The following is a 114,120-nucleotide window of genomic DNA, read 5'->3' as shown; positions in this document are numbered from 1 at the left end:
GCAACGCCAACTTCACGGTGGAGCTGAGCAACGGACACCGCGTCCTGGCGCACATCAGCGGCAAGATCCGCAAGAACCGCATCAAGATCCTCCCGGAGGACCGGGTCCTGGTGGAACTCAGCCCGTACGACCTGACCCGCGGCCGCATCCTCTACCGCTACCGCAACTGACCCCCCCCACCGTGCGCCCGGCCCGCCGGGCGCACGGGCCCCGGGGCTGAGCCGGCATGACGCCCGCGACCCGGCGGCCAGGACGCCGGCCGCGCCCGGTGTCCGCCGTGTCTCCGCGCCCCCGCGTCCGGGGCAGGCCGCGGAATGCGCCAGGCGGCGGGCTTGTCGGGCAATCCGGGTAGCGGCGCCGTCGGACGGGCAGACGCCCGATCATGCAGGAAAAGATCACCGGCCTTGCCCGTACCGTCCGCGACCGCCGCCGCGAGCCCGTCGTCGTCCAGGCACTCCGCTCCACGCTGGCCGCCGTACTCTCCTACGTCGTCGCCCTCCGCCTCAGCAGCGAGCCGGCGCCCCTCACCGCCCCGCTCACCGCACTCCTCGTCGTCCAGGTCACCCTCTACTCGACGTTGACCACCGGCATCCGGCGGATGAACTCGGTCGTCGCCGGCGTCCTGATCGCCATCGCGTTCAGTGCGCTCGTGGGCCTGAGCTGGTGGAGCCTCGGCCTGCTGATCCTCGCGTCCCTGCTGGTCGGCCATCTGGTGCGGGTCGACGAGTTCGTTCCCGAGGTCGCGATCAGCGCCATGCTGGTCCTCGGGGTCACCCGGGTCGCCGACACGGCCTGGGACCGCATCCTGGAGACCCTGATCGGGGCCGCCGTCGGTCTGCTGGTCAACCTCCTCGTCGCGCCGCCGGTCTGGCTCGGCCCCGCCGGGGACGCGATCACCGGCCTGGCGGAGCGGATGAGCCGCCTGCTCGTCCACATGGGCGAGGCCCCGATCGCCGCCGGCACCGGTGACGTCGGCCAGGCCGCCGCGCGACTCCACGAGGCGCGCCGCCTCGACAACGACATCGCCCACGTCGACGCGGCGCTCCGGCAGGCCGAGGACAGCCTCCGCCTGAACCCCCGCGTCCGCGAAGGGCTGCTGTTCCGCCTGGTGCTGCGCACCGGTCTGGACACCCTGGAGATCTGCGCGGTCGTCCTGCGGGTGGCCTGCCGGACCCTGACCGACATGGCACAGGCCCGCCCCGCCGACCAGCACGGGCCGGAGCTGCCCCCGGGCACCCACCAGGCGCTGCGCAGCGTCCTGGAGCACACCGCCGTGGCCGTGGTGAGCTTCGCCCAGCTGATCTCCGCCCAGGTCAGCTCCAACGCCGAGGAGGCGGAGGAGCGGCTCTCCCACGAGCTCGCGGTCGCCCGCGCGAGCCGGGACCGCTTTGCCGTCCTGCTGTGGGCCGTGGTCCGCGAGCACCCCGCCCAGTGGCAGCTGTACGGCGCCCTGCTGGCCGAGATCGACCGCGTCCTGGACGAGCTGGGCGTGGAGAAGCGCACCCAGCGCCTGATGGAGGAACTCGACCGCCACGCCCGCGCCCGCCGGACCCGCCGCCCCGGTGGCCGCCGCCGCCTCCGCGACCGCCTCCCGACCCCGGCCGGGCGCAAGGGATGACCGCCTCCGCCGAGCCCTGCCCCGGTCGGGCCCCCGCCCGTACGTGCTAGCCGCCCGGGGACGCCAGCCAGCGCGCCATCGCCCGCGTGATCGCACCGCCCGCGCGGCGGTCGTATCCCTCGAAGCACGGCATCGCGTTCGCTTCGAGGAAGTACCACTCCCCGCTGGCCCGGTCGACCTTGAAGTCGACGCCCAGCAAGGGCACCCCGGTGTGTGCGGTCAGCCGGGCGCAGCCGCTGCGGACGGACTCCGGGAGCGTGATCGGCCGGTAGTCGTTCACGCCCGCGACGGTGCGGTAGTCGAGCACCGGAGAGTGGATCGCCTCGCCGAAGGCCTCGTCGCCCACGGTGTGCACGCGTACGTCCGGTCCCACGATCCGCTCCTGGAACAGCACCGGCACCCGGGCCAGCCGGTCCAGCCGCTCCGCATGGCGCGCCTCGTAGACCTGCGCGAAGGTCTTCACGGCGGACGCGCCCTTGAACACCGCCCCCCGCGCGCAGCCGGCGACGAACGCGCGCGCCTCGTCGGGGTCGGAGGTCAGACACGTCCGGGGCACCAGCCAGCCGCCCACGGCGGCCAGCGTCACCGCGTGCAGGACCTTCGTGAACCCGGTGGCCTCGCGCAGCGGACGGTTCATGACCCGCACCGGCAGGTGCTCGAACAGCCGCAGGAGCGCCTGGTAGTGGCCGGCGGCGGCGCGCCCGGAGCCGGCGTCCGGTGCATGGGCGGACACGTCCAGCAGCCGGCACCACACGGCCTCGGCCTCGCCGATCCGGATGACCCGGCGGCCGGTGCCGACCGTCGCGCCGGCCAGGTCGTCGAGGGGGACCCGCACCGATCCGCACAGGGCCAGGGAGGCCAGGTCGACCGCGGCATGGTCCAGGCCCGCGGCCCGTACGGCGTGGAGTCCGGCCAGGAACGTCGGGTCGGCGGCCACGCCGACGCACAGGATCACGGGACCAGCCGGTCCAGCAGTGCGGCGTACGCGGCGTCCTCGACCGGCCCGAAGTGGTGGTGGCTCGCCCAGGGTGAGGCCTCCAGGAGGAGCAGCGCCCCGTCGTTCCGGTCGTCCCGCTCGTCCCGGTCGTCCCCGTCGGGGGTGCTCACGGTGACGATGGCGAACTCCGTCCGCCTGGCGTGCAGCCAGTCGCGGATCGAGGCCACCTCCCGTGCACGGCGGGCGAGCGCCAGCCGGTCGCCGAGGGAGCCGAGGCCGAACGTGGCGGCTCCGGCGACGAGGAACCGACGCGTCCGCCCGGCGTCGATCCGCGTCACGTGCACGACGTCGTACGGGGTACGGGCGGCGGGGTCGAGCTCCGCGTGGTCGTCGAGGCGGTAGGCGTGGTTCCCGGGCTCGTCCGGCCCGTCGGTGAGGGTGCCGGCCGCGAGGATGCGGGACGACGACGCCGCGAGCTCCAGCGGGTCCAGCCGGGGCGGGTACCCGTACACCGTCGGCCGGTTGACCACCGGGCCGGGCCACAGCGCCACGGCCGCCCACAAGGCGGCCTGCCGCTCGGCGGCGGCGAACCGGGCGGCCGCCGAGGGGGAGGCCGACGAGGAAGGCGAGGGCGAGGCCGCCGGCAGGCCCCGGCAGAGGATCCCGACCGGAGGCCGGCCGTCGACGAGCACGGTGCTGCGGTGGCGCAGCCCCCGGGAGACCCTGACCGTCACCGAGAGGCGGTCGAAGCCGGCCGCCACCACGGTGTCCACGCCCCGGCCGGTGGCGAAGCGGGCAAAGCGTACGGCGGTCTCGTCACCGTCCTCCGCCAGCACCAGCAGCGTCATCGCCCTCCCCGAAGGCCCGCAGTGCCTCGGCGACCAGCCAGGCGCGCTCCCCGATCCCGCTCACCACGTCCGGCCGGGCCTCGGGCGGCACGAAGAGCGCCTCCTCGTCGCACGGCGGCCCGCCTAGCGGGGTTCCCACGTCAGCTCGGCGCCCGGCCCGCCCGGCACCCGGTCGACGCCCCAGCCGCGCTCGTACTCCTTGTACTCGCTGCGCTCGGTCGACTCGCTGTTCTCGCTGCTCTCCGTGGTCTCGCTGGTTTCGCTGCCCTCGCTCCCCTCGGTCCCCTCGCTGCCCTCGGAACCCGTGAACGAGGCTTCGGCGCAGGCCCCGGGGCCCCGCGCGCCGAGGAACTGCAACGCCAGCTGCTGTACACCGTCCGGAAACTCGCCGAATGCGCGCCCGCTCATCGCACGCCGCCCCCTCGCCCGTGGCCCAGCCTCTCCTCATCGAACCGCGCAACCACCGCGCACGCAAGGCCCGTTCGACCACGCCGGCGGGTCCGGCCGGTCCGGCCGGACCCGCCGGACCCGGGGGAGCTGCGGCGCCGGAGGGGCTCCGCGGGGGCCGTCACCCGCACCCGCGTCGCGGACGACGCGTCGGCTTTTACCGGCCCCTCTCCATTCCGTCAAGCCACGTATTGCAGTGGCGTGACCGGGCCCCGCGTCCGGGGTTTATTTGAAGCACGGCCCCACCGGGGAATCCCTTCCCGGAAAACGAGGCCGGACCATTCATCCGGAATTCCCGGAAGGATCGTCCGAACCACATCACCCCAGATGGAGAATTCCGATGTTCACGCTTTCCCTGACCCATCGTGTTGTCCTGGCCGGTTCCTCCCTGGCGCTGGTGGGTGGCGGTATCGCCCTCCCCGCCACCGCGCTGGCCGCCCCCGCTCCGCAGGCCGTGGTGACTCTGGCTCCTGCCGACAGCGCCGACGGCATCGGTACCGGCGGCGACGCGAATGCCGAGAACACCACGGCCGGCGGTACTGCCACCGGCGGCAACGCGAATTCCGGAGTCGGCGAATGCAAGGGCAAGTGCACAGTGACCACCGGAAACGCCACGGGCGGCAATGCCAGCGCCGACGCCTACAACGAGGGCGACGCGACCGCGGTGGGCGGAGACGGCACCGGTACCGGCGGCACCGTGGTGAAGAAGGACATCAAGAAGCAGGTCAAGGAAGTCGTGAAGAAGAAGGTCGGCAAGTAGGAAGAGCCGCCACGGCGGGTGCCGGAGGTCCCACACCCCTCCGGCACCCGCCACGTCCTGTGCGCCCCCCGCCCCCTCACTCCAGGCGGCGCCGCTCCTCCTCGGTCCAGTTCCGCGAGTCCCGCGGTTCGACGTACGGCTCCTCGTCCTCGGGCAGCCCGGCGGCGATGGCCCTCTGGCGGGCCATCTCGGCGTCGAACTCCAGGCCCAGGAGCACGGCGAGGTTGGTGATCCACAGCCACACCAGGAAGACGATCACGCCGGCCAGGGTGCCGTACGTCTTGTTGTACGAGCCGAAGTTCGCCACGTAGAACGCGAACCCGGCCGAGGCGACCATCCAGATCGCCAGCGCCAGGAAGCTGCCCGGAGTGATCCACCTGAAGCCGCGGCCCTTCGCGTTCGGCGCGGCCCAGTAGAGGATCGCGATCATGATCGTGACGAGGACGACGAGCACCGGCCACTTCGCGATCGACCACACCGTCATCGCCGTGTCGCCCAGGCCCAGCGCGTCGCCCGCCTGCCGCGCCACGCCGCCCGTGAACACCACGATCAGCGCGCTCACCACGGCCAGCACCATCAGCAGCACGGTCAGCGCCAGCCGCAGCGGCAGCACCTTCCAGACCGGCCGCCCCTCGGGCATGTCGTAGACCGCGTTCGACGCCCGGATGAACGCCGCGACGTACCCGGAAGCCGACCAGACCGCGAGGACGAGGCCGGCGACGGCCAGCAGCGAGCCGACACCGCTGTTGCCCTGCAGCTGCTCCACGGCCTTCGTGATCACATCGCGGGCCTGGCCGGGCGTGAGCTTCTGCAGGCCGTCCAGCACCTGCCGGGTGGCCGACTCGCCCGCCACGCCCAGCATCGACACGAGCACCAGCAGGGCCGGGAAGAGCGCCAGCACTCCGTAGTACGTCAGCGCGGCGGCCCGGTCCGCCAGCTCGTCGTCCTGGAACTCCTTCAGCGTGCCGCGCACCGCGGCCCGCCAGGACCGCCCGGGCAGCTCCGCGGGCCGGTCCGGCGGGCCCTCCCCGTCATGCGATGTCGTCCTCGTAAGCCTCATGGTCGGCGCATGTCCATTTGGCCCCCGACCATGCGGGCCACCCTGCGCCGGGTCTCACGAGAACGAGTTGAGCGTGGCGCTGGGCGCGACCCGGTAGGCGTCGCGGTAGTACGCGGCGAAGTGACCGGGGTGGGCGAAGCCCCACCGCCTCGCGACCGCCGTCACCGTCGTGGCCCCGGGGTCGGCCGCCAGCAGGTCGCGGTGCGCCGCGGCCAGCCGTACCCGCCTGAGGTAGCCGAGCGGCGTGCTGTCGAGGTGGCGGCGGAAGGCGTACTGCAGGGCCCTCGGCGTGACGTACGCGGCGGTGGCGATGTGGGCGAGCGTGATGTTCTGGTGGGCGTTGGCCTCGATGAACGCGACCGCGCGCCGCACGGTGGCGGGGGTGGCGTCGGCGGTGTCGGCCGGCCTCCCGTCGTCGCGGCCGCTGTGGGGCAGGGCGGCGAGGGTCGCGGCGGCCAGGTGCCGGGCCGCGGTCCCCACCAGCAGCTCGTGGGCGCCGGCGGCCGGGTCGTCGAGCACGTGGTCGCGTACGTAGGCCACGGCGGCGGCCAGCTGCCGGCCGGCGGCCGGCGTGACGGGCCGCGGCCCGGTCAGCCGCACCGGGGGGCCGCCGGGTGCGACGGGGGCCACGGCGTCGAGCAGGGCGGTGTCGAACAGGGCGATCGTGTAGCGGGCGGCCCGTACTTCGCCCCGGTAGGGCCGGTCCGGCGGGGCGATGAGAAACGTCTCGCCGGGGCCGAAGACCTCCTCGCGGCCGTCGGTGAGGTCGGCGAGGGTGCCCTCGTGCATGCTGATCAGGCACACCTGACCGAGGCTGCGGGCGTCGTAGGCCATCGTGTAGCCGAAGTCCAGGCGGTCCATCGCGAGAGGTCCGGCCGCGCGGCGGCTGATGCGCACCCGCGCGTCCTCGACCGGTCCGCCGATCCTCATCGGCGTGTACGCCGTGGACAGGAACTCCTCGGTCTCCTCCAGGCTCGCACTGTCGAACAGGAGGGACCGCGCTCCCGCATCCGACCCCGAGTCCGACACCGTCATCACCTGCCGCCCTTCTCCCGCCCTCGCCCCTCGACGGAACGCGCCCGCGCCCGCACCGGAAGGCGTCCCGTATCGAGTGTGCCGCATCCCGGCGGGCCCGGGCGGCTCCCTCCGGCCCCGTTCAGGACCCCCGGGTCAGCCGCCCGACCCGCCCCGCTCCAGGCTGCGGAAGGTACGGCGGTACGTGTCGGGCGGAACGCCGACCGTCCGGTGGAAGTGCCGCCGCAGCGTCGTGGCGGTGCCCATCCCCGTCGTGGTGGCGATGGCGTCGACGGTGGCGTCCGTGCCCTCCAGCAGTTCCTGGGCGTGCCGGATGCGCTGGGTGTGCAGCCACTGGAGGGGCGTGGTGCCGGTGACGGTTCTGAAGTGCCGGGTCAGGTGGCGGGAGCTCATGCCGGCCTGCCGGGCGAGGTCCTCCACGGTCAGGGGTTCGTCGAGGCGGGCCAGGATCCAGGGGAGCAGCTCCGCCAGGGGGTGGCTGCCGGGGGCCGGGACGGGCGTACGGACGAACTGGGCCTGGCCGCCCTCGCGGTGGGGCGGCACGACCAGCCGGCGGGCGATCGTGTTCGCGACCGTGGTCCCGTGGTCGAGCCGGACCAGATGGAGGCACAGGTCCATCGCCGCGCCCTTCCCCGCGGAGGTCAGGACGCTGCCGTTGTCGACGTACAGCACGTGGGGGTCGACGCTGACGGCCGGGTGACGGCGCGCCAGTTCGTCGGTGTGGGCCCAGTGGGTGGTGGCGCGCCGCCCGTCGAGCAGCCCGGCCGCGGCCAGTACGAACGCGCCCGTGCACAGGGACGCCACCCGTGCCCCCGCCTCGTGGGCGGCCCTCACCGCGTCCACGAGTTCGGCCGGCGGGTCGCGGTCGACGTCGCTCCAGCCGGGCACGATCACCGTGTCCGCCCGCGCCAGCCCGTCCAGCCCCTCGTCCGGCTCCAGCCGGAACCGGTCCACGCGTACCGGCCCCGGCCCGCACACCGAGAACCGGTACCAGGGGTCCACCAGGTGGGTCAGGTCCGAGCCGAAGACCTCACAGGCCAGGGACAGCTCGAAGTGGAGCATTCCGTCAGTGACCGCCAACGCGACGCTTCGCATGTCGGGAAGTGTACGGGCCGTGTCGTTCCGGACACTGTCGGCGGGGAGCGGCCCCGGCCAGGATGAATCCCGTCAACAGCCGGCGCGGCGCGAGCGGCCGGCACACGCGAGAACAGGGGAGTGGCATCCATGAACGGCACGGCACAGCACACGGTCGCGGTCTACGGCGCCTACGGACACACCGGGCGGTTCGTCGTGGCCGAGCTGACCGCCCGCGGCCACCGGCCGGTGCTCGTCGGCCGGGACGCCGCGAAGCTGGCCGGGCTCGCGGAGGCGACGGGGTACGAGGCCCGCCCCGCCGCGGTCGACGACGCGACGGCGCTCGACCGGGCACTGGCCGGCACGGCCGCCGTGATCAACTGCGCCGGCCCCTTCGCCTCCACGACCGGCCCGGTGATCGAGGCCGCCCTGCGCGCGGGGATCCCGTACCTCGACGTGGCGGCCGAACTCGAGGCCAATCTCGACACCTTCGCCCACTACGCCGACCGGGCCCGGGAGGCGAAGGCGGTCGTCGTTCCGGCCATGGCCTTCTTCGGCGGGCTGGGCGACCTGCTGGTCACGGCCGCGATGGGGGACTGGAGCGCGGCCGACGAGGCGCACATCGCGTACGGCCTGAGCAACTGGCACCCCACCGCCGGAACCCGCCTGTCCGGCGCGGTCTCGCGCGAACGGCGCGGCGAGCACCGCCTGCGCTACAGCGGCGGCGGCTGGGAGCGCCGCACCGACGCCCCGCCCGCCGCCGAATGGCCCTTCCCCGCGCCGATGGGCCCCCGACAGGTCGTCACGGAGTTCACCATGGCCGACGTCGTCACCGTGACGGACCACCTGGCGATCCGCGACGTCCACACCCACATGGCCGCCGGCGCCGCCCGCGACATCGCCTCGTCCGACACGCCTCCGCCCGCCGCCACCGACGAGCTCGGCCGGTCCGACCAGACCTTCCTGGTCGACGTGGTCGTCCGCTCGGGCGGTGCGGAACGCCGGATCGTCGCCGAGGGCCGGGACATCTACGCCGTCACCGCGCCCCTGGTCGTCGAGGCCCTCGACCGCGTCCTGACCGGACGGACCCGCACCACCGGCGTCGCCTCGGCCGGCCGCATCTTCGACGCGGCCGACTTCCTCGCCGCCCTCGCCCCCCACGTCACCGTCCGCCCCGGCGCCTGACCCGCCAGACTCGCCTCCCGGCCCCTCGCCCGACCCGGCCCGGCGGTGTGGACTACTCCCGCCGCCGCGACGCGGCTAGGCTCCGGGAATGCAGCGAGCTGAGATCCTCAAGCGAGTGATCGGAATCCTGACGGAAGCTCAGGAGATCCGCCGCGCCGTGGAGGCCGGTGAGGAGGACGAGAAGGCCGAGCTCGAACCGAGCGTGGTCACCCAGATGCTGAACGAGATGCTGCCGGCCATCAGCGTGCCGGCCGACGCGACCCCGCAGGAGGTGGCGCGCAGCGTCGCCGGAGCGCTCGGCCCGGTCCTGCAGACCATGATCTCGGGGTTCACCCTGGCGTTCACCAGCCTCGCGATGACCCACGACGGCGGTCAGGACGACGTCTCCTCGGCCGAAGTGCTGCGCACGCTCGCCCTCCAGGTGGAGGCCGGGATGTTCGACGAAGGCGCCTGACCGGCTGCGGGAACGCCCGACGCCGGGCGTCGGCGTCGGGCGTTCCCACGCGCTCCCCGCGTTCGGGACGTCAGCGGCTGGGGCAGGCCGCCTGGGTGACCTTGCCGGCGGTGGCACCCGTCGAACCGGGGTCCAGGGTCAGGCACCTCCCGGTCCACTGGTTGATGAAGTAGTAGCCGCGCGCCCCGCCGAGCAGGTTCACCGGCATGACGTTCCACAACTGGCTGCCGGAGGACCACCGGGTCTCGCACGGCCACCAGAACATCTGGGTGCCGTCGCCCGGCGGCGTGCCGTTGTTGTACGGGACGGTGAGGCAGTTGCCGTTGCCTGCCCGGATCCAGTAGTAGCCCTTCCCGTCGTACTGGGGAGGCATCGCGGTCCACTGCTGGCTGCTGGGCGCCGGGTTCGCGCAGGCGCGCTGCGTCACCAGGCCGCCCTGGCCGTCGCTGAACGTGTCGCCGCGCACCATGCAGCGGTTCGTCGCGGTCGTGCCGACGTACTGCCTGCCGGAGTTGACCGTCCACACGGCGGGGTGCGGTTCCTGCACGTACGCGTTGCGGTTGAGCTCGGCGACCACCGACAGCGGGGTGACGCCGGGCGTGTCGCTGCTTTCGAAGTAGTTCACCGCGATGAAGTTCGGGTTGCGTCCCGCAGCGGGCCTGCAGTCCCGGTCGATGCGGTTCTTGAGGTTGATCCCGTTGTCCGCGTCGGACTTGCTGCCCGGTACCACGTCGTTCGAGTTGAACTGGTTCATCGTGAACACCGGGGTGAGGACACCCTTGTTCGGCATGGGGTTCTGGTTCAGGGCCTGGCTCTGGCCCCGTCGCTCACAGCCCGCCGGCCGGCCGTCGTACGAGTACCGGGTCTCCACCGTGTGCGCCCACGTGTACATCAGGGCGCCCGAGCCGACGGCCACGTCGTCGGCCCACCTGTCCTGGAACACCACCAGGCGCCGGTTGTCGGAGACCATCCTGCTGAGGAGCGGCCAGTTCCTGCCGGTGATGTTGTAGGCGCCGGGCGAGAACAGCATGTTGCCGGCGCCCTTGGCGTTCAGGACGTCCGAGATCGTCCGGGTGAGCGTCTCCCGGCTGGCGTAGTTCTCCAGGAAGAGCGTGACCACCTCCGTCGGGTTCGCCTTCAGGAAGTCGACGATCGTCTCGAGGTCCTTCTCGAACCACGAGTAGCAGAGGAACTCGGTGTGGCACAGCAGGACGTCGCTGTCCTGCGTCTCGCTGTTGACCGTGATGTCGTAGGTGTCGAGCATCAGCCCGCGCACCCCGCTCCGGAGCTGGTCCGAGATCGAGCGGGACTGCGCGCGCGGCCCCGGCACGATCGCGGTGTTGGCGTACGCGTTGTGCGTGGTCACCCACGACCACTGGTCGAAGCGCGCGGCCCCGTACTTGCTGTCCGCCGCGGCCGCGGGCGCGGGTGCCGTCAGCGCGGCGGCGAGGAAGAGGAACGAAAGCGCCGTCAGGGCCAGTTGCCGCAGGGTACGTGTACGGCGGAGGGTCCCCGGGCGGGGCCCGCCGCCTCCGGTCCCGGCCGTCACGGCACGAGAGCCTGTAGTCCGCATGTCTCTCTTTCACACTGGTGGGGCGACCGGCGCGCCAACGGCGCGGCGGTCGGCAGGGATTGAGGGGACCGGGCGGCGCGGCAGAACCGTCCGGCATCGCCCGGGATGCCCCCACCCAACACGGCGCGCACGGGCCCGGGCCAGGCAGTTGCACCGGCAGGAATGACGCCCCGCGTACTTCTGCCGGTGGCGCCGGCAGCCGCCACGGCCCGCGGAGCGCCCCTCACCCCGCGCCGAGGTCGGCGTACACCAGGTGGTGGTCCGACCGGGGCGTCGGGACCACCCGGTGCCCCAGCGGGACGGGACCCCGCAGGAAGACGTAGTCGAACGTGAGCTGCCAGTCGGTGGTCGGCACGCAGTCCCCGGCGGCCGCACACCCCGGCTCCGAGTCCGCGGCCACGCTCCGCACCACGGCCAACTCGGGCGCCTCCGGCACCGCGTTGAAGTCGCCGAGCACCACGGCACGGTCGTGGCGGGCGACGGCGGCCGCGAGGACGCGGGTCTGCGCCGCCCGCACGTCCTCCTGCCGCCGCTGGGCGAGGTGCGTGTTGAACACCCGGACGGACCGGCCGCCCACGGTGGTCGTGACCGCCAGGTAGCCCCGGTCCTCGGAACCGCCGTCGGGGTACTCCACCGTGGCGGGGTCCGTCAGCGGCGCCGCCGAGAGGACGGCCTGGCCGTAACCTCCCGGCCGCCACGGCAGCCCGCCGCAGCGGGACCGGTTCCGCAGCACCGGCCCGTACTCGACGTGGTAGGCGAGCCCGTACAGCCCCTCCAGGTAGTCCCGGATCCTGCCGACGTCGGCAGTGCAGGCCTCCTGGAGGGCCACGACCTGGGGCGCGTACGCGGCGATCTGCGCGGCCCGGTCGGCGTTGCTCGCCCCGCAGGGGTTGCAGAGGTTCCACGTCATGACCCGGTTCGGTACGACGTGCCCGACGGCTCCCGCCGGCAGCGGCCTCCCGTAGACGGCACCGCTCGGCGCGCTGGGCCCGACGAGCACCACGCAGGCGCCGGCCAGCGTGCCGGCGAGCCACCGCCCGCCCCTACCGAGCACCGTCGCCTCCTCACCGCGGACGCACCCGGCATCCGACGTCCCTCCCGTCACCTGAGGCTATAGGACGGGGAGAGGGCCTAGCGTGGGGGAATGGAGCTGCTGCTGATCTCGGACACGCACGTCCCGGCACGGGCCCGGTCACTGCCGGCGGAGCTGCTCGACGCGGTGCCGCGCGCCGATGTCGTCGTCCATGCGGGGGACTGGGTGGACGCCGCCACCCTCGACCTCCTCCAGGAGCGGTCGCGCCGCCTGGTCGCCGTGTACGGCAACAACGACGGCCCGGAGCTGCGCGCCCGGCTGCCCGAGGTCGCGTACGCGGAGCTGGGCGGCCTGCGGTTCGCCGTGGTGCACGAGACCGGCCCGGCCCAGGGTCGCGAACGACGCTGCGCCGAGCGCTTCCCGGACACCGACGTGCTCGTCTTCGGCCACAGCCACATCCCGTGGGACTCGGTGGCCGACGGCAGGCTGCGGCTGCTGAACCCGGGGTCGCCGACGGACCGGCGGCGCGAGCCGCACTGCACGTACATGACGGCGCGGGTCTCGGCTGCCGGACTTGAGGACGTACGGCTGCACCGGCTGCCCGGCCGCTCGGCCTGACGCCCGCGGAAGCCCCCGACCGCCATGTGCGGGGCGGCCGGTGTTCACCCGCTGATCACGTCCCATTACAATGACATGTGAAATATCACATGTCATGCCACCGCAGGGGTGGCCACCTGACAAGGAGCTCACCATGTCGACGACCAAGACCCGCTTAGCCGCCCTCGCGACCGGCTTCGCGGGCCTCACCGCCCTCACCCTCACCCCCGCCCACGCGGCCACGCCCCCGGCGGCGGTCGCCGAGACGGTCGTGACGTGCGGCCCCTCCGGCCTCCAGGCGGGTCTGTCCACCCGGCTGTGCGCCGAAGTCACCGGCACCACCGTCGAGTTCTACGGCACGGTCGGCCTCGCGGGCCCGCCCTCGCCCGGCAGCCCCGCGCCCGCCCCGAAGGAACTGCTCACGACGCTCTCCGCGCAGGTCGTCGGCAGCTCCACGCCGCCGGACACGCGGTACCGGGAGGTCATCTTCCTGACCGCACCCCTCGAAGTGCGCGGCCTCGCCGGCGAGTACCCCTGTGGCTCGACCGTCCACGGCACCTTCGGTGTGGCGTCCTACCCGCGCTCCGCCAGCCCGGTCGCCCACGAGGTCACCCTCACCTGCTGACCGCGCACCGCTCCCGTACCGCCGCGCCCGCCCGGCGGTACGGGAGCCGGTGCCGGCCCGCCGGCCGACCGGCCGTAGCGTTGGCCCATGCCGATCACACCGTCACGCGTGGAACTGCACCCGCTCACCCGATCCGACCAGGACGAGTTCTGCGCCCTGGTCCGCGCCAGCTCCGACCTGCACGGGCCGTGGATGCAACTGCCCGCCACCGCACCGGAGTTCGCCGCCTGGATGGACCGCTTCGAGGACGGCACCAACCTGGGCTTCCTCATCCGCGTCCGGGACACCGGCGCAGCCGCCGGCATGGTCAACATCAACTCGATCATCCGGGGCCGCTACCAGGGCGCGTCCCTCGGCTACGCGGCCTTCGCCCCCTCCGCAGGACACGGCTACATGACCGAGGGCCTCACCGCCATCCTGCGGCACGCCTTCACCGACCTGCTCCTCCACCGCCTGGAGGCCAACGTCCAGCCGGGCAACGAACCGTCCCGCGCCCTGGTCCGCCGCCTCGGCTTCCGGTACGAAGGCCTCTCGCCCGCCTACCTCTACATCGACGGTGCCTGGCGCGACCACGAACGCTGGTCCCTCACGACCCCCACCCCCCACACCCCCCACCCCACTCTCCCGAGGGTCTGACCTCCGGCCGCCTGGGAGCCGTACCCCTCAGGCCCGCAGGCCGGCCCGCCGGAGCGTCAGCCGGGACAGGTCGTCGATGGCCCCGGCGTCCCCGCGCCGCCACGCATCGGCCAGGCCCCCCGCCGGTACCGGGACCGAGGCCAGGTCCTTCAGCGGCCCGGTCAGCGCCCGCAAGGCCAGCAGATCGGCGCCGCCGGGTGCATCGCGCAGGGCCTGGATCCGGGCGCTGCGCCGGATCCAGTGCACGCGCGGCGGGAGCCACAGCACCAGCACGAACACGACGGAGAAGAAGATCAGAGCGAACGTCGTCAGATTGGCGACCCGCCCGACCAGGTCCTGCAGCGACTGCCCGGCGTCCGAGAGCCCGTCGCTGGCGTCGGCGGCGGACTGCAGCGGCTTCTTCAGCACGTCCCCGATCAGCGGAACGTCCGACGCCGCGTCCCCCGCGTCGTGGAGCCCGGACGCCAGGCTCCCGCCCGCGTCCTCCACCTTCCGCCCCGGCTCCGCCAGCAGCATGATCGCGTCGTGAACGGCCAGCGCGAACCAGACGGCGACGGTCACCAGGACCACGGCCGTCAGGTCGGCCAGCACCTGCCGGAGGCGACGGGCTGGGGTCTGGGCGTAGAGGCGCATCGGCGTGCTCCTGTTCCGGCGGCATCGACGGACGGGACCGGTCCGGTCCCCGACGGCGAGGCACGACGGCCGTGACAGCCAGTCATGGCCCGCACGCCCGACCGTACGTGCTCACCTGCCCTCCGGCCGGTCTCCGCATACCCGTGTCGGCCCGGGCGCCGCTCGCGTGCGCCCCTGCGCGCCGGCCCGCAGCCTGCCGCAGGACCCCGGGGCGACACCGCCCCGGCCTGGGGCTGAGGCCCGGCCCGCCGCGGCAGCGGGCGCACCCCCGAGGCGTAACCGACCCCGCCCGCGCCACCACGCTCCGCCATCTCCACCCGCCGGTGCCCGGAACGAATCCGACCGCACCCGCATGCCGGTCCGGCATGCGGGGAGCAGCGGGTCATGAGCACCAGCAACCCCGACCCCGACCCCCGCACCACCCCCGGGCTGACCGGCGGCGGATCCGTACCGCCCGGTGAGACCCCGCCGGCCGAGTCCGGCACCGGAACGGGAACGGGCCCGTACCGCCCGCTGAAGCGCGGCTGGGGCGGCGGCCCGCTCACCATCGTCATCGTCCTCGCAGTCCTGGTGGCCCTGTTCTTCCTCGTCTACGGCATCCTCGTGGCCCTCTGAACCCCACCGCCCGGACCACCTGTGTCATCATCGTTCCCGACCGACACACCGCACGTCCGGGGGGTTCCGTGCTGGCACTTGGCATTCTCTTCGCGATCATGATCGCGCTGGCCGTCGTCCTGATCGTCGCGATCATGCGCCGCAGAACCAGCGGCGCCGAAACGGCCGAAGGCCTCCGCCTGGAACAGGACCGCCGGGTCCAGGCCCACAACGACCGCATGTCGTACAACGCGATGCTGCTGCACGGCACCCCGCCCACCCTCAGCGACAGCTACCGCCCCTGAGCCGCCCCGCACGGGGAGCGTCCGGGGTCACAGCCCCTCGGCAGGAGCGGGCAACCGGTGCCACGGGTGCCCGCACGCACCCTTGCAGTACGTCTCCCTGCGCCGCGCGTCGGCGACGGCGAACACGGACACGAGCACCCGGAACGCCCTCACGTGTTCGTCCGGCGGCAGCCGGTGGAACCCGTAGCGGGGCGGGTCCAGGCAGACCATCACCGCAGGGTTCGCCGTGGGCTTCACACCCGACCGCAGCACGCCCTCGCGCCCGTCGGCGGGCGTGATGTGTGCCTGCATGGCGTACCCGGCAACGTCCCGCAGCACCGTCTCCCGATGCGCGGGGGAGAGCCCGGAGAACCACGCCACCGCGTCGTCCAGGCTCCGCAGCCCCTGGGCCACCCCGTTGACGACCACTTCGGTCGCCTGCCGGACGCCACCGCCGTCCCCGTGATCCGCCTCGGCCATTCCCGTGCCCCCGTCCGTGCCGGCCACGCCCGCGGCCCGGCTTCCGCGGAGCCTAGTGGCACCCGGTACCGCCCTGCGAGGCGGATTTCGGCATGGGCCGGGCGGCGGACCGGTGGCGGACCCGTGCCGGTCACCGATCCGCCGGCCCCTGCGTTCACGAGTCGCCGCGGCCCGCCGGTACGGCGGCAGGCGCCTCGGCCGGCTCCGCACCGGAGCCGGCGGCGGGGAGCCCCCGCGGCATCCGGCTCGCCGCGACGGCGATGAACAGCGCGACGCCGATGGCCGTGGCGATCCCCGTACGCAGCGAGCTCGCCTCCGCGACGAAGCCGATCAGCACCGGACCGACGAGCAGGCCCGCGTACCCGATCGCCGACACCTGGGCGATGGCGGCGTCGGAGCGGCCCGGGACGACCGCGCCGGCCAGCGACATGCACAGCGGCACCACGATGCAGACGGCCAGTCCCGTCAGCGCGAACCCGGCGATCGCCCAGGCTGCGGACGGCGCCACGACCACCAGCAGCACTCCGAGAGCCGTCGCGCTGCCGGCCGCCGCCAGGAGCGGGCGGCTGCCGAGGCGCAGGCGCAGCCGGTCGCCGAAGAGCCGGCCGGTGAAGGTGGCCACCTCGTACAAGGGGTAGGCGAGGGCGGCGACCGCCTCCGTGGTGTGCAGCTCGCGCGTCAGCAGCAGTCCGCTCCAGTCCGCCACCAGCCCTTCGACGAGGAGGGCCATGAAGGCGACGGCGCCGATCAGGTAGACGATGCCGGGCAGGTTGCCGCGCTGCTCGGTCTCCTCCTCCTCGGCCGGTTCGTCGAGGTACGTCCAGCCCACCGCGAAGGCCGTCGGCAGCGCGACGGCCGCGACGCCCAACACCGAAGCGGTGTACGGGACATCGAGCGCGGCCAGCAGCACGGCCAGCAGGCCGCCGGCCACCGCGCCGGCGCTCCACCCGGCGTGGAACCCGTTCATCATCGGCCGTCCGGACCGCCGTTCGACCAGGCTGCCCTGCGCGTTCATCATCGCCTCGGCCACACCGGACGTGACGCCGAAGCCCGCGGCGGCGGCGAGCAGCAGCGGGAACGAGGGGCTGAGGGCGATCAGGCCCACGGACACGGTCACCAGCGGCGTGCCGATCCGCAGCAGCAGCCGGTTCCCGACCGCCGCGACGATCCAGCGCATGCACTGCATGGTGAGCGTCGCCGCGACGCCCCAGGACAGGATCACCAGCCCCACGTCGCCCGCGTCCAGGCCGAGTTTGGCGGCCAGTCCCGGGAGTCTGGCGGCCAGGATGCCGTTCACCACACCGACGAGGGCGAAGGTGCCGAGGACACCTCTGTGGGCGCGCCGCAGGGCGCTTGCCGGGGGAGTCTGCATGCTCCGTCTTCCTGTGTGCTCATACGGGCAACTGCCAGGCACGTCAAGGCTGCACGGCAGGATTTCTTCTTGATCAGAAGTGTGCCGGAAGGCTTGCGCTGATTACTAGATCATCTCGTAGGATCTTCGCACCGGACATCGAGGGGAGTGGGAAAGGTACGGCTGCCACCAGCAGCCCATGACACCTTGCGCCCCCCCCATTCATCCGGATCCCCCACGCGTCCCGGCATCCCCGCATGCCCCACGCATCCCCGTGATCCAGCCGACACCGCGGCGCCCGGACGAGGCGCGCCGCGTGAGTGAAGGACGAAGGATTGATCTCCCGACTGCACGACCCCGCCTCGCGGGGCTTCGCCAGCGACAACAACGCAGGCATCCACCCGGACGTCCTGGCCGCCCTCACCACCGCCAACGAGGGCCACCAGACCGCGTACGGCGACGACGCCTACACCGAACGGCTCCAGCACGTCTTCCGCGACCACTTCGGCGCGGGCGCGAGCGTGTACCCCGTGCTCACCGGCACCGGCGCGAACGTGGTGGGCCTCCAGGCCATGAGCGAGCCGTGGGGCGCCGTCATCTGCGCCGAAAGCGCCCACGTCAACACCGACGAGTGCGGCGCCCCGGAGCGGATCGCCCACCTCAAACTGCTCACCGTGCCGACGCCCGACGGCAAGCTCACGCCCGCCCTCATCGAGCAGCAGGCAGGCGGGCGCGGCGACGTGCACCGCGCCCAGCCGACCGTCGTCACGATCACCCAGCCCACCGAGCTCGGCACCCTGTACACGCCGCAGGAAATCGCCGACATCTGCACCTACGCCCACGAGCACGACATGACGGTGTACCTCGACGGCGCCCGGCTGGCCAACGCCGCGGCCGCCCTCGACGTCCCCCTGCGGGCCCTCACCACCGACGCGGGCGTGGACGTCCTCTCCTTCGGCGGCACCAAGAACGGCCTCCTGCTCGGCGAAGCGCTCGTCGTGCTCAACCCGGACGCCGTCCGCGGCACCGCGTTCCTGCGCAAGGCCGCGGCCCAGCTGGCATCCAAAATGCGCTTCGTATCGGCCCAGTTCATCGCCCTCATGGAGTCCGGAGCGTGGCTGGCCAACGCCCGCCACGCCAACGCCATGGCGCGCCGCCTGGCCGAAGCCGTCGGGGCGCTGGCCGGCGTACGCGTCAGCCGACCCGTGGAATCCAACGCGGTCTTCGCCGTGCTGCCCGCGGACGCCACGGCCCGCCTGCAGAAGCGCCACCCCTTCTACGTGCGCGACGAACGGGTCGGCGAGGTCCGCTGGATGTGCTCCTTCGACACCACCCCGGAGGACGTCGACGCCTTCGCCGCGGCCGTGGCCGAGGAACTCGCGGCGACCCGGACGGAATCGGGAGCGGTACGGACGTGAACACCCTCACCGGCATGCACCGGAACGCCGACCCCGACCACAGCGGACAGCCCCTGCCCGCGCGGGTCCGCCGCGCGCCCTTCACCGGCGAGCGCGCCGTCGAAGCCGGGCTGAACTGGAGCCAGCAGGAGATCTGGGCGCTGATCGAGAAGTCGGCGCCGGACCACCACGTCTACAACGTGGTCGAGGCCTTCCGCGTACCGCCCGCTGTCCGCCCCACCGAGGACGAGTGCCTCGACGCGCTCTCGTTCCTCCTGACGCGCCACGAGGCCCTGCGCTCGGTCTTCCCGCGCACGCCCGACGGCCGTGTCGTCCAACGCGTCCTCACCGAAGGCGAATTGCCCGTCGAGTTCGTGGACACCCCCACGACCACGGGTGACGAGATCGGCGTACTGGAGCGCTTCTTCGCCACCCGGCGGTTCTCCTTCGCCGACGAACTGCCGATGCGCCTGGTGCTCCTGGTCACCGAGGGCCGCGTCTGGGGCGGGGTGTACGTCTTCTCGCACATGGCGGTCGACTGGTACGCCCTCCAGCACCTGGCCGAGGAGGTCGCCGAGTACTTCCGCAACGGGCGTACGCTCGCTCCGCTGCCGCCCGGCACGATGACCTCGGCCGGCCTGGCCGAGTGGCAGCAGTCGCCCGACGGCATCCGCCGGCGCGACCGCACCCTGGCCCACGTGGCCGCGCTGTACCGCGACCGGCCGCCCCTCGCCCTGCCGCCGGCGGTCGCGGACCTCCCCGAAGCGTCGGCGTACCGGCAGGCGGCCCTCCGTTCGCGCGCCGCCCAGCACGCCGCCGCCCGCATCGCGGAGGACACCGGTCTCAGCGTCGCGGCGGTCATCGTCGGCGCGACGGCCCTGCTGCTGCGCGAACTCACCGGAGGCGACCGCGTCGACCTGCACCTCACCAGCTCGCAGCGCTTCGGCCGGGACAGCCGCACCACGATCGCCACGATGATGCAGGAGAGCTACTTCTCGGTGGACCTCACGGGCGCCGACCTGCCCGAGGCGGTCAAACGGTCCTGGCCCGCGGCCATCACCGCCTTCCAGAGGTCCGGATGCGACGCCGACAGCATGAACCGGCTCCTCGCCGAGCTGGGCGACGGCCCGGACGCGCCGCTGCGCTTCGCGTACTGCCTCAACGACCGGCGCACGCTGCCGGCGGACCGGGCCGTACGACGCGACGTCCCGGCCGCCGACCTGCTGTCCGGCACCGTCCTCACCTGGCTCCCGGTCACCGAGCAGGAGCCCTTCTACCTCATCGTCGACGACGGAGAGGAAGCAGCAGGGGCTGCCGGCGAGGGCGCAGGCCAGTACCTCGAATTCTCCCTGACCTGCGACATCCGGCACATCACCGAGGCCCGGATGGAGTCCTTCCTGCGCGAACTGGAGCGCTCGCTCGTCGCGCTGGCCGACTCCACCGCATGACCGAGGCCGCCATCCGGGCGGCCGACCGCACCGGCACCAACCCGAAAGAACGCATCACCATGGACGATTCCGGCTTCAGCACCATGCTCGCGCGCCTGTCCGAGAAGTCGCGCGACGAGTACTACAACCCGTACACCAAGTTCACGTGGCCCGACACCGTGCCCGAGGACCAGTGGTGGATGAACCCCGACTACCTCACCGTCTCCGGCACCGGCCTGATCGACGACGAGAAGACGCTCAAGGCGCTCGCCCGCTACGAGACGGTCAACTTCTTCAGCCTGCACGTCCACGGCATCCGCGAGCTGATGATCGAGGTCGCGAAGCGCATCCACACGCCCGACTTCGCCGAGTACAACGAGTACCTGCACCACTTCATCGGCGAAGAGAACGCCCACATGTGGTTCTTCGCGGAGTTCTGCCACCGGTACACCGGCGGCATCTACCCGGAGGCCGCCTCCCCGCTCCGCCGCGAGGGCTTCGGGAACCTGTGGGACGACGTGATCGTCTTCTCCCGCATCCTGATCTTCGAGGAGATCTTCGACTACTACAACAGCCGCATGGGCAAGGACCAGCTGATCCCGGACATCCTCCGCGAGATCCACGCGGCCCACCACCACGACGAGAGCCGGCACGTCGCCTTCGGCAAGCAGCTCGTCAAGCGCCTCTACGACCGCGCCCTCGCCGCGGACCCGGACCGCCGCGAGGAGATCGAGAAGTACGTCAAGGACTACATGACGTACTCCGTGCGCAGCCTCTACAACCCGCAGATCTTCCGTGACTGCGGCGTCGAGAACCCCCTCGCCGTCCGGCGCGAGGCGCTCTCGCACCCGGTGCGCGAGGCGTTCCACGTCAAGCTCATGGCCCGGGTCGACCGGTTCTTCGTCGCCGGCGGAATCTTCAGCACCTCTTGGGGGACCGACCATGTCAACGCGTGAGAACACCGGCACCAACCCGACCACGGCACACCCGTCGATGGACACCGTCCTCGCCTTCCTCAGGAAGCTCAACGCCTCCGTGGACACCATCCCCTGGGACCGCGACCTCATCGAGGCCCGGATCCTCGACTCGCTGGCCTTCGTCGAGTTCCTGCTGCTCATCGAGGAACTGACCGGCGAGCCCGTCGACCTGGCCACGACGGACGTCAACCACTTCCGCACGCTGGAGCGCATCGACGCGTTCCTCACGGAAGGTGCCGGCCATGCGCACGCCTGACGCGGGACTGCGCGCCCCCGTCGACGTCACCGACGGCCTGGTCACGCTCGGCCCCGAGGCGGTCCGCCTCCGGGCCGCCCTCGACCGGGTGTTCACCGGCTGGGCGGCCGCGGCCGGCGCCGCAGAGGTCCTCTACCCGCCGCTGATCCCGGTCGCCGACCTGGCGCGCTTCGACTACTTCACCAACTTCCCGCACCTGGTCCTGGCCGCCGCGGCGGTCAACACGGACGCGATCGCCGACCTGCCCGCGCACCCCGCGGAGCCGGGCACCACCCTGGGCGGCCACCAGCTCGCCGAGGCCGGCCTGGTCCTGCCCTCGGCCGCCTGCTACAACGCCTACCTGTCCCTGTCGGGCAGCCGGCTCGACGAGCCGGTCCGGCTCACGACCCTCGCGCAGTGCTTCCGGCGCGAGACGCACTACGAGGGCCTGCGCCGCCTGCACGGCTTCACGATGCGCGAGATCATCGCCGTCGGCGACGCCGAAACGGTCAAGGGCCACCTCACCACCCACAAGGACCTCGTGCTCGGCTTCGCCGCCCACCTGGGCCTCGACCTCACGACGGAGGTCGCCACGGACCCGTTCTTCGACGCCAACGGCTCCCGAGCCGTGATGCAGCGGCTCTTCCCCACCAAGGAGGAGTTCGTCGCCGACGGCGGCCTCGCGATCGCCTCGGTCAACTACCACCGCAACTTCTTCGGCGAGCGCGCCGGGATCCGTTACGCGGGCGAAGAGGCCCACACCTCGTGCGTCGCGTTCGGCATGGAGCGGTGGCTGCACGTCCTCGCCGGGCGCTTCGAAGGCGACTGGCAGGCCGCGGAAGAGGCAGTGGCATCCTTCCCCCTCCCCGAGGGGACGGCATGACCGGCCACCTGATGCCGGCCGAGTGGGAACCCCACGAGGCCTGCATGCTGGCCTGGCCGCCGTACGAGTCGCTGTGGGGCGACAGCTTCGCCTCCGTCGAGCGGGAGTACGCGGAGACCGTCCGGGCCATCGCCGCCTTCGAACCGGTGATCCTGCTCGTCCGGCCCGGCCAGGCCGAGCGGGTCAGGGCGCTCTGCGATGTCGACGTCACCACCGTGGAAGTCCCCATGGACGACGCCTGGCTCCGCGCGACCGGACCGATCGTGGTCCACGGCCCGCAGGGCCGGGTCGGGGTGGACTTCCGCTACAACTCCTTCGGCGAACGCTTCCACCCCTACGCCCAGGACGACCGGATCACCGAACGCCTGCTCCCCGTCCTGGGCATCGAGCGCCGGGCCACCATGACCGTCCTCGAAGGCGGGGCGATCAGCGTCGACGGCGAAGGCACCCTGATCGCCACCGAGCAGTGCGTCCTGAACGCCAACCGCAACCCGCGGCTCGGCCGGGCCGACATCGAGGCCGAGTTCGAGGCCCTGCTCGGCGCGACCAAGGTGATCTGGCTGCCGTACGGCCACCTCGCGGGCGACACCGACGGACACGTGGACCACGTGTGCCAGTTCATCGGCCCCGGACGGGTCCTGGTCGAGGCGCCGGGCGACCCCGCGCGCCCCGACCACGCCCGCCTGCAGGCCAACCGCGCCGTCCTCGAAGCCGTCACCGACGCGGCCGGCCGGAGCCTGGAGATCCTCGAACTGCCGCCGCAGCAGCCGGTACGCGTCCACGGCCAGGACGCCGTCGTGAACTACATGAACTTCTACATCGCCAACGGCGGAGTGGTCATGCCGCTGGCCGGCACCAGCCGCGACGCCGAGGCCCTGGAAGCGGCCGCCAAGGCCTTCCCGGACCGCCGTGTCGTAGGAGTCGAGACCCCCACCCTGGCCACGGGCGACGCAGGCATCCACTGCATCACCCAACAACTCCCGGCCCCCCGACCGCACTGACCCAACGCCCGGCTCTGCCGCCCCACCCGGGCCGGCAGAGCCGGCAGCGGCACGTGAGCGAGAATCGGCACCCGATCCACCCCCGGCCTTCACCCGCGAAGACGGGCACCGCACCTCCGCGGTCATGGAACTCGCCGTACTCACCCGGCACCGCGGCCTCGGCCGCGACGGCCTACGCTTCCTCGGCCGCTGGGGCAGCGGACGGCGGTGCGGCGGTTCTCCGGCGGCGGTACGCGAACACGCCGCACGCCGGCACTACGAGAGCGGCCACGCCGGCCACCCCGAGGGCCGTCTGCTCGGCGAAGAGCCGGCCCAGCACTTCGAGGATGCCGAGGCCCGCGGTCGCGTAGATCAGCGCCCAGGCCGCTCCGCCCAGGAACAGGGCGGGAAGGTAGCGCGGCAGCGGCATCCGCATGCTGCCCGCGAGGAAATTGGCTGCGGTCTGGAAGCCGACCGTGAGGAAGGAGACGGCCACCACCGGCGCGCCCCACCGCTGGATCGCCCGCTCGGCGCGCCGGAACCTCGCCGAGGAGATCCGGTCGGCGAACCGGCTGCGCCGGGCACCGGCACCCGCGAGCCACCCGAGGGCGAACGTGCCTCCGGCGCGGAGCAGGACGATGAAGTACAGGGCACCGGCCGTGAGCGCGATCTTATCCACGGCACCCCGTCCCCAGCTCCGGCCCGAACCCCGGGGCATCCGTCATCCGCAGGGGCGCCCGGCCCCGGCCGGGCGCACGACGCACACGAGCCCGCTCAACGTCTCTCACCTGCGCCTGCCTCTGCCCGTTCCGTCCTAAGGGTGCCATCTGCGCCACCGGGACCCGAACCTGCACGCCCGTACGCCAAGCAAGGCAAGCCTAACCGAACGCCGATACGGCAGTACAGGCACCGGTCGGACGGCGCCGGCCAGGACGGTGGCCACCATCCTCCGCACGGCGCCGGCCTGCGGCGGGCCGCTCGTCCGGTCGGCGAACAGCAGGTGCCCGGCGCCGACGAGGGTGGGGGAGGGGGTGTCGACGTCGATGTCATCGGCCAGGCGCCCCGCGTCCCGCTCGGCGGCGAGGCAGGAGGCGATCACGGCGGTGCCCTGCACGGTCATGATTGCCTCGACCCGCCTGGGCGAGGACGGCAGCGCCTCCGTCGGCGTCGGCTCCTGCCCCAGCACCCGGTGGGGTGCGAGGTCCGTGGCGAGCCGGCGGCCGGTCAGCCGTCGAACTCGCCCGGCCCCTCGGCCGGCAGCAGGTCCCGGGCCCGGCGCTCCATGAGCACGGGGAGGTAGGTCCGCACACGCGCGTACCTGAGCTCTTCGAACGCCGTCTGGACCGACCCGCGCACCACGTCGACGTCCACGTGCGGATGCGCCTTCATCAGGCGTTCTGCCACGAGGCGGATGGTGGAGGCATCCTCTTCCGACTCAGCCATCAGACACCTCGGTTCGGTCTCGTGCCGGCTGCTTCCTCCCAGTCTGGTGTGCGGCGCCCGGGCCGGGAAGTCGATCTTCTGCCGATGCCGTCGGCCCGTCCTGGGCCGGCTCCGGCCTGACGTACGACCGGTCCGGCACCGGCGAGGGTTCCCGGCGCGTCTGCTCCGGCCACGTCCCGCCGGCCTCCCCTCAGGGCAGGCCCACCAGGCCCCACCCGCGGTACGCCGCCTCAGCGGTCACCGCACCCCACTCCCGCAGCAGCACCGTGAAGTCCTCGAAGCTCGCCGGGCGCCCCGCCCACCCCGCGCACTCCACGGCGAACGGCTCGCGCAGCTCGTCCAGCCGCGCCTCCGCCCGCTCCCACGCCCGTGCCTTGCCGCTCACCGACCCGGGTGGGCACACCAGCAGGACGCGCAGCCGCCCGTCGTCGCCGGCCGGCGGGAAGAACCCTCCGCCCCCGGTCGGCGCGGGATCGGCCTCCGGGTCCTCGTCCCAGATCAGGCCGCCGAGGAACGTGTCCATCGCCTCGCGCAGCGGCACGTCGACGAGCCCCCGCATGTCGTCCCACGCGTCGCCGGCACGGAAGTGCGGGCTGTAGGCGCCGGTGGTGGCGGCGAAGTCGTACTCGGCGCACCAGGCCTCCACCCGCTCCGGCGGCCAGATCCAGCCACCCGACACCGGGTACCGCTGGTGCTCGTCGTCCCGCCCGGGAGGCCAGACGGCGTCCTCCATCGCCCGGGCCCGGTCCTCGACGGGAAGGCGGGCCAGCCGCTCCCAGTCCGCCATGAACAGCGACAGATCCATCCCCATGCCGGCAGCCTAGACGGGGAGCCGCGCGCGAGGCTCGCGGCAGACCTGCCGACGCCACCGCACGCTCACTCGGCCCAGGGCAGGGGTCGGGTGCCTTCGGTGCCGGGGACGGCGACCACGCCGTCGGCGCGCATGACGACGTACGCCGTGACGTCCTCCGATGCCTCGATCCGCCGCACCACCCCCGGGCCGAGGACCAGCGTCTGACCGGCCGCCACCCGCTCCCTGCGGTCCCCGCTGACGACCTCGAGGGCGCCCGAGGTGACCGTCCAGACCTGTTCGCGGCCGACGGAGTGGTCGGGACCGGCCTGTCCGGCGCTCATGGCGACCGTCCAGGCGCTGAGCTCGGAGCTGCCGCGGCTGGGGGAGGCGTGCGTGGTCATGCGCGCGTTCGGGGTCTCGATCGCGTTCTCTTCGGTCGGGGTCAGCACCTGCACGGCGGTCTCCGGCGTCTCCTCGGGATGCCCGGCCTCCCGGGCGGTTTCGGTTTCGGACGGGTCGGGCGCCGCCCACTCGACGAGCTGGACCACGACCCCGTTGGGGTCGGTGAGCTGGAAGAGCCGTTCGCCCCAGGGCTCCTCGCGCAGCGGCATGGTGACGGGCGCGCCGGCCTCGCGCAGCCGGCGCTCCTCGGCCTCCAGGCCGTCGGCGACGGTGAGGGCCAGGATCAGCCCGGCGGCCCGCTGGTGGCGCTGCTCGGGCGGGAGTACCTCGGTGCCCTGGCGCAGCAGCACGACGTCCGCGGCGGCGTCGTCGCGGGTGAGGGAAACGAAGCCGTCGGCCTCGTGCGCGACCCGGTAGCCCAGGTGGGTCCGCAGGAAGTCCCGCGAGGCGGACGGGTCGGCGACGGTCAGGGACAGGGCCGAGGTGGTGACTCGCAAGCGCGACTCCAAGTTAGGTCCGGACGATTTTTACTACAGAGGTAAATTTACGAGGCGCGCCGAGCTCGGTCAAGGGCATTTTTACGTCGAGCGTAAGATTGAGCCCATGGCCATCGAGACGGGACTCCGCGAGTCCAAGAAGCAGGAGACGCGCCGGGCGATCTCCGACAGCGCCACGCGCCTCTTCATCGACCAGGGCTTCGAGCGCACCACCATCGCCGAGATCGCCGCCGCGGCCCGGGTCGCGAAGAAGACGGTCACCAACTACTTCCCGCGCAAGGAGGACCTGGCCCTCGACCACCACGAGGCGTTCACCGAGAGCCTGGCCGGCGCGGTGGCGGGGCGTGCCCCCGGCGAGAGCCCCTTCGCGGCGCTCGGCCGGGCCTTCCGCGCGACGCTGACCGAACACAGCCCGGTCGCCGGGTTCACCGGCCCGGCGTTCGCCCGCATGGTCGCCGACAGCCCCACCCTCACGGCCCGCCTGCGGGAACTGCACGACCTCAGGGAAGCGGCCCTGGCCGCCGCCCTCGCCTCCGCCACCCCGCCGGACGCCCCCGCCATCGCGCCCCGCGCCGCCGCCGCCCTCATCGCGGCCGCCGACCGCCTGCTGTTCAGCCGCATCCAGGAACTCACCCTGGCCGGCCACACCAACGAGGAGATCGAAGCCGTCCTCACCCCGGAGGCGAACCACGTGTACGCCCTGCTCAGCACCTCCCTCACGTCCTACGCCTGACACCCGCCACCCGCAGTCGGGGAGGCTCGGCGTCACCTTGTGCGGTCGACCATCGGCGGGTAAGGCTTTCGTCGCCAACTGACAGTCCGTGCAACCCGTTTGCCGTCACCTCGGGAACGGGCAGAGGAGGGGTCGTTCGATCATGTCGGCGAAGATGAAGCAGGCCGTGGGGGTCGTTCTCGTCGTGGTCGGGGTGGTGCTCGTCACCGCGTTCCCCGACAGCAGGTTCTTCTGGTTCGAGGGGCAGCCGGCCGGTGTCGTTCTGGTCGTCCTCGGGGTGATCGAGTTCGCGGAGAGCTTCTGGCGCCGCGCCAAGCCCCGGGCAGCCGCCGACGGATCGGGCGGCGGAGGCGACCCCTAGTCCGCTGGCCCGCGTGACAAGGGCCCCGGTCCGGCTAGAAGTCCCAGGACATGTGCGGGGGGACGTACTGCGGAACCTGCCACTGCTGCGCCCGGGCGCCGTTGGCCAGGGAACCGTCCGCGATCTCCAGGGCCTTCCCGCTGTGGTTGTTGTAGACGAGGGTGCGCCGGTGGTGCGCGTACGGCACGCTCCAGATCTGGGACGCCGCGTTCGCGCACCGCCACTGCTGGGCCCGGGCACCGTCGGCGCGCGAGAAGTCCGCGATCTCCAGGCAGAGGCCGCTCTCCGCGTTCACCAGCCGGTAGCTGTGCCACTCCTGCTCCCACTGGTCGTACGCCACGCCCACCAGGACCCAGCGCCACGACTGGTGGCGTACGCCCACGCAGTCCCACTGCTGCGCGCGGGCGCCGTCCGCGTGCGAACCGTCCGCGATCTCCAGGCACTTGTTGCTGCCCACGTTGACCAGTCGCCCCACGTGGCCGTCCGGCGGAAAGATCGAAGGCCGGGCGCCCGCGGCGGTCCGTGACGCGGCGGCTTGCGCCGAGGCGGGCTGCGCCGAGGCGGGCATGACGGCGAGCAGGGTGAGGGCCGCGGCTGCCGCAACGGCTCGCAGCAGATGGACCGGCCGGATGCGGTGGGACACGAGGACTCCTGGCGTCGACGACGGAGGAAACGGGGGGCAGGTCAGGACGGTGGCCTCAGGACCCCACCACGCGGGTCCCCGCCCCCGCCCCGGGGACGTCCGCCCAGCCGCGCACGCGGTCCGCGAGGCGCTTCAGGCGCGGGTCGGCAGGGGGTACGGCGATGTGGAAGCGGGACTCGTCCGGGACGCGGCAGTCACCGCCCCACCCCACCACTCCCTGAGCCTCCGCCAGGACGTCGCGCACCACGTTCACCTGGTGCGCGAACAGCCCGCCGCGCGCACCCGGCGGGAACCACCCGGGCCGGACCGCGACCGCGGTCCCCGAGGCGTGGTCCGTGGCGTGGTCCGTGGCGTGTCCCCGCAGAGCGCCGGACAGCGGCCGGAAGCCCGTGGCCTCGCCGGCGGACAGCGTGTCGATCTCGTAGTGGTACCGGCGCAGGACGTGCACGAGGACGGCCGACACGTCGCCGATGCGCAGGGCCACGGACAGCGGGCTGCCCGGCACCGGCACGGTCCAGACCGCCCCGCCGTCGTCGGCGGCCTCCTCGACGGGCCAGCCGTTCGCGCTGGTCCGCCCCGCGCGCAGCGCGCCGGGTGCACCCGGGCCGGACGCCGGCCCGGCGCCCGGTTCCGCGGCCCGTACCGGGGCCGCCGCGACGGTGCGCGCCGACACCGCGAGGTCTGCCGCCACCGCGAGGCCGGCGCCCGTACGCAGCACCGAGCGTCGCGGCACGTGGACGGATGCGGAGGAGGTCATGCCGGGCGCCTTTCGACGGGAGGGGACACGAGCAGGCGGGTCGCGGGCGGCCGCGGGCCACCGCGCCTACGCCCGCAGCGGGGCGTGGTACTTCTCGAACACGCGGTACAGCCCGAGCAACGCGGTGCCGTAGCCCTGCGCGCTCTCGTCGGTTCCGTTGTAGCGGGCGAGCGTGAGCCTGCTCTGCTCCTCGGGGGTGTCGAGGCCGGGGCGCCCGACGCCGATCTCGTCGGCGCCCTCGATGAGGACCAGCGGGACGGTGCTCATGTTGTAGACCGTGTCCTCGTGCAGCCGCTGCCAGACGGCCCAGAGGTCGCCGTCCTTGGCCGCGTCCATGATCGTCCCGCCGATCAGGCCCTCCCGGATGCAGTGGTTGCGTGCGCGGATCGCCGTGTTGGCGAAGATCTGCCCGGGGCCGGTGCTGCAGTCCCGCTTCGTGCTGGGCCCGCCCTTGTGGTGGTCGATGACGAGCTCGTCGGCCAGCACGTCGCCCGAGTTGCACGCCCGCATCTCCCACAGCAGCGGGCACTGGATCAGCGCCTTGCGCATCCGCAGGTTCCGGGCGAGCCGGGTGATCAGCCAGTCGTAGTCCATGAGGATGTCGAAGCACTGCGTCGTGGTCCGCAGGCTGAAGGCGAGACCGCCCGCGCCGCCCTTCTCGGGCACGCCCATCTCGTTCACGAAGTACGACCGGACGTCCGCCAGCATCGCGCCCCGCCGCGCCATGTCGAAGCTGACGTCGAGGTCCGCCGTGGACTGTTCGAGGTCGTAGCTCCCCTGGCCCTCGTCCCGTCCCGAGGCAATGTTGTTGTCGATCTCGATGCGGACCTCGCCGGAGCGGACCTCGACGGTGGAGATCTGGTCGAAGGCCCAGTCCTCGGGCAGCGGACAGCCGAGGTTCCCGGAGAAGCCCGTGGACATGCCGCTGACGAAGCTCGCCGAGGTGTAGCCGGCGGCGCGGACCCGGCTGCACACGTTGCGGGGCCCGTAGATGCCCACCTCGTACTCGGGGCCGTGCTCGCTCATGGTGTCCCTGACCGCGCGGAAGTGCGGCAGGATCCGCTCCGTCACCTGTGCGTCGAGCGCGTCGAAGTCGACGGCGAAGTAGATGCGGGTGCCCCGCTGGTACCCGTAGTGGCGAGCCCGCTCGACCGCGTGCAGGGCGTCGGCGATCCCCGTTCCCCGGCTGAAGTAGCTCGCCTCGCCGCCGTTGGTCTGGTAGATCGGGAAGGTCCGCAGACCGTACGAGGCCATGAGCCGCAGTTCGCCGGGCTGGATCTGCTTGTTCAGCGACGACCCGGCCCGGTTCGCCAGGTAGCGGCCGACGATCCGGTAGCCGGCGTCCCGGAGGGCCTGGGCCCGCGGGCCCGTGACCTCGGTGACGCCGTCGCACGCGGTGCCCTTGCGCGTGGGGTCGCCCGTCGAGACCAGCAGGGAGGCCCAGGTCTGGTAGTCGCCCCGCCCCGTCACCGGCAGCTTGACGAAGGACTGGAAGTCGCGCACCCAGGAGGCGAGGTGGGCGCCGAAGGAGTCCGTGAACGTCACCCCGCCCCGCCGGTTGAAGATCATGGCCGCGCTGAAGAGGTTCACCCAGGTGCCCGTCGAACCCTGCGACACCGGGTTGCGCATCAGCCCCTCGCGGGTCGCGGGGCCGAACGCCCCGGTCGCGGTGTCGTCGCCCATCCCCAGCTCGAACTGGATCGCGTAGATGAGCGCCTTCTGCACGTCCCGGGAGAAGTTCCCGTCACACGGGACGACGAAGAAGTTCCGGCGGCCCACGTACCGGCCGTTGAGCCACTGCTGGACGGAGCGGATCTCCTCGGTGCCCCCCGCCACGACGGTGTACGCGTCCATCGTGAGCAGCGCCTTGAACACCTTGGGCGTGACCCCGTCCCCGGGGTACGCGGCCTGCACGCCCATGTTCTGCTTCACCCGGGCCACGGAGGCGGCCACGCGCGGGTTGTACGTGCCCTCGATGTCGCCGCCGTCGTACCCCTTGCAGTACAGGGCGGACTGCACGACCCGGCAGACAGCCTCGTGCCGGGTGCTCGCGTCGATCACCGGGAACCTCGCCGCCAGCGCGGCGAGGGTGGCGGGACCGAAGCTGTCGGAGAGCGGGGAGAGCCCCAGCTCGTGCTGGAGGACGCGGGTGAGCGCGTACATCACCGTCCAGCTGGTCCGGCCGTCCTCCTCGACGTCCGGGATGCCGTCGACGGCGTAGCTGTTGATGAACCTCTGCGCCTTCAGGACCATTGCGTCGGCCATGCGTGTCCCCTCCCACCGGGTGCTCCCCGCCCCGTGTCCCCAGGGGCCTTCCTGCCCAGGGCCTCCCGCCGCCGCGCCGGGGCGGCCCGGCAGGCAGACCTACACCGATCTTCCGGCGGCCCCCGCCCGCCACGCGCCGGATCGGGCCCCGGGGCACCCGAATGGCCCCGTGACATGCGTACGCGCCGGCCGCCCGGCCCCGTCACGTCGGCGCCCGCACGCCCGCCCGCGTACCGTGAAGGCACGGGACCCGGTCCCCGTCCCGGACCGCGCCGCACCTCCCACCTGCTCTTCCGGTAGGGGGACCGGCCAGAGGATGTGAGGCGGATGGCACTGTCACCCCCTTCGGGCACCGGTGTCAGCGCCGGTACCGGCACCGGCACCTCGGCGCGCGCCCGGTGGTCGGCCAGGCTGGCGCTGGTGTGCGCGCTCGGCGCGCTGGTGGCGCTGGTGGCGGCCTTCGGCCACAGCGGCCTCGTCATCGTGGTGGCCGGGCTGGCCGGCGTGGTGCTCGGCGCCATGGGGACGTGGTGGATGCTGTCCCGCCGCGGCTGGCTGCGGCTGGGCGGGGGCCTGCTCATGGTGGCCGCTCCGCTGGCCGTACTGGTCACGTTCGCCCGCGCCGGCCTGTGGCCCACGGCGCTGACCGCCCTGGCGTTGTGGCTGGCGGCACTGGTGTGCGCGGGAACGGCGCTGCGGGAGGTGCGGCGGCCGCACGGCATGCGGGCGATGCCCGGACCGACCCCCCGGAAGCCCGTCCTGATCATGAACCCGAAGTCCGGCGGGGGCAAGGTCGTCCGGTTCGGCCTGGTGGAGAAGGCCGAGGCGCTGGGCGCGCAGGTCGTACTGCTGGACACGGCGGTCGCGACGGACGTCGCCGCCATCGCCCGCCGCGCCGTGGCCGAGGGCGCGGACCTCCTGGGCGTGGCCGGGGGCGACGGCACCCAGGCCAAGGTGGCCGAGGTCGCGGCCGAGCACGACCTGCCGTTCCTGGTGGTCTCCGCGGGAACCAGGAACCACTTCGCCAGGGACCTCGGCCTGGACCGCGACGACCCCGTGCGCTGCCTGGACGCGCTCACGGACGGCGAGGAACTCCGGGTCGACCTGGGCGTGGTGGGCGGCCACGTGTTCGTGAACACCGCCTCCTTCGGCGTCTACGCCGAAGTCGTGCAGCGCCCGGAATACCGCGACGCGCAGGCGCGGACGGCACTGGAGGCCATGCCCGACCTCCTGCTCGGATACGCCGGCAACGTGCTGGACGCGGTCACGGACTCGGGCCGACTGGAGGACCGGCAGGCCCTCCTGATCAGCAACAACCCCTACGCCACCCCCGAACCGATGGCCGCCGGCGGCCGCAGGCCCAGGCTCGACAGCGGGCTGCTGGGTGTCGTGGCGATCCGGGTGAACAGCGCGGCCCAGGCTGCCGAGGTCGCCCTCCGGGGTGCCGGGGCCGCCGGCCTCCACGCACTCACCTCCGCCCGGATCGTCGTCGAGTCGGATGCCGCGCGCATCCCGGTCGCGGTGGACGGCGAGGCCCTGACCGTGCCCACCCCGGTCGTCTGCTCCGTACGCCCCGGAGCCCTGCGCGTACGGGTCCCCAGGCTGCGCCCGGGCCCTCCCACGGCGTACCCGCCCGTCGACTGGCACGAGATCCTCACCCTCGCCCTCGGCCGCCGCTAGGCACTCGCCGCAACGAAGGCCTGCCCCTCCTCACCGCTCGTCCAACGGGCCGGAACGTGCCAGCCCTGTAAAGGAGTTCGCCTGAACGCGTGTGCGAGTGGGGTGTGATGTGGAGGACCTTTAAAGAAACCTTGTTGAACAACTCCCCACCCCGGGTTCGCTCTTGATTTGCTCCTGTCAATCGGAACAGGGTTCTCCAGACCGTTTGACGCCCCACACGTCACGACGAGGAGCATCCTCTCCATGGCAACTCACAAGCGATCCCACCGATTTCGCAACGGGCTCATAGCGTCGGGAGCCGCTGCCGCGGCCGCCGCGGCCCTGTTCGCGAGCCCCTTCGCAGGGGCGGCCACGCCGGCCGAAGGGACCGTGCACGGCCTCGGCGCCCCTGGCGCCGTGGACGGCAGCTTCGTCGTCATCCTCGACGCATCCGCGAACAAGGACGACCTCGCGAAGAAGTACGGAGGCAAACTGGAGCGCAGCTACGGCTCCAGGGTCAACGGCTTCTCCGCATCCGGACTGACGGTGAAGGAGGCCAGGCGGCTCGCGGCGGACCCCGCCGTCGGCACCGTCGTGCAGAACAAGCGTTTCAGCATCAACGAGACGCAGGAGAACCCCCCGTCCTGGGGCCTGGACCGGATCGATCAGGCCGACCCCACCGCCGACCGGAAGTACACGTACCCCGACAACGGCGGGGAGGGCGTGACCGCGTACGTCATCGACACCGGCGTCAGGATCTCGCACCAGGACTTCGGCGGCCGGGCCGGCCACGGCTTCGACGCGGTGGACAACGACGACACCGCCGACGACGGCAACGGCCACGGCACCCACGTGGCGGGCACCATCGCCGGCACCGCCCACGGCGTCGCCAAGAAGGCCAGGATCGTCGCGGTGCGGGTCCTCGACGACAACGGCTCGGGCACCACCGAGCAGGTCGTCGCGGGCATCGACTGGGTGACGCAGAACCACACCGGGCCGTCGGTCGCCAACATGAGCCTCGGCGGCGGCGTCGACGAAGCACTGGACGCGGCCGTGGAACGCGCCATCGCGTCCGGCGTGTCCTTCGCCGTGGCGGCCGGCAACGAGTCCGCCGACGCCGGCCAGGGCTCGCCCTCGCGGGTGCCCGCGGCCCTGACCGTCGCGTCGAGCACGGAGGACGACGAGCAGTCGGGCTTCTCCAACTTCGGGTCGGTGGTGGACCTGTACGCGCCGGGCTCCGACATCACCTCCGCCTGGAACGACAGCGACACCGGCGTCAAGACGATCTCCGGAACCTCGATGGCCGCGCCCCACGTGGCGGGAGCGGCCGCCCTCTACCTGGCCGCCAACCCGTCGGCCACCCCCGCCGACACGGCCGCCGCCCTCACGGCCGCGGCGACACCGGACGCCATCAAGAACCCGACCGCCGGCACCCCGAACAAACTCCTGAAGGTAGCGCCGTAACCCCACCACCCCCGACCCGAGAGCGGCCCTCCAACCCCCGGAGGGCCGCTCCTCGGTTCAGCCCGCCGGCGTGGCGGGGGAGTGGGCGGGGTGCTTGTGGTCCCTTCCTGACCCGGGTGGGGCCGCAGATGGCGTGGGGGCACTCCAGGCGATCAATACGGTCAGCATGTGATCTGAAATGGGCAAGTGTGAAACTTCGGTACGGCCGGTGATCGTGCGCTGCGACGATGTCGGCGACCCGCTGAGCCTGGTCCGCAACACAGAACTGTTTCTGCCGTCGCGCCACCACCGGTTCCCCGGGGGCCTCCGCTTCCCGCCGTGGTGGCGCGGCCTTCGAGGGGGGATTCATCGTGTCCGCGATCACCCGCTTACGTCCGCACCACCCGAGCACCCGCCACCGCCCGCACCAGCGCCGCCGACGCGGCCGCACCTCGCTCGCCGCCGCATTCGCCCTCGTCGCGACCGGCCTCGGGGCCCTGGGCGCGCCCCCGGCGGCCGCGGCCCCGCCGAGCGTGATCGCCACCGTGCCGCTGGGCGCGAATCCCGAGCACGTGGCCGTGGCCCCGGACGGCAGGCACGTCTACGTCAGCAACTCCGGTGTCCACATGGGCACTCCGGGCAACACCGTCACCGTGCTGGACACGGCCACGAACACCGTCGGTGCCACCATCCCGGTCGGGAACGGCCCGGCTGCCCTGTCGGTCACTCCCGACAGCACACGCCTCTACGTGGTCAACCGCGGCTCGGCCACGGTCAGCGTCGTGGACACCGCGACCCACGCGGTCACGGCCACCGTCACCGGCATCCAGGACCCGCGGGGCGTGGCGGTCTCCCCGTCCGGTACCTCGGCCTACGTCGTGGACACCGCCGCCCCCCACGGCTCGCTCCGCGTCGTCGACACCGCCACCAACACGGTCGCCGCATCGATCGCGGTGGGTCCGTCCCCGCGCGACGTCGCCCTCAGCCCCGACGGGTGGCGCGCCTACGTCGGCAACCTCGGCGACAACACACTGACCGTCATCGACACGGCCACCCTCACGGTGACCGGAACCGTGGCCCTGAGCGCCCGGCCGTTCGGGGTGAGGGTCAACCCCGTCTCCGGCGCGGTGTACGTCAGCCACGGCCTGGACGACTTCGTATCCGTCGTGGACCCGACCGCGCTCGCCGTCACCACGACGGTCACCACCGGAGCCAACCCGGGAGCCGCAGCGGTCAGCCCCGACGGCACGACCGCCTACGTGCCCGGCATCAGCAACCACACCCTGTCGGTGATCGACACGGCGACCAACGCCGTCACCGAGGCCGTGGCGGTCGGAGGCGGACCCGTCGCCGCCGGGGTGAGCCCGGACGGCACCCTCGCCTACGTCGTCAAGAACGGCAGCGAGACCCTCGACGTACTGAGCCTGGGCACGGCGGCACCGGCCGTGACCGCCGTCAGCCCGGCCTCCGGCCCGGCAGCGGGCGGCACCACGGTCACGGTCACCGGCACGAACCTGGCCGGCGCCACCGCCGTCACCTTCGGCGACACCCCCGCGACCATCACCGCGTGCACCGCCACGAGCTGCACCGTCACCACCCCCGCCCACGCGCCCGGCACCGTCGACGTACGGGTCACCACCCCCGGCGGCACCAGCCCGGTGACCCCGGCCGGCCGGTACGCCTACCTCGCCCCGCCCGCGGACATCGACGTCGACCTCACCGCGCAGCCGAACCTGGGCATCCTGGCGCCCTACATCACCTACACCCTGACCGCCCGCAACACCGGCCCCGGAACCGTCACCTCCGCGACCCTGAAGGCCACGCTCCCGCCCGGCGCCGCAGCCACCCACCTGTCCGCCGGCTGCACGACCACCGCCGCCACCGTCACGTGCACCTACGGGACCATCGCCGACCAGGCCGGCGCGTCGAAGACCTTCCGCGTGCCCCTCCACCTCCTGACCCTCGGCCCGGTCAAGGCCACCGCGGCACGCACGGCCTCCACCCCGACCGACCCCCAGTCGGCCAACGACACGGCAGCGGCCTCCTGCACCGCCCTCTCCATCGTCCTGGTCACCTGTCCCTGACGAGCGGCGAGACCTGGCCGGGCAGGCAGCCTGCCCGGCCAGGGCCCGGCCTCAGCGCCCGGCAGCCCGAGCACCGGCAGGACGCCCGCGTGGTCGGAGGGCCGGCCCTGACGCTGCGCGGCCCCCCTCTGCCGTACCCACGCGCCGACAAGGTGTGGTCCCGGAAGGCCGCCGTCGCGGGCCCGGGCCACGCCACCAGCGACTGCCGCGACGCCCTCGCGAACGCCGAACCGGAGGCGGAGTCCGCAGCACCGGAAAGTCGGTGCTTGAATGGACCCCCATTCCCGGTCTTGCAAGGAGAAGCGCTGTGCCCCTGGTGTCCGTCGTGATGCCCGTCTACAACTCGGCCGCCACCCTCGGGGCAGCCGTCCGATCGGTGCTCACGCAGACGCACACCGACCTGGAGCTGTTGATCACCGACGATCAGTCGTCCGACGGCTCCATGGATCTGCTCCGCGAGTTCGCCGAGCAGGACGAGCGCGTCCTGCCGCAGTCGGCACCCGAACAGGGTGGTGCCGGCCGCGCCCGCAACCTCGCGATCGAGCGGGCCCGCGGCGACTACATCGCCTTCCTCGACAGCGACGACATGTGGCTGCCCGAGAAGACCGAGAAGCAGCTGGCCTTCGCGGCGGAGGGCACCGCGCCCCTGACCTTCACCTCGTACTACAAGATGGACGCCGACTACGCCGGCGAGAGCACCGACTGGGTCCCCAACGGACGCGTCGTCCGAGCCCGGGAGCACGTGGACTACCGCGCCATGCTGGTCCGCGACTACATCGGCGCCCTCACCGCCATGTACGACCGGAACGTCCTGGGCACGAGGCTCATGCCGGACATGCGCAAGCGCCAGGACTACGCTCTGTGGCTGTCGATCATGCGGGACGGCGCCGACGCCCGGGGCCTGGCCGAGCCGCTCGCGGTGTACCGGGCCCACCAGGCGGGATCGCTGTCGTCGAACAAGCTGTCGCTCGTGCAGTACAACTGGGCCCTCTACCGCGAGCACGAGCACCTGTCGGTCCCGCGGGCGACGCGGGCACTGGCCGGCGCCGTGTGGCAGTCGCTGCGCAACTCGCGCATCTAGCTCCGCCGCGCGGGCACCCGCCGGACCCCGGCCGCGTCCTGCACCTCGCCACCGGCAGGCTGGGTGCGGAACGCCCGGCACCGCCCGCCCTGCCGGTGCTTCCCGCCGTACACCTGGCACCGGAGGCCTCCCACGACTGCGGAGGCCTCCCGCTCAGAGCCCCGCGGCCGCGCGGAGGGCGGCGGCGGTCTTCGTGGCGTCGTAGCCCTCGGGGACGCCGTCGACGAGGATGACCTCGCCCCGGATGTGGCGGGTGCGCAGCGGCAGGAGCTCCTGGTAGGCGGGCGAGGCGTACCAGGCGCGGGCCCGCTCGATGTCCGGGAAGGCGATCACGACGACCGTGCCCGGGAAGGGCCCCTCCAGCACCTCGACCTCCTTGCCGTGGACCAGGAAGCGGCCCCCGAAGGGATCCATCGTCGCCTGGATGCCCTCGATGTAGCGGAGGACGTCCTCGTTCACCGTCTCGGGCCGGATGTGTCCGATGGCGTACGTGGTCATGGCATTTCCCCCTTCAGCGGGCCTGCCCGTGCGGGCCGTTGACCACATCCTGGCAGGGGCGGCCGGGGCCCGCGACCACCTCGGAGGTCATGCCGGTCACTGCACGGTGATCCGCTTGCGCCACACGGAGACGTGCTTCGTGGAGTCCTGGCCGAACGGCGTCCCGTCCCAGTCCGCAACCCGGCGTTCCAGCTCCAGCCCGGCGATCCGTGCCATCAGGTCGAGCTCCGCCGGCCAGGCGTACCGGTGCCGGGAGCTGCCGCGGCGGTAGCGGCCGTCGTCGCCGTCGCGGGTGAGGTGGTGCGAGACGAGTACCTGCTCGACCAGGTCGAAGGTGTCGAAGCCGAGATGGCGCTCGGAGACGTCGAACGGCACCGCGACCTGTCCGGGCGGCAGGAACCGCAGCGGCGGCACCCCCAGCTCGATGACGAACCGGCCGCCGGGCGCCAGATGACGTGCGGCGTTGCGGAAGCACTCGACCTGCTCGTCCTGCGTGAGCAGGTTCGAGATGGTGTTGTAGACGAGGTACACCAGCGTGAACTCACCGGGCACGACGGTGGTGGCCATGTCCCCGACGACGACCGGCAGCGTGTCCCCGTCGGCCTTGCGTCGCAGCACCGCCGCCATGTGCTCGGACAGCTCGACACCGACCACCGGCACACCGCGCTCCCGGAGCGGGACGCCCACACGTCCGGTTCCGATGGCGAACTCCAGTGCCCGGCCGTCCCCGGCCAGCTCGGCGAGGAAGTCCAGGGTCGGCCCGAGGACGCCTGCCGAGAACATGTCCGTCTCCTCGGCGTCGTAGCGCTCGGCGGTCGCGCGGGTCCACAGTTCGCTGCTCGTCACGGACGGCCACTCTGCCGGGGCCGAGGGGCTCTGTCGACGCATTTACGCCCGGACCGCCGCGGCGGCGACCATCCGTCGGCCCCGGAGAAGGGCCTTCGAGGCGGCCGAGGTGGCCGAGACAGCCGAGCCAGGTGACGGACACGCCCCCGCCACGTGCTGGCGTCCGCCGCGCCCCGCGCAGGCCGGGCCGATCGACGAGTTGTTCCGGCCCGGGGCGCGCGTGACCGACGGGTACCACCCCGAGATGACCGTCGTGGAGCCGTGCCGGGTGGGCACCCTGCGCGTACCCAGCGGCTGCTGGCCGTCTCCGGCCCGGACATCGACCACGGTGACGGGGCGTCCATCACGGTCCCCGTCCCACCCGGGGAGTACGTACTCGACGAGGCGCGGGTCCGCTTCAGCCACCACTGCGAGTGGCGGGACGCCGAGGTCACGACCACGGCAGCCACGGCCGTCCGCCTGCTCATCAGCGAAACCCCCCGCCGCCACCTGGGAGATGGCCCTCGGTCCGGACGACGATCCCCGGCTGTTCATCGAGAAGCAGACAGCCGGCTTCGACACTGACGGCGCCACCGGCTGCTTCGCTGACGCCGGGGCCTGGGAGCCGCTCATCGCGCTCTTCGAGCGGGGGCTGATCCAGGGGGAGTTGGACCTGGACGGGTACGAGGACATCGACGACGGTTCCATGTTCATGCAGCGCACCTGGGACGAGGCTTCCGGCGGCGAGCTCATGTCCTTCGCGACGGCCGGGGACGGTACCTACCCGGTGTGGGTCGGCCGTTCCGAGGCCGGTGGGGTAATCGGCGTCGTGGTGCTGGTGGAGGGGACGCCCGAGCTGCTCCCGGAGCGGCACGGAACCCCGACCGATGCGGCTGTGTAGGCAGGGTCATGCCTGCGGGCGCAGTCGCCAGCCTGGTTGAAGCCGGTGACGCCCCCGGCGCCACAGGTCACAACGCTCGGCGTCTGGAGTCCGGGGTGCACGTACCCATCAGGTCAGCGGCGGGCTCCCGAACTCGTGAACATCACCAGCACGGCCTGTGCGAGGGCCGACCCGCCGCTGTTGAGCATCGGGTCGCCTCGCTGCACGTCGACGCGGCCCCCGCCGTCGTTCCAGTGGACGAGCTCACGGACCAGGGGGTCCGGGGGACTTGGGGCGCCACCGTTCGACTCGCCCGGTCTCGGGCAACGGCGCGCGGCGGTGGGGCACGAGGGGCTGCTGAGCTCGGCCGGGATGTCGCAATCCATACCGAACCCGGAGGGCCTCATCCCATTCAAGCACCCGGCACGCGTGTCACCGACGTCCCGGGACCACGCACCTGGCCCGGGTCACGGCGTTCCGCGCGAGCGTCTCCAGGTGGGTGTGGCCCAGCCCGGTGGCGAGGTGCAGGGCCGACTCGAAGTCGGCGAGCGCGCGGGCGGGCTCGGCCTCGTCCAGGTGCACCTCACCGGCCACCAGGTGGGCCCTGGCAGCCGATTCGGGACGGTGCAGGTCCCTCAGGAGCGCGAAGGCCCGGTCGAGAAGCGGCCCGGCGTCCCCGGTCCGGCCGGCCGAGCGTTCCAGGTCGGCCAGTTCCACCAGGGCCGTCACCTCGTGGGCCGCGTCGTGCAGGGCTCGGGAGCCGTCCAGGGCGGCGCGGAGGTGCTCGCGCCCGGCTGTGTGGCGGCCCAGCCTGCCCTCGGCGGCGCCGATGCGGATCAGGCTGAGCACCACCCCGAAGTCGTCGCCGATCTCGTGGTCGATCCCCATCGCCGCCGTGGCGGCCGCAATGGCGCCCTCGTGGTCGCCCAGGTGGAACAGGACGTCCCCCAGGAGCCACAGCGCGACGCCCTCCTCCCGGCGCGGGCCCGTCTCCCGGACCACGGCGAGCGCCCGCCGCAGGTCGTCGCGGGCCCTTTCGTACTCCCCCAGGTGCAGGCGGAACATCGCCGTCCGGGTCAGGGCCACGGCCTCGCGCCTGGTGTCGCCGAGGGCGCGTACGAGCCTCAGCGCCCGCTCGCCGCAGTCGACCGCGGCCCGGAAGGACTGCGCGCCCCAGTGCGCCACGCCCAGGTTGAGGAGGCTCAGCGCCTCGGCCGCGCGGTCCCCCGCGGCCCGGGCCGCGTCCACCGCAGCGGTGTGGGCGGTCACGGAGTCGTCGTGGTGGCCGCCGGTGCGGAAGAAGTCGGCCAGGTTGAAGGTGAGCTGCCAGGCGTGCGCGGGCAGCCCCACGTCCGCCGCGGCGGTGATCGAGGCCAGCAGGTTGGCGCGCTCGTTCTCGCACCAGTCGGCGATCTGCCGGTGCCCGGTCAACTCGGGTACCTCGCGCGGCGGGTGGGTGAGCGGCTGGGGCTCCGCCAGCCGCCCGGGGCCGTACGCCTCGCGGACCACGCCCGTGAGGTGGAGCTGCTGGTCGAGGAGTCGGTGCGCAGCCTCTCGTACGGCGTCCCGGTCGCTTCCCGCGAGCCGGCCGGCGTACTCGCGGACCAGGTCGTGGAAGACGTAGCGGCCGGGCAGGCGCTGGGTGAGCAGGTGTACGTCGAGCAGGTCCTCCAGCAGCCGTTCGGCCGCCGGGAGGGTCAGCCCGCCGAGCGCGGCGGCCGCGTACGCGTCCACGTCGTGGCCGGGGCAGCCGCCGAGGAGCCGGAACATCCGCTGCTGCGCGGGGTCCAGCTGCTCGTACGAGAGGGCGAAGGCGGCCGCCACCCGTTCGTCTCCGACGGCCAGTTCGTCCAGCCGGGCACCACGGCGAAGCCGGGCCACCAGGTCGGCCACCGTCCACAGGGGGCGGTGACGCAGCCGGGCCGCGGCCAGGCGGATCGCGAGCGGGAGCCGGCCGCACAGCTCGACGGCCTCGCCCACCTCGGCGGGCTGCGGTTCGGTCCGCTCGGGGCCGGCCAGCCGTACGAACAGTGCGTGGGCTTCCTCGGCGGGGAGCACGTCCAGACACACCTCGGCGGCGCCCGGCAGGCCGGCGATCCGCTGCCGGCCGGTCACCAGGACGAGCGACCCTGCGCTACCGGGCAGCAGCGGCCGTACCTGGTCCGCGCCCGCGTTGTCGAGGACCAGCAGGATGCGGCGGCCCTGCAGTTCGTTCCGCCAGGCGGCGGCGCGTTCGTCGGCGGAGGGCGGGATCCGCTCCGGGGGAACGCCGATCGTGCGCAGCAGGCCGGCCAGGGCCGTGCCGGGGTCCAGCGGGGGCCGGTTCGGGGCGTGGGCGTGGAGGTCCACGAACAGCCTGCCGTCCGGGAACCCCTCGGCGAGCCGGTGGGCGGCGTGGACGGCGAGGGTCGTCTTCCCGACGCCCGCCATACCGTCCAGGGTGATCAGGGACGGGGCCCCCGCCGACGGCCGGGCGGCGAGGGACAGGAGGCGGGCGAGTTCGGCCTCACGGCCCGAGAAGTCGGGGGCGTCGTAGGGCAGGGTGCAGGGCGCGGGGGCTGCCGGGGCGGGTGCCGCGGGCAGGACGGCCACCGGGGCCTGGGCCGGGGCCCGGGTCGGCGGGGTCGCTGTGGGCGCCGTGGCTGCTGCCGGGGCCGCGCCCCGGGGTGGGACCGGAGCTGCCCCCTGGGGCGGGATCTCCGCGGTGGCCCGGGGCGCCGTGAGGGCGGTGGCCGGAGCGGCCGCGTCCGCGCCGCTCGGCGTCCGGTTCGCGTCCGCCCCACTCGGCATCCGGTCCGCGTCGGCGTCCAGGCCCGGGTCCGCGCGCAGGATGCGCTCGTGCAGGGAGCGGAGCCGGGGACCGGGGTCGAGCCCCAGCTCCTCGGCCACCGCGCGGCGGGTGGCCGCGTGGACCCGCAGTGCCTCGGCCTGCCGCCCGCAGCGGTAGAGGGCGAGCATGAGGTGGGCGGCGAAGACCTCGTGGGCGGGGTGGTCGGCGAGGAGGCCGGTGAGTTCCGCGACGAGGTCGCGGTGCCGGCCGAGGGCGAAGTCGGCGGTGATGCGCTGGTCGAGGGCCTGGAGGCGCAGTTCGTCGAGGCCCGCGCACAGCCGGGAGCGGACCGCTTCCGGAGCCGCGTCGGCGAGTGCCGGACCGCGCCACAGCCGGAGGGCCGAGGTCAACAGCGCGGAGCGGCCGGCCGGTTCCTGCTCGGTACCGGCTGCGCGGACCAGCGTGCGGAAGCGGTGGGCGTCGACGCGCTCGGGGTCGGTGCGCAGCCGGTAGCCCTCGCCCTGGCGGTCGAGGGTGGCGACGTCCGGCGGCAGCAGGGCGCGGAGCCTGCTGACGTGGCTGCGCAGCGCTCCGGGGGCGCCGGTCGGCGGGTGCCCGTGCCACAGCAGGTCTGTCAGCCGGTCGTCGGTGACGGCCCGGTCCGTTTCCAGGAGCAGGACGGCCAGCAGCAGCCGTTCGCGCTTGCGCGGGACGGCCAGCTTCTCACCCGTGTCCCCGTCGATCACCTCGACGGCTCCCAGCAGCCGGAACTCCACGGGCGCCACCGTATCCGGACGACCTCGGCCCCGCGCAAGCCGGTGGCAACACCAGCGCAACAGCGCCCGCCGAGCCTCGGCACAGGGCCCCGGACCGGGGCCGGACCCGAGGAGGCTGCATGCCGAGAGGTGCACCGGCGCCGGAGCGCCGGAGATCGAAGCGGGCGGGCGCGGTGGTGCTCGCGCTCGTCCTGCCCGCGTTGCTGTTGCAGGCGGCGCCCGCGCTGGCTGCGGAGGACCTGGCACCGCACCGCCCGCGCGCGCCCAGATCCGTGCCCGTCACCACTCCGGGCGCCGTGTCCAAGGCGGCCGGGGCCGCGAGGTCCACGAACGTGTCGAAGCACGTCGGCGCGGACCGGACCGTCAAGCTCCGCACGGAGGGCCTCACCGCGGTGGCGGCCTCCGCCGCAGCGACGGGCGGCGATGCGCCGTCGGGGAGCTTCGCCGTGACCTCCCTCGCGCCGTCCGCGACCTGGAGCGCCGGCGGGTCGGCGGGTGACTTCGGCTGGAGCTACCCGATGGCGGTGCCGCCGGTGGACGGCGGCCTCGTCCCCAAGGTGGCCCTCGGCTATTCGTCGCAGAGCGTCGACGGCCGTACCGCGGCCACCAACAACCAGCCCTCCTGGGCCGGCCAGGGCTGGGACCTGGCACCGGGCGCCATCGAGCGCCGGTACAAGTCCTGTGCCGACGACCTCGGCGGCAACAACGGCCAGACCCGGACCCAGGACCTGTGCTGGGGCACCGATAACGCGACGCTGTCCATGGACGGCGCGAGCGGCGAGCTGATCCCGGTCGACGCCCAGGGCACCACGTGGCGGCTGAAGAACGACAACGGCATGCGCGTGCAGCGCGTGACCGGCACGGCCAACGGCGACGACGACGGCGAGTCCTGGACCGTCACCGCGCAGGACGGCACCCGCTACCACTTCGGCTCCCGCGCCGCCTCCAAGTCGGTGTACGGCGTGCCCGTCCACGGAAACCACGACGGCGAGCCCTGCCACAAGGCGGCGTACGCGGACTCCTCCTGCGACCAGGCCTACAAGTGGCACCTCGACCAGGTCGTCGACCGGCACGGCAACACGATGACGTACACCTACGCGCCGGAGACCAACCACTACGCGCGGGGCGGCAACACCGCGTCCGGCACCTCGTACACCCGCGGCGGCCAACTGGAGCGCATCGACTACGGCACCCGCGAGGGCGAGCCGGGCCCGGCCCCCGCGCGCGTCGTCTTCGAGACGGCCGAGCGCACCAGCGCCCCCGGCGTCCTGCCCGACACTCCGGTGAACCTCGCCTGCGGGCCGGGCGCCTGTACGCAGACGGGCCCGTCCTTCTGGACCCGCAAGCGCCTGGCCCGGGTCGTCACCCAGACGTGGAACGGCAGCGCGTACGCGGACGTCGACTCCTGGACGCTGCGGCACTCCTTCCCGAGCAACGGCGACGGCACTCCCGCCTCCCTGTGGCTCGACGGCATCACCCGCACCGGCCACGTCGGCGGCACCCTGGCGATGCCGGAGGTGGTCTTCGACGGCGTGCAGATGCCCAACCGGGTCGACGAGGCCGAGGGCCCGCCGATGAACTGGTGGCGCGTCCGCTCGATCCGCAACGAGTTCGGCGGCACCACGACCGTCACCTACTCGGGCAGGGACTGCGCGCCGGGCGCCCTGCCGGCCTCCCCCGAGAGCAACACGCGCCGGTGTCTGCCCACCGTGTACGAGAAGGACGGCAAGCCGAAGCTGGAGTACTTCCACAAGTACGTGGTCACGGGCGTGGTGCAGAACGCCAACCTGCCCGGCGACCTGTCCACCCCGGTCGAGACGGCGTACGAGTACGTCGGAGCCCCGGCCTGGGCGTATGCGGGCGAGGACGGCCTGGTGCCCGCCTCGCAGAAGACGTGGTCGCAGTGGCGCGGCTACGGCAAGGTCCGCACGATCGGCGGCAACGCGGCCGAGGGCGCCCGTTCGCTGGCCGAGACCACCTACTTCCGCGGCATGGACGGCGACAAGCTGCCCGCCGGCACCCGCTCCGTGACCGTGACCGACTCCGAGGGCACCGCCGTGCCGGACGCCGCCGCGCTGGCCGGCGCGGTGCGCGAGACGGTGACGTACGACGGGGTGGGCGGCCAGGAGGTCACCGGCACGGTCAACGACCACTGGGTGTCCGCCCCGACGGCGACCAGGGTCCGCCCCTGGGGCACCGACGAGGCGCGGCTGACCGGCGTGGCCAAGACCCGCAGCCGGATCCGGGACGCGGCGGGGGCGGTGGTCCGGCGCACCGGCACGCAGACGGTGTACGACCCGGTCCACGGCAGCACCACCGAGTCCCTCGACCAGGGCGACCTGGCCACGACCGCCGACGACCGGTGCACGCGCACCGAGTACGCGCGCAACACCGCGGCATGGCTCGTCGGCCTGCCGAGCCGGGTGGTCACCATGGCCGGGGACTGCACCGCCGCGCCCGCCCCGGCGGACGTGCTGTCCGACACCCGCACCTACTACGACGGCTCCGGCACCCTCGGGGCGGCGCCGACCCGCGGTGACGCGACCCGCAGCGAGACACTGTCCGGCTGGGACGGCGCCGTGGCGCAGTACGTCACCACGGCCCGCACGGCGTACGACGCGCTGGGCCGCCCCACGTCGGTCACCGACGCACTGGGCCGCACCACCGCCACCGCGTACCTGACCGGTCCCACCCGGGTGAAGGTGACCAACCCGCTGGGCCACGCGGTGGTCGCGGAGAAGGACGTACGCGGTGCGGCGACCGCCGAGACCGACGCCAACGGCAAGCGCACCGAGGCGGAGACCGACCCGCTCGGCCGCGTCCGCAAGGTGTGGCTGCCGGGCCGCACGAAGGGCACGGACGGGCCGAACAGCGAGTACCAGTACGCGCTGAACAGCGGGAAGGCGAGCGTGGTCACCACGCTCACGCTGGGCCCCGACGGCGGGTACCGCACGTCGTACGCGCTGCTGGACGGCCTGGGCCGGTCCCGGCAGACCCAGGCCCCGACCCCGGCCGGCGGCCGGACCATCGCGGACACGGTGTACGACTCGCGCGGCCAGGCCGTGAAGTCCAACGCCGCCTACTACAACAGCGCCCCGGCCGGCTCCGAGCTGGTCGTGGCCGCCGACACGGCCGTGCCGTCGCAGACGAGGACGGCGTACGACGGCGCGGGGCGGGTCACGTCCACCGCCCTCTACAGCTCCGGCGTCAAGAAGTGGGCGACGCTGACCGCGCACGACGGTTCCGAGGTGCGGGTGACGCCGCCGGCCGGCGGCACCGCCACCGCCACCGTGCGCGACGCGCGCGGCCAGATCACCGAGCTGCGCCAGTACCAGGCGGCGACGCCGACCGGTGCGGCCGACACCACCCGCTACGGCTACGACCGCGCGGGCCGGCCCACGACGGTCACCACCCCGGCCGGGCGGGTCTTCGGCACCGAGTACGACGTGCGCGGGCTCAAGGTCCGCACCACCGACCCGGACCGCGGCGCCACCGGCTTCACGTACGACGACGCGGGGCAGCTGGTGTCGACCGTGGACGCCGAGGGCCGGAAGCTGTTCCACGGCTACGACGACGCCGGGCGCCGGACCTCCCTGCGCGAGGCCTCGGCCACCGGCACCCTGCGGGCGAGCTGGGAGTACGACACCCTCGCGCGCGGCCGGCTCACCTCCGCCACCCGGCACGTGGGCGGTGCCGCGTACGTGCTGCGCACCACGGGGTACGACGACGGGTACCGCCCGACGGGCATGTCCGTCACGGTCCCCCCGGCCGAGGGTGCGCTCGCCGGTACGTACGCGGTGACGATGACGTACACGCCGACCGGCGAACTCGCGTCCTCGCAGCAGCCCGCGGTGGGCGGCCTGCCGGCGGAGAAGCTGGTGCACACGTACGACGGCTTCGGCAACCCCGTGAAGCTTGAGGCGAGAGACGGCGACGGCGCCGTGCGGACCACCTACGTCCGCAACACCCTCTACACGCCGCTCGGCCAGACGGCCCAGGTCAGCCTGGGCGCACTCGGCAAATCCGTGTGGCTGAGCAGCGAGTACGACCAGGCCACCGGGCGCCTGACCAGGGCCGTCACCGACCGGGAGGTCACCGGCAAGACGCAGGGCGACGCCCGCTACGGCTACGACCCGTCCGGCAACGTCACCTCCGTCTCCGACCAGCCCGGGAGCACGACGGGCGTGCCGGCCGACCACCAGTGCTTCCGTGCGGACCACCTCGCGCGGCTCACCGAGGCGTGGACCCCGGCCTCCGCCGCGTGCGGCACGCCGACGGCCCCGCCGGCCGGGGACCCGGTGAAGTACTGGGACTCGTACGCCTACGACAAGGCCGGCAACCGGACGGCCAGGACCCTGCGCCTGGGCTCCGGCACCACCACCTCGGCGTACGCCCACCCGGCGGCCGGCGAGCCGCAGCCGGACCTGGTCACGTCGGTGACCACCACGTCCCCGGGCGGTACGGCGCACACGTCCGCGTACACGTACGACGCGACCGGCAACACCCTCTCCCGCCCCGGGCAGCAGCTGGCCTGGGACCCGGAGGGCCGGCTCGCCGAGGTCACGACGGACGAGGACGTCACGGAGTACGTGTACGACGCGGACGGCACGCGCCTGCTGCGCAAGGACTCCACCGGCGCCACCCTGTACGTCGGCGGCACGGAACTGCGGCTCTCCGGGACCTCGGTGACGGGCACCCGCTACTACGGGCTGGGCTCGCGGATCGTCGCGATGCGCACGGGGTCGGGCGCGCCGGTGTGGCTGTCGGCGGACCACCACGGCACGGCGACGCTCGCCTTCGCCTCGGACACGCTGGCCGTGACCCGGCGCCGCACGCTGCCCTTCGGCGAGGAGCGGGGACCGCAGGTGACGTGGCCGGACGACCACGGCTTCCTCGGCAAGACCCGCGACGCGTCCACGGGCCTGACGCACCTGGACGCCCGCGAGTACGACACCGCCCTGGGCCGCTTCATCTCGGTCGACCCGGTACTGAACCCTGCCGACCCGCAGCAGCTCAACGGCTACGCGTACGGGAGCAACAACCCGGTGACCCTGAGCGACCCGTCGGGCCGCATCCCCCTCGACCCGGACACGGGCCGCCCGGTCAACGCGACCCAGCCGAAGGGGCAGGAGCGGATGGACTACAGCCGGGACTACATGAAGCCGCGTCCGGCGTCCGCGCCCGCCCCGGCGCCCAAGCCGGGGGCCGTGCTCCCGGCGCCGAGGCCCGCGCCTCCGAAGCTGAAGCCGGTCTGCGTGTTCGGCATGTGCAAGAGCCTTCCCACGCTGCCCGATCCGCGGGACCTGCGGCTGCGCGACGACAACGGCGACATCACGGGCATGTACGGGTTCTGTCCCTTCAACGGGAGCTTCAACAGCCCGTTCGGGGGCAGGTCCGGGTCAGCGTGCGTGGGCGTCGACCGGCACGGTCTCGCGGTACTGGGCCGGCGCACCAAGAACGAGCCGACCAGGGGCTTCTCCGCGTACGCCTCCGGGTTCAAGTGGATCGTGTCCGACGGCGACGTCGACGACCAGCGCAACGACGCCAACGGCGTCTCGGGCATGACGAACGTACTGAAGGGGAGGACCCCCGTGCCGCTCGCCGTCGAGGGCCAGTACTCGGTGGGCACCACCCGGGACGGCCGCGAGTTCCACACCGTCGAAGGCGGTCTGGGGGTCGGCGTCAAGACGCCAGGAGCCTCGGTCACCACCGGCACGACCTCGACCTCGGTCTGGCGGCCCAACTGGCTCCTCTTCCCTTGGACCTGAGGCCCGTCCGGGTGGCCGCCTCCGAGCGGCCACCCGGCGATCCGGCCCACTGGGGCCACCCTCGCTCGGCTCACTCTTGGAGATCACCATGCATTCCGTACCCCGACGGCGGGGAAGGCCCCCGCTCAGAGTCCTGGCTGCGCTCGTCGGTCTGACCGCGCTCAGCGCACTGGCACCACTCGACCCGACGACTGCGTCCGCGGCGTCACTGACGCCGGGGGCGGCCCTCCGTGCCCCGGCCGTCTCCCGCGCCACACCCGAAGGGGCCGCACTCGCCGAGGCCAGGAAGGCCGGCCGGCGGGTCGAGGTGCTTGCCCGCAGGAGTGAGAGCGGGCAGGTGTTCGCCAACCCCGACGGGCGGTTGACCGGGGAGTTCGCGCCCACCGCCGTGCGCGTGAAGAAGGCGGACGGCGGTTGGGCCGCCGTCGACACGACCCTGGCCGCCGGGGCCGACGGCACCGTACGGCCCCGGGCCGCCGCGGCCGACGTCGTGTTCTCCGGCGGCGGGAGCGGGCCGCTGGCCCGGATGACCAAGGACGGGAAGCGGTTCGCGCTCAGCTGGCCCGTGCCCCTGCCGAAGCCTGCCCTGAAGGGTGACGCGGCGACCTACGCCGAGGTGCTGCCCGGCACGGATCTCGTCGTACGCGCCACGCCGACCGGGTTCAGCCACCTGCTCATCGTGAAGAACGCCCGGGCGGCCGCGAACCCGGCCCTGCGGACCGTCCGGTTCGGGCTTCGCGGCAGTGAGGGGCTGACCACGACCGCGGACGCGGCCGGCGCGCTCACCGCGAAGGACGCCGCCGGCAAGGCGGTGTTCGTGTCCGCCCGGCCGGTCATGTGGGACTCGCCCGCGGAGGCCGGCAACGGGCGCCCCAAGGGAGTCGAGGCCGTCGAGGGGGGCGCGGTCCGCAACGACCGCGCCGCCATCGGATCTCCCCCCTTCCCCACCTACCAGGCCGACCCCGGCGGCGCGCGCCGGGCCCGGGTCGGCGTCAAGGTGACCGGCCGCGGGGCCGGCGCCGCCCTGGAGGTGACGCCCGACCGCGCCATGCTCACCGACCCGGGGGCCCGCTTCCCGCTCGTCATCGACCCGACGTTCCTGGAACGGCCCATGTGGGACTGGAACCTCTTCGAGAACCAGCACACGACCACCAACTACTGGGGCGTGCAGGGCACCCAGATCAAGGTCGGCCACGACGGCGCCCGCGAGTGGCGGGGCATCTTCCGCTTCTGGATCGACCCGGTCTTCGGCGCGGAGATCCGCAGCGCCCGCCTCAAGGTGGCGGTCAGCGCGGCGAGCAGCTGCGACGCGTCGACCGCGATGAACCTGCACACCACGTCCCAGACCCCGCAGTACGCCACCTGGTCCAACTCCGGCTGGGGCGGCTGGATGTCCTCGGCCTTCGGCTGCGGCGACGCGAACGGGCTGTACTTCCCCTCCAACGACGCCTTCCGCGGCAAGGTGCAGGAGGCCGCGAACAACCGCTGGACGGGCGGCATCACCTTCGGCGTCAACACCGCTTCGGCGGGGGTCTACAAGACCCTCACGCCCGGCGCGACCCGGCTGGTGATCGAGTACAACCACGCGCCGAGCGCCCCGGCGGTCCTCGGCATGGTCCCGGCCAAGCCGTGTGCGACGGGTGCGGAGCGCACCTACCTCACCACGTCCTCGCCGCAGTTCACGGCGAAGCTGTCCGACCCGAACGGCGACAACGTCGGCGGGCGGCTGGAGGTCGTGCGCAAGAGCGACGGCCAGGTCGTGTACTCCGACCCGCCGGCCGGGACGAACCCGGCCCTGTCGGTGCGCAGCGGCGACAGCCTCACCTGGGCGCCCGTACCGGACGGCAGGCTCGCGGCCGGGGTGGTCTACACGTACCGGGCGGCCACCTGGGACGGGCTGGCCTGGAGCGGGGCCACGGCGCCGGGCTGCGAGTTCGAGATCGACCTCGGGGAGGCGCGTACCCCGCTGGTCACCTCGCCGTGCGACCCGTCCGTCTGCGGGGAGTTCGGCCCGCCGATGGGCACCGTCCGGCCCGTGACGTTCCGCCCGGCGCCCGGTGACACGGGCATCGTGCGATACCGGTACGGCACCAGGCAGGGGGCACTCACGATGTCGGTCGCGGCCGGCCCGGACGGCACCGCCACCGTCCCCGTCACGCAGTGGACCAGCGATCCGACCTGGCTGTACGTCAAGGCGGTGCACCGGTCGGGGCAGGAGAGCACCGGAACGGCGTCCTTCGACGTGTCGGCGGCGTACGACCCGAAGAGCCCGTCGGGGCGGCGCGGCGACGCGGGCGGGGACGGCCTGGCCGACACCGCAGCCGTGTTCTCCGACGGCTCCACGCAGAACTCCGTCTACACCTGGCACGCGAGCGCCACGGGCAGCTACCCTCCCGTCGGCGTCGAGGTCAACAACGGGTACGCCGCCACGGCGGTCCAGACGGTGCGCGGCGACTTCGACGGTGACGGCCGCACGGATGTGGCCGTGCTCCGGCAGGAGGCGGGCGACCGGGTGACCGGGTGGATCTACCGGTCGGACGGCACGTCGTACGAGCCGCCGGCCGCGGCGGCCCTGGACACCGCCGGCAACCCCGGTTGGAACCTCGGCGGCCTCAAGCCGGTGGCGGGGGACTTCGACGGCGACGGCAAGGCCGACCTCGCGGTCTTCGCCTCGCATCCGAGCTGCCAGACGAAGCTGTGGACCTTCTACTCGACGGGGACGGCGTTCGCCGGCTCCTTCGGCCAGCCGGCGTGGGCCAGCGGGGTCAACGGGTACTGCTGGGACCGCGTCAAGCCCGTCGTCGGCGATTTCGACGACGCGGCCGACGGACGCCAGGAGATCGCCCTCTTCTACCGCTGGGACGGCAACTGCGACTGGAGCGTCGACACCTTCCGGCAGACGGGTGCGCGCGGCTCGCTGACGCAGGGCTTCTCGGGGGCCCGGGACAGCGGCTGCTCGGACTGGAACCGGCTCAAGCCCGTCGTGGGCGACTTCAACGGCGACGGCCGCGACGACCTGGGCCACCTCTACGACGCCGGGGCGAACTCCACCACCTTCTGGACGCTCACCAGTACCGGCAACGTCGGGGGTGTGGCCTTCGCCCCCGAGGTGCAGCGCTCTTCGGAGGCGCTGGGCTGGGGCGCCCTGGAGCCGTCGGCCGCGGACACCGACGGCACCGGGCCGGACGAGGTGGTGGTGGTCGACCGCTCGTCCGCCTCCCGCACCGTCCTGTGGACCCTCCGCAGTTCCGACGGCACCGCGTTCACGCGGAGCCTGCGCTGGGACGGCCGGGTCACCGCCGGGCTCGGCGTGAACGGCAAGAGGGCCTCGCTCAGCGGTGACTCGCGCGCCGAGACCGTACGGGTGAAGGCCGACGGCTCGCTGTGGGGGGCGCCGAACATCGACGGTCTGCACGGCGCGTGGGGCGCGGAGCGCTACTCGGCCGGTACGTCCACGGACCCGGCGCGCGCGTTCTTCCCGGACCTGGACGGTGACGGGAAGAAGGAGTTCGTGTACCTGAAGCCGGACGGCGTGCTGCGCGGCTACCCGAACGTCGACGGGCTCAACGACGGGTACGGGACCGGGCGCAAGGTCGGGGAGAACTTCCCGGAACCGGCGCGGCTGCGCTTCGCCGACCTCGACGGCGACGGCCGCGACGACCTCGTCCGCATCGACGCGGACGGCGCGATCCAGGCCTGGCCCAACGTCCGCGGCATCGACGGCGTGTGGGGCACGCAGCGCCAGGTCGGATCCGGCTGGACCGATCCGGCACGGACGCGGTTCGCCGATCTGAACGGGGACGGGCGAGACGACCTGGTGAGCATCGACGGCGACGGACGTCTGCGGGCATTCGCCAACCGGAACGGGATCGACTTCGACTGGGCACCGTCCGCGATCGTCGGCTCGGGTTTCTCGGACCCCGCGCGCGCGTTCTTCGCGGATCTGGACGGCGACCGGCGCGACGAGGTCGTCAGCGCCAACGGCAACGGCGAGCTGTGGGCCTGGCCGAACGACGACGTGCTGGGCACGGGCGGCTGGGGTCCGTCCCGGCTCGTGTCGGCCGGCTGGACGGATCCGTCCCGCCTGAAGTTCGCCTGACGCCGGCGCGGCCACCGTCCCGGCGGTGACGGCCCGGCGGGCACCCGGAAGGAGGGGTGCCCGCCGGGCACCGGTGGGGCGCGTACCGAGAACAACACCCCGTGACCCGCCGAGACGACGGTTCGTGCGAAGCCGGTCCATCGGCCTCGCGGACGTCACCGGCGCGGCGCCCTTCGCCACCCCACCGGACGGCTGTATAGCTGGATCCTCATCAGACTGCGCGAAGGAAACCCGTGGCTGTGTGGCACTGGCTGTTCGGCGACCAACTCGGCCCCCACTTCCTCCGCACCGGCGAGACCGGACCGGCCAAGGACGCGCCCGTCGTGATGGTCGAGGCCCGATCGGTCTTCCGCCGACGGAGGTTCCACCGCGCCAAGGCCCACCTCCTGCTCTCCGCCATGCGGCACCGCGCCGCCGAACTCGGAGACCGCGTCCACTACGTCCGAGCCGAGACCTACCGGGAGGGCCTGCGCCGGGCCGTCGGCGACGCACCGCTGACCGTCCACCACCCCACCTCACGGGCCGCCCACGGCCTCGTCGGGTCGCTGCCGAAGGTGCGGGTCCTGCCCGCACGCGGCTTCCTGGTGCCCGCGGAGGCCTTCCGCTCCTGGGCCGGGGGACGCGAGCGGCTGAGACACGAGGACTTCTACCGGTGGACGCGCCAAGAACTCGGCCTCCTCATGGACGGCGACGAGCCGGCCGGCGGACGCTGGAACCACGACCCGGCCAACCGGGAACCACCGCCGAAGCGCGCAGCCGCCCTCGGGGTCCCCGCACCGTACCGGCCGCGTGAGGACGACATCGACGAACAGGTACGCGCCGACCTGGACCGCTGGCAACGCGACGAGGGCATCGACTTCGTCGGGCGCGACGGCCCGCGCACCCTCCCGGCCTCGCGCCGCGAAGCACTGGCCGCGCTGCGCCGCTTCACCGAACACCGCCTGGCCACGTTCGGACCGCACGAGGACGCCATGCTCGCCGGCGACGCGGTGATGAGTCACAGCCTGCTGTCCTCGGCGCTCAACCTGGGCCTCCTGGACCCGGCGGAAGTTGTCGGAGCCGCCGAGGACGCCTGGCGCGCCGGCCGGGTACCCGTACACAGCGCGGAAGGCTTCGTCCGGCAGATCGCAGGCTGGCGCGAGTACGTGTGGCACACGTACTGGTACTTCGGCGAGGACTACCGCCACCGCAACGCGCTCGGACATCGGGCACCTCTGCCCGACTGGTTCCTCGAACTCGACGCCGACGCCGTCACCGCACGCTGCCTGTCCACGGTGCTCGCCCAGGTCCGCGACACGGGATGGACGCACCACATCCCCAGGCTCATGATCCTCGGGAGTCACGCGCTCCAGCAGGGCTGGGACCCCCGCGCGGTCACCGACTGGTTCCACCGGTGCTTCGTCGACGGCTACGACTGGGTGATGCTCCCCAACGTCATCGGCATGTCCCAGTACGCCGACGGCGGCATGATGACCACCAAGCCGTACACCAGCGCGGGAGCCTACATCCACCGCATGAGCGACCTGTGCGACGGATGCGCCTACCGGCCCGGCGTCCGTACGGGCGACCAGGCCTGCCCGTACACCACCGGGTACTGGTCCTTCGTCCACCGGCACCGCACCCGCCTGGCCGCCAACCCGCGCACCGCCCGAGCCGTACAGGGTCTTGACCGGCTGCACGACATCCAGGAGGTCCTGCACACAGGCAGACGACAGGACGGCAACCCGCCCTGAGAGGTGCTTACACCCCACCCCGGAGCGCCTCGCCCCGGCCGTCCCGAGGAGCGGGCTGCCGGGCGGCCGCTGTTCCCGGAGCCCGGGCGACCGACCGCTGCCGACCGGAGTCAGCGCGCCGCGGCGCGCGGCAGGGCAGCGGCGACGCCGTCCGCGAGCCGCTCGACCTCCTTGCGTACGAACGGAGCGGCCAGCCGGGCCACGCCCCTGAAGCGGAACGTCGCGGTGTAGACCAGTCGGGTCGCCCCCTCCTCCGCCGGCGTGAAGCGGAGGTCGTCCGTGACGGCGACCGTCCTGTTCTCGCCGCTGAACACGAGCAGGTCGCCTTCCCGGACATCGAGCCGGTACGACACCTCGGCGTCGCGTCCGCGGAAGCGCGAGGTGTTCCGCCACCGCGAGCCCGGCCCGACGGGTCCCGCGTCCAGGCGGACGCAGGAAACGGTCGCCGGATCCCACTCCTCGGCGTGCGTGAAGTCCGCGAGGTATGCCACGAGGTCCGGCATCGCGACGGGGACCAGCATGGTGCGGGCAACTCGGATCATGGCCGTCTCCTCAGCGGTTCGCCGCTCTCCCTACAACGACTTCCGGCAGCCACCCTTCGGCGGATGCACTGCCCGGCATTCCGAGCGACGTGGCCGGACGCCCCGGACCGCCGCGGAGCCTCCGAGCCCGGTGCCGAGCGCTGCTTCGACGGCTGACCCGCACCGTCAGTCCCGGTCCTGCACCGCGCGGCCGGCGGCCTCCTGCACCGTGGCCTCCAGCTCCTCGCGGTCCATGCCGAACTGCTCCGCGTAGAGGTCCAGGGCAGAATCCAGCAGCCACCACGGCTCGCGGGCGTCCTCCCACGCGTCCCGCCAGGTCACGTGCTGCTCGTCGGTCCACCCGGCTGAATCCCCGAGCTCTTCCTGAAGGCGTGTCAACCGGGCGTGCGCCTCATCGGTCGCTTCCTGCAGCTCGGCCAGCTCGTCCAGCGCATCGGACAGTTCGATTTCCATCCCGGGATCATAGGCGTCGGGATCCGGCCCCCTCGCAGGGCTGCCGGGCCGTCAGGACGAAGGCCCGTGCGAAGGCAGTTCCTCGGCCAGCCCGACGATGATGCCTTCCGGCCCGCGGACGTAGCAGAGCAGGTACGCGTCCTCGAAACGGGCGATCCCGCCGACGAGTTCGGCGCCGTACGGGCGCAGTCGCGCGACGGTGTCCTCAAGGTCGTCGACGGCGAACATGACGCGGTGCGTGCCCAGGATGTTGTGGGGCCGGTCGCGCGGCCCGCCGCTGATGGCCGCGGGGCTGTGGTACTTCGCCAGCTCAAGCCGGCCGTGCCCGTCAGGGGTGCGGACCATGGCGATGTCGCAGCGCACGCCGTCGAGTCCGGTGCACTCGTCGGCGAAGGAGCCGGCGACCTCCGTTCTGCCCTCCAGCTCCATGCCGAGTTCCACGAAGAACGCGATGGCGGCATCCATGTCGTCCACGACGATGCCGACGTTGTCCATCCGCTGGATTGCCATGCTGGTTCCTCCTTCGAACTCGTGCGGCCGTCAGCGGCCGAGAGCGGCCGGCCGCCGACGGCCCTGACAGTCCCCGACCGTACGCTTCACCGCGGACGCCGCACGACACCACGCCAGGAGGTCCCCATGCTCGACGACCACCGGTACGCCTCACTCTCCGCCGTCGACATCGCCGACCTGGTCAACCGCGGCAAGGTCACGGCCGCGGAGACGGTCGACATCGCGCTCGCCGTCACCGCCCGGCGCGACGGCGGACTGCGGGCGTTCACCGCCCTGTGGGCCGATGCCGCCCGGAGCCGGGCCAAGGAGGTCGACGCCCACGTGGCCCGTGGGCTGAGGCTGCCGCTGGCCGGCGTACCGATCGCCGTCAAGTCGAGCGAGGGCACCCACTCGGTGCAGAACCGGCGCCTCGTCGCCGCAGGCTGCGTACCGATCGGTGCGACCTCCGTGCCCCGGGCCGGGACGGGCTGGCAGACGTACGGAGCCACCGACCGAGGACCCACCCTCAACCCCCTCGACCCCGACTGGTCGCCGGGCGGCTCGTCGGCCGGCTCCGCAGCAGCCGTCGGCGCAGGTCTCGTACCCCTCGCCACCGGCTCCGACGGGGCGGGATCCGTACGCATCCCCGCGGCCTGGTGCGGCGTCACCGGCTTCAAGCCCACCAACGGCCTGCTGCCCGCCCGAGACCGGGCCGGACTCAACACCCCCGGCGTGCTCGTCCGCGACCCGGCCGACGCCCTGGCCTACCTCCGTGCCGTCGTGCCCGGCCCGCCCCCGACGCCGGTGTCGTGCGGCACCCCCCGCGTCACGTGGACCGCCACCCTGGGGTACGCCGACACCGCCCCGGCCGTCGCGGCCACCGCCCTCGGCGCCCTCCACCACCTCGTCCGCGCCGGGCTGTGCCGCCTCGTCGACCGGCCGGTGGAGCTCCGCGATCCGGCTCCGGCGTGGACCGCGCTGCGCGCAGGCACGCCCGACCAGAACACGACGAGCCTCGCCGAGGACAACGCGCAGACCCTGCGTGAGGCGTTCGAGCAGTCCGATCTCCTGGCCACGCCCACCACGCCCCACCCACCGCACGGCCACGAGGGCCCCGGCCCGCGCATGAGCGTGGCACTCACCTGGGCCTTCAACCTCTCCGGCCACCCGGCGATCACCCTCCCCGCCGGCCGCACCCCGGACGGGGAGCCCGTCGGCCTCCAGCTGATCGCCCGCCACCACGCCGACGCCCTGCTCCTCGACGCCGCCGGACGCTGGCACCACGCGCTCCCCGGGCGGCCGGTCCGAACGTCCCGCCGGTGACCTCCGCCGGCGACCTCAGGCACCGCAGGTGGGACAATGGGGACGACCGCGGCCGCCCGGCGCGCGGCCGGCGGCGACTGGGAACGGAAGAACATGGGTCTGGCGCAGGGGCAGCGCGTGAAGCTGGTGGTGGACATCTCCCTGGGCGAAGCGGTCGACGGCACCTCTGGGGCCACAGCAGGCTTCCTGTCCCTGGCGGCCGGCAGCGAGGGCACCGTCGAGCGGGTCGACGGTCCGCCGCGCGAGAGCCACGGCGTCCGCGAGTACCTGCGCCTCCGGGGTCTCCTCGCGGACTACGGCCACACGATGCCCGAGGCGAGCAGGCAACGCCTTGAGGAGGAGGTCCGCGAACTGGAGCCGCAGTGGACCGACTTCCAGGAGCACGGTGGGCGCGCCACCGCCCGCGTCCGCTTCGACAACGGCTTCGTCCTCGACGGCGCCCCCGAGACCGTCCTCACCCACCCGTGACCTCGCCCCTCCGCCCGCCCGGGCGTGCAACGTGCCGGCGGACCCTCACGCGGTCCGGCCCGCGTCGTCCAGGGCGCGGAGTTCGGCGGCGGCTTCGAGCTGCCGGGGGTTGTTGAGGCGTACGAGGGCCTCGTGGGCGGCCGTCAGTGATGCGCGGGCCTCGTCGCCGCGGCCGAGATGGCGCAGGACGATCCCGAGGTCGAGCCGGGCGGCTTCGCTCCAGGCGGGCATCCTGGCCCCCTCGAAGTGCGCCAGTGCGTAGGACAACGGCGCTTCCGCCTCCTGCCACCGCTCCAGCGCGGCCAGGTCGTTGCCGATGTGCTGGCGGCTCGCGGCGAGGTACAGGCCGATCACCTCCTGCGGCTTCCCCGGGACGCCGGCCCGGCAGCGGGCCTCGCTCCGCCGGTGGATGGCCAGCGCCTCGGCGGCGCGGCCGACCTGGCGCAACAGCTGGCCCAGCAGGTTGAGGGCGGTGAGTTCGGCCAGGCGGCTCTGGGCGCCGGTCTGGACGGCGAGGTGGTCGGCCGCCCGCCGGAACTCCTCGATGGCCTCGTCGGTCCGGCCGAGCCGGTGCAGCGCGCCGGCCGCGTAGCCCATGGCCCAGCCCACCTGGACCTCGTCGCCGGTCTCGCGGGCCACGCCGAGGGCGGCCCGGGCCGTGGCGAGCGCGGCGGCGTGGTCGTAGAGGCACACGTTGTAGGCCCAGGCGAGGTAGTTCAGCTGGACGGCCTCCTCCCGCCGGCTGCCCAGGGCGCGGGCCGAGTCGGCGCCGCGCCGGAACACCTCCGCCCACAGCTCCCAGTGCATGGTCCGGTCGGAGAACCAGTGCATCGCCTCTGCCGCGTCGACCACCCGTCGGTGGTCGCCGGCCGCCTGTGCCCGCCGCAGGGCCTCCAGCCACTGGGCGCGTTCGTTCTCCAGCCAGGTGTGGGCGCGGTCCGGCCCGGCGGGCGCGGTGGCCGGGTCGGGGTCGCCGTCGGCCGCGGTCCGGGGCACGGGCGGGTGGTCGGCGTCGAAGTGCAGCGCGGCGGCCGTGGCCCGGCGCAGGGCCCAGCGGGCCGCCCGGTCCTCGGCGGCGGCGATCTCCTCGGGCCCGTCCTCCTCGGCCAACTGCTCGGCGGCGTACAGGGCCAGCAGGTCGTGGTAGCGGTAGCGGTCCGCGGTGGGATGCGGCTGGAGCAACCCGGCGTCGGTCAGGTCCTGGGCGCAGCGGGCGGCCTGGCGGCGGGGGAGGCCGGCGAGCAGGGCGGCGGTCTCGGGGCTGAAGTCGGGGCCGGCGGCGAGGCAGGAGCGCCGGAAGACGGTGCGGGCCTGCGGGCTCAGCTGCCGGTAGGACAGCGCGAAGGCGGCCCGGACCTCCAGCGAGCCGGCCCGCAGGGTGTCCAGCCGGCCGCCCTGCTCGGCGAGCTGGTCGACGAGCTTGGCGATCCGTTCGCCCGGCCGGGCGGCGAGGCGCTGCCCGGCGATCCGTACGGCCAGCGGGAGGTGGCCGCAGAGCTCGGCGAGGTCGCGGGCGGCCTGGCCCTCCTGCCCGACCCGCTCGGGGCCCACGATGCGCGTGAGCAGCTCCACGGCCTCCTCGCGGCGCAGCAGGCCGAGTTCGGTGCGGTGCACCGCTTCGAGGCCGGCCAGGGACTGGCGGCTGGTGACCAGGGTGAGCGAGGATCCCTGGCCGGGCAGCAGGGGGCGTACCTGCTGCTCGTCGCTCGCGTTGTCCAGCAGGAGTAAGGCGCGCTTGTCGCGCAGGACGGAACGGAGCAGGCCGCTGCGGTCCTCGGTGGCGGCGGGTACCGCGCCGCCGGCGACGCCCAGCGCGTGCAGCAGCCGGGCGAGGGCGTCGCGGGGGAGGGTCGGCCGCGGGTCCATGCCGCGCAGGTCGACGTGGAACTGCCCGTCCGGGAAGTGCGGTGCGAGGGCGTGGGCGGCGTGCACGGCGAAGGCGGACTTGCCCAGGCCCGGCTGGCCGCTGATCACGGCTGTCGGCGGGTGGCCGGGGGCGGGGTCTTCGACCAGGGCGGTCAGCCGCGCCAGAGCGGGGCCCCGGGCGGTGAAGTCACGGAGGTCGCGGGGCAGGGCGAGCGGGTGGTGACCGGCCGGCTCCGGCCGCGGTGCGCACGCCGGAACGCCGCCGCAGGCGGACCCCGCCTCCGGGCGGGCGGGCTCGCCCGCCCCGGCCGGGGGCCGTCCGGTGGCCCGCCGCGCGCGCGGCCGTCCCAGGGCGGCCGTCCGCTCCAGTTCCTCGGCGCCGGTCGCATCCAGTTCCAGCGCCGTGGCCAGGGCCTCCACGGTGCGCCGCTGCGGCCCCCGGGACCGGCCGCGTTCCATGTCCGACAGGGCCCGCACGCTCATGCCCGCGGCGTGGGCCAGTGCCTCCTGGCTCAACCCGGCGGCGGTACGCAGGCGCAGCAGGCGGTCGCCGAACCCGCCGGTGGCCGGTGTGTCCGTCCCCATGCCTGCTGTGTCCCCCGGTGCCGCACGGACCGGCCGGTCCGCCGAATCCTTCCGGCAGAAGTATGCCGGACCGTACTTCCGCCGGTGGAACCGCCTGGTCCGCCTCCGCCGCCGCGCGGTTGGCTGTGGGCGACCCGGACGGGGGCCCGACCAGCCCCCCTCCGGGCCGGTCCGTCGCGGCCCCGCCGCCCCGCCCACGCTCCGCGGGCGGTCCCGCGCCGGACTCGGGGGAACCGCCAGACATCCGGTCGCCGCCGAACCGCAACCGCAACCGCAACCGCAACCGCGTCTGCGTCTGCGGACGTCGGCGACCGCCTTCGACCGACCAGGGGAATTCACATGAGAACCAGTGGTGCCGCGCTCCGTCCGGGTGCCGGCCACCGGGCCCGTCTGCTGCGACTGCTCGTCGTGCCGGTGATCCCGCTCCTCGTCCTCGCCTCGATGCTCACGGCGCCGACGGGCGCGATGGCGGCGGGCAGCAAATACGGGAACTCGCGCTACCACCAGTGGTCATGGGTGACCACGCACAACTCCTACGCCGACGACTGGAGCCAGTTCCCCGTACCACCCAACCAGTCGCACAGCATCAAGGAGCAGCTCGACAACGGGGTGCGCGGCCTGATGCTCGACACGTACGACCCCAAGGGCACCGGGCCCGTCGCACTGTGCCACGGCGGTACGGCCCTGTGCTACGAGGACTTCAAGTCCGCGCTGCTGACCATCGTGAACTTCCTGCAGAAGAACCAGCAGGAAGTGGTGACGGTCTTCCTGGAGAACTACGCCGGCCAGCAGACCCTCAGCAAGACGATCACCGACATGCTGGACGCCAAGGGCGCCGGCGGGCTGCTCTTCAACCAGAACAACTACGGCATCAACACCAACAACTGGCCGCGCCTGCGCGACATGGTCGCCGACAACCAGCGCCTCGTGATCTTCCAGGACAGCTGGAGCGACCTCGCCGTCGGCCAGGGCACCCTGATGAACACCTGGACCCACACCGTGGAGAACCGGTACAGCTACGGCCAGGGCCAGCCGTACGGCTGCGAGCAGCGCGGCCAGAGCAGGCCGCTGAACCAGAACCCGATGCCGGGAACGTCCAACCTCACCCCGCTGTTCACCATGAACCAGTTCAGCTCGGACAACCTCGATCCGGCGGCCTACGCCAAGATAGACAACGGGTCCCAGCTGAAGAGCCGCATCGAGAAGTCGTGCCGGCCCGCCGCGGGCCGCAACCCGAACTTCGTCGCGGTGGACCACTACCAGGTCTCCGACAACTCGGGCCACACCCCGTCGTCCGTGGTCGAGCAGCTCAACCGCGACAACTACGTGTTCGAGCCGCACCCCGCGGTGTGGACCGTCAGCGACTCCAAGCAGTACGTCAGCACCTACAACGGCAACCGGTGCATGGTCCGCGGTGACGAGTTCCCCGACGGCTCCGGCGGCCTGGTCACGCAGAGGGCGTGCGCGAACCCCGCGCCCAGCAGCCACCAGTGGACGGCCACCAAGCCCGACTACGACGGCAAGGGCTACTACTGGATCAAGGCGAGCAACGGCCACTGCCTCACGATCCCGTGGAACCTCGGCACCCCGCCCGGCGACGGCACGCAGCTGTTCTGGTGGCCGTGCGAGACCCGATGGTCGTCGGCCACCCAGCTGTGGGAGGTCATGCCGACCAACATCGACAGCAACGGGAAGTCGCACGGCTACTACTTCGTCAACCAGTGGACCGGCAAGTGCCTGACCCTGGACCCCGCGACGACGGGCGGCAAGGCCGGGAAGGTCACCCAGGCCGCCTGCCCCAAGCGCTGACCCACCCCGACCACCCGGCCGGCACCGCCCCACGGTGCCGGCCGGGCCTGCGAGCGGCCGGTTGGTGGAGGCCGCGATCGGCGGCCGGTTCGAGAGCTGGGTCACCCCCGAACGGGCGCTGATCGAATCCGTCGGCGAGGACCTGGCCGTCGGCCTCACCGGTCACGCCCCGTACCGGGACCACCGCGAAACGGCGGCTCTGGAGGACTTCCATGACCGCTGCTGACAGCCTTTCGATCTGGCTGCGCGTGCGCCGCGAGGCCGACTGGCACACGGCACCGGCCCTCCGGCGAGTCCCGCCCGGCGACCGCGACGGGTTCCGGTCCTGGTACGAGGGGCCGGTGTGCCGACGCGACCCGATCCGCGCCCGGCGCCTGCTGGCCGCACACGCCCTGGCCCCGCGAAGACGCCGTACGCCGCGCCCCACTGGACTTCGACCTGCCGGCCGGTCGGCAGCGCGAAGTCCTCGCCGCACCAGCGGCACCGTTCCGCGCGGGTGACGCCTACGCGAAGGCCGGCCGTGAGCGCTACTGAGCGCTGAACCGCCGGGCCGCACCGGCCGGCGACGTCCGCGGCGCCGACAGCCGCCACGGGACGGGTGCGTAGGATCGCCGCATGGCGCTGCGACCCGTTCACGTGAACCTGAAGGCCGTCGACGCCGAGGCGGTGGGCCTGTTCTGGGCGGAGGCGCTGGGCTGGACCGCGTACCGCCCGGGCGCGACCAGGTACGTCGGTCCTGCCGGCGGCCTCGTCTGGCCGGACCCGGTCGTCCTCGGCGTCGACGTCGTGCCCGTTCCGGAACCCAAGACCGCGGTGAAGAACCGCGTGCACCTCGACCTCGCCACCAGGTCGGCCGCCCACCAGGCCGAACTGGTCGCACGGCTGCTGGACCGCGGCGCGACGCACGCGCACGTGGGACAGGGCGACGTGCCGTGGACCGTCCTGGCGGACCCGGAGGGCAACGAGTTCTGCGTGCTGGAGCCCCGCGAGACCTACCGCGACACCGGGCCGGTCGCCGTGGTGGTGGTCGACTCCGAGGATCCGCGGGCCATGGCCCGCTTCTGGGGCGCGGCGACCGACTGGACCGCGCACGAAGTGACGGACGAACGGGCGGTGTTCCGGTCCGCCGCGGGCGTCGGTCCGTACCTCGCGTTCCTTCGCACGCCCGGCGGCAAGGCCGCCCCGGACCGGGTCCACCTCGACCTGCTGCCCTACCCGGGCGACGACAAGGAGGCGGAAGTGTCCCGCCTGCGCGCCCTCGGCGCCACCGACCTCGACCTCGGCCAGGGCGACCGCCCGTGGACCTGCCTGACCGACCCCGAGGGCCACGAGTTCTGCGTCCTCGCCCCGTCCTGACGCCGCACCCTGCTCGGCCAGGGCGGGATGGACACGGCGAGCGCGGTCCGGTCCTCGTGCTGGGCACGCTGTGGCCCGAGTACGCCCGCAAGTACACCGACCTCGGCACGCCGACACCGCCCTGGCACCCCCCGACGTGACACCTGTCGCCGGTCGCGCCGGAGGCGAGTAGTCGGCGGGAGCGCGGAAGGCCGGTCCCGGCGGGCTACGTCAGCAGTCGCAGCGATGTCGCCGCGATGCCCAGCCGTACGCTCTGGCCCCAGGTCAGCTGGAGGGAGTCGGCCTCCATCCCGTCGCCGAAGACCACGATCCGGTCCGACTCCACGGTCAGCCGCAGTCCCTGACCGTGTGACAGCTGCCCCGCCACCCTGGACGTTCCGGTCGCGGGCGACGGCCAGGCCTCGCGTACGAACCACATGAGCCGGCGCTCGCACGGATCGGGAAGGCGTTCGGTGCTGCCGCGTTCCAGCCACAGGGAGCGCAGCCAGCCGGTGGCTCCGGTCCCGGTACCGACGAGCACACCGGAAGACGCCTGGGCCTCCTCCTGGCCCTCCTCGCCGTCCGGGCCCAGCCGGTACCGGGCCGTCTGGTGCCCGGGCGGGCCCAGGTAGATCTCGTTGAGGGCCAGCAGCCGCTGGGTGTCGTCGGCGACGGCCTCGACCATGGTCAGGTCCTCCGTCCGTCCCCCGGTGGCCGCGGCGCGCAGCAGGGCGGCCGTGTCGGCGCAGCGGTGCCGGACCAGGACGCCTGGGTTGCGTCCCGGGTCGGTGTCGATCCCGATCACCGGCTGCCCGGTGAGGTACTTCGCGGCGTTGGCGACCAGACCGTCCTGCCCGACCACGACCACCACGTCCTCCGGTGCGAAGAGGAAGCGGTCCAGGTCAGACCGCTCCACCTGGGAGGTGCGCCAGGTGAGGGGTACCGCCGCCGCCACCTCCCGCAGCGCCTGCCGGTTCCGGCCGTGGCGCTCGACCACTTCGCCGATCGAGCGGCCCCGGCTGGAGAGGAAGAACGCGGCCTGCCCGTGGGTCCCGTGCCGGTCGATCAGCTCCTCGTACTCGGTCCTGCGGTGTACGAGCACCGCGCGCGGCGCCAGGCTCACGCGTCCGCCCCGGAGTCCGGACGCCCGAGCCTGGCGAGGAGGCCGGTGAGGACGTCGGGGGAGAGCGTGATGCTCTCCACCCGGGGCAGGTTCTCCGCCAGCCGGGTGGCCGCCAGGGCGTACAACGTGCCCGGTCCGGCCTCGTCGTGCACGTGCAGCCAGGCGGCCTGGGCCTCGGCCCGCGCCGAGCCCGTCGCGCGTGACGCCTCGGCGTCCGCGCGCGCCAGGCGGACCTTGCGCGCGGCCTCGGCCTCGGTCCGTACGCTGTCGGCCGCCGCCTTCTCCTCGGCCTCACGCCGGGCGTTGATGCCGCGCTGCTCCACCAACTGCTCTTCGCGCCGTGCCAGTTCGATCTGACTGGCCAGCTCGTTCTCGGCGATCGCGCGCTCACGCTCGACGGCCACGGCCCGCCGCTCGTAGGTGGCCCGGTCCGCCTCCTGCTGGATCTGCTCGCGGGCCGGTGTGCGCAGGGCGCGCTCCACCTCGGCTTCGGGCCGGATGGCGACGACGCGCACGGCCACCACGTCGATGCCGGTGGCCGGGAGCCGGGGCTCGGCGGCGAGACCGGCGCCGACGCTCTGCCGTACGGAGGCGACACCGTCCACCAGCGCCCCGGCCAGCGGGGTCCGGGCCAGCACGTCCAGTGCGTGCTGCTGCGCGGTCTCGGTGAGGAGGGTGGCGATCTGCTCCAACGGCGCGCCGCGCCAGCTGCCGGTGTCCGGGTCCACGGAGAAGTCGAGCCGGTCCGCCGCCTCGGCCGGGTCGCTGATCCGGTAGGTGACGGTGGCCTGCACGGTGACGTCCTGGAAGTCGGCCGTACGGGCGTGGAAGGCCATGGCCAGCTCCCGGTCGTCGACGGGAACTTCGGACAACGCCGCCGACAGCGACCGGTACCAGAAGCTGAGACCTCGGCCGTCGTGGACGAGCCGGCCGCGCTTGTGGTGGCGGATGTGGGCGGTGGGCGCGGAGCGCAGATGACGCCAGCCGAAGCGCCGGGTGATGTCGGCCATGGTGGACCCCCTCTATTTCGTCGACCTGACGATAACGGCAGTCGTCCATATCGTCAAGGGGACGAAAAGGGAGGGGGTGCCGCCCGGTACGGGTGGGAACATCTGGGCACGCGGTGCCGAACGCGGCGAGGGGGACGTGTGGTTGGCCGTGCAGGCCTCACTCGGGGCGCGTTCCGCGCTGACCCGCCGGGACATCCTGAAGGGCCCGGAAAACACGAAGGGCAAGAAGAACGATCTCCTTGCCCTCTTCAACGTATAGCGCACCGGGGGTCTTGCGGCAAGCCCCCGCCCACGACGCACAATCGTCGGCCTGAGGCCACCACGCCCCCGCCTGCGCAGCTGCGGCGCGCGACGCGAGGCGGGGTCGTCCTCCCAGTCGTCTTCTCAGCCAGAGGTGGATAGCGAGTGATCGAGCAGTACGTGGTGGGCCTGCACGAGATCGACGAGACGCACATCGCGCGTGTCGGCGGGAAGGGCGCGCACCTGGGCAGCCTGTCGGGGATCGAGGGCATCAGCGTGCCGGACGGTTTCTGCGTCACGACGGACGCCTTCCGGCACGTGGTGGCGCGCGCGCCGTCCCTCGCGGGTCTGCTCGACCGGCTGGCCGGCCTCGACCCGGACGACCGGGACGCGGTCCGCACGCTCAGCGCGCAGATCCGCCGGACCATCGAGCGGATCGAGCTCCCGGAAGACCTCGCGGCGGCGGTCACCCGCGGCCTGGCCCGGCTCGGCGCGGACGTCCCCTGCGCCGTCCGTTCCAGCGCGACGGCGGAGGACCTCCCGACGGCGTCCTTCGCGGGCCAGCAGGACACGTACCTGAACATCGTGGGACCGGCGGAGGTCCTCCGGCACGTCAGCCGGTGCTGGGCCTCGCTGTTCACCGAACGTGCCGTCACCTACCGCCGGCGCAACGGAATCGACGACCGTACGGTCCACATGGCCGTGGTCGTGCAGCGGATGGTGTTCCCCCGGGCCTCCGGGATCCTGTTCACCGCCGACCCCGTCTCGGGCAACCGGAAGGTCGCCACCGTGGACGCCGGCTTCGGCCTCGGTGAGGCCCTGGTCTCCGGCCTGGTCAACCCGGACGTCTTCACGGTCCGCGACGGCCGGGTCGTCTCCCGGACGATCGCCGCCAAGCAGCGTGCCGTCCGGCCGCTGCCGGGCGGCGGGACGGAGGAAGTCGCGGTCGGCGCCCAGGAGCAGGAGCAGCCCGCGCTGACGGACGCGCAGGTCGTCGAACTCGTGCGGCTCGGACGGCACATCGAGGCACACTTCGGCCGCCCGCAGGACATCGAATGGTGTCTGGATGCCGACGGCGGCTTCCGGATCGTCCAGAGCCGCCCGATCACGACGCTCTTCCCCGTCCCCGCGGCGGCCGACCAGGACAACCACGTCTACGTCTCGGTCGGCCACGGACAGATGATGACCGACGCGATGAAAGCCCTGGGCCACTCCATGTGGCAGCTGACGGCCCTGGTGCCGATGCACGAGGCCGGCGGACGGCTGTTCGTCGACGTCACCGCGCGCCTCGCCGACTCCGCGAGCCGCGCCGGACTCCTGGACGCCCTCGGGAAGGGCGATCCACTGGTCAGGGACGCCCTGGAAACCGTCCTCGACCGGGGCTTCGTCCCGTTGCTCCCGGACGCCGAATCCGGCGGGGTTCCGGCAGCGGCGGGCGGGCGGGACGGTGCACCCGGCGCGGTCGAGACCGATCCCGCCGTGGTCGGCGAGCTGATCGAGCGCAGCCGGGCGTCCGTCGCGGCGCTGGAGCGCGACATCCGGACGAAGAGCGGACCTGAGCTGTTCGACTACCTGGAGGAGGCCTTCGAGGAGCACAAGCGGGTGGTCGGCGACCCGCTGAACATGCGGGCGATCATGGCGGGCATGGAGGCCGCCTGGTGGCTCAACGACAAGCTGCAGGAATGGCTGGGGGAGAAGAACGCCGCCGACACCCTCACCCTGTCCGCCCCCGACAACATCACCTCGGAGATGGGGCTGGACCTGCTCGCCGTCGCGGACACGGTCCGCCCGCTCCCGGACGTCGTCGCGTTCCTCCAGGACGTACACGACCGCGGTGTCGAGGACGGCGGCTTCCTGGACGGACTCGCCGAACTCCCCGGCGGGCCCGGCGTCCGGAAGGCCGTCGAGGACTACCTGGCCCGCTACGGCATGCGCTGCGTCGGCGAGATCGACATCACCAGGCCGCGCTGGCACGAGCGCCCCGGCGCCCTCGTACCCGTGATCCTCGACAACGTCAGGAACTTCGAGCCCGGCGCCGCCGCACAGCGCTTCGAAGAGGGCCGCCGGAAGGCGCACGACAAGGCGCAGGAGGTACTGGCGCGCCTGCGCGAGCTGCCGGACGGGGACCGCAAGGCCGAAGAGACCAAGCGGATGATCGACACGGTCCGCGCCTTCGCCGGGTACCGCGAGTATCCGAAGTACGGCATCGTCAGCCGCTACTTCCTCTACAAGCAGGCCCTGCTCGGGGAGGCCGCGCGTCTCGTGCAGGCCGGCGTGCTGCCCGAGCGGGACGACGTCTTCCACCTGACCTTCCAGGAGTTCCGCGACGTCGTCCGCCGCGACCCGTACGGGTCCGGCGCCGGCGAACGGTCCGCGACGGCCGCCCGGCTCGGCGAGCTGATCCGGCAGCGGAAGGAGGCGTTCAGGTCGTACGAGGCGCTCACCCCGCCCCGCGTCCTCACCTCGGAGGGCGAAGCCCTCACCGGGTCGTACCGGCGCGACGACGTGCCGCCCGGAGCGCTGACCGGCCTCCCGGTCTCGACGGGGACCGTGGAGGGGCGGGCCCGTGTCGTCCTCGACATCGCGGACGCCGACCTCGAGGCGGGCGACATCCTCGTGACGACCTTCACCGACCCGAGCTGGTCACCCCTGTTCGTCGGCGCCGCGGCCCTGGTGACGGAGGTCGGCGGTCTGATGACCCACGGAGCGGTGATCGCCCGCGAGTACGGCCTGCCGGCGGTCGTGGGCGTGGACGGGGCCACCCGGCTGATCCGCGACGGCCAGCGCATCCGCGTGCACGGCACCGACGGGTACGTGGAGATCCTCTCCTGAACCGGACGCGACGCCCGGCCCGGCGGATCCGCCGGGCCGGGCGCCCCCATCGACCCCGCATGCGCACTCCGCACCGGGGCAGCAGCGGCGAGTGCCCCCTTCACACTTCTCCTCCAGCCGTACGGAACAGGACCTCGCCGGTGCAGGCCCCGCCCCCGAAGCCGACTCGACCGACCCGCTCCGCGATGCCCGGCCCCGGTGACCCCGTGATGGCGGTGGCCGCCGTGGCGATGCCGGCCGTGATGCTCTGCGTCCTGCTGGCACTGGGCCGTTACGAGGAACTCCTCCTCGGCCGCCGGTCCCGGCCTGCTCCGCGCCCTCGCCACGCCCGCCCCGCTCGCCCCGGGCCCCGTACGCCGGCCTCCCGCGCCCCGAGGCGCCCTCCCGCCTCCCCCCGACGCCGGCACCGCGCACCGACCGCGCGCGCCGGCGTCACGGCGAGGGCGGACGTTTCGGAACGCGCCGTCGGGCCAGACGAGGACTGAGCTGCGTGGGGATACCGGTCCCCGTGCGAGAGGAGTCGACCGATGGCGAACGTGTGGCCGCTGCTGGACCGGGCCGAGGACCGCCGGGCGTGGCCGGACCGTGCCGCGTGCCGAGGTCTCGGTACGGAGGGGTTCCTCCGGCCCCCGTGCGAGAGCAGCCGGGAGCGGTCCGCCCGGGAGGAGGCGGCGCGGAAGGTCTGCGCGGCGTGCCCGGTGCGGGTCGAGTGCCGGAGGCACGCACTGAGTTCCCGGGAGCCGTACGGGGTGTGGGGCGGCCTGACCGAGGAGGAGCGACGGGCCCTCTACGTGCACGCCTCGGCCTGAAGGCCCCGGCCCCGGCACTGGTACGGGCCCGGCCCCGACGCCCCCGCGGCGGCCGGGGCCGGGCCCGTACCGTTACGGCCCGCCCCCGCCCCTCAGCCGGGCGGTGCCGCGCCCCGTGCGGTCCGACGGCGCCACCAGTGCCGGCGCGGGCGGTGCACCGCGCGCCCCAGCCGTCGGCCGAGGAGCAGGTAGCCGAGGAGCGCGCCGACGGTGTTGAGGATGACGTCGTCCACATCGAAGGCCCGGCCGGTGACGAGAGCGCCCTGGATGAGTTCGACGAGCGTCATCAGGGCGGCCGTCACCACCCCCACCCGCAGGAACCCGCGGGCGGGCGGCACCAGCACCGGCAGCAGCACCCCCAGCGGCACGCCGAGGAGCAGGTTGCCGCCCAGCTGCCGCACCGCGTCGCGGGCGGGGGCGTCGCCCAGGTACAGGCTGATGGAGCGCCCGGGGTGGACGTTGCTGTGCACCAGTGCCGCCGAGGCCGCGGAGGGCTGCAGCGTCAGGCGGGCCAGCAGCACGCTGAACGCCACCGTCGCGGCGAAGGCCGTCACCATGGCGAGCGCCCGGACCACGGGGTGCGCCCGCCGGGGCGCCGCCGCATTTTCCCTCCCCGCGGACCGCGGAGGTGGTTTCCCCACCGCCGCCGTGCGCCGGGTACCCGAAGTGAACCGTTTGCCGATCCGCGCCAGTGTCCAGGTCATGCGAGCGCGTCTACCCATGAACCACGCCTGGATGCGGCGGAGTTGGGGGCGGGCCGCCGGGTAGCCGGCCCCGGCTGGGTTCCGGGTACCTGCCTCTCGCCGCCGGGCGCCCAGGTGCTCGTACCACGTGGGCTGTACAGGACCGACTTCGCTCCGGTCCCCGGCCCGTCAGCTGCCGGCCGCCGCGCCCTCAGTCGTCCGGGGTGCCCGCCCCGCTCCCTCTGCGGAGTTCGGCGTCGGTGAGTTCTTCCAGTTCCCCGTGCGTGTCCAGCCAGTACAGGAGGACCACCGCCGGTACGACGAGCAGCAGGGCCACCAGCGTCACGACCGCCAGCCACGTCAGGGTGGCGGGCGCGCCCGCCGCTTCGGCCACGGTCAGCGAGGTGGGGAGCAGGTAGGGGCGCTGCGCCATGCCCCACGCCAGCACGGCGGACGCGACCGCCCCGACCGCCGTCGCGCGCACCCACACCCCCGGCGCCCGCAGGAGGAGTGCGCCGGTCGCCACGGCCGACACCACCGACACGGCGACGAAGAACAGCCCCGCCCCGCGGGTCAGCCCGTGCCACACGTAGGGGGAGTCGTCGCGGAGGACGAACGCCGTGACCACGGCCAGCACGGCGAGCGCAGCGAGGCTGCCCAGTGCCCGCCGCCGGAAGTACCCGACCAGGTCCGGCGCGCCGAACCGGCGGGCGTCCCCGATGAGGAACACCGCGCCGAGGAACGCCGTCGTCGTGACGGCACCCAGCCCGAAGACCAGCGACGTCGGGCCGGACCAGGCGTGCGCCGACGCCTCGGTACCGGGCGCCACCCGCCCCGACGCCACGCCGCCCACCGCGGCCCCCAGGAAGAACGGCGTCACCACCGAGGCCACGGCGAACACCGCACCGTACAGCCGGCGGCCGGCCGGCCGCCGGGACGGCTTGCGGAACGCGAAACCGGCCCCGCGCAGGACCATGCCGACGACGGCCAGCGCCAGCGGCACCCACATCGCGGAGAACACGGCCTGGAACAGCGCCGGGAACCCGGTCCACATGATGACGAGGGCGAAGATCAGCCAGACGTTGTTCACCTCCCACACGGGAGCCATCGCGTGGTCGACGAGCCACCGGGCCCGCCTGCCGCGCCGAGCCCCGCCGGCCGTCAGGTCCCAGAAGCCGGCCCCGTAGTCCGTGCCGCCCGCGCAGGCGTACGCGGTGACGGCGAGCAGCAGCACCACGGCGATCAGATCGGCGGTCACGGGCGCCCCTCCCCGGCCCGGCCCGACCCGGCCGGGGGCCCGTCATCGCCGGCCGTCCCGCCGCCGGCCCGCGCCGGGAGGCCGTCCCCCACCGGCAGCGGCCCGCGCGGTCCGTACGGGGCGTCGGCCTCCGGCGCGGGGGCGGGTCCGCCGGCGGCGTGCTGCGCGTCCGCGAGCCGCCAGCGCTTCCGCATGCCCAGCAACACGGCCAGGAACGAGCCGAAGAGGAACACGTACACGACGACCACCAGGCCGAGCATGACCCACAGGGTGGTGGAGCGGGTCGAGGTCACGGCCTCCGCGACCCGCATGTTCTCGTACACGATCCAGGGCTGCCGGCCCACCTCGGCTGCGACCCAGCCGGCCTCCACGGTCACCACGGAGCCGACGCCGGCGCAGGCCGCGCAGCGGTAGAACCACTTCGACGACGGCAACCGCCGGTACCGGAGCCAGACGAGGCCGTACCACAGGGCGAGCAGCACCAGCGCCGACCCGATCAGCACCATGACGTCGAACGCCCAGTGCGCGATCGTCGCCTGAGTGGCCGTCGGTCTCTGGTCTGCGGGGACGGACGACAGGCCCCGCACCTCGGTGTCGACGCTGAACCCCGCCAGCAGGGAATCGAGCATCGGGATGCGGATGCCGCCCTTGACGCTCCCGTCCTCCTGGAGCCGCCCGAAGATGTACTCCGGCACCCGGGTGTCGGTCTTCCAGACGATCTCCATGGCGGCGAACTTCACCGGCTGCTGCCGGAACACCGACCGGGCGAGCGAATCGCCGAGGACGAACTGCACGGGGGTCGCCACGGCCGCGATGGTGAACGGCACGGCGAAACCGAGCCGGTGGTAGTGGTCGCGCCGCCCCCGCAGCCAGCCCGTCGCGTAGACGCCGGAGACCACGAAGCCCGCGGTGAGGACCATCGCCACCACGAAGTGCCAGTACTGCGGCCCGAGCATCGGCGTGAAGATCGCCTTCCAGACGTTCACGTCGACGGGGTTGCCCTGCGCGTCGAGCGTGAACCCCCGAGGGGTGTTCATCCACGAGTTGGCGGCGAGGATGCCGAATGCGCCAAGCAGCGCGGCGGCCGGGAGCGGCAGCCCGAGCAGGAAGTGCGTACGGGGCTTCAGCCGCCGCCACCCGTACAGGTAGATCGCGATCAGCACGGCCTCCAGGAAGAACGCCCACGCCTCGACACCGAAACCGATGCCGAACACATCGCCCCACCGGCCCATCAGACCGGGCCAGAGCAGGCCGAACTCGAAGGAGAGGACGGTGCCGGTCACGATGCCGAGCGCGAACTGCACCGCCATCACGGCCGACCACCGCCGCGCCAGCAGCAGCGCTGCGGGGTCGTTGCGGCGCAGCCCCCGGTAGTGCATCACCAGGGTGATGAACGGGAAGGCGACGCCCAGCGGCACGAGGATGATGTGCGACGCCAGGGTGAAGGCCATGAGTTCCCTGGCCGGGAGCAGCTGCGCCGGGGCATCCGCCAGCAGGTGGAACGAGGTGGGCATACGGGCCTTCGCCGTTGGTGACAGTGCGGGAAGACCACGCAACCACCGGCACCCCGCACACCGGCGAACCGCGAGCCGCCGCTACTCCGTTAGGCCGATCACCTTCGTCCGATCGGCGCCCCCGGCAGGGGATACCGGGGGCGCCTCGGGGTGCCGCGGTGGGTCAGCGCAGGGACTGGATCCAGCGCCAGCCGCCCTCGCCGATCGTGACAGCCGGATCGAATCCGGTACCCGCCGCGTCGCCCGGGAGGAACGTCAGGTTCCCGGTGTTGGTGCCCTGGGGCGCGGTGGTGAGCAGCAGGTCGGCCCGGCCGTCGCCGTTCACATCACCGGGGGCGAGGATCTCGGGCAGACCGGCGGGCGACCACTCCGCGCCACCGAGGACGACGACGCCGCGGGGCAGAGCGGGGTTCGTGCCGACGGTGCCGCGGTGCAGGTACCGGCCGTTGGTGCTGCGGCCCACCAGGTCGGGCTGCCCGTCCCCGTCCACGTCACCGACGGCGAGGACGGTGGCGTGGGCCCAGCCCGTCGGACGGTCGCGCATCGGGACGCGCTCCCCGAGGCGGCCGTACAAGCCCGCAGGCGTGAGCTCCGCCGACATCCCCGTGACCGCTGCGCGGAGCCTTCACCAGCAGCGCCTGGCCGAAGCTCCTGTCCTCACCCCGTTGCCGACCTTGCGCCCGGTGGAGCCGCCCGCGGTCCAGCCGTCCATGGGGCGGTTGCAGAGGGTGTCGTTGGCGACGAGGGTGGTGTCGCCGCCGACGCCCCCGGGCGAGGTGCGCACCTGTGCGTGCGGCTTCCAGGGCATCATCGAGTGCCGGCAGATCAACTCGTTTGGCTGCGGCCCCCCGTGCGCAGCCGAGCTGCGCACGGGGGGCCGCCTCATCCACCGTCAGGCAGCGGCCCAGGACGGCCTGGCCGCCGCCGGCAGTGCGCCGCCTCGGCTGAGTCCCGGGTACGCCGATCGCCGCTCGCTGTCGGCAGGTTGCCGGCGGATCATTCCGGTTCCACGGGCAGCCACAGTTCGCAGGTGGCGGTGGTGAAGTCGGGGGCGTGGTCCAGGGTGGAGACGATCGAGGGGCCCGGGCGCAGTCGCCAGGGGTTCGACGGGAACCAGTCGGTCGCGGTGGCCGCCCAGGCCGTCTGGAGGGCCTGGGGGTGCGGGCCGCTGGTGCGGAAGACCGCCCACATGCCGTCCGGGACCTCGATGGCGTCCAGGTCCACGGGGACCGCGGTGTCCCGGGTGACGGCCACTCCGTGCAGGTAGGTGAGTTCGCTCCCCTCCCTGCCGTCGGGGTCGACGTCGTCGCAGACCTGGAGGAGGCCTTCGGGGACGGTGTCGGCCAGCGCCTTGAGGCGCTGGTGCTCTGCGGGTGGCAGCGCGGCGATGTGCTCCTGGATGCGGGGATTGACGCCCTGGTGGACGAGCGGGACCCGGGCGGCGTGTCCGATCAGCCGGAACGCGGGGTGGTTGACGAGGCGGGTGTCCATGGGGACGCTCCCTTCGACGGTCAGGCGGAACCTGAGCTGTGGTTGTGTACGCAGGGGGCCTCCTTCGCGGCGCACGTCGCCGGGGCCGGCGCCGTGCACCGCCCGGAACGCGCGGCCGAACGCCTCGGTCGAGCCGTAGCCGTGCCGGACCGCGATGCCGAGCAGGTCCTGCTCGCCGCGGACGACCTCGGCGGCGGCGACGGTCATGCGCCGACGCCGCACGTACTCCGACAGCGGCATGCCGGCCAGCGACGAGAACATCCGGCGCAGGTGGTATTCGGTCGAGCCGACCGACGCCGCCAGTGCGCGGACGTCGGGATCCTCCGCGAGATGCTCCTCGACGAGGTCGACGAGCCGGTTCAGTGCCGAGATCACGAGGCCTCCTTTCGACTCCCACCGTGGCAGCGGGCACCCCGCCGGCACCCGACCGCTGCGAACCGATCCGATCATGCACCTGCCTCCGGGCTCCGTTCGGTGCGCTCCGTCGTCGGAGCGGTCGAGGAACCGAGGAACCGAGGAACCACCACCCGTCCGGCATGTTGATTGATTCGGCATCGGGCGAAATGTTGAGGCAAGCTGGAGGGATGAATCAGACGCCCTCCGGGAATCCGACCGAAACTCGCGGGCCGGCGTCCCCGGCTCCGGCCGCGCGGCTGGCGAGCCTGGCCGGGGCACTGGCCGACGAGACGCGGGCCGCGATCTGCATGGCGCTGCTGGAAGGGCGCGCCTGGACGGCGGGCGAGCTGGCCCGGATCACCGGGGTGGCGCCGTCCACCGTCACCGGGCACCTGGTGCGCCTGGAGGAGACGGGTGTCTGCGTGACCGAGCGGCAGGGCCGGCACCGGTACGTCCGCATCGCCGACGCCGCGACGGCCCGTCTGGTGGACGGGCTGGCCTCGTTCGCGATCCCCGACCGGGACGCGGCGCACACGGTGCCGGTGGTCGGCGCCCCCGACCCGCTGGCACGGGCCCGTACCTGCTACGACCACTTCGCGGGCCGCCTGGGCATGGCGGTCACTGATGCCATGGAGCGGGGCGGGCTGCTGCGGACCGACGGGGTGTTCGAGCTCACCGCGGCGGGGCGGGAGTGGTGCGTCGGGGCGGGCGTGGATCTGGCGCAGGAGGGACGCCGGCCCCTGGTGAGCGCGTGCCTGGACTGGACGGAGCGGCGCCGGCACCTGGGCGGGCTGGCGGGGGCCCGGCTGTGCGCCCGGGCGCTGGCCGCCGGCTGGGTGGAGCGGCCCGCGTCCGGCGGGCGGGCACTGCTGGTGACGGCGGCCGGGAAGAGTGCCTTCAGGGAGTTGCTCGGCCTCGCGCCGGAGGCGTACGCCTGAACCCGCAATATTTCGGTGGACACCGAAATATTGCGGGCTAGGGTGGAACCATGAGACCCCACGCGCTGCCCCCGCGGTCGCCGCTGCCGATCCACCTGCCGACCCTGGGGGCCATCACCTTCACCGTGCTCGCGTGGGCCTCCGCCTTCGTGTCGATCCGCAGTGCGGGCGCGGCCTACTCTCCGGGTGCCCTGGCCCTGGGACGGCTGCTGACCGCCTCCCTTGTGCTCGGGCTGCTGCTCCTGGCCCGCCGCGAGGGACCGGCGCCACGGGGTGCGTGGCGGGGGATCCTCGTCTCGGGCGTCGTCTGGTTCTTCGGGTACACGGTGATGCTGAACTGGGGCGAGCGCCTGGTGGACGCGGGTACGGCCGCCCTGCTCGTCAACATCGGGCCGATCCTGATGGCCCTGCTCGCCGCCCGGCTGCTGGGGGAGGGGCTGCCGCCGCAGCTGCTGCTGGGCATGGGGGTCTCGTTCGTGGGCGCGGTCGTCGTCGGCCTGTCCATGTCCGCCGCGGACGCCGGTGCCGGAGGGGGCAGCTCGACGTCCGTGCTCGGCGTGGTGCTCTGCCTGCTGGCGGCGGTGGCGTACGCGACCGGAGTGATCGCCCAGAAGCCCGCGCTCGCGTGCGGGTCGCCGCTCCAGATCACCGCGTACAGCTGCCTCGTCGGGACAGTCGTCTGCCTGCCCTTCGCCGGGCAGCTGGTCGCGGAGGCGTCCCGGGCGCCGCTCTCCGCGACCCTGAACATGCTCTATCTGGGTGTGGTGCCGACCGCCCTCGCGTTCACCACCTGGACGTACGCCCTGGCCCGGATGCCCGCCGCGAAGCTGGGCGCGACCACGTACGCCGTCCCGGCCATCGTGGTGCTGCTGAGCTGGCTGCTGCTGGGCGAGGTGCCGGCGTGGCTGACGCTGTTGGGCGGTGCGCTGTGCCTCTCCGGCGTCGCCGTGTCCCGTCGCCGGCCCGCCTCCGGTCCGGCGGACCCAGCCGGGGCCAGACGGGCGAGGTAGCCGGGCCGGTTCCTGGTCTTCGTCGCCCGGGCGTCACCTCTGCCGACGGCCGCGGCGCAGGAGGAGGACCACCAGGATTGCGGCGGTGGCGGCCAGCAGCGGCGTGGGGTTGGCCCGCACCCTCGTGGCGGCCGTCCCGGCCATCTGAAGTAGGGGTTCCCCGGCTTTGGCGACTGCCAACCGGCTGGTGTGGGTGACGCTTTCACGGACGTGGGCGGCCTTGTCGAGTACGGGGGCCGGGGTCTTCTCCCTGATCGTCTCCGCTGCCTGCGCGGCTGTGTGCCGCAGCTGGTCGGCGGCCAGTGCCGCTTTCTGTCCGGCCTGCTCCTTGATGTCGGCGGCCTTCTCCCTGGCCTGCTCCTTGATGTCGGCTTTGGCCGCCAGCGCCTCCACGGTCCGGCCGAGTTCATCGCGGGTGTGATCGACCTGTTCGCGCAGCTGCTCGGGGGTCGGTGCGGACTGCTCGCCCTGGGACTGGTGGCTCATCGGTGTGCCCTCTCCTTGATCTCGGCCACGTCGGCCTTGACGCTGTCGATGGTCTTCTCGGGTGTGGGACTTCCGGCCCGGGCAACCTGCTTCCTGCCGGCCACGGCCAGGACCGCCGCCACGGCCGCCAGCGCGATGCCGACGGTCAAGGCCGCCGCCCACACCGGCAGGACCAGCCACAGGGCCGCGATCGCGGCGGCGACCAGGGCCTGGGCGGAAAGGATGCCGACGATGCCGGCACCCCCGAACAGGCCGCCGCCCATGCCGTAGCGCTTGCCCTTCTGGGCCATCTCCGCGCGGGCCAGTTGCATCTCCTCGCGGACCAGTTCCGAGATCTGCTGCGACGCCCGCGTGACGAGCTCGCCCACCGACTCGTCGCTGCGATGGCCGGGACGGCTTCCGACGGTGCTCATTGGCTGTTCACCTTCTTTCGCCTGACAGAGGGGGGTTCCCGGCCGCGCATACCCCGCAACCCGCCGGTCACCCCTCGCGGAGGCGGGTCCGCGGAGGGCGGAGGCGGGACGGCGTGCGGGCAGCGGTGGCGGCCGTGCCGCCGATCAGTGGGCCGCGAAGGCTAAGCCGTACTTTCCCGACGGCCGCCACCGGTCGACCTGGCCGTGGCCGGTCAGGCGGTGGGGGTGCCGGGGCGGAGGGTGAAGAGGTGGCGGGTGCCGGTGAGGTCCAGGACCCGTTGTGCCTGGTGGGGGACGCAGTGGAGTTCGAGCCTTCCGCCCTGGGCGAGCGCGCGGTTGCGCAGGGTCAGAAGGAGGTGGAGGCCGGAGGAGTCCAGGAAGGTCACGGCCGACATCTCCAGCGCCAGGGTCCGGCCGCTCAGGATCAGGGCGTCGGTGAGCGTCGAGAGCCGTGTGCAGGAGCCCATGTCGAGTTCGCCGGAGACGGCGAGGACCACCCGGTCGGGGCGGGTGGTGGTGTCGGTATGGATGGCGCCAGGCATGTGCTGGTCCGCCGTTCTATGGGGAGAGCCCATCACGGTCGGCTCCCCAAGTGGGGCGGAGGAGGCCGTCAAGCGCCGCGGCATCGTGCCGGGCAAAGCCGAATGAGACCACCCGCACCCGCCGTCAGCCACCCCTCGGTGACCGGATGGTGGTGTGGGGTCTCCCACCAGACCAGGCTGGTACTCAACCCCTGCCCAGTCCTCACCGTCCTACCCCTCCTTCCGCAGCCGGATCTCCGCCGCGTAGCGGGTCGGGAGTGGGCCGTCCGTGCGAAACGCCGCGTCGCTGTGGGCAGGCCTGCCACACCCCGGTGACTGTGTGTCATGTAGCGTCCATGCGCGGTCACTGAGAGTAGTTGAATGGTGGCCTTCCTCTGCCGTTGGTGCTCCGGGCGTGGGTGCTCCGGCCCTTGTGTGGAAGGGGTGAGCCCATGCCTCGGGGACGGGCTTTCCGGGCCTCCAGCGGGTCGCAGCCTGGTGATCAGGCGCGCTTGTCCCGGATGCGTCCGGCAGGCCGGGTGGACGTGGCGTCGTTGCCGCGCCCCAAGCGTGATGCCGCGCCCCTGCCGCATCCGTTCCTCCCGGCTCCGCAGCGGGCGCTGCCCGGCAAGCCGCGGGTGCCGGGTGTACCGGTCTCCACGTCGGGCCTGACGCGCAAGCCGGGCGCTGCGGCGGTCTCCCCGTCGCGGCCGTCCGGGACCGGGGTCCCGCCGGCCGCGCCGAGGGCGGTGCCGGCGTCGGCGGTGCTGGAGCGTCTGACGGCGTTCCCGACGCTGGGCAACGTCAACAGCCGGGCGCCGTCCGACACGCAGCTGGCGGTCGGGCCGGACTACATCATCCAGATGATCAACATCAGCGGGCAGATCTACGACAAGGCCGGCAACGCGATCGGCTCGCCGTTCGACCTCGGTGCGTTCTTCGGGTTCACCGCCGGCACCGGCACGGACCCGCGTGTGCACTACGACGCCGCGGCGGGGCGCTTCTACGCCTGCTACGAGGCGAACCGCTCGGGTGGGGACGAGATCCAGCTCGCGGTCAGCGACGACGGCGACCCGAACGGGACCTGGACCCGCTACAACGTCGGAAGCAACACCTCCAACGTCCTGCAGGACCAGCCCAAGCTCGGCTACACCAACGACAAGGTGACGCTGAGCTGGAACAACTACGACAACAGCATGACCGACCGCCCGTTCCTGGGCGTGGAGACGGTGGTGGTCAACAAGGCCGAGCTGCTGGCGCAGGGCACGATCACCTTCGCGACCTTCGCACAGGACGCCAACCAGTTCCAGGTCGTGCCGGCCACCTCGCTGTCGTCCGTCAACGACCAGCTCACCATGTCGCACGACACCAACAGCACCGACGTGCAGGTCCTGACGATCACCGGCGTGCCCGGGGTGAGCCCGGTCAACCAGAGCGAGACCACCATCGCGATCGGCACCGCGGACACCCCGCCGGACGCCGAGCAGCCCTCGGGCGGCGACTCGATCATCGAGACCAACGACGACCGGATGCTGTCGGTGGCCTGGCAGAACGACCACCTGTGGGGCGTTTTCAACGTCGCGTGCATCCCGCCCGGTGACACCGTCACCCGCGCCTGCCAGCGCTTCATCCAGATCAACACCGCAGGCGGCGGCCGGACGCTTGCCACCAACCACAACCTCGGCCTGAACGGCGGACACATCTACTACGGTTCGGTGGCGCTGAACGACGAGAACGACCTGTTCGCCGGCTTCACCGCCTCCTTCACCGGCATCTTCGCCGGCGGCGTCGCCATCGGCGTCCCCCAGGGCAACTTCCCCGCCGTCCTCTCCGGCGACTTCTACGCCGCGGGGGACCAGGCCTACACCTGCGCCTGCGACACCGCGTCCAAGCCCGCCAACCGCCGCTGGGGCGACTACTCGGGCATCGCCCGCGACCCGGCCAACCCCAAGGACGTCTGGACGGTCCAGCAGATCGGCGGCCTGAGCACCGGCGGCACCCCCTTCGGCGGCCCCTGGGGCACCGCCATGGACCGCGTCACGCTCTCCCCGCCCACCGTCACCGGCGTCATCCCCAACCGCGGCCCCGAACGCTCCACGTGCACCAACACCGTGACCGTGACCGGCACGGAGTTCCCCACCAGCGGCACCAGCGTCAAGTTCGGCACCGCCACCTCGCCCAGCGTCAGCGTGACCGGCCCCAACTCCCTCACCGCCGCCGTGCCGCCGCAGCCGGCGGGCACGGTCGACGTCACCGTGACCACCCCCAACGGCACCAGCCCCGTCACCGCCGCTGACCGGTACACCTACGATGCCGACACCGCCGCGCCGACCGCCGGCGCGAGCCTGTCACCGGCCGCGAACGGCGCCGGCTGGAACACCACCAGCCCGACCATCGTCAACATCACCGCCGACGACTCCTGCGGCTCCGGCGTCCAGAAGATCACCTACAGCGCCGCCGGCGCCCAGGCGATCCCCTCCACCGACGCCTCCGGCGCCGTCGCCGCCGTCCCGGTCACGGCCGAGGGCACCACCACGGTGACGTTCACCGCCACCGACAACGCCACCAACCCCTCCAGCCGAAGCGTCACCTACACCGTCGCGTACCGGATCTGCCTCCTGTACGACCCCACCCAGCCGCCCCGAGGCGGCCAGAGCACCATGCCGATCCGCCTGCGGATCTGCGACGCCAACGGCAACAACCTCTCCAGCCCGGCCATCACGCTGACCCCCAGCCAGATCGTCGGGCCGGCCATCCGTCCCTTCACCACCCCCTTCCGCTACGACGCAGGCCTGCGCGGCTACATCGTCAACGTCCCCACCCGGGACCTGCCGGGCGGCAGCTACAACCTGCAGTTCACCATCAGCGGCGCTGACACCACCACCCACGTCGCACCCTTCACCCTCCGCTGAGCCCGCCCGCCCCACCAGCAGGCCCAGGTCGACGACCTGGGCCTGCTGCCTCCCCCGCCCGCACACGATGGTCATCAGATGGACGACATTATCCTTGTCATCCATCGGATGACGTGTTACAACGGTGCCAGTGAGGCGCATGGGCAGCAACTGCCTGACTCTGCTGGAGGTGTTTTCACGATGTTGATGCGGACTGACCCCTTCCGCGAGCTGGACCGGCTGGCGCAGCAGCTGACGGGTCCGGGCACCTGGTCGAGGCCGTCGGCGATGCCGATGGACGCCTACCGCGAGGGCGACGAGTACGTGGTGTCCTTCGACCTTCCCGGTGTCACGGCGGACGCGATCGACATCGACGTCGAGCGGAACATGCTCACGGTCAAGGCCGAGCGCCGGCCGGCGGCGAAGGCCGACGACGTGCAGATGGAACTGTCCGAGCGGCCGCTGGGCGTCTTCTCCCGCCAGATCGTGCTCGCCGACACGCTCGACACCGAGCACATCAAGGCCGACTACGACGCGGGCGTGCTCACCCTGCGCATCCCGATCGCCGAGCGCGCCAAGCCCCGCAAGGTCTCCATCGGCGTCGGGACCGGCCACAAGGAGATCGCCGGCTGACACCGGCCGGACAGGTGCGGAGGACGGGCACCTGATCTCCCCCTCACCCGCCCTCCGCACCCCCTGGGCAAGGCCGACGTACAGGAAGGGATGCCGGCTGAGACCGAGCAGACCGCGACCCGGGACGTCAGCGTCGTGCTGACCACGGTCGCCGACGCCGCAGGCGAGGACCTGCTGCGGCAGATCCTGCTCCGGCTCCCCGCGGTCTACGACCTTCTCTTCGGCCGGCACCAGCCCACCTGACCACCGGTGCCTCACACCGGCACCACCCCACCCTGGCTCGCAAGAAAGGCATGCACCGCAGTGATCACCGACGTGCGCGTACCGCTTGAGCACCGGCAGCCGTCCGAGACGGCGTACGGGCGGATGCTGGAGAAGGTCCGCTACGAAGGCGCCTACCCCACCCGCGAAAGGGCCGACGAGGCCGTCCGCCTGGTCCTGGCAGGGCTGGGACGGCAGCTGACCGGCGACGAACGCGTCGACCTGGCCGCCTGCCTGCCCCTGGAGGCCGCACGCGTCCTGACTGCGCAGATCCCCGATACCCGACCGCTGACGGGATGGGCCTTCGTCAAGGACCTCGCCGCCCGCTCCGGCGCCTCCCTGGCCACCACCCGATGGGACACCGGCTCCGTCTTCGCGGCTGTCGCCGCCCACGCCGGCCCCGACCTCATGGCCCGCATCCTCCACCAGCTTCCCACCGGCTACGCCCTGCTGTTCGGCCAGGCCGAACTGAACCCCGCCGCATAGCGGACCGTGTCCTTCGGGCGCGAAGAGGGGCGGGCAGGAGTCGAGTCAGCGGTCGACCAGCCGTGGACGCTGGGCCTCACCCGTGGATTCCGCGTCGGCGCCGTCGGTGTCGTCGGCGCCGACCGGACCGCCGGGAAGCATCCGGTCCAGCCACTTCGGCAGCCACCAGTTGGTCCGTCCGAGGAGCGTCATGGCCGCCGGTACCAGCACCATGCGTACGACCGTGGCGTCGATGAAGATCGCGGTGGCCAGGCCGAGCCCGAACATCTTGCTGGAGGGGTCCTCTGCGACGGCGAAGGACAGGAAGACCGCCACCATGATCAGGGCGGCCGAGGTGATGATCCGGGCGGTGCCCGAGATGCCCTCGACGATCGCCGTGCCGTTGTCGCCTGAGCGCAGGTACTCCTCGCGTACGCGGGAGAGGAGGAACACCTCGTAGTCCATCGACAGGCCGAACAGGATGGCGAAGAGGAACATCGGGATGAACGACACGATCGGAACCGTCGCTTCCAGCCCGATGAGTGCGCCTCCCCAGCCCCACTGGAAGACGGCGACCATGACGCCGTAGGCCGCGCCGATGCTCAGCAGGTTCAGCAGAACCGCCTTGAGCGGTACGAGTACCGAGCGGAAGACCAGCATCAGCAGCAGGAACGACATCGCCAGTACGGCGGCGACGAGCACCGGAAGGCGTTGGCTGGTGCGTCGGCCGACATCCGACAGGATCGCGGCGGCGCCGCCGACGTGGGCCCTGGCCGGGCCGTGCCCGATCGCCGTGGGCAGCACGTCGGTACGCAGCCGGGCGATGGTGTCGGTCGTGGCCTTGTCCTGAGGGCTGGTGGTCGGGAACACCACGACGGTCGCGATGCCGGTGGCCCGATCGATGTGCGTCGGTGCGACGGATGCGATGCCCGGATCCGCCGCGACCGCCCCGACGATTCGGTCCAGCACCCCCGGATCACCGGCGGGGTCCGCGGCGATGACGAGGGGACCGTTGGTGCCCGGCCCGAACCCCTCGGCGACGAGGTCGTACGCGCGGCGCTCCGTACGGCTGTGAGGCAGCGAGCCGTCGTCGGGCAGGCCCACGCGCAGGCCGAGCACGGGCAGCGTCGCGGTCAGCAGCAGCCCCGCCGCGCCGATCGCGTACGGCACCGGGTGCCGGCTGACGTGCCCGATCCAGCGCCGCCAACCTGCGGCGGGAGCGGCACCCGCCGCCGTGTCCCGCCGCCGTGCGGGTCGGCCCGGCTTCGCGGTCTGCAGGGCCCGGCCGATCCGGCCGGCCCGGGCCAGGCGTGGGCCGGCGGCGCCGAGGAAGGCCGGCAGCAGCGTCACCGACGCGGCCACCATGGTCAGAACGACGATCGAGACGGCGAGCCCGCCCACCGTCATGAAGGGCACGTTCGCGACCGCCAGGCCGAGGATCGACACGACGACGACGCCGCCGGCGAAGACCACGGGCCTCCCCGCCGTTGCCACCGCACGCCCCGCCGCCTCGTGGGGTTCGAGCCCGCCCGCGAGATGCTCCCGGTGCCTGGCGAGCACGAACAGCGCGTAGTCGATGCCCACACCGAGCCCGACCATGCTGCCCAGGACGGGGGCGAAGGTGGGGACGTCCGTCACCCCCGCCAGGAGCGTCATCGTGGCGACCCCGATGGTCAGTCCGAAGACCGCCATGCCGATCGGCAGCGCGGCGGCGACGAGCGAACCGAAGGCCAGGAACAGGATCGCGGCCGCCGCGAGGATGCCGATCAGCTCGCTCGCACCGCCGTTGGGGTCGGAGAAGGCGTAGAAGAGGCTGCCGCCCATCTCGATGCGCAGGGGCAACTCGGCGCGCAGCCGGTCGCCGAGACCGACGAGGGCGTCGAGGTCGTCGGCCGACAGCCGGCTCTGGTCGGGATACTGCACCCGGACGACTGCGATCCGCCCGTCGGCCGAGACGAGGCCGCCGCGCACGGCGGTGTCCCCGCGTGCGTCGAGCGCCCCCGCCGGGTCGCTCGTGCCGAGCACGTGCGGCAGCCGCTTCACCTCGGTCTGCAGCCGCGCGAGAGCGGTGCGCGCGCTGCCGGGGTCGAGGAACGTCGTACCGCCGTCAAGGGGGGTGACGACCACTTGGGCGGTCATCCCCTCCTGGCCGGTGCCGGCCCGCTCGATCAGTTCCGCGGCCCGTTGGGAGTCCAGCCCCGGAGCGGTCATCGAGTCCGCGGTCCGCCCGCCGAAGGCGATCGCGGCCAGGACGGCAAGCGTGGCGGCGACCAGCCATGCCGCGATCACCCGCCAGGGATGGCGGGCGGCGCTTGCGCCCAGGCGCAACAGGGCTTTCGAGAGCATCGGGTCCTCCAACCACCTCGTCGGCCGTCCTTGTACGGCCGCCGATGCCGAGGTTCGTCGCCACGGCGCTCCGCGGCATCGGCTCCCGGGCCGCTGATCCGTAGGCCCCGGGGCGGATTGACGCCCCGTCCTTTCGGCCGATGCGCGGCACGGCGCGGTGCCTAGGCTGGGAACCGTGCTACGAGACGACCTGCGAACCCTGTGGACCGAACCCCGGCCGCCCGACGCGCCCGCCCGCGTGTGGCGGGACTGGGTGCTGCTCGCCGCGGGTCTGGGCGGCGTGGTGCTGGAGGCCACCCTGCGCGAGAACGTCGTGTGGCGGCCGGTGGCGGTGGTGCTCGGAGCATGGCTGTGCCTGCTGCCCATGTGGCGCCGGACCCGCCCGCTGGCGATGGTGACGCTGGCGTTCGGCTCGGTGGTCCTGCTTCCGTTGGCCTCGCTCGTCGCCGCGCCCCGCGAGTCCGTCGGCCTGTACACCGGGACGGTCGTGCTCGTGCTGGTGTACGCGCTGCCCAGGTGGGGATCGGGACGCGAAGTCGTGCTGGGCGGTGCGGTGATCCTCGCGGCCGGCGCCCTGTGCGTCGTGACGGACGACACCCCGGTCGTCGAGAAGGTCGTGGGCCTCGTCTTCCTGATGCTGCCCGGCGTGGTCGGGGCTGCCGTGCGGTTCCGGGTGACCGCTCGCGAGCGGCAGTTGGACCAGGTGCGCTCCCGCGAGCGCGAGCAGCTCGCCCGGGAACTCCACGACACGGTGGCCCACCACGTGTCGGCCATGGTGATCATCGCCCAGGCGGGCCGGGTGCTCGCGGGCACCGATCCGTCCGCCGCCGTCGAGGCACTGGAGCGGGTCGAGGAGGAAGGGGCGCGCACGCTGGAGGAAATGCGCGCCATGGTCGCCGCGCTGCGCGACCGTGGCGTCGGCGCCGAGCTGGCGCCGCCCGCCGGAGTCGCGGATCTGGAGCGCCTGGTGCGCACCCCGGGTGGTCGCGTCAAGGTCGCCCTGGGGCTCGACGGCGAACTGGACACCCTGCCCCCGCCCGTGGACGCGGCCGTCTACCGGATCGTGCAGGAGTCGGTGACCAACGCGATGCGCCATGCGGTGGACGCGACCGAGCTCGTCGTCCGGGTCGCCGCCGAACGGCACACGGTCCGGGTGAGCGTGCGCGACAACGGCCGGCGCACCGGCCGGGGTCGCGACGGATACGGACTTACCGGACTGCGCGAGCGTGCGGCCCTGCTCGGCGGCAGACTACGAGCTGGTCCCGGCCCCGACCAGGGCTGGCACGTCGAAGCCGAGCTGCCCAGGGGGAGGACCGAGAGCGGTGCCCATCCGCGTCCTCGTCGCTGACGACCAGACGATCATCCGCACCGGGTTGCGGATCATGCTGAACGCCCAGCCCGGCATCGAGGTGGTCGGCGAGGCCGCCGACGGACGGGAAGCGGTACGTCTGGCCCGCGAACTACGCCCCGACGTCTGCCTGTTCGACATCCGCATGCCCGTACTCGACGGGCTCGAAGCCACCCGGCTGGTCGCCGGTCCCGGCGTCGCCGACCCACTGGCCGTGGTCGTCATCACCACGTTCGACCTCGACGAGTACGTCTACGGCTCACTGCGCGCCGGCGCCCGCGGATTCCTCCTCAAGGACACCGGACCGGACCTTCTGGCGCAGGCCGTACGGTCGGCGTCCGACGGCGAGGCGCTCATCGCCCCCAGCGTCACCGTCCGTCTGCTCCAGGCATTCGCGGACCTGCCCGCCGGCCGGCCCGTGGCCCAGCCGGTCTCCCCGGTCACCGCCCGCGAGGAGCAGGTGCTCCTGGCCGTCGCCCGCGGACTGACCAACACCGAGATCGCCGATGTGCTGCACATCAGCCTCAGCACGGTGAAGACACATCTGGCCAGCCTGATGGCCAAACTCGGCGCCCGCAACCGTGTCGAGATCGCGATGTGGGCCTACGAAACGCGCCGTATCCTCCCCGGAACCTGAGCCGGAGGCCGGGCTCCGTCCCAAAAGTGCCCGACACAAAGACCGCCGCGGTGGAGTGCGTCGGAGGCCGTCGGGACGGTGGGTGTCAGGGCTCCTCGATTCCGGCGAAGACGGGTACCTTCTCGTCTTCGCCGCCGACGATGGTGGCGACCTGACTGCGTTGCCCCGGGGTGCCGGTGATTCGTGCCCGGAGGACGCCCTGCCCGTCGGCCGGGCACCAGATGTCGATGGTGGTCTGGTAGCCGTAGTCGCAGTAGCGGACCCCTGGGCGGTTGCCCGGCGCGAGCAGGGCTCCGCGACCGGGGACGGACATGTGGACGGTGTTGCCCAGGGGATACAACGCGGGGATGGTGGCTTCAAACGATGGTGTCGTGAGCTTCTCGGAGCACCGCGGTGTCAGGGGTCTGCTCTTCGCTCGCGCCGGTCGTGACGACGCCGATCAGCGCGAGGACACCGGCCACGAGTGCTGCCCAGATCCAGGCGCGCTTGCGCGGGCGTATCGGCATGTGTCCCCCCGTGGTCTGAACCCGCGCTTGCTGAGCCCCGTCAGGTCGGACCGTAGCCGATCTGCTGGCGGGCGTGCCCGTGGCCGTAGGACGAGCGGTGAGGGCGTCCCTCGCCGTGAAGCCGCCGGGTGCCACCACGGGTCTCGTCGCCCTCGGCACACCGGACGGCCGCGCGGCCACCGACACGCCGTTCACCGTCTCGTACGACGACAACGACGAGGTCGAGTCCACCGACAGCACCTCATCATGGCCACCACCCCCGCCGCCGTTCCGGTGCCCTCTCCCGGCAACTCCGCCGAGGTCCGTTTCACGGCGGCCAAGGGCGACGACGCCGCCTTCGGGCTCACCGGCTCCACCTTTCCCGCCGATCCCGCCGCCGAATTGGCGACCCCCAGGGCCGGCGGACAGGGTCCGGCACCGTCCGCAAGGACGACGGCAGAGGGTCGGTCCGTGGGCTGCCCGCCTCCGGCCGCTTCGCGCTGCCCGTCCACCCCGGCGCCGACAACCGCGGCACCACCGGGGTCACGGTCTCCCGCTTCGATTCCGTCTGGAACCACAGCGCCTGAAAGCTCAGCACGACTGACGCGACTGTCCGTCTCCCCGACCTTGCGCAGAGGGGCAGCAGCCCGCACCCCGACCCGGGGCCCGATGCTCAAGAATCGGTGACACGCGGCGACGGATGGCGTCCTCGGCGTCCCGGTACTGAGGCGGGGTGGGGGCGGCGGCGCCGAAGGGGGGCGATTCCGTGGGGTAGGGCGCGCCGTCGGACACCACTGCTGGAGCGCAACCCGGTGGCGCGGTCCGCCGCATGGCACCTACCCCGGGATGTCGACAACCGCGCCCCCTGCCGGGTCCGGTCACACCGCGGCAGGGGGCGCGGCATGGGCGCCCGGTGTCAGCCGCGGGGGAGCCGGTTGTTCAGCCAGCCGGTGGCCGGCCCGTTGTCCCTGACCACCAGGTAGTCGCCGCGCTGACCTCCGTCGAGGTCGGCGAAGTCGACGTTGTTGTGAGGGGCACCGACCCCGGAGGCAACTTCACCGGTCCACTGCCAGGCCCAGCCTCCACCTTCGGCGGGGCCGTTGTTCAGCCAGGCCCGGGTGCGGCCTTGGCCGTCGATGACGAGGTAGTCGTCCCCGCCATCGCCATTGAGATCGGCCCACCGCAGGTCGGATCGGGGGGCGCCGACCCCGGAGGCGACGGTGCCCTTCCAGTCCCAGCCGTCATCCGTGGCCGGGCGCTGCGTAGCGCACGGGGACGGGTCCTGCGGACGCGGGCGGGCTATCCAGCCATCGCTGATGGCCTGGTGGATTCCCCTGTAGAAGGCGTTGGCCATCTTCTCGTAGCCGATGGCCTTGGGGTGCAGCCAGTCGTTGAGGTCTTCGGGTGTGAGGGCGTTCATGTCCACCAGCCGCACATGGTCACCGGCGGCCCGGAAGCCGTTGACGACGGCGGGGATTGCGGCTTTGTACCGCTTGATCCGCTCGTTGACCTCATGGGTGGAGGACGGCACGAGAGTGGCGACCAGGACGGTGGTCTCCGGGGCGGCACTGACGATCTTGCCGATCAGCGTGCGCAGCCGTGCGGGTGCCCGGTCTACATCTGCGTTGCCGTTCATGTCGTTGGTGCCGATGTGCAGGGTGACCACGTTCGGCCGGTACCTGGCCACGGTGCAGTCGGCGATGGCGTCGATCTGGCCGATGCTCCAACCCTTGTGCCCTTCGTGGTCTCGGTCAGGGCCGGTGCCCGACTTCACCGTGCCGACGAAGTCCAAGGAGCGCAGATCGTGTGCGAGGAAGTCCCAGACCCGGCCCCTGTAGCTTGAGCCGCCCTGCGCGCCGACACCGTAGGTGGTGGAGTCTCCCAGGGGGAGCATTCGTACGTCGGTGGTGCCGGCTGCCGCGGGGAGCTGGGGCAGGCCCCGCTTTTCCAGCTCATCCTTGATCGCGCCCACGCCGAGGCCGGAACCGATGGCCAGTCTCCGGACTGGGTGTTCTGACCGGGAAACCGGCCGTCGGTATCGGGGTCGGGCTGGGTGGCGTTTCCGCCCGCACCGTCCGAGCCGGTGTTCGCGGGCCCGTCCTCGTTCCCTTCGCGGGCGCAGTCCAGCAACGCGGTCACCACCTCCCCCGCCCCCGCAACGGCGGCTTGCCGCTCCATCTCTTCCTCGCACCGGGCAAGGTGATCGTTGAACCGTTGGAAGTCATCCCGGTTGGCCATGCGGTTGTCCTGCGCGCCCTGCTCGGTCTGCACCGTGCTGAAGTGCTCGTAGTCGAAGCGGGCCGGCAGGCCGGCACAGTCCTGCGCAGCGTCGGAGAACGCAGAAGGTCACCGGCCGGTCCGCTGCGCGGGCTGTGGGCAGCGTCGCGCATATCCATACGAGCAGCGCGGCCACCAAGGCCGGCACCGCTGTTCTCATGGTCCTCGGCCACGCCATGGCCGCCCCCTTCGCCGTCTCCCATGGTCCGCGGCCCTGCAACTGCCCGTGCTTCCCGCCAGATGGCAGGGGCCGCCGTTCACCACCGGTGCAGCTACCGGCCGCGCCGGCCTCTACCGCGGAGAGCCGACCTTACGGAGTCCTTACCTACTGCGGCCGCCCTGCGGGCCACGCAGGAGGCCAACCGAAAGACGTCGCAAACGTCCCCTCGACGCGCACGTCCGACGTGCCGCCCCCGACCGCCGCAACCCGCCGCCTCTGGTCCGCCGCAGCTACACGTACGACGCCGGGTCCGCACCCGCAAAGCCTGCGAGCTCGACGGACGGGAGCTGTCAGCGGAGGAGATCGGCCACATCCAGCCGCTGCCGACGGCGAAGGCGCTCGAGATGGCCATGGTCCAGCAGTCCGTCGCCGACGCCCGCGCCGCCCGCGAAGAGGAAGAGCCCGCCACCGTCCACGACCTACCCACCGGCAAGGCGAAGAGGACCACCACGCGGAAGCCCGCCGCCAGGAAGGCGACGGCACAGAAGACCAGCGCACTCCGTCCCGGAGCGCGTGAAACCGGCCGGCACGCACCATTTTCCCGGCGCGCTTCGACGTCGAGGTGTTACATCGGAGACCGTGTACACGCATGAGCCCCCGAGCAGCATGCTCCGGGCGTGCGTCCGGCTCAGGCCTCGACGGGCTCCGGTTCGGGGTGACGTACGGCCTTCTTCACCGCGGCCTCGACCTTGTTGCGCGGCTCCCCGATCGCGGCGGCATGCGCGGTGATCGCACTCTGGGCCTCGTCGGCACGCTCCCGCCACGTCGACAGGGCGGCATCCCACGCCGCGCGCTGCTCATCGCTCAAGCCCTGGGAGGTGGTGCCGTGCTCGGCGGCGATACGCCGGGCCTCTGCATGAGCCTCGTCGGACAGCATCTGGATCTTGATCAATTCGTCGGTCAGTTCGATCGCCACCGCGGAAGTCTAAGACCGCCGTCCCTCCGTCATGCCCAGCCGCGCCCGCCGAACGCCGAGGCTCACCGGGTTGCCCTCCTGAGGACGGCGAGGTGGCCGCCGGCCTCGGCGTCCGCGCGCGGCCGCTCGGACTGGCCGGTGTCGGCCGAGCGTGCAAGGGACGACGCCGCGGTGGGTGCCGGATATCAGGGGACGGGTACGCCGGGGTCGAGGAACCACAGCCCCGCGATGCTCCCGTCCTTGTGGAAACTCAGGCGGAATGTCGCGGGCCGGTCCTCCATGCGCAGTGGTGTGTCGACCACTGACAGCTCGCCCGAGGCGAAACGCGTGGGCTTCCCGTGTGACTGGTAGCGGCCGAAGGTCTCCTGGCAGCTGTCCCAGGCCTCGGCGAGCGCGTCGGGAGACAGGACAGCACGCAGCGTGGCGTCGAAGCGGGCGGTGGCCGCTTCGAAGTCGCCGTCCACGATGTCCTCGAGCGTCTGGAGGGCGATCCGTTCGTAGGGAGCCGGGGCCGGCGAGACGGCAGCGGCGACGGCCGATCGGCCCGGGGCGGCTGCGGCCGTCCACCCGTCGACGGACAGCAGGACACAGGCAGCCAACGCCACGGCTGCCGTCCGCCGCATCCGCCCTCGCCCGCCCGGCGTCCTGCCTGTGTCAGTCATCCCCACCTCCTGAGCTCGGGCAGTCTCGACTACCACCTTGCTCCGTCACCCGCCGCGGCGCACCCGAAGCGCAGGCCTCACCGTGCACGTGCCGCGGGTACGCTGCCGACTCCCTCAGGCGGGCCGGTACACGGCACGGATGGCCGTCGTGTGGAGCCGGTGGAGCCGGGCTCCCGGCTGAGGCCGCGGGGGTGAGGGTGCGGTGTGGCGGGCGGGGGATGACGCTGGAGGTGTTGGTGTTCCACCAGTGGGGCGATCCCCCCTGCGCGCGACCCGTGAGGAGGCGTGAATGTCGGATCCGTATCCGCCTCCGGGTGAGCAGCCGCAGGGCTGGGGTCCCCGCCCCGGCGGCCCCCCGACGGACTCAGGTTGGCCCCCAGCCCCTGGCAGGCTCACCGTCAGGCGGGGGTGGAGGCCGCGTGCTGGTGATCGTGCTCGCGGTGATCGGCGCCCTCGTCGTCCTGGTTGTGGGGCTGGTCGTGCTGTTCGCCACTGCCGGACGGGACCGTGGCCCGGACTCGGCCGGAACGCCGTCGGGGCGGCCGCAGGACACTGTGCCCGGCCCGAGAGGCGACGTGGAGATCACGCGGTGCACGGTGAGCAGCATGACCGACTGGGCCGAAGCGGACCTGCTGGTCACCAACAGGTCGAGCAAGACAAGCACCTACTGGGTGCAGGTCGAGTTCTTTGACTCCTCCGGCACTCGCCTGGGAGACGCTTTCGCCAGCGTTTCCGACCTGGCCTCCGGCCAGCGGGCCAAGGCCACGGCCCAGGGGCTCGACCCGATCACCGTCAAGATCACCTGCCGGATCACCGACGTCACGCGCTTCGCCTCGTGAGGGTGGGGCGCCGCGCGGACCCATGCCTGTCCTGCCCTGGCGGAAACGATGCGCAGCTTTAGCCCGGCCCGCCCCTGCGCACTGCCGACAGCATGGCGAGCCTGCGCCTGCCCCCGCGTAAGCGCGGGCCCGGGGGAGGGGGCTTACTGTAGAGGTCGTCTCGTTTCGTTCTCCGGGCATTCTGGTGGTCGCCTGTGGCTGTCTGGCGGAAGGCTTACATGCCGCGGTCCGGCCCGCTCCACGGTTCCGGCCGTTCGTCGGCGGTCATCGGAAGTCGGCACAGCTGTACGGGGCCGGGGTAGAAGGCGGAGGTGTTGGGGCCGGCCATGTCCTCACCGATGAGATAGCGGTAGAGCCACTCGGCGAAGCTCATGTAGTACCATGCCCAGCCGCCTTCACCGTCGTCGACCAGGAACCAAGGGGCTCTGTCGCCTGCGGCCATGAGGAAGATCGTCTCGCCTCGGTCGGTGCTGGCGACCGGCCACAGTCCGGTACGGGTGCCGAAGCTCAGCTCCGTGAGTCCGAACAGCACACGAGGATCTTCGTCGGCGTCCAGGTCGAGTTCATCCCAGGGCACGTCGCTCCAGGCCCGGATCGTGTCCGTCATCCACTCACCCAGATTCCATCGCCCGGTCGCGGGATGGAGCAGGTACAGGTGTCCGTTGAGACGGATGGGAGCGTATGCGTCCACGAGGGTCTGGTAGTCGGTCGGCAGCCGGATGCCGAGTTGTGCGTGGAGTCGGTCCCAGGCGGTGGGGTCCGCGTAGCGGTTCTGGGCCGGGCCGAGCATCGCCATGGTGGCGGCCGGGTAGTCGGTCATGGCGTTCCTCGTTGCTGTGTGTGCCGCCTGTGCGGGAAGCAAGCTCTCTGACCGGTCGAGGCCGACGCGGCCCGCGGCGGGAACGGATCGGCGGGATGCCCCGCGCCGAGGGCTCCAGCCCCTGGCTGTCATGAAAGCCGACCTGATATCGGGGCAGATGGTGGTGCTGCAGAGGGCTGGCGTCAACCTGACCACGTTCCGGCCCCAGCTGGGCCAGGTGGCCAAGACCGTCTATCAGGCGGTGGAGGCCAACCAGTCCCGCATACGGGCGGCGGGGACCGACCGGTGGGCGAAGCTGCTCAAGGCGACGATGCCCGAGGGCCTGGTGCGCGATGCGATCCTGTTCTCCCGGCCTGGCCGGACAAGGCCGCGAAGATGGCCTTCCTCGACCAGCGCGGTGTCGGCTTCGCCTCCTTCCTGACCGCCGCGCACGGCCAGGGCATCGGCATCGACCAGGCCGTCGCCGCGCTCCTGGCCCAGCAGGCCGCCGGACCCGGCCGGGGTTCCTGCCGCCCGGCCCGCCCCCGCCTCGCGGGCTGTCCTGGGGGCTTGGTCGGCGATCGGTCTTCCTGTACCGGACGCGGTGTACTGGCCGCGACGTGCTCCGCCGCCGGTCGGGCCGCTGGTCGCGCCGTCGGTGCGTGCCGGCGTGCCTGCTATTGAGCCCGTGCGCCGGGTTTCTCCCCGTCCTGGGCCTGTTGGGCTCGGGTGGCGATCATCTGGGCGAGCGATTCGAGCGTTTTGACCTCGTAGTCGTCGTTGCTGCCGTGTTCCGCCACGTAGACGACGACGGTGCCCACCCTGGCGTACGCCTGGCCTTCGCTCGCCGAGATCTCGACGGCCGAGGACTCCTGGCCGAGGGCCGGGATGGCCAGTGGCTTCCCGCTCTTCCCCGCTTGGGTCGTCTCGCGGTAGACCCTCTGTGCGTCGGCGACCGACGCGCAGGCGGCCACACCGAAGCGGGCCGACTGGTCGAACTGGTTACGGAAGGAGGACTGGGCGACGCTCAGGACCCCCTTGCACTTGTCGGGTGACTCGTCACAGTCCCTGACCGCCGGCTCGGACCGGCTCGTCCAGCCGGCCGGCATGCTGTGCAGGTCGGGCGCGATCGCCTTGACCGCCTCGGGGTCCTTGAGGACGGTGACCTTGTGCCCTGAGTCGGCCGACGGCGAACCGTCGTCGCCGACCAGGCCGGAGAGCCCGTAGACCGCCAGGGCGAGCACGACGACCACCGCGACGAGGGACAGGATCGCCACCGGGTCGCCCTTGCGGATCTTGGTGATCGCCTGGTCGCCGAGGACGAAGTTGCCGCGGGCCCGGGAGCCCCGGTCGATGTGGATGCTGCCCATGTTGGTGGGTGGCGCGGTCGGCATGGGCGGGACCAGCAGGCTGGCCAGGTATGCGGCGAACGCCGGGTCCTCGTCCAGTACCTCCGCCAGCTTCTCGCGCAGCCGTGTGCGGGCGTCGGGGTCGTCCGGTGCCTGCTCGACCGCTGACACGGCCTCGGGCCCCTGTGGTACGCCGCTCAGCCGGCCCCGCACCAGCTCGACGGCCATGGGTGCCCACGGCACCGCCGGCCCCGGTCACCGCGGCGCCGGCCGCCCGTGCCACCGCGTCCACCGCGGCGGCCGCCAGATCCACCCCACCGGCCATGCTGTAGCCCCCAGGCCTCTGATTCCCCAACCAGCCATGCATGTAGGGAAGTTGATCCCCCGCGCAGGGCAAAAGCAACCCCCGAGACCGGTGGGGCGCGCCCCCATGTCTTTGGCCAAGGGAAAGGGGGTGCGTCGGGTCGGCGAGCCGAGGCAGCATGGCGGGGTGGCTGATCTGCTGTGGGATGACGGTCAAGTGCTTCTTCGACCGTGACCTGATGGGGCCGCTGCCGGACGTGCGTGTCCCGGATGCCTCAGCGGAGGACTGGCAGGCCGTCCGCGATCCGGTCGCAGAGAAGGGCTGGAAGTGCCAGTAAGCCCGAGGGAGAAACAGTGCCTCCGGTGCCCCCGGGGGGCGGCCGTGCTGTCCCGTCCGGCGGATGCCGAGTGTCCCAGACCAGCGGGTCTGGGACACGCCCGATGTGCTGGCGATCTTCCCTTTCCACGCCGCCGATGAAGTCGACGCCGCAGTGTCGGCCGGGAAGCGGTGCTGTGCGGCCGCGCTGCGCGGCAGGCGGCGTCCTCGTCGCGCGCGGCAGCTTCGCCGTGCAGCTGGCCGGAGGGATATAGCCTGGCGGGCGCCGGCCGGGACATCGCCTGGCTCCTGCCGCCCTGTCCAGGCCGGCTGCGGACCCTGGGGTGGGTCCTTCTGAGCCGCCCTCCCGGAGCGGGTACCGGTGGTTACGGAGCTGTCCGCACCTACCTCCGAAGGTGATCGGCTATGCACGTCCTGCTCGTGAACATGCCCTGGGCACCCGTGGACCTGCCCTCACTCGGCCTCGGAATCATGCGGCGGGTGGTGGAAACGAAAGTCCCCGAGGGGCGGGTCACCACTATCGACGCCAACCTCGATTATGTCGACTGGATCACCGAGCGGACCTCCTTCAGTGCGGACGACTACGAGTACTACTCGTTCGAGTCGTACTTTCACGGGGTGGGCGACTGGGTGTTCTCCTCGGCGCTCTACGGGGATCCCGGATGGCGGGTGCGCGAGTTTCGGGAATATTTCGGGAATGAGCTGGGGGAGGCCCTCACAGAGAAGACGGTCGCACTGCACACGTCCGCTCCCGAATTCGTACGCGGCCTCGCGGAGCGCATCGTGGAGTTCCATCCTGACGTTCTCGGTCTCACCGCGGTCTTCCAGCAGACCACCGCGGCCCTCGCCGTTGCTCGGTACGTGAAGGAGATCTCTCCCGCCGTCGTGACAGTGCTGGGTGGATCCAGCTTCGACGCCGAACAGGGCGCGGCTGTGCACCGCAATTTCCCCTTCGTCGACTACGTGGTCCGCGGTGAGGGGGAGGTCGCTTTTCCTCAACTGCTGGCATCGCTCGCCGACACGGCAGTGGACCGGACCGACATCCCTGCGCTGTGCTGGCGCAAAGAGGGTGGGTCGGTCGCAAACCCGATACCGATGTCACCCACCCCGCCCTCCGCGCTGGTCCCACCTGACTTCTCGGGGTACTTCGACAGGCTAGCTGCTTCGACAGCGGGCTTGTGGACCAGTCCCACGTTGCCGGTGGAAGGGTCCCGTGGCTGCTGGTGGGGCGAGAAACACCAGTGCACCTTCTGCGGGCTGAACGGGTCGCATATGGAGTTCCGGAGCAAACGGCCCGAGGTCTTCCGCCAGGAGATCCTCGCACAAGTACGCGAGCACAAGGTCCTCGACGTCTGCATCGTCGACAACATCCTCGACATGTCATACCTGACCTCTCTCCTTCCCGCACTTATCGAGGACAACTACGATCTGCGGTTCCATGTGGAGGTCAAGTCGAACCTGCGCGCCCCGCATTTGCGGCTGCTCGCCGCCGCCGGGATGACATTCGTCCAGCCGGGGATCGAGAGCCTGAGCACGCATGTGCTCCGCCTCATGGACAAGGGAGTGACCGGCTGCCAGAACGTCCGGATCCTGCGCGACGGCCAGTCGGCCGGACTCGCGATCGCCTGGAACTACCTTCACGGCTTCCCTGGAGAACTGGACCGTGACTACGACGATGTCGTGGAGCAGTTCCCCGTCCTGAGCCACCTCGAACCACCGGCAGGCCTGTCCGGGCGCATCACCATCGAACGCTTCAGCCCGTACTTCACACGGCCTGAACTTGGTTTCTCACCCCTGAAGTCCGCCGGTTACTACTCTCTGATCTACGACCTGTCGGAAGAAGAGCTGTTCGATCTCGCCTATGTCTTTGATGCTCAGCAGCACGGGGTGGGGCCTGAGACGATCCTCAGGCTGAACGAGGGGCTCGCGGTCTGGCGGAAATCCTACCCAGGCAGTCGCTTGAGCCATCTCGATCTGGGTGATCGTATCGTCCTGGTCAACCGCCGTCCCGACTACGTATGGCGCACCCTGGAGCTGCGTGACGCCCTCGAACTGGCGGTGTTCCGTCTTCTCGAAGATCCTCGCACCCTGACCGGGCTTGCGCGGAGACTTGCCGACGCCGGCCACCAAGTCCAGGAAGCGAAACTTCAGGGCATTCTCGGCAGATGGCAGGAGCTCGGCATCATCTTCACCGACGCGGGACAGTTCATTCACGTCGCTCCGGTTGCAGTCAACCAGCACCTCTCGCGCCTCAACTGCCTGCGCCGCTTCCCGGACGACGTCCTGCGGGCCACGGGAGACGCGCCATGACGCCATCCGCGGAGATCTCGGTGACGGCGTGGCGCGACTACGAGCCAGAAGCCTGCCTCCTCGAGGGCATGAGCTTGGGCGAGGCGACGATCGCGCAACCGTCGGGAGCCGCAGCCGAGAGTCTGTGGCGGCTGGGCGCACGCCGGGTCAGGATCAATCACCTCGTCGACTTGGCCACCCCCGCCGCGGCGGACTTCGCGGCCCTCGGCCTGATTCGTGACCTGACCTCCCACGCCGTATTCGTGGAGTGGCGGTTGCATCTGCCGGATGCAGACGCGTCCTGGCGCCTCTTCAGTCACCTCCACCCCCCGGTCAGCATTGACGGCTCCCCAGGAAGTACTGTCCTCAGCCAGTGGAGACGCGACCACTATCTGGGAAAGCTCGCCTGGCTTCGTGGGCCGGGCTTCATCCAGATCCGAGACCGCCGATGGGGCGACCTACGTCTGTTCACCCTCGATCAGCCTGGCGAACTTGCCGCGGTCGTGGCACTCAGTGAAGCCACCGCCCCCTCACTCACAGCGCGGGCCGCTGTCAAGGAGCTGGGGCGCCACCATCTCGCGCTACAGATCGGGAAGCAACTGTGGTTCGCGCCGTACTCGTACCGCCGACGGCCCCAACACGCCTGGTGACGACAGCTCCCCGCAGGGACCCCGCGGGGCGAGGCCCCCTGACCAGGGCACCTCGCGCTGGAACAGGCATGTGCGCGACAGCGAACCTCGTCGACACTACGCGCATGCTCGCGGTTTCAGGTCCAGCTTGGGAGCACGGCTGATGCCGACGGCTCGCAGTCACATGAGCGGTCAGGGCCTGCTTGCGCTGCTGGCTGTCTCTCTGGCCATGTTCTGCGTGCGGCTCGACTTCGTCGCCGTCAATCTCGCTCTGCCCCAGGTGGCCCGGAGCATGGGTGTCTCGACGGTGAGCCTGCATTGGGTCATCAGCGGGTACGTCCTGGCCGGCGGAGCCCTGATGCTGGCAGCCGGACGGCTGGGGGACCTGCTCGGCCACCGGCACATGCTGATGGCCGGCGTGGGGATCTTCGGACTTTCCTCTCTTCTGTGCGCTGTTGCGACCTCTGTACCGGAACTGGTCGCGTTCCGTGTCCTCCAGGGCGCGGGAGCCGCCGTTATCATGCCCGTGGGTATCGCGCTGCTGACGAATGTGCTGCCCGAGGGGCGGCGAGGGTACGCGATCGGTCTTGCGTTCGCGGTAGCAGGTATCGGCACCGCGGTAGGTCCGTTCCTCGGCGGTGTGCTGACTCAGTGGGCCGGATGGCGTTGGGTGTTCCTGGTGAAGGTGCCGATCACGGCGGTGGCGATGGTCATGGCCAGCCGTGTTGCCGCGCCCGCCCGCCGCGGGTCCGTCGTCATCGACTGGCCCGGGCTGGTTCTTGCTGCGTCGGCGATCGCGGTCATGAGCGTTGCGGTGGACCGCAGCGGTTCATGGGGCTGGGCATCCTTGCGGACGCTGGGGCTTCTCGTCGTCGGGTGCGTACTGGTAGTTGTGTTCACCGCAGTCGAGGCGCGTGTGAGGCACCCACTGGTCAGTATCGACCTCTTCGGCAACCGGCTGTACGTCATCGTCACGATCACCGGCGCGGTCGCCAGCGCCGCGTCACTCGTCTACATCTTCGTCTCGATCCTCTACCTCCAGGAGAACCTGGGGCTATCACCTCTGCTCACGGGAACGGTCTTCCTGGCCCCCGCAGCAGCCAGAGCCGCAGCCGGCCCTCTTGCCAGCCGCCTGTTGAAACACCACCCGCCCCTGAGGATCATGACCGCGGCCACCGCGGCCAGCGGCCTGGCCGTCCTCGCCCTGAGCGTCGCCCCCGCCCTCCCGCTCTACATCCTCTTCTTGGGCACCGCGGGCGGAACCGTCGGGCTGGCGACCCGCCTGGCGGTTATCGCCTCCCAAGCCGCCATTCGGCCCGAACGCGCAGGCGAAGCATCCGGTGTCACCCTCACCGCCATGACCACCCTCGGCGGAATCGGAATGGTCCTCGCCAGCAGCACCGTCCCCCGCCACAGCACCCCCACCACAAGCGAACTCGCGCTCCCTCTCACCCTCGTCGCCACTGCTTGCCTCCTCACCGCGTGCGTACTGTTCGTCACCGGCAGCGCGCGGAAGACTCCCAGCACCAAGACGGACTCCCCGCCGGGTCTGTAAGAAGAACGGTTGTGACCTGGGGTTTCGTGGTCGCTCGGTAGTGGTTGTTCTCGTATTCGACGGGTGGGACGTGGCCTATCTCACCGTGGAGTCGTCGGTGGTTGTACCAGTCGACGTACTCGGCGGTGGCGAGCTCGACGTCGGACAGTGTCTTCCATGGCCGTCGGGGCTTGATGAGCTCGGTCTTGAACAGGCCGATCGTGCTCTCCATCAGGGCGTTGTCGTAGGCGTCGCCGACCGATCCGATCGAGGCGGCGATGCCGGCAGCGTCCAGGTGTTCGGCGAGCCGGAAACTCGTGCATTGCGACCCGGCGTCCGAGTGATGGACCAACTCGCCCGGCTGGACTGGGTGTTGGTCGCGGTCGCGCTGCCAGAGCGCCATCTCCAGGGCGTCCAGCACGAAGACCGTTTCCTTCACGGTGGCCGCGGACCAGCCGACGACCCGGCGGGAGGAGGTGTCCACGACGAACGCCACGTAGACGACGCCGGCCCAGGTTTTCACGTGGGTGAAGTCCGCGACCCAGCAGCGGTTCGGGGCGGCGGCGACGAACTCACGGTCCAACAGGTCAGGGGCCCGCTCGGCCTGCCCACCGGGCAGCGTGGTGATCACGCGCCTGCCACGGACGGCTCCGGCGATGCCGAGCTCACGCATCAGGCGTTCGACGGTGCAGCGGGCCACGGCGTGGCCCTGTCGGTTCAGCTCACGCCAGATCTTCCTCGCCCCGTAGACGCGGTAGTTGGTCGTGAACACGTCGTGGATGAGGAGCTTGAGTTCCTCATCCCGCACCGTGCGGGCGGACGGATTCTCCAGACGTTTGTGGTGGGCGTAGTAGGTGGAGGGGGCGATCTTGCAGTCCTGTTCGGTGAGCGTCCTGCAGATCGGCTCGACACCGCCGAAGCGGTCCCGGTACTCGTCGATGAACGCTACGAGCGCAGGTGTGGCCGGTCGAGCTCGGCCGCGAAGAAACTCGCCGCCGCCTTCAGGATCTCGTTCGCCCGCTTCAGCTCGGCGATCTCCTTCTTCATCGCCTTGACCTGCGCGGACTCCTCACTGGTCACGCCGGGGCGGGTGCCGGAGTCGATCTGATCCTGACGGACCCACTTGCGCAGGGTCTCGGTCGAACCGATGCCGAGCTTCTCGGCCACCGACTTGATCGCTGCCGACTCGTTCGGGTAGTCACCGCGGACCTCGGCGACCATACGGACCGCTCGTTTACGCAGCTCAAGGGGATAGGAGGAGGGACGTGCCATGACTCGATCCTTTCACGGAATCGAGTCTCTATCGAACACGGAACGGTTCACACCGATTCGGTGATGGAGGGCATGGCCGAATGGCAGGCCCGCCCGCTCGACCGCGTCTATCCGGTCGTGTTCATCGACTGCATCAACGTGAAGATCCGCGAGGGCTCAGGTCGCCAACCGGCCCATCCACATGGCCCTCGCGGTCACGGCCGAGGGCCACCGCGACATCCTCGGGCTGTGGGCCGGCGGTGAGAGCGGCGAGGGCGCCAAGCACTGGCTTCGTGTCCTGACCGAGCTGAAGAACCGCGGCGTCGAAGACGTCCTCATGCTGGTCTGCGACGGTTTGAAGGGCCTGCCCGACGCCGTCGGTGAGGTCTGGCCCCAGACCGTGGTGCAGACCTGCGTCGTCCATCTGCTGCGGACGTCGTTCCGCTATGCGGGCCGGCAGGACTGGGACAAGATCGCCAAAGCGTTGAAGCCCGTCTAAACCGCTCCGACCGAGGACGCCGCCACCAGCCGGTTCCTGGAGTTCTGCGAGGAATGGGGCGGCAAGTATCCGGCGATCGTCCGCTTGTGGGAGAACGCCTGGGCCGAGTTGGTACCGTTCCTGCAGTTCGACGCCGAGATCTGCAGGATCGTCTGCACCACGAACGCGATCGAATCGGTGAACGCCAGGATCCGCCGGGCGGTACGGGCCCATGGCCGCTTCCCCTCCGAGAACGCGGCTCTGAAGTGCGTCTACCTTGTGGTGATGTCCCTCGATCCGACCGGCACCGGCCGCAAACGTTGGACCACCCGCTGGAAGCGAGCCCTCCAGGCCTTCGACATCGCCTTCGACGGCCGCCTCACCAACAACCGAATCTGACCTCAGCAACCGAACCGGTTACACCGTTTACTGGACAGACCCCCTCGCGCCACCTGGCTTCTTCCTGGGGAACCTCCCTCGCCGGTGTGGTAGCACTCAGTGAACCTCTTTCATCCTGTGCTGGAGGGTGAAACGGCTGGTCAGTGAGTGTGGTGACGAGGCAGGGCCCCTCGTCGTTGGCGTGGTGATTCCACTCAGCACGGCACTGTCACGTTGTCGAGGCAGGGTGAGATGATCTTCGGGTTGTCCGTCTGGGGAGGGGCCTGATCGTGTCGCCTGTGGTGCCGTCGCACGAGCAATGCTCGGAACTTGTGGATCGGCCCGGGGCGGGGGTGCCTCGTGGGACGCGGAGGGCGTACCTTCCCGGGGATCGACTCAAGGTCACCGAGTAGGCCCGTGTTGTAGCGCGGGCTGGGAAGGCACGCCCGTGCTCAGCGTAGTCAACGAAGACGGCACCACCGAGACCGGTAGCCCCCTGATCGACGAGATCGTCCGGGAAGGCGCCCGGCGCATGCCGGTAGCGGCTCTTGAGGCGGAGGCGAGATGAGGGCGCGGCGTCGCCAACTCACCACCCTCACCGGGAGCCGCCCGGGGCCGATCCTCAAACCCACCCGCACCAGGTCGGACGGCCCGCACTCATCCGATGGGTCGACAGCCGACCCAAAGGCCACCGCCCCGCCCGCCCAGCCGATCCCGGACCTCGGCGGCCGGGCGGGAGTTGGTGCGGAGCCACGGAACTGCCGGAAGCGGCCAAGGCCCGCTCGACGTCCGAAACGCATCCGAGCGACGCACCTGACCGGCGTATCCGGAAGGGACGGCCCAGCGCCGGCGTTCCCGGCCAAAGCGGTCAGGCAGCCGTCGTCGGGGCGAACACGCTGAACGGGATGACCTGGCGGAAGAGGTCGGCTTCGAGGGCCAGGCCGTCGGTGAGGGGCAGTGGGCGGCCGTCGAGCAGGGCCCGCTTGGCGGCGAAGAGCGCGGGCGCCGGGTTGCGGGCCACCAGCGCGGCCCACTCCTCGGCGTGCCGGTCGAAGTCCTCGGTGGGCAGCACGTCGTTGAGGATTCCCAGCCGTAGGGCCTCCTCGGAGCCGATCGTACGGCCGGTCAGGATCAGGTCGGCGGCGGGGCCCGACCCGATGAGGCGGGGCAGGCGCTGGGTTCCGCCGCCGCCGGGGATGAGGCCGTTGCGGATCTCCGGCTGGCTGAAGTGGGAGCGCACCGAGGCGACGCGGAGGGTGGCGGCGAGAGCGGTCTCCAGGCCGCCGCCCCAGGCTTGGCCGTCGATCGCGGCGACCACGGGCTGGGGGAGGGACTCCAACAGGGCGAGCGTACGCGGCCAGGTCCCGGCGTCGGTAGGGGTGAGGGTCCCGGCAGCGGCGCGACGCAGGATGTCCAGGTCGGCGTGCTTGATGAAGATGCCGTCGACGCTGCTTTTGAGGAGGACGACGCTGACCTCGTCAGTGCGCCTGGCGATGTCCTCCAGGTGGCCGGCCAGTTCGTCGAGGGACGCCAGGTCCATCTGGTTGTCGGGCGTCCGGTGGAACGTCAGGACGGCGATCCGCGCCCGGGTCTCGGCTGTCCAGTTGCCCATGGAGATTCTCCTCGGTGTGCGGTGATGATCGGAAGGTCTCGACGCCACGCGGCGACGCCGAGGCCTTGTTGATCTTGCGCTCGACATCGCGGCGCCGTATCCGCCGATCGGCTCCCGCAAGGTGCTAGTAGTGCTTTGTTAGCCGGATTTGTCTCGGCGGGTGTCTGGTAGTTCGCTGGCTGTATGAGGGCTGGGGAGCTTGCCGCGGTTCGGGGTCGGTTGGAGGAGTTCGCTTCCGAGGTGTTCGCGCCGTTGGCGCGGCGGGACTGGCTGGAGAAGGGCCAGTTGTATCTGCGGGGCCTGCTGCTGGACGGCCGCAGGAAGTCGATGCAGCCGATGGCCGAACGTCTCGGGGTGGATCATCAGCGGTTGCAGCAGTTCATGGCGTCCTCGCCCTGGCCGGTCGAGGACGTCAGGGCCCGGCTGGCGTGGCGGGCCGTGCAAGTGGTGCGCCCGCAGGTGTGGGTGGTGGACGACACCGGTTTCCCCAAGGACGGGAAGGCCTCACCCGGGGTGGCCCGGCAGTACTCGGGCACCCTGGGCAAGGTCGGCAACTGCCAGATCGGCGTCAGCGTCCACGCCGCCTCGTGCCCGCTGTCCTGGCGCCTGTTCCTGCCCGCGACCTGGGACGGTCTTGACGCGGAGGCCCGCAGACGGGCATGCCGGATACCCGAAAGCGAACATCACCGCCCCCAGTGGGAGCTCGCGCTGGAGATGCTCGACGAGGTGGGCGGCATCGGTCTGCGGCCCGCCGCACTGGTCGCGGATGCCGGCTACGGCGCCAACGCCGACTTCCGCCATGGCCTGGAAGAACGAGGGCTGGCCTACGTCCTGCAGGCCCGAGGCGAGATGACCGCTCACGCAGAAGACGCCCAGCCGCATCGACCCGCCTACTCGGGGCTCGGGCCCCGGCCCAGGCCCCGATACCCATCATCTCCTCCACCTCACGGAAGGAGAGCGGGAAACGGAAGTACAACCACACACAGTGGGAAATGATCTCGACCGGGTAACGGTGATTCTTGTACGACGGCGCGCTCGACGACATGCTCGGGCCCCTCCCCGGACGGACATTCCGAAGATCATCCCACCCCGCCACCGACAACGTGACAGCACCTGTCTGGGGTGCTAGTGAGGTTGAACTGGTGGTGTCGTAGGGGCTTGACGGGGTTGCGTCCTGGGGAGTGGTGTACGGGTTCGACCTGATCCGGGGGCTTGCTCCGGCATCGGGATGAGGCCTGCATAGACGAACGGCCACCGGCTGATCTTCGAGATGTCGAGTCACGAAGGAGATCAGCACGATGACCGCACCTGACAGTGTGCCCCTGCACGCCCTCGCGGAGAACAACCTCGCCGCGGCGAGTCCCGATCTGCTGCGCGCGATGATCAAGACGTTCGCCGATGCGCTCATGTCCGCGGAGGCCGACGCCCTGTGCAACGCCGAATACGGGCAGGTCAGCGACGAGCGGGTCAACCACCGCAACGGATATCGCCCCCGCGAGTGGGACACCCGCGCCGGAACCGTCGAACTGGCCGTGCCCAAGCTGCGGCAGGGCAGCTACTTCCCGCACTGGCTCCTGGAGCGCCGCCGCCGGGCCGAGCAGGCCCTGATCTCGGTGGTCGCCACCGCCTACCTCCTGGGCGTCTCCACCCGCCGGGTCGAGAAGCTCGCCGAGTCCCTCGGCGTCACCCAGCTGTCGAAGTCACAGGTCAGCGCCATGGCCAAGCACCTGGACGAGCAGGTCGCAGCCTTCCGTAACCGGCCCCTGGACCCCGGCCCGTACTCGTTCGTCTGGGTCGACGCGCTCACGCAGAAGGTCCGCGAAGGCGGCCGGATCATCAACGTCCACGCGCTGATCGCGGTCGGCGTCAACGCCGACGGCCACCGTGAGATCCTCGGCCTGGACGTCGCCACTGCCGAGGACGGCGCCGGCTGGCTCGCGTTCCTCCGCTCGCTCATCGCCCGCGGCCTGGCGGGCGTCCAGCTCGTCGTCTCCGACGCCCACGCCGGGCTCGTCGACGCCATCGGCGCCACCCTGCCCGGCGCATCCTGGCAGCGATGCCGCACCCATTACGCCCGCAATTTGCTCAGCCAGGTCCCCAAATCGGCCCAGCCCTGGGTCGCCACCCTGCTGCGGACCGTGTTCGAACAGCCCGACACCGACGCGGTGACCGCCCAGATGCGCCACGTCCTCGATGCCCTGGACGCCAAGTTCCCCAAGGCGGCAGCCCACTTGGACGCCGCTCAGCATCATCTGCTGGCCTTCGCCGCCTTCCCGCGCGAGATCTGGAAGCAGATCTGGTCGAACAACCCCCAGGAACGACTGAACAAGGAGATCCGCCGCCGCACCGACGTGGTCGGGATCTTCCCCGACCGCACCGCCGTGATCCGCCTGGTCGGCGCGGTCCTGGCCGAGCAGAACGACGAATGGACCGAAGCCCGCCGCTACATGGGCCGCGAACTCCTCGCCAAGGCCCGCCTCCACCCGATCGAGTCAGAAACCCACGAACCCACCATCCCGACCGAACTCACCGCATACCCTCAAAACCGAGATCACCGAGTGGCCCTCGATACACCACTCCAGCGGACGTGACCGTAAACGCGGCCAGGAACTGAGCGCTTTCCAACCTGCGCTCCGTGTTGTCCAGTGGGGCTGACAGACGGGTGAAGCCCCTGGTAGATGGGCTTTCGGCCAAGAAATCTGTCTCCACCAGAGGCTTCACGTGCTTGTTTACCCGTCGGGCATCGACGTGTCTACCCTTCGCTTCCTCGCCCAGGAGCTACGCCGGCACCGCCGCGTGATCGGCTCCCGCTGGCGGCGTCTGAGCGCCGGCCGCCAGGCTCTCCTCACGCTCGCCCACCTGCGGGTGGGACACACCTATGCCCAGCTCGCGGCCGGATTCGGCGTCGGTACCACGACCGCATACCGCTACGTCACCGAGGCCGTCGACCTCTGGCCGCCCTCGCACCTACCCTGGCCGACGCTGTCCGCGCCGCATCGACGAAGGCGTACCTGCTCCTGGACGGCACCCTCCTGCCGATTGACCGCATCGCCGCGGACCGGCCGTTCTACTCCGGCAAGCACAAGAGGCACGGGATGAACGTGCAGGTTCTCGCCGACCCCTTCGGCCGACTGGTGTGGGTCTCACCTGCCCTGCCCGGAGCCGTTCACGACGTCCGCGCGGCCCGCGAGCACGGCATCGTGGACGCTCTTGCCGAAGCCGACATCCGGTGCTGGGCCGACAAGGGCTACCGAGGTGCCGACGGCACGGTCCGCACCCCTTGCTGGGGGCGCTGGGAACCCCTCTCCGCAGGCCAGCAGGCGGTGAACCGGTCCCATGCGAAGATCCGGACCCTTGTGGAACGGGCCGTCGCTACCCTCAAGTCCTGGCGGACTACGCTGCTCGACCACCCGGATCACCAGCCTCCTCCAGGCCGTTCTCACCCTGCATCTGATCAGCTGAGATCTGCTCGGGCTGCTGTCGAACGTCGAGCGCAAGAACTGCTGGCAGCAGGCCGGCCTGGCCCGGCCGGGGCCGTTGCAGCGCCTGGCTGCGCTACGGCCGCTCGGACGCCGACGCCGTCCGTGACGACCTGCGCGCCTACGCTGCCGACCACCTCGGCACCGACGACGCGGTGTTGATCGTGGACGAGACCGGCTTCGTGAAGAAGGGCCGCGCCTCAGCGGGCGTGCAACGGCAATACACCGGCACCGCAGGACGCATCGAGAACTCCCAGGTCGGCGTGTTCCTCGCCTACGCCACCAGCCGGGGACGGGCCCTGATCGACCGCCGGCTCTACCTGCCCGAGCAGTCCTGGTGCGGTGACGCCGAGCGCCGCGAGGCGGCCGGGATACCCGACGAGATCGAGTTCGCGACCAAGCCCCGCCTGGCCTGGGAAATGATCGCCGCTGGGCTGGACGCCGGGGTGGAGGCACCGTGGGTGACCGGCGGCGCAGCCTACGGCCAGGACCCGCAGCTACGTGCCCGCCTCGAAGACCGCAGTATCGGCTACGCCATGGCCGTCGCCTGCTCGACGCGGGTGCGGATCAACCAAGGCCGCACCCCCGTCCGCGTGGACACCGTCGCCGGCCGCCTGCCCGCCACCGCCTGGCAGCGGCACAGCGCGGGCCCCGGCGCGAAGGACCCGCGCTACTACGACTGGGCATGGATCCACATGGGCACCGACGAACACCGCCACCTGCTCATCCGCCGCAACCGCATCACAGGGGAACTTGCCTTCTACCTGTGCGGGTTCCCCACCGCAGTGGCTGCGTCGGCACGGGTTCTCCGCGCAACGCCCGGACCGGCGCTCGAACCGGCAGGACCAGGCGAAGGTCGATGCCTGGCTCGAGGAGGAGTACCCGCAGGTCGCCGCCCGGGCGAAGGAGGAGAACGCGGTGGTGGCCTGGGCGGACCAGTGCGGGCTGCGTTCGGGCACCGCCCCGCCCGGGACCTCATGGGCCCCGAAGGGACAGACCCCGATCGTCAAGGTCTCCGGCCGGCGGTTCAGGGTGAACATCATGTCCGCGATCGCCTCCCGCGGCACCCTGTACTTCACCGTGTTCACCACCAAGTTCACCGCGAAAGTGTTCACCGCATTCCTCGATCGCCTCGCCCGCCAGACCGGCCGAAAGGTCCACGTGATCGCCGACCGCCACCCCGTCCACCGCTCCAAGGCCGTCAAGGCCTGGCTCGAGACCAACAGCGACCGCGCCGACGGCACTCCGCCCTCGGCTACCTCACACCAGCCGAGGGAGCTCAAGAGGCTGCGCAGGGAGGCGGCGAACAGCAGCAGACGATCGAGATCCTGAAAGAAGCGACGGTGAGGTCAAGAGTCGGTGCAACACCCCGGTCCCGGGTTTGCGGGCGGTGATCTCCATGTCGATGCCGAGGGTCTCGGTGTTCGGGAGGCGGTGACAGCTGGTCAGCTGGGGTTGACGGGTTTTCGCACAAGGAAGAGACCCTCACCCACGGACGGCCTCGGCTGCCTGCCGGGTCCGACAGGCCGAGCAGGAAGTGCAGCACACAGACGGTGGCCAGCTGAGCGGGTGAGAGACCCGGTCGACCGTCACGCGGGTACCAGTCGGCGAAGTCCTCATCACGCCACAGCCCGTCCAGCCGGTCTCTCACCCACATCGCCGTGGTGCCACCGGGGTTGCTCGCCCGAGCGATCTGCGCAGTCAGAGAGGGCACTTGCCCACCGGAACGGGGGCGAAGGGACAACGAGCACCTCGACGACTGCACGGGCCACTGGAACAACCCGAGCATGCCTGTTGATCAAGCTGCCGCACCGGGGAGCTCCAAGATCCCCGACAGAGCCAAGCTCAGTCGGACCTCTCATCAGCGTCTCCGACGGCACCCTTCGGACCCGGTGACACCCCCCAGGTCATGCCTTCGACAGCGGGACACAGGCATGCCGGGCCCGGAGGCCAGCGGCTTTCTTGCAGGACTGCCGAGAACATAACGGGGAGGGGGCGCGGCCGACGGGGACGGCCCCTCCCTGGCCACCTGACCGGACTCCTTCCCAGGCGTGGCATCACGCTGCCGCTCCGACGCCCGACGGGGACGCGCTCAGCCGTACGCCGTGATCAGGGTGCTCGCGTTGGCCGCGAACTCGGCGTAGCCGGCGATTTCCGCGGCCTGTGAATCCAGCAACATGCGCACCGGTGCAACTCCTGGCAGGTCCGATATGAATGCGAGGTACAGGTCCAGATCGGCCTTCTGGGCGGCGAACTCGTCTGCGGAATCCTTGAGACCAGCGAGCAACTGCCGAGCACCGTCGACTCCCAGCTCGGGGTCCTCGTGAAGCCGGGCGACCGGGAGCTGCGAGAACTGCATACGGCCGAGGATCGCCGAGTAGTGGTCCTTGGACGTCGTGTAGGCCTGGTTGATCCCCCCGAGAACGGCGTCCTGCGAGGCGATGAAATCCAGCTGTCTCCACTTCTTGGCGGCACTTGCCCGGGCCTTCTCACGCAGCTCGTCCTTCCGGACGTACCAGTTCTCGGTCCGTAGCATCCTTTCGACGAACTCTTCCCGCGGGCCGAGCGGGGTGAGGTCGTCACCCGCGACCTTCATCTCCTGGTAGATCGAGTCGTAGCGCTGCTCGGCCGCCCGCATCCGCTGCGGAGGGATCCTGAAGCCCAGGTGCGCGTAGAACCCCCGGGCGTCGAGGGCGACCGTGCCGGTGGAAATGACGTCGGTCGCATCGCTGCTCGACGCGAAGGCGTAGAGGAGGAGCGCGCCGAGGCCACCCACTCCGGGTTCGGTGATGATGGTCTTGAGGTGCTTGTGGTTGTTGTTCGCGATCGCCGCGGCCGTCCCGACCCCACGTCCGTAGAAGTCCGTCAGGAGGTATTCGCGACCGTCGTAGGAAAGACGGACGAGATAGTCCGGTCGCCCGGGCTCTCCCGTGAAGTAGTACTCGTTCGGCTGCACAGCTGCCCCGTTCTCGGAATTCTGATCGATAATCCGGTCCCAGGACCGGCACGGCCGAGAGTTCCACGGTGGTGCCCTGTCCCGCTGCGCACGGAGGGACACCCCCGAGGGCGTCCTTTTGGGCAGCCCGGCCAACCGCTCGCTGGGCTTCGCCCGGTCAGCCCTTGCGGGTCAGCGGCTGCACAGTGAAGGTCATGCCGGCCAGGCCGTGGGCCATGAGGTTGCTCGTCCGCAGGGAGTGGAGATCGGTCATGTCAGTCCTCCGGGGTCGGCCGGATGAGCCAGTTACCATCCGTGACCGGGCGCCGGTACCCGCTCGCGGCGGCCGGCCGGAATCGCGCCACATGCCGAAATGGCGCTTCCGCAGGTCACGACTCGAGCCCGGACACTTGCCAGCCCCGCCGGGCGGACCGGGTTCGTCCACACACCGGCGCGGCCCGCAGACGCCGTTGTCAGTGCCGGGCAGCGTGATGATCTGCATCGGACATCACAGCCCGCTCTCGCCCGCCGCCTACACGGAGGTCGTTACGACCGCGCCTGGCGGCGTCGGCCGCCTGCTACGGCGACGGCACCCCCTCAGCGACGACGAGTGCGACACGCTGCTGCGTGCCATCGCGGCGTACGAGGAGGCCCATTCGGACGAGGCGCTTACCGGGTCGCCGACCGGGAAAGTCGCGGGCGGGGCCGCGCAGGGCGATGTACCGAAGCACGACAGTCTCGCGGTAGCCTCCCTCTCGCGAGAGGGTGACAAGTACGGTTGGGGCACACACCGCAGCACCCGCACCACCACCTGCCGCCCTGCCAAGCCTTGCTGCGCAGCCTGTTGAGTGGACGTTAAGTCCCCGTTTCTGGTAGCAGCCTCGTCCGGGTTGGGTGAGGAAGCCTTGACGGGTGAGGCGTCCGAGACGGCTGCGGGTGATGTTGACGGATGCCTCGTCGGTGGGCATGTCGATGAGTTCGTGCAACTCACGGGCTCGGAATACCTGATCGGGGTGCTGGTTGAAGACGTTCACGATCGCCTGGTAGACGGTGTTCGTCGCGGGCGGATCGGGCTCACCTCCAGCCGGTGCGAGTTCGGCGATGACCTTGGCGGTAGTGGCCAGGTCCGCGAGTCGCGCTTCGTCAAGTGCTCGATCTGGTCGCGGAGTCCCACGGCCCGGGCTGTGGTCTCGTCGTGCTGGGCCTGGAGGCCGGCCAGGAGCTCCTCACGGCCCTGACCGGGTCCTGCCCCGAGATGACCGCCCTGACCGGGCATATCCGCACCTTCGCGGACCTCCTCAAACCCGCCGCGGACCATGGCCGTCGCCTCCACGAGTGGATCTCCCGTGTCCGCGAGGACGACCTCCCCCACCTGCATGCCTTCACCCGCGGCCTTGAACACGGCCTCGACGCCGTCGTCAACGGACTCACCCTTCCGTTCCACAACGGCGGCGCCGAAGGCGTCAACACCAAGACGAAACTGATCAAGTGCCAGATGTACGGCCGGGCCGGCTTCCGCCTCCTCCGCCACCGCATCCTGCTCAACTGATCCATCCCGACGGACGATCAACGGCTACGAAAATCTTGTCAGAGCCGTCCGATTGACAGACCCTCAGCCGGTGCAGCCGGCGATGGCGGGCAGGGAGCCGGCGCAGTTGCCGGGGGTGTTGTTGGTGACGGAGGTGTTGTTGAGGGTCACGAGGCCGCCGTCGTTGTGGATGCCGGCGGGGGCCTGGGTGGCGGCGTTCCGGGTGACGCGGGAGTCGGTGAGGGTTGCTTCGGCGGTACCGCCGCGGTTGACGATGCCACCGCCGGTTCCGGTGGCAGCGGTGTTGCTCTCTACCCGGGTCGAGCGGGCATTGAGCGTGCCGCTGTTGACGATGCCACCGCCGTCGATGGCGGCGGTGTTGTGTGTGACGGCGAGCAGGCGGGTGGTCAGGGTTCCGCCGTTCGTAATGGCTCCGCCATTGGTTAGCGTGGCCGTGTTGTGGGTGAGCACGGCCCCCGTGAGCGTGAAGTCTCCACCGTTGGCGATGGCCCCACCGGCGCGCCCCTCGTTACCTGTCAGCAGGCCGCCGGTGATGGTGAACGTCCCGCTGTTGGCGATGGCTCCGCCATCTCGGAATGCGGTGTTGCCGGTCAGCACGCTGGCATCGACGCGCACGACGCCGCTGACGCCGTTGGTGATTGCTCCGCCACCCCCTCCGCCCGGGTTGGGCCCGATGACCACGGAGTTGTCGCGCAGAAGGCTCGCCGTGATGCGCAGAGAGCCGCTGTTGGCGATGGCCCCGCCGTTCTGCGAACGAACGGTGTTGCCGACGATGCGGCTGTTGCTGATGGTGAGCGTTCCACCGTTGGCGATGGCCCCACCACCGTTGTTCACGATGTCACCGTTGCTCAGCGTGAGGTCCTTCAGCTCTACCTCGCCGCTAGCCTCGATCGCCAGAAGTCGGAAGAGGGGGGCGTCTTCGGCCCGGGTGATCGTCGAGTCGCGTCCGTCGAAGACGACGCGGGTGGTGACGTGAGGGAGAGCAGTGGCCGAGGCCGAGGGGTCGCCGGCGGTGTAGGTGTAGACGCAGCCGCGGGCCAGTCTGAGGGTCGTGGAATCGGGATTGGCGTTCGCCTGGTTGACTGCGTTGGTGAGTGCGGTCGTGTTACAAGCGACGTTGATGGTGGCGGCGTGCGCGGGCGTAGCGGCCAGGCCGCCCAGAAGGAGACCGGCGCATACCGGAATCACGAACATTGCGGTCCGACGAGAAGACAGCTGAGACCCCACGGCAAACTCCTAATCGAGCACGTTGACGGGAACACGGAACGCACTCCCGGTCAGGGGTATACCGGACCCACTCCGCTCCGCGGCCACAGCCTCGCTCGCCGCCTGCACAGGTTCGATCGTCCGGCTCACTGGTGCGAAGAGCGCCTCAGCTGGGTCTGTCAATCGAACGGCTCGGTCCCACAAGGGGCCGGCCTGGCCCCCGCTCGGCGTTCAGCCGGTTCCAGTACCTCGTTGGGTGGCCAGCCACCGGCCGATGTCCTCGCCGTGCCGGGTCATGCCGAGGGTGATGGCCTTCAGGCGGGCGCCCTCCGTGAAGGAGCTGGGTGTGGTAGGCGTACCCACGCGCCGCGGGGTTCCAGTCCTCGTCGATTGCGGCCAGCGCCGCCGCCCGCCGCTCGGGGCGCACCGGGTCCTTCCCGAGCCCGCCGGGCCGGCGCACGTTCGTCAGCCACTGCCCGACCTGCACGTCGAGGATCGCCGCACCCCGCGGGGCGGCCAGGGTGCCGTGCAGCCGGTGGTACGCGCGGACACGGCGAGGCGAAGAGGCTGCTGGAGCCGAAGGGGATACGGGTCTCGGTGCTGCACGAGGAGAAGTGCGCCCCGGACACTGGGGAACCGCTGAGCACCGGATACGACGACCACGCCGCGGCGGTCACCGGGGTGGCCGCCGAACTCCACCGCGCCGGGATCGGTCACCGGCTCGGCTTCCAGACGGAGATCGGGCACCGGCTGGGCAACAGCTTCGTGCAGCGGGCGGACCTGGTGGTGCGGGCGCCGGGCGCCAGGGTGCCGTGCTCTTGGTGGAGGTCGACCGCCGTACCGAGGACGCCCACGAGCTGGTGCAGAAGCTGCGCCGGTACTGGGAGTGGGGCCGGCTGCTGCCGTCGGGCGCGGACAAGCGCACCGTGGACCTGGTCCGCTCCCGGCCGGACGCGATCGAGACGGACGACCATGAGAGCCGGCTGTGGCGCTGGGTCTACCCGCCGACCGGCCGGGAGGGCCTGGTCCCGGTGGCGTTCGTGTTCGCGGACACCACGGAGGCGAAGGTCGACAACACGGTCGCCGTGCTGGAAGAGGCCGGCCGCCGCTACTGGGCACCGCGCCGGTACGAGTCCTACCACCGGGGGATCACCGCGGTCGACTACGGCCAGGCGGTGCCCGTCGTGGTCACCACCCTGGAGCAGCTCCAGGAGCACGGCGCTGGCGGAGCGGTGTGGCAGCGGCTGGGACGGACCAGTGAGGAGACGCTGACGGCCGCGCTCGACAATCCCGACGGCGACGCCCTCTACCGCGCCCAGGCCACCCGCGCTGACGAGCGGGCGGCACAGCGTCGTGCCGCCGAACGGGAGGCGCAGCGGCCGGTGTGCAAGCGGTGCGGGCAGAAGTTCACCGACGAGCGCTGGGAGGAGATCACCGCGCGCGGCGGCGCCTGGACGGCCGGGGACCTGACCGTGTGCGGCACCTGCCACGCCGACGACGTCGGCCGCGAACAGGCCGCCCGCCTCCAGGCCGCCGTGCCGCCGCCCCCCGAGGACGACCGTGAGCCGGCCAGGCCGGGCCGCGGCTCCGCCGCCGCGGCTGACCGCGACGCCCGCCGGGCAAGCCCAAGGGGAGCCTGGGCAAGCAATCTTCAGCTTGTCCGTGATCTCGGTGTCTACGAAGCCATTGAGCCTTTTCCAACCTCATGCTGAGGCGTCGTGGAGGACGAGGACGGCCTTCACGATGTCGGTGATCCGGTTGGTGCTGCAGCGGAGCTTCCGTAGG

At 72.1% G+C, this 114,120-nt stretch carries 98 protein-coding genes and 10 pseudogenes (1 of these 108 only partly in view); 56 read left to right on the top strand and 52 right to left on the bottom strand.

The genetic code is table 11. The features are described 5' to 3' along the window. Window positions 1-170, top strand: the 3' portion of a protein-coding gene (gene infA / locus ACIF6F_RS22395; protein ID WP_399949207.1) for a translation initiation factor IF-1. Its footprint begins 55 nt before the window's first position; the window shows 170 of its 225 coding nt (coding positions 56-225); its start codon lies beyond the left edge, outside the window; its stop codon occupies window positions 168-170. A gap of 212 nt (window positions 171-382) precedes the next feature. Beyond that, window positions 383-1,618: an aromatic acid exporter family protein gene (locus ACIF6F_RS22390; RefSeq protein WP_399949205.1), complete on the top strand. Its 1,236-nt coding sequence runs from the start codon at window positions 383-385 to the stop codon at window positions 1,616-1,618. Between the two features lie 46 nt (window positions 1,619-1,664). Here the strand turns inward: ACIF6F_RS22390 and ACIF6F_RS22385 are convergent, their stop codons facing one another. From ACIF6F_RS22385 to ACIF6F_RS22375, 3 genes are all read right to left on the bottom strand, one after another. Further along, window positions 1,665-2,573 (bottom strand): hypothetical protein, encoded by a 909-nt coding sequence (locus tag ACIF6F_RS22385; protein ID WP_399949203.1) that lies wholly within the window; start codon window positions 2,571-2,573, stop codon window positions 1,665-1,667. Next, the gene (locus tag ACIF6F_RS22380) at window positions 2,570-3,403 is read right to left on the bottom strand and encodes a hypothetical protein (protein WP_399949201.1); all 834 of its coding nucleotides are present in this window, start codon (window positions 3,401-3,403) and stop codon (window positions 2,570-2,572) included. The genes ACIF6F_RS22385 and ACIF6F_RS22380 overlap by 4 nt, the downstream gene beginning before the upstream one ends. Window positions 3,404-3,526: 123 nt before the next feature. Next, a complete protein-coding gene (locus ACIF6F_RS22375; RefSeq protein WP_399949199.1) occupies window positions 3,527-3,811 on the bottom strand; it encodes a hypothetical protein in 285 nt (94 codons plus the stop codon). 379 nt (window positions 3,812-4,190) lie between these two features. Between ACIF6F_RS22375 and ACIF6F_RS22370 the strand changes: the two genes are divergently transcribed. Then, the gene (locus ACIF6F_RS22370) at window positions 4,191-4,610 is read left to right on the top strand and encodes a hypothetical protein (RefSeq protein WP_399949197.1); all 420 of its coding nucleotides are present in this window, start codon (window positions 4,191-4,193) and stop codon (window positions 4,608-4,610) included. A 76-nt stretch (window positions 4,611-4,686) separates the two neighbouring features. Here the strand turns inward: ACIF6F_RS22370 and ACIF6F_RS22365 are convergent, their stop codons facing one another. The 3 genes from ACIF6F_RS22365 to ACIF6F_RS22355 form a co-directional block, all read right to left on the bottom strand. Next, complete coding sequence (locus tag ACIF6F_RS22365; protein ID WP_399949195.1) at window positions 4,687-5,670, bottom strand: YihY/virulence factor BrkB family protein; 984 nt, start codon at window positions 5,668-5,670, stop codon at window positions 4,687-4,689. A 54-nt stretch (window positions 5,671-5,724) separates the two neighbouring features. After that, window positions 5,725-6,705 carry a helix-turn-helix transcriptional regulator gene (locus ACIF6F_RS22360; protein WP_399949193.1) on the bottom strand — a complete coding sequence of 327 codons (981 nt, stop codon included), beginning with the start codon at window positions 6,703-6,705 and terminating at the stop codon, window positions 5,725-5,727. 135 nt (window positions 6,706-6,840) lie between these two features. Next, window positions 6,841-7,800 carry a helix-turn-helix domain-containing protein gene (locus ACIF6F_RS22355; protein ID WP_399949191.1) on the bottom strand — a complete coding sequence of 320 codons (960 nt, stop codon included), beginning with the start codon at window positions 7,798-7,800 and terminating at the stop codon, window positions 6,841-6,843. A 129-nt stretch (window positions 7,801-7,929) separates the two neighbouring features. Here ACIF6F_RS22355 and ACIF6F_RS22350 point away from each other — a divergent pair, with 129 nt between their 5' ends. Then, on the top strand, window positions 7,930-8,964 hold the full coding sequence (locus ACIF6F_RS22350) for a saccharopine dehydrogenase family protein (RefSeq protein ID WP_399949189.1): 1,035 nt from the start codon (window positions 7,930-7,932) through the stop codon (window positions 8,962-8,964). Window positions 8,965-9,052: 88 nt separating this feature from the next. Further along, entirely contained in the window at window positions 9,053-9,418 is a 366-nt protein-coding gene (locus tag ACIF6F_RS22345) for a hypothetical protein (protein WP_399949187.1), read from the top strand. Window positions 9,419-9,488: 70 nt separating this feature from the next. Here the strand turns inward: ACIF6F_RS22345 and ACIF6F_RS22340 are convergent, their stop codons facing one another. Beyond that, on the bottom strand, window positions 9,489-10,967 hold the full coding sequence (locus tag ACIF6F_RS22340; protein WP_399949185.1) for an RICIN domain-containing protein: 1,479 nt from the start codon (window positions 10,965-10,967) through the stop codon (window positions 9,489-9,491). Between the two features lie 247 nt (window positions 10,968-11,214). Beyond that, window positions 11,215-12,045, bottom strand: coding sequence for an endonuclease/exonuclease/phosphatase family protein (locus ACIF6F_RS22335; RefSeq protein ID WP_399949183.1), 831 nt, complete (start codon window positions 12,043-12,045; stop codon window positions 11,215-11,217). 90 nt (window positions 12,046-12,135) lie between these two features. On the opposite strand from ACIF6F_RS22335, the gene ACIF6F_RS22330 reads away from it, so the two are divergent. The 3 genes from ACIF6F_RS22330 to ACIF6F_RS22320 all read left to right on the top strand — a co-directional run bounded on the left by ACIF6F_RS22330 (window position 12,136) and on the right by ACIF6F_RS22320 (window position 13,882). Beyond that, complete coding sequence (locus ACIF6F_RS22330) at window positions 12,136-12,642, top strand: metallophosphoesterase family protein (RefSeq protein ID WP_399949181.1); 507 nt, start codon at window positions 12,136-12,138, stop codon at window positions 12,640-12,642. A gap of 133 nt (window positions 12,643-12,775) precedes the next feature. Then, on the top strand, window positions 12,776-13,246 hold the full coding sequence (locus tag ACIF6F_RS22325) for a hypothetical protein (protein ID WP_399949179.1): 471 nt from the start codon (window positions 12,776-12,778) through the stop codon (window positions 13,244-13,246). An 87-nt stretch (window positions 13,247-13,333) separates the two neighbouring features. Then, the gene (locus ACIF6F_RS22320; RefSeq protein WP_399949177.1) at window positions 13,334-13,882 is read left to right on the top strand and encodes a GNAT family N-acetyltransferase; all 549 of its coding nucleotides are present in this window, start codon (window positions 13,334-13,336) and stop codon (window positions 13,880-13,882) included. Window positions 13,883-13,909: 27 nt separating this feature from the next. Here ACIF6F_RS22320 and ACIF6F_RS22315 read toward each other — a convergent pair whose 3' ends face one another. After that, window positions 13,910-14,515: a hypothetical protein gene (locus ACIF6F_RS22315; RefSeq protein ID WP_399949175.1), complete on the bottom strand. Its 606-nt coding sequence runs from the start codon at window positions 14,513-14,515 to the stop codon at window positions 13,910-13,912. Window positions 14,516-14,899: 384 nt separating this feature from the next. Here ACIF6F_RS22315 and ACIF6F_RS22310 point away from each other — a divergent pair, with 384 nt between their 5' ends. Both ACIF6F_RS22310 and ACIF6F_RS22305 read left to right on the top strand, forming a co-directional pair. Next, entirely contained in the window at window positions 14,900-15,130 is a 231-nt protein-coding gene (locus tag ACIF6F_RS22310; protein ID WP_399949173.1) for a DUF6480 family protein, read from the top strand. A gap of 68 nt (window positions 15,131-15,198) precedes the next feature. Then, window positions 15,199-15,414 (top strand): hypothetical protein, encoded by a 216-nt coding sequence (locus tag ACIF6F_RS22305; protein WP_399949171.1) that lies wholly within the window; start codon window positions 15,199-15,201, stop codon window positions 15,412-15,414. A gap of 27 nt (window positions 15,415-15,441) precedes the next feature. On the opposite strand, the gene ACIF6F_RS22300 is transcribed toward ACIF6F_RS22305, so the two are convergent. Both ACIF6F_RS22300 and ACIF6F_RS22295 read right to left on the bottom strand, forming a co-directional pair. Then, a complete protein-coding gene (locus ACIF6F_RS22300; RefSeq protein ID WP_399949169.1) occupies window positions 15,442-15,873 on the bottom strand; it encodes a DUF5958 family protein in 432 nt (143 codons plus the stop codon). Window positions 15,874-16,027: 154 nt separating this feature from the next. Then, complete coding sequence (locus ACIF6F_RS22295) at window positions 16,028-17,245, bottom strand: MFS transporter (RefSeq protein WP_399949167.1); 1,218 nt, start codon at window positions 17,243-17,245, stop codon at window positions 16,028-16,030. A 314-nt stretch (window positions 17,246-17,559) separates the two neighbouring features. Here ACIF6F_RS22295 and ACIF6F_RS22290 point away from each other — a divergent pair, with 314 nt between their 5' ends. The 6 genes from ACIF6F_RS22290 to ACIF6F_RS22265 are packed head-to-tail and all read left to right on the top strand — an operon-like array spanning window position 17,560 to window position 23,144. Next, entirely contained in the window at window positions 17,560-18,642 is a 1,083-nt protein-coding gene (locus tag ACIF6F_RS22290) for a threonine aldolase family protein (protein ID WP_399949165.1), read from the top strand. After that, window positions 18,639-20,069: a condensation domain-containing protein gene (locus tag ACIF6F_RS22285; protein WP_399949163.1), complete on the top strand. Its 1,431-nt coding sequence runs from the start codon at window positions 18,639-18,641 to the stop codon at window positions 20,067-20,069. Before ACIF6F_RS22290 ends, ACIF6F_RS22285 begins: the two co-directional genes overlap by 4 nt. Further along, window positions 20,066-21,004, top strand: coding sequence for a diiron oxygenase (locus ACIF6F_RS22280; protein WP_399949161.1), 939 nt, complete (start codon window positions 20,066-20,068; stop codon window positions 21,002-21,004). The genes ACIF6F_RS22285 and ACIF6F_RS22280 overlap by 4 nt, the downstream gene beginning before the upstream one ends. Further along, window positions 20,991-21,281: an acyl carrier protein gene (locus ACIF6F_RS22275; protein WP_399949159.1), complete on the top strand. Its 291-nt coding sequence runs from the start codon at window positions 20,991-20,993 to the stop codon at window positions 21,279-21,281. Before ACIF6F_RS22280 ends, ACIF6F_RS22275 begins: the two co-directional genes overlap by 14 nt. Then, on the top strand, window positions 21,268-22,143 hold the full coding sequence (locus ACIF6F_RS22270) for a hypothetical protein (protein WP_399949157.1): 876 nt from the start codon (window positions 21,268-21,270) through the stop codon (window positions 22,141-22,143). Before ACIF6F_RS22275 ends, ACIF6F_RS22270 begins: the two co-directional genes overlap by 14 nt. Continuing rightward, on the top strand, window positions 22,140-23,144 hold the full coding sequence (locus tag ACIF6F_RS22265) for an agmatine/peptidylarginine deiminase (protein ID WP_399949155.1): 1,005 nt from the start codon (window positions 22,140-22,142) through the stop codon (window positions 23,142-23,144). Before ACIF6F_RS22270 ends, ACIF6F_RS22265 begins: the two co-directional genes overlap by 4 nt. Window positions 23,145-23,316: 172 nt before the next feature. On the opposite strand, the gene ACIF6F_RS22260 is transcribed toward ACIF6F_RS22265, so the two are convergent. From ACIF6F_RS22260 to ACIF6F_RS22240, 5 genes and pseudogenes are all read right to left on the bottom strand, one after another. Then, complete coding sequence (locus tag ACIF6F_RS22260) at window positions 23,317-23,802, bottom strand: DedA family protein (protein WP_399949153.1); 486 nt, start codon at window positions 23,800-23,802, stop codon at window positions 23,317-23,319. Window positions 23,803-24,033: 231 nt separating this feature from the next. Further along, window positions 24,034-24,243, bottom strand: a pseudogene (locus ACIF6F_RS22255) (TetR/AcrR family transcriptional regulator); the annotation flags it as partial. Window positions 24,244-24,347: 104 nt separating this feature from the next. Further along, window positions 24,348-24,566: a three-helix bundle dimerization domain-containing protein gene (locus ACIF6F_RS22250; protein WP_399949151.1), complete on the bottom strand. Its 219-nt coding sequence runs from the start codon at window positions 24,564-24,566 to the stop codon at window positions 24,348-24,350. 190 nt (window positions 24,567-24,756) lie between these two features. Continuing rightward, window positions 24,757-25,377, bottom strand: a complete 621-nt coding sequence (locus tag ACIF6F_RS22245) for a hypothetical protein (RefSeq protein WP_399949149.1) — start codon at window positions 25,375-25,377, stop codon at window positions 24,757-24,759. 65 nt (window positions 25,378-25,442) lie between these two features. Next, a complete protein-coding gene (locus ACIF6F_RS22240; RefSeq protein WP_399949147.1) occupies window positions 25,443-26,258 on the bottom strand; it encodes a VOC family protein in 816 nt (271 codons plus the stop codon). Between the two features lie 106 nt (window positions 26,259-26,364). Between ACIF6F_RS22240 and ACIF6F_RS22235 the strand changes: the two genes are divergently transcribed. Together ACIF6F_RS22235 and ACIF6F_RS22230 are read left to right on the top strand one after the other, a co-directional pair. Beyond that, a complete protein-coding gene (locus tag ACIF6F_RS22235) occupies window positions 26,365-26,991 on the top strand; it encodes a TetR/AcrR family transcriptional regulator (protein WP_399949144.1) in 627 nt (208 codons plus the stop codon). A 142-nt stretch (window positions 26,992-27,133) separates the two neighbouring features. Continuing rightward, the gene (locus ACIF6F_RS22230) at window positions 27,134-27,352 is read left to right on the top strand and encodes a hypothetical protein (RefSeq protein ID WP_399949142.1); all 219 of its coding nucleotides are present in this window, start codon (window positions 27,134-27,136) and stop codon (window positions 27,350-27,352) included. 34 nt (window positions 27,353-27,386) lie between these two features. Here the strand turns inward: ACIF6F_RS22230 and ACIF6F_RS22225 are convergent, their stop codons facing one another. The 3 genes from ACIF6F_RS22225 to ACIF6F_RS22215 all read right to left on the bottom strand — a co-directional run bounded on the left by ACIF6F_RS22225 (window position 27,387) and on the right by ACIF6F_RS22215 (window position 31,017). Continuing rightward, window positions 27,387-27,995, bottom strand: coding sequence for an RICIN domain-containing protein (locus ACIF6F_RS22225; protein ID WP_399949140.1), 609 nt, complete (start codon window positions 27,993-27,995; stop codon window positions 27,387-27,389). A gap of 55 nt (window positions 27,996-28,050) precedes the next feature. After that, window positions 28,051-28,752, bottom strand: coding sequence for a hypothetical protein (locus ACIF6F_RS22220; protein WP_399949138.1), 702 nt, complete (start codon window positions 28,750-28,752; stop codon window positions 28,051-28,053). Window positions 28,753-28,818: 66 nt separating this feature from the next. Then, window positions 28,819-31,017 carry a glycoside hydrolase domain-containing protein gene (locus tag ACIF6F_RS22215; RefSeq protein ID WP_399949136.1) on the bottom strand — a complete coding sequence of 733 codons (2,199 nt, stop codon included), beginning with the start codon at window positions 31,015-31,017 and terminating at the stop codon, window positions 28,819-28,821. A gap of 327 nt (window positions 31,018-31,344) precedes the next feature. Here ACIF6F_RS22215 and ACIF6F_RS22210 point away from each other — a divergent pair, with 327 nt between their 5' ends. The 4 genes from ACIF6F_RS22210 (at window position 31,345) to ACIF6F_RS22195 (ending at window position 37,284) form a co-directional block, all read left to right on the top strand. Continuing rightward, a complete protein-coding gene (locus ACIF6F_RS22210) occupies window positions 31,345-32,697 on the top strand; it encodes a diacylglycerol/lipid kinase family protein (protein ID WP_399949134.1) in 1,353 nt (450 codons plus the stop codon). Between the two features lie 243 nt (window positions 32,698-32,940). After that, window positions 32,941-34,140, top strand: a complete 1,200-nt coding sequence (locus tag ACIF6F_RS22205) for a S8 family peptidase (RefSeq protein WP_399949132.1) — start codon at window positions 32,941-32,943, stop codon at window positions 34,138-34,140. A 350-nt stretch (window positions 34,141-34,490) separates the two neighbouring features. Beyond that, a complete protein-coding gene (locus ACIF6F_RS22200; protein ID WP_399949130.1) occupies window positions 34,491-36,203 on the top strand; it encodes an IPT/TIG domain-containing protein in 1,713 nt (570 codons plus the stop codon). A 307-nt stretch (window positions 36,204-36,510) separates the two neighbouring features. Continuing rightward, window positions 36,511-37,284, top strand: coding sequence for a glycosyltransferase family 2 protein (locus ACIF6F_RS22195; RefSeq protein WP_399949128.1), 774 nt, complete (start codon window positions 36,511-36,513; stop codon window positions 37,282-37,284). A gap of 153 nt (window positions 37,285-37,437) precedes the next feature. Here the strand turns inward: ACIF6F_RS22195 and ACIF6F_RS22190 are convergent, their stop codons facing one another. Continuing rightward, entirely contained in the window at window positions 37,438-37,782 is a 345-nt protein-coding gene (locus ACIF6F_RS22190; protein ID WP_399949126.1) for a DUF1330 domain-containing protein, read from the bottom strand. Window positions 37,783-37,878: 96 nt separating this feature from the next. Continuing rightward, entirely contained in the window at window positions 37,879-38,628 is a 750-nt protein-coding gene (locus ACIF6F_RS22185) for a class I SAM-dependent DNA methyltransferase (RefSeq protein ID WP_399949124.1), read from the bottom strand. A gap of 244 nt (window positions 38,629-38,872) precedes the next feature. Between ACIF6F_RS22185 and ACIF6F_RS22180 the strand changes: the two genes are divergently transcribed. Next, window positions 38,873-39,508 carry a DUF4241 domain-containing protein gene (locus ACIF6F_RS22180; protein WP_399949544.1) on the top strand — a complete coding sequence of 212 codons (636 nt, stop codon included), beginning with the start codon at window positions 38,873-38,875 and terminating at the stop codon, window positions 39,506-39,508. 411 nt (window positions 39,509-39,919) lie between these two features. On the opposite strand, the gene ACIF6F_RS22175 is transcribed toward ACIF6F_RS22180, so the two are convergent. Continuing rightward, window positions 39,920-43,033 (bottom strand): AfsR/SARP family transcriptional regulator, encoded by a 3,114-nt coding sequence (locus ACIF6F_RS22175; RefSeq protein WP_399949122.1) that lies wholly within the window; start codon window positions 43,031-43,033, stop codon window positions 39,920-39,922. Between the two features lie 119 nt (window positions 43,034-43,152). Here ACIF6F_RS22175 and ACIF6F_RS22170 point away from each other — a divergent pair, with 119 nt between their 5' ends. From ACIF6F_RS22170 to ACIF6F_RS22160, 3 genes are all read left to right on the top strand, one after another. Then, window positions 43,153-48,801: an RHS repeat-associated core domain-containing protein gene (locus tag ACIF6F_RS22170; RefSeq protein WP_399949120.1), complete on the top strand. Its 5,649-nt coding sequence runs from the start codon at window positions 43,153-43,155 to the stop codon at window positions 48,799-48,801. Window positions 48,802-48,889: 88 nt separating this feature from the next. Continuing rightward, a complete protein-coding gene (locus ACIF6F_RS22165; RefSeq protein ID WP_399949118.1) occupies window positions 48,890-52,900 on the top strand; it encodes an FG-GAP repeat domain-containing protein in 4,011 nt (1,336 codons plus the stop codon). A 233-nt stretch (window positions 52,901-53,133) separates the two neighbouring features. Continuing rightward, window positions 53,134-54,633, top strand: coding sequence for a cryptochrome/photolyase family protein (locus tag ACIF6F_RS22160; RefSeq protein WP_399949115.1), 1,500 nt, complete (start codon window positions 53,134-53,136; stop codon window positions 54,631-54,633). Between the two features lie 110 nt (window positions 54,634-54,743). Here ACIF6F_RS22160 and ACIF6F_RS22155 read toward each other — a convergent pair whose 3' ends face one another. From ACIF6F_RS22155 to ACIF6F_RS22145, 3 genes are all read right to left on the bottom strand, one after another. Beyond that, window positions 54,744-55,175, bottom strand: coding sequence for an SRPBCC family protein (locus tag ACIF6F_RS22155; RefSeq protein WP_399949113.1), 432 nt, complete (start codon window positions 55,173-55,175; stop codon window positions 54,744-54,746). A gap of 165 nt (window positions 55,176-55,340) precedes the next feature. After that, a complete protein-coding gene (locus tag ACIF6F_RS22150) occupies window positions 55,341-55,628 on the bottom strand; it encodes a hypothetical protein (protein ID WP_399949111.1) in 288 nt (95 codons plus the stop codon). Between the two features lie 51 nt (window positions 55,629-55,679). Continuing rightward, window positions 55,680-56,138 carry a VOC family protein gene (locus tag ACIF6F_RS22145; protein ID WP_399949109.1) on the bottom strand — a complete coding sequence of 153 codons (459 nt, stop codon included), beginning with the start codon at window positions 56,136-56,138 and terminating at the stop codon, window positions 55,680-55,682. Window positions 56,139-56,264: 126 nt separating this feature from the next. Between ACIF6F_RS22145 and ACIF6F_RS22140 the strand changes: the two genes are divergently transcribed. After that, a complete protein-coding gene (locus ACIF6F_RS22140) occupies window positions 56,265-57,440 on the top strand; it encodes an amidase (protein WP_399949107.1) in 1,176 nt (391 codons plus the stop codon). Window positions 57,441-57,476: 36 nt separating this feature from the next. Continuing rightward, on the top strand, window positions 57,477-57,908 hold the full coding sequence (locus ACIF6F_RS22135) for a hypothetical protein (protein WP_399949105.1): 432 nt from the start codon (window positions 57,477-57,479) through the stop codon (window positions 57,906-57,908). 45 nt (window positions 57,909-57,953) lie between these two features. Here the strand turns inward: ACIF6F_RS22135 and ACIF6F_RS22130 are convergent, their stop codons facing one another. Further along, window positions 57,954-60,359, bottom strand: coding sequence for an ATP-binding protein (locus ACIF6F_RS22130; RefSeq protein WP_399949103.1), 2,406 nt, complete (start codon window positions 60,357-60,359; stop codon window positions 57,954-57,956). Window positions 60,360-60,698: 339 nt separating this feature from the next. Between ACIF6F_RS22130 and ACIF6F_RS22125 the strand changes: the two genes are divergently transcribed. From ACIF6F_RS22125 to ACIF6F_RS22115, 3 genes are all read left to right on the top strand, one after another. After that, window positions 60,699-62,168 carry a phosphatidylinositol-specific phospholipase C domain-containing protein gene (locus tag ACIF6F_RS22125; protein ID WP_399949101.1) on the top strand — a complete coding sequence of 490 codons (1,470 nt, stop codon included), beginning with the start codon at window positions 60,699-60,701 and terminating at the stop codon, window positions 62,166-62,168. 34 nt (window positions 62,169-62,202) lie between these two features. Next, on the top strand, window positions 62,203-62,394 hold the full coding sequence (locus ACIF6F_RS22120) for a hypothetical protein (RefSeq protein ID WP_399949099.1): 192 nt from the start codon (window positions 62,203-62,205) through the stop codon (window positions 62,392-62,394). 389 nt (window positions 62,395-62,783) lie between these two features. Next, complete coding sequence (locus tag ACIF6F_RS22115) at window positions 62,784-63,524, top strand: VOC family protein (protein ID WP_399949097.1); 741 nt, start codon at window positions 62,784-62,786, stop codon at window positions 63,522-63,524. Window positions 63,525-63,729: 205 nt separating this feature from the next. Here ACIF6F_RS22115 and ACIF6F_RS22110 read toward each other — a convergent pair whose 3' ends face one another. Beyond that, window positions 63,730-64,626: a hypothetical protein gene (locus ACIF6F_RS22110; RefSeq protein WP_399949094.1), complete on the bottom strand. Its 897-nt coding sequence runs from the start codon at window positions 64,624-64,626 to the stop codon at window positions 63,730-63,732. Then, the gene (locus tag ACIF6F_RS22105) at window positions 64,623-65,636 is read right to left on the bottom strand and encodes an SPFH domain-containing protein (protein WP_399949092.1); all 1,014 of its coding nucleotides are present in this window, start codon (window positions 65,634-65,636) and stop codon (window positions 64,623-64,625) included. Before ACIF6F_RS22105 ends, ACIF6F_RS22110 begins: the two co-directional genes overlap by 4 nt. Here ACIF6F_RS22105 and ACIF6F_RS22100 point away from each other — a divergent pair. The 3 genes from ACIF6F_RS22100 to ACIF6F_RS22090 all read left to right on the top strand — a co-directional run bounded on the left by ACIF6F_RS22100 (window position 65,635) and on the right by ACIF6F_RS22090 (window position 69,517). Beyond that, a complete protein-coding gene (locus ACIF6F_RS22100) occupies window positions 65,635-65,895 on the top strand; it encodes a hypothetical protein (protein WP_399949090.1) in 261 nt (86 codons plus the stop codon). The two genes, ACIF6F_RS22105 and ACIF6F_RS22100, sit on opposite strands and share 2 nt — an antisense overlap. A gap of 146 nt (window positions 65,896-66,041) precedes the next feature. Next, on the top strand, window positions 66,042-68,708 hold the full coding sequence (gene rph, locus ACIF6F_RS22095) for a rifamycin-inactivating phosphotransferase (RefSeq protein WP_399949088.1): 2,667 nt from the start codon (window positions 66,042-66,044) through the stop codon (window positions 68,706-68,708). A gap of 527 nt (window positions 68,709-69,235) precedes the next feature. Further along, the gene (locus ACIF6F_RS22090) at window positions 69,236-69,517 is read left to right on the top strand and encodes a WhiB family transcriptional regulator (protein WP_399949086.1); all 282 of its coding nucleotides are present in this window, start codon (window positions 69,236-69,238) and stop codon (window positions 69,515-69,517) included. 92 nt (window positions 69,518-69,609) lie between these two features. On the opposite strand, the gene ACIF6F_RS22085 is transcribed toward ACIF6F_RS22090, so the two are convergent. The 6 genes from ACIF6F_RS22085 to ACIF6F_RS22060 all read right to left on the bottom strand — a co-directional run bounded on the left by ACIF6F_RS22085 (window position 69,610) and on the right by ACIF6F_RS22060 (window position 74,838). Then, a complete protein-coding gene (locus tag ACIF6F_RS22085) occupies window positions 69,610-70,092 on the bottom strand; it encodes a VanZ family protein (RefSeq protein WP_399949084.1) in 483 nt (160 codons plus the stop codon). A gap of 319 nt (window positions 70,093-70,411) precedes the next feature. Continuing rightward, window positions 70,412-71,458, bottom strand: a complete 1,047-nt coding sequence (locus ACIF6F_RS22080) for a cytochrome d ubiquinol oxidase subunit II (RefSeq protein WP_399949082.1) — start codon at window positions 71,456-71,458, stop codon at window positions 70,412-70,414. Beyond that, window positions 71,455-72,972, bottom strand: coding sequence for a cytochrome ubiquinol oxidase subunit I (locus ACIF6F_RS22075; RefSeq protein WP_399949080.1), 1,518 nt, complete (start codon window positions 72,970-72,972; stop codon window positions 71,455-71,457). The genes ACIF6F_RS22080 and ACIF6F_RS22075 overlap by 4 nt, the downstream gene beginning before the upstream one ends. 163 nt (window positions 72,973-73,135) lie before the next feature. Further along, the gene (locus ACIF6F_RS22070) at window positions 73,136-73,516 is read right to left on the bottom strand and encodes an FG-GAP repeat domain-containing protein (RefSeq protein WP_399949078.1); all 381 of its coding nucleotides are present in this window, start codon (window positions 73,514-73,516) and stop codon (window positions 73,136-73,138) included. A gap of 81 nt (window positions 73,517-73,597) precedes the next feature. After that, the gene (locus ACIF6F_RS22065; protein ID WP_399949076.1) at window positions 73,598-73,801 is read right to left on the bottom strand and encodes a hypothetical protein; all 204 of its coding nucleotides are present in this window, start codon (window positions 73,799-73,801) and stop codon (window positions 73,598-73,600) included. A gap of 167 nt (window positions 73,802-73,968) precedes the next feature. After that, window positions 73,969-74,838 (bottom strand): GyrI-like domain-containing protein, encoded by an 870-nt coding sequence (locus ACIF6F_RS22060; protein WP_399949074.1) that lies wholly within the window; start codon window positions 74,836-74,838, stop codon window positions 73,969-73,971. 209 nt (window positions 74,839-75,047) lie between these two features. On the opposite strand from ACIF6F_RS22060, the gene ACIF6F_RS22055 reads away from it, so the two are divergent. Together ACIF6F_RS22055 and ACIF6F_RS22050 are read left to right on the top strand one after the other, a co-directional pair. Further along, window positions 75,048-75,797 (top strand): ArsR/SmtB family transcription factor, encoded by a 750-nt coding sequence (locus ACIF6F_RS22055; protein ID WP_399949072.1) that lies wholly within the window; start codon window positions 75,048-75,050, stop codon window positions 75,795-75,797. A 50-nt stretch (window positions 75,798-75,847) separates the two neighbouring features. Beyond that, window positions 75,848-76,807 (top strand): DMT family transporter, encoded by a 960-nt coding sequence (locus ACIF6F_RS22050; RefSeq protein WP_399949070.1) that lies wholly within the window; start codon window positions 75,848-75,850, stop codon window positions 76,805-76,807. A gap of 33 nt (window positions 76,808-76,840) precedes the next feature. On the opposite strand, the gene ACIF6F_RS22045 is transcribed toward ACIF6F_RS22050, so the two are convergent. From ACIF6F_RS22045 to ACIF6F_RS22035, 3 genes are all read right to left on the bottom strand, one after another. Beyond that, window positions 76,841-77,293 (bottom strand): DUF3618 domain-containing protein, encoded by a 453-nt coding sequence (locus ACIF6F_RS22045; RefSeq protein ID WP_399949068.1) that lies wholly within the window; start codon window positions 77,291-77,293, stop codon window positions 76,841-76,843. Further along, window positions 77,290-77,706, bottom strand: coding sequence for a phage holin family protein (locus ACIF6F_RS22040; RefSeq protein ID WP_399949066.1), 417 nt, complete (start codon window positions 77,704-77,706; stop codon window positions 77,290-77,292). Before ACIF6F_RS22040 ends, ACIF6F_RS22045 begins: the two co-directional genes overlap by 4 nt. A gap of 212 nt (window positions 77,707-77,918) precedes the next feature. Further along, window positions 77,919-78,248, bottom strand: coding sequence for an STAS domain-containing protein (locus tag ACIF6F_RS22035; protein ID WP_399949064.1), 330 nt, complete (start codon window positions 78,246-78,248; stop codon window positions 77,919-77,921). Window positions 78,249-78,991: 743 nt separating this feature from the next. Between ACIF6F_RS22035 and ACIF6F_RS22030 the strand changes: the two genes are divergently transcribed. The 4 genes and pseudogenes from ACIF6F_RS22030 to ACIF6F_RS22015 all read left to right on the top strand — a co-directional run bounded on the left by ACIF6F_RS22030 (window position 78,992) and on the right by ACIF6F_RS22015 (window position 82,498). Further along, window positions 78,992-81,139 (top strand): IPT/TIG domain-containing protein, encoded by a 2,148-nt coding sequence (locus tag ACIF6F_RS22030; RefSeq protein WP_399949062.1) that lies wholly within the window; start codon window positions 78,992-78,994, stop codon window positions 81,137-81,139. A 180-nt stretch (window positions 81,140-81,319) separates the two neighbouring features. Further along, the gene (locus ACIF6F_RS22025) at window positions 81,320-81,751 is read left to right on the top strand and encodes an Hsp20/alpha crystallin family protein (RefSeq protein WP_399949060.1); all 432 of its coding nucleotides are present in this window, start codon (window positions 81,320-81,322) and stop codon (window positions 81,749-81,751) included. Window positions 81,752-81,853: 102 nt separating this feature from the next. Then, window positions 81,854-81,994 (top strand): annotated as a pseudogene (locus tag ACIF6F_RS22020) (DUF2267 domain-containing protein); the annotation flags it as partial. Between the two features lie 60 nt (window positions 81,995-82,054). Continuing rightward, window positions 82,055-82,498, top strand: a complete 444-nt coding sequence (locus tag ACIF6F_RS22015; RefSeq protein WP_399949058.1) for a DUF2267 domain-containing protein — start codon at window positions 82,055-82,057, stop codon at window positions 82,496-82,498. Window positions 82,499-82,543: 45 nt separating this feature from the next. Here ACIF6F_RS22015 and ACIF6F_RS22010 read toward each other — a convergent pair whose 3' ends face one another. Further along, window positions 82,544-84,823, bottom strand: a complete 2,280-nt coding sequence (locus ACIF6F_RS22010) for an MMPL family transporter (protein ID WP_399949056.1) — start codon at window positions 84,821-84,823, stop codon at window positions 82,544-82,546. Window positions 84,824-84,998: 175 nt separating this feature from the next. Between ACIF6F_RS22010 and ACIF6F_RS22005 the strand changes: the two genes are divergently transcribed. Further along, complete coding sequence (locus ACIF6F_RS22005) at window positions 84,999-86,171, top strand: sensor histidine kinase (protein WP_399949054.1); 1,173 nt, start codon at window positions 84,999-85,001, stop codon at window positions 86,169-86,171. Beyond that, window positions 86,146-86,808: a response regulator gene (locus ACIF6F_RS22000; protein WP_399949052.1), complete on the top strand. Its 663-nt coding sequence runs from the start codon at window positions 86,146-86,148 to the stop codon at window positions 86,806-86,808. Before ACIF6F_RS22005 ends, ACIF6F_RS22000 begins: the two co-directional genes overlap by 26 nt. 85 nt (window positions 86,809-86,893) lie before the next feature. Here ACIF6F_RS22000 and ACIF6F_RS21995 read toward each other — a convergent pair whose 3' ends face one another. The 5 genes from ACIF6F_RS21995 to ACIF6F_RS21975 form a co-directional block, all read right to left on the bottom strand. Then, window positions 86,894-87,121: a hypothetical protein gene (locus ACIF6F_RS21995; protein ID WP_399949050.1), complete on the bottom strand. Its 228-nt coding sequence runs from the start codon at window positions 87,119-87,121 to the stop codon at window positions 86,894-86,896. A gap of 43 nt (window positions 87,122-87,164) precedes the next feature. Next, a complete protein-coding gene (locus tag ACIF6F_RS21990; RefSeq protein ID WP_399949048.1) occupies window positions 87,165-87,314 on the bottom strand; it encodes a hypothetical protein in 150 nt (49 codons plus the stop codon). Between the two features lie 895 nt (window positions 87,315-88,209). Beyond that, window positions 88,210-89,265: a GDSL-type esterase/lipase family protein gene (locus tag ACIF6F_RS21985; protein ID WP_399949046.1), complete on the bottom strand. Its 1,056-nt coding sequence runs from the start codon at window positions 89,263-89,265 to the stop codon at window positions 88,210-88,212. Between the two features lie 1,153 nt (window positions 89,266-90,418). Continuing rightward, a complete protein-coding gene (locus ACIF6F_RS21980) occupies window positions 90,419-90,706 on the bottom strand; it encodes a hypothetical protein (protein WP_399949044.1) in 288 nt (95 codons plus the stop codon). Between the two features lie 185 nt (window positions 90,707-90,891). Beyond that, entirely contained in the window at window positions 90,892-91,368 is a 477-nt protein-coding gene (locus ACIF6F_RS21975) for a DUF3887 domain-containing protein (RefSeq protein WP_399949042.1), read from the bottom strand. Between the two features lie 419 nt (window positions 91,369-91,787). Between ACIF6F_RS21975 and ACIF6F_RS21970 the strand changes: the two genes are divergently transcribed. After that, window positions 91,788-92,207 (top strand): FxLYD domain-containing protein, encoded by a 420-nt coding sequence (locus ACIF6F_RS21970; protein WP_399949040.1) that lies wholly within the window; start codon window positions 91,788-91,790, stop codon window positions 92,205-92,207. A gap of 214 nt (window positions 92,208-92,421) precedes the next feature. On the opposite strand, the gene ACIF6F_RS21965 is transcribed toward ACIF6F_RS21970, so the two are convergent. Then, entirely contained in the window at window positions 92,422-93,027 is a 606-nt protein-coding gene (locus tag ACIF6F_RS21965) for an SMI1/KNR4 family protein (protein WP_399949038.1), read from the bottom strand. A 130-nt stretch (window positions 93,028-93,157) separates the two neighbouring features. On the opposite strand from ACIF6F_RS21965, the gene ACIF6F_RS21960 reads away from it, so the two are divergent. Further along, complete coding sequence (locus ACIF6F_RS21960; RefSeq protein WP_399949036.1) at window positions 93,158-93,448, top strand: hypothetical protein; 291 nt, start codon at window positions 93,158-93,160, stop codon at window positions 93,446-93,448. A 235-nt stretch (window positions 93,449-93,683) separates the two neighbouring features. Here ACIF6F_RS21960 and ACIF6F_RS21955 read toward each other — a convergent pair whose 3' ends face one another. Further along, window positions 93,684-94,583, bottom strand: a complete 900-nt coding sequence (locus tag ACIF6F_RS21955) for a hypothetical protein (RefSeq protein WP_399949034.1) — start codon at window positions 94,581-94,583, stop codon at window positions 93,684-93,686. Between the two features lie 202 nt (window positions 94,584-94,785). Here ACIF6F_RS21955 and ACIF6F_RS21950 point away from each other — a divergent pair. From ACIF6F_RS21950 to ACIF6F_RS21935, 4 genes and pseudogenes are all read left to right on the top strand, one after another. After that, window positions 94,786-95,143, top strand: a pseudogene (locus ACIF6F_RS21950) (hypothetical protein); the annotation flags it as partial. Between the two features lie 257 nt (window positions 95,144-95,400). Next, window positions 95,401-97,305 carry a RiPP maturation radical SAM C-methyltransferase gene (locus ACIF6F_RS21945; RefSeq protein ID WP_399949032.1) on the top strand — a complete coding sequence of 635 codons (1,905 nt, stop codon included), beginning with the start codon at window positions 95,401-95,403 and terminating at the stop codon, window positions 97,303-97,305. Continuing rightward, the gene (locus tag ACIF6F_RS21940; protein ID WP_399949030.1) at window positions 97,302-97,934 is read left to right on the top strand and encodes a DUF5825 family protein; all 633 of its coding nucleotides are present in this window, start codon (window positions 97,302-97,304) and stop codon (window positions 97,932-97,934) included. Before ACIF6F_RS21945 ends, ACIF6F_RS21940 begins: the two co-directional genes overlap by 4 nt. Before the next feature lie 142 nt (window positions 97,935-98,076). Beyond that, on the top strand, window positions 98,077-99,468 hold the full coding sequence (locus tag ACIF6F_RS21935) for an MFS transporter (protein WP_399949028.1): 1,392 nt from the start codon (window positions 98,077-98,079) through the stop codon (window positions 99,466-99,468). Here the strand turns inward: ACIF6F_RS21935 and ACIF6F_RS21930 are convergent. After that, a protein-coding gene (locus tag ACIF6F_RS21930; protein ID WP_399949542.1) for an IS3 family transposase occupies window positions 99,410-100,719 on the bottom strand; the annotation gives its coding sequence in 2 pieces (ribosomal slippage) (window positions 99,410-100,437 and window positions 100,437-100,719; 1,311 coding nt in all). The two genes, ACIF6F_RS21935 and ACIF6F_RS21930, sit on opposite strands and share 59 nt — an antisense overlap. A 51-nt stretch (window positions 100,720-100,770) precedes the next feature. Here ACIF6F_RS21930 and ACIF6F_RS21925 point away from each other — a divergent pair. Beyond that, window positions 100,771-101,575, top strand: a pseudogene (locus ACIF6F_RS21925) (IS256 family transposase); the annotation flags it as partial. An 847-nt stretch (window positions 101,576-102,422) separates the two neighbouring features. Here the strand turns inward: ACIF6F_RS21925 and ACIF6F_RS21920 are convergent. Then, a complete protein-coding gene (locus ACIF6F_RS21920; protein ID WP_399949026.1) occupies window positions 102,423-103,166 on the bottom strand; it encodes an enoyl-CoA hydratase/isomerase family protein in 744 nt (247 codons plus the stop codon). A gap of 183 nt (window positions 103,167-103,349) precedes the next feature. Here ACIF6F_RS21920 and ACIF6F_RS21915 point away from each other — a divergent pair. Next, window positions 103,350-104,048 (top strand): annotated as a pseudogene (locus ACIF6F_RS21915) (IS701 family transposase); the annotation flags it as partial. A gap of 37 nt (window positions 104,049-104,085) precedes the next feature. Here the strand turns inward: ACIF6F_RS21915 and ACIF6F_RS21910 are convergent. Beyond that, window positions 104,086-104,211 (bottom strand): annotated as a pseudogene (locus tag ACIF6F_RS21910) (IS6 family transposase); the annotation flags it as partial. A gap of 253 nt (window positions 104,212-104,464) precedes the next feature. Here ACIF6F_RS21910 and ACIF6F_RS21905 point away from each other — a divergent pair. From ACIF6F_RS21905 to ACIF6F_RS21890, 4 genes and pseudogenes are all read left to right on the top strand, one after another. Further along, on the top strand, window positions 104,465-105,757 hold the full coding sequence (locus ACIF6F_RS21905; RefSeq protein WP_399949024.1) for an IS256 family transposase: 1,293 nt from the start codon (window positions 104,465-104,467) through the stop codon (window positions 105,755-105,757). Window positions 105,758-105,887: 130 nt separating this feature from the next. Next, a pseudogene (locus ACIF6F_RS21900) lies at window positions 105,888-106,628 on the top strand (transposase family protein). Between the two features lies 1 nt (window position 106,629). After that, window positions 106,630-107,397: pseudogene (locus ACIF6F_RS21895) on the top strand (IS701 family transposase); the annotation flags it as partial. 1 nt (window position 107,398) lies between these two features. Then, window positions 107,399-107,977, top strand: a complete 579-nt coding sequence (locus ACIF6F_RS21890; RefSeq protein ID WP_399949022.1) for an IS630 family transposase — start codon at window positions 107,399-107,401, stop codon at window positions 107,975-107,977. A gap of 760 nt (window positions 107,978-108,737) precedes the next feature. Here ACIF6F_RS21890 and ACIF6F_RS21885 read toward each other — a convergent pair. Beyond that, window positions 108,738-109,601 (bottom strand): hypothetical protein, encoded by an 864-nt coding sequence (locus ACIF6F_RS21885; RefSeq protein ID WP_399949020.1) that lies wholly within the window; start codon window positions 109,599-109,601, stop codon window positions 108,738-108,740. Between the two features lie 1,195 nt (window positions 109,602-110,796). Here ACIF6F_RS21885 and ACIF6F_RS21880 point away from each other — a divergent pair. Further along, window positions 110,797-111,129, top strand: a pseudogene (locus ACIF6F_RS21880) (transposase); the annotation flags it as partial. A gap of 63 nt (window positions 111,130-111,192) precedes the next feature. Here ACIF6F_RS21880 and ACIF6F_RS21875 read toward each other — a convergent pair. Continuing rightward, entirely contained in the window at window positions 111,193-112,356 is a 1,164-nt protein-coding gene (locus tag ACIF6F_RS21875; RefSeq protein WP_399949018.1) for a hypothetical protein, read from the bottom strand. Between the two features lie 210 nt (window positions 112,357-112,566). Beyond that, a complete protein-coding gene (locus ACIF6F_RS21870) occupies window positions 112,567-112,698 on the bottom strand; it encodes a hypothetical protein (protein WP_399949016.1) in 132 nt (43 codons plus the stop codon). Window positions 112,699-113,153: 455 nt separating this feature from the next. On the opposite strand from ACIF6F_RS21870, the gene ACIF6F_RS21865 reads away from it, so the two are divergent. Further along, complete coding sequence (locus tag ACIF6F_RS21865; protein WP_399949015.1) at window positions 113,154-114,047, top strand: hypothetical protein; 894 nt, start codon at window positions 113,154-113,156, stop codon at window positions 114,045-114,047. On the opposite strand, the pseudogene ACIF6F_RS21860 reads toward ACIF6F_RS21865, so the two are convergent. Further along, window positions 114,039-114,120, bottom strand: a pseudogene (locus ACIF6F_RS21860) (IS5/IS1182 family transposase); the annotation flags it as partial. The gene ACIF6F_RS21865 and the pseudogene ACIF6F_RS21860 sit on opposite strands and share 9 nt — an antisense overlap.

It is taken from the genome of Streptomyces sp. NPDC086023 (assembly GCF_044540325.1).
Taxonomy (GTDB): Bacteria; Actinomycetota; Actinomycetes; order Streptomycetales; family Streptomycetaceae; genus Streptomyces.
Note: the sequence above shows the minus strand (reverse complement) of the source record. Positions and strands in the feature narration are given on the sequence as shown.

Bases quoted from the DNA above. Each gene is read 5' to 3' on its own strand.
- ACIF6F_RS22390 (WP_399949205.1), top strand. From the start codon at position 383: ATGCAGGAAAAGATCACCGGCCTTGCCCGTACCGTCCGCGACCGCCGC.
- ACIF6F_RS22380 (WP_399949201.1), bottom strand. From the start codon at position 3,403: ATGACGCTGCTGGTGCTGGCGGAGGACGGTGACGAGACCGCCGTACGC.
- ACIF6F_RS22375 (WP_399949199.1), bottom strand. From the start codon at position 3,811: ATGAGCGGGCGCGCATTCGGCGAGTTTCCGGACGGTGTACAGCAGCTG.
- ACIF6F_RS22370 (WP_399949197.1), top strand. From the start codon at position 4,191: ATGTTCACGCTTTCCCTGACCCATCGTGTTGTCCTGGCCGGTTCCTCC.
- ACIF6F_RS22365 (WP_399949195.1), bottom strand. From the start codon at position 5,670: ATGAGGCTTACGAGGACGACATCGCATGACGGGGAGGGCCCGCCGGAC.
- ACIF6F_RS22360 (WP_399949193.1), bottom strand. From the start codon at position 6,705: ATGACGGTGTCGGACTCGGGGTCGGATGCGGGAGCGCGGTCCCTCCTG.
- ACIF6F_RS22355 (WP_399949191.1), bottom strand. From the start codon at position 7,800: ATGCGAAGCGTCGCGTTGGCGGTCACTGACGGAATGCTCCACTTCGAG.
- ACIF6F_RS22350 (WP_399949189.1), top strand. From the start codon at position 7,930: ATGAACGGCACGGCACAGCACACGGTCGCGGTCTACGGCGCCTACGGA.
- ACIF6F_RS22345 (WP_399949187.1), top strand. From the start codon at position 9,053: ATGCAGCGAGCTGAGATCCTCAAGCGAGTGATCGGAATCCTGACGGAA.
- ACIF6F_RS22330 (WP_399949181.1), top strand. From the start codon at position 12,136: ATGGAGCTGCTGCTGATCTCGGACACGCACGTCCCGGCACGGGCCCGG.
- ACIF6F_RS22325 (WP_399949179.1), top strand. From the start codon at position 12,776: ATGTCGACGACCAAGACCCGCTTAGCCGCCCTCGCGACCGGCTTCGCG.
- ACIF6F_RS22320 (WP_399949177.1), top strand. From the start codon at position 13,334: ATGCCGATCACACCGTCACGCGTGGAACTGCACCCGCTCACCCGATCC.
- ACIF6F_RS22315 (WP_399949175.1), bottom strand. From the start codon at position 14,515: ATGCGCCTCTACGCCCAGACCCCAGCCCGTCGCCTCCGGCAGGTGCTG.
- ACIF6F_RS22310 (WP_399949173.1), top strand. From the start codon at position 14,900: ATGAGCACCAGCAACCCCGACCCCGACCCCCGCACCACCCCCGGGCTG.
- ACIF6F_RS22300 (WP_399949169.1), bottom strand. From the start codon at position 15,873: ATGGCCGAGGCGGATCACGGGGACGGCGGTGGCGTCCGGCAGGCGACC.
- ACIF6F_RS22295 (WP_399949167.1), bottom strand. From the start codon at position 17,245: ATGCAGACTCCCCCGGCAAGCGCCCTGCGGCGCGCCCACAGAGGTGTC.
- ACIF6F_RS22280 (WP_399949161.1), top strand. From the start codon at position 20,066: ATGACCGAGGCCGCCATCCGGGCGGCCGACCGCACCGGCACCAACCCG.
- ACIF6F_RS22275 (WP_399949159.1), top strand. From the start codon at position 20,991: ATGTCAACGCGTGAGAACACCGGCACCAACCCGACCACGGCACACCCG.
- ACIF6F_RS22270 (WP_399949157.1), top strand. From the start codon at position 21,268: ATGCGCACGCCTGACGCGGGACTGCGCGCCCCCGTCGACGTCACCGAC.
- ACIF6F_RS22265 (WP_399949155.1), top strand. From the start codon at position 22,140: ATGACCGGCCACCTGATGCCGGCCGAGTGGGAACCCCACGAGGCCTGC.
- ACIF6F_RS22250 (WP_399949151.1), bottom strand. From the start codon at position 24,566: ATGGCTGAGTCGGAAGAGGATGCCTCCACCATCCGCCTCGTGGCAGAA.
- ACIF6F_RS22245 (WP_399949149.1), bottom strand. From the start codon at position 25,377: ATGGGGATGGATCTGTCGCTGTTCATGGCGGACTGGGAGCGGCTGGCC.
- ACIF6F_RS22235 (WP_399949144.1), top strand. From the start codon at position 26,365: ATGGCCATCGAGACGGGACTCCGCGAGTCCAAGAAGCAGGAGACGCGC.
- ACIF6F_RS22230 (WP_399949142.1), top strand. From the start codon at position 27,134: ATGTCGGCGAAGATGAAGCAGGCCGTGGGGGTCGTTCTCGTCGTGGTC.
- ACIF6F_RS22220 (WP_399949138.1), bottom strand. From the start codon at position 28,752: ATGACCTCCTCCGCATCCGTCCACGTGCCGCGACGCTCGGTGCTGCGT.
- ACIF6F_RS22215 (WP_399949136.1), bottom strand. From the start codon at position 31,017: ATGGCCGACGCAATGGTCCTGAAGGCGCAGAGGTTCATCAACAGCTAC.
- ACIF6F_RS22210 (WP_399949134.1), top strand. From the start codon at position 31,345: ATGGCACTGTCACCCCCTTCGGGCACCGGTGTCAGCGCCGGTACCGGC.
- ACIF6F_RS22205 (WP_399949132.1), top strand. From the start codon at position 32,941: ATGGCAACTCACAAGCGATCCCACCGATTTCGCAACGGGCTCATAGCG.
- ACIF6F_RS22190 (WP_399949126.1), bottom strand. From the start codon at position 37,782: ATGACCACGTACGCCATCGGACACATCCGGCCCGAGACGGTGAACGAG.
- ACIF6F_RS22180 (WP_399949544.1), top strand. From the start codon at position 38,873: ATGACCGTCGTGGAGCCGTGCCGGGTGGGCACCCTGCGCGTACCCAGC.
- ACIF6F_RS22170 (WP_399949120.1), top strand. From the start codon at position 43,153: ATGCCGAGAGGTGCACCGGCGCCGGAGCGCCGGAGATCGAAGCGGGCG.
- ACIF6F_RS22165 (WP_399949118.1), top strand. From the start codon at position 48,890: ATGCATTCCGTACCCCGACGGCGGGGAAGGCCCCCGCTCAGAGTCCTG.
- ACIF6F_RS22155 (WP_399949113.1), bottom strand. From the start codon at position 55,175: ATGATCCGAGTTGCCCGCACCATGCTGGTCCCCGTCGCGATGCCGGAC.
- ACIF6F_RS22150 (WP_399949111.1), bottom strand. From the start codon at position 55,628: ATGGAAATCGAACTGTCCGATGCGCTGGACGAGCTGGCCGAGCTGCAG.
- ACIF6F_RS22145 (WP_399949109.1), bottom strand. From the start codon at position 56,138: ATGGCAATCCAGCGGATGGACAACGTCGGCATCGTCGTGGACGACATG.
- ACIF6F_RS22140 (WP_399949107.1), top strand. From the start codon at position 56,265: ATGCTCGACGACCACCGGTACGCCTCACTCTCCGCCGTCGACATCGCC.
- ACIF6F_RS22135 (WP_399949105.1), top strand. From the start codon at position 57,477: ATGGGGACGACCGCGGCCGCCCGGCGCGCGGCCGGCGGCGACTGGGAA.
- ACIF6F_RS22130 (WP_399949103.1), bottom strand. From the start codon at position 60,359: ATGGGGACGGACACACCGGCCACCGGCGGGTTCGGCGACCGCCTGCTG.
- ACIF6F_RS22125 (WP_399949101.1), top strand. From the start codon at position 60,699: ATGAGAACCAGTGGTGCCGCGCTCCGTCCGGGTGCCGGCCACCGGGCC.
- ACIF6F_RS22115 (WP_399949097.1), top strand. From the start codon at position 62,784: ATGGCGCTGCGACCCGTTCACGTGAACCTGAAGGCCGTCGACGCCGAG.
- ACIF6F_RS22100 (WP_399949090.1), top strand. From the start codon at position 65,635: ATGGTGGACCCCCTCTATTTCGTCGACCTGACGATAACGGCAGTCGTC.
- ACIF6F_RS22105 (WP_399949092.1), bottom strand. From the start codon at position 65,636: ATGGCCGACATCACCCGGCGCTTCGGCTGGCGTCATCTGCGCTCCGCG.
- ACIF6F_RS22090 (WP_399949086.1), top strand. From the start codon at position 69,236: ATGGCGAACGTGTGGCCGCTGCTGGACCGGGCCGAGGACCGCCGGGCG.
- ACIF6F_RS22075 (WP_399949080.1), bottom strand. From the start codon at position 72,972: ATGCCCACCTCGTTCCACCTGCTGGCGGATGCCCCGGCGCAGCTGCTC.
- ACIF6F_RS22070 (WP_399949078.1), bottom strand. From the start codon at position 73,516: ATGCGCGACCGTCCGACGGGCTGGGCCCACGCCACCGTCCTCGCCGTC.
- ACIF6F_RS22055 (WP_399949072.1), top strand. From the start codon at position 75,048: ATGAATCAGACGCCCTCCGGGAATCCGACCGAAACTCGCGGGCCGGCG.
- ACIF6F_RS22050 (WP_399949070.1), top strand. From the start codon at position 75,848: ATGAGACCCCACGCGCTGCCCCCGCGGTCGCCGCTGCCGATCCACCTG.
- ACIF6F_RS22045 (WP_399949068.1), bottom strand. From the start codon at position 77,293: ATGAGCCACCAGTCCCAGGGCGAGCAGTCCGCACCGACCCCCGAGCAG.
- ACIF6F_RS22040 (WP_399949066.1), bottom strand. From the start codon at position 77,706: ATGAGCACCGTCGGAAGCCGTCCCGGCCATCGCAGCGACGAGTCGGTG.
- ACIF6F_RS22035 (WP_399949064.1), bottom strand. From the start codon at position 78,248: ATGCCTGGCGCCATCCATACCGACACCACCACCCGCCCCGACCGGGTG.
- ACIF6F_RS22025 (WP_399949060.1), top strand. From the start codon at position 81,320: ATGTTGATGCGGACTGACCCCTTCCGCGAGCTGGACCGGCTGGCGCAG.
- ACIF6F_RS22010 (WP_399949056.1), bottom strand. From the start codon at position 84,823: ATGCTCTCGAAAGCCCTGTTGCGCCTGGGCGCAAGCGCCGCCCGCCAT.
- ACIF6F_RS21995 (WP_399949050.1), bottom strand. From the start codon at position 87,121: ATGTCCGTCCCCGGTCGCGGAGCCCTGCTCGCGCCGGGCAACCGCCCA.
- ACIF6F_RS21990 (WP_399949048.1), bottom strand. From the start codon at position 87,314: ATGCCGATACGCCCGCGCAAGCGCGCCTGGATCTGGGCAGCACTCGTG.
- ACIF6F_RS21975 (WP_399949042.1), bottom strand. From the start codon at position 91,368: ATGACTGACACAGGCAGGACGCCGGGCGGGCGAGGGCGGATGCGGCGG.
- ACIF6F_RS21965 (WP_399949038.1), bottom strand. From the start codon at position 93,027: ATGACCGACTACCCGGCCGCCACCATGGCGATGCTCGGCCCGGCCCAG.
- ACIF6F_RS21960 (WP_399949036.1), top strand. From the start codon at position 93,158: ATGAAAGCCGACCTGATATCGGGGCAGATGGTGGTGCTGCAGAGGGCT.
- ACIF6F_RS21955 (WP_399949034.1), bottom strand. From the start codon at position 94,583: ATGGCCGTCGAGCTGGTGCGGGGCCGGCTGAGCGGCGTACCACAGGGG.
- ACIF6F_RS21945 (WP_399949032.1), top strand. From the start codon at position 95,401: ATGCACGTCCTGCTCGTGAACATGCCCTGGGCACCCGTGGACCTGCCC.
- ACIF6F_RS21940 (WP_399949030.1), top strand. From the start codon at position 97,302: ATGACGCCATCCGCGGAGATCTCGGTGACGGCGTGGCGCGACTACGAG.
- ACIF6F_RS21935 (WP_399949028.1), top strand. From the start codon at position 98,077: ATGCCGACGGCTCGCAGTCACATGAGCGGTCAGGGCCTGCTTGCGCTG.
- ACIF6F_RS21920 (WP_399949026.1), bottom strand. From the start codon at position 103,166: ATGGGCAACTGGACAGCCGAGACCCGGGCGCGGATCGCCGTCCTGACG.
- ACIF6F_RS21905 (WP_399949024.1), top strand. From the start codon at position 104,465: ATGACCGCACCTGACAGTGTGCCCCTGCACGCCCTCGCGGAGAACAAC.